The sequence below is a fragment of the Aeromonas sp. s10 genome, from assembly GCF_040907975.1.
GTDB classification, from domain to species: Bacteria; Pseudomonadota; Gammaproteobacteria; order Enterobacterales; family Aeromonadaceae; genus Aeromonas; species Aeromonas caviae.
The window spans coordinates 1-115343 of the sequence record NZ_JBFOCV010000015.1 but is presented as its reverse complement, the minus strand read 5'-3'; the positions used below and the strand labels follow the sequence as shown (position 1 = coordinate 115343).

Sequence of the window (115343 nt, the reverse complement as noted above, 5' to 3'; positions counted from 1 at the left end):
ATCCACCTGTTTCATCGTCACTCACCCATCAAAAGAAAAACGGCCCCTTTACCTTAAAGGACCGTCATTGTACCCGGCAGACACCAGCACAGCGGTACAAGGACACCTGCAAATAGAAAACGGCCCCTTTACAAGGGGCCGTCATTGTACTGACTGAACACTAAGTGTCCACGACTATCAGGCGTTGCCATCCATGATGCTGGCCGGGGCGCCCTTGGCCAGCTCGGCCAGCTCCTTGTCGATGAAATAGAGGCCCTTGCCATCCTCGCCCACCAGGCTCAGACGGTCGACGATGCTCTTGAACAGCTTCTCCTCTTCGTGCTGCTCGGCCACGTACCACTGCAGGAAGTTGAAGGTGGAGTAATCCTGGGTGGTGAAGGCGACGTGGGCCAGACCGTTGATGCACTTGGTGATGTGATACTCGTGCTCCAGGGTGGTGCGGAAGATGTCACCCAGGGACTTGAATTCATGGGGAGGCGCTTCGATGGCCCCCAGCACCGGCATGGCGCCGGTCTCGCTCACGTAGGTGAACAGGCGCTCCATGTGCTGGCGCTCCTCGACCGCATGCTGACGCAGGAAGGTGGCGGCCCCCTCGAAGCCCTTGTCCTCGCACCAGGCGCTCATCTGCAGGTAGAGGTTGGAGGAATAGAATTCAAGATTAATCTGCTCGTTCAACTTCTCGATCATGGCTTTGGCCAACATGATGATTCTCCACTGTGATTTGCCCACGATTGTCGCCACTGTTGCATCCTGACGCAACCAGAGACAACCGACGCACCCCGCAGTTGCGACGACTTTTCACCTCATCCTCTCCCCCATACGGTTATAGAGAAGCAAAGAAACATGGTGTAGGTGACATCAGCCATTATGATGGCGCCATTGGTCGGGGAAAGGATTCAATGAGATTCATAATGGCACTGGCGCTGCTCTGGATGACCCAGTTGCAGGCAGCTCCCTCCTTGCTGAAAGAGGCTGAATTGCAGGCGGCGCGCGATCCCGTCGGCTATCTGCAGCGCCTCGACGCCAGTCCCCAGCAGGATATGGAACTGTTCTACGCCAGGTCCCTGGCCCAGGCAGCCCTTGGCCGCTATCCACAGGCACAGCGCGACAATGCCCGCGCCCGCGGTCTGGCCAATGCCCAGCAGGAGACCCTTCGCCTGCTCGACTTCCGGTTGCAGCAGATTGCCCTGACCCTGGATGCCGATACGCCGGATCAGGCGCTCGATCTGCTAACCCAGCTCTGGCCAGCAGTCCGGCATCACCCCAGGCAGGTCTCGGAGTGGCATGCCCTCAACGGGCTCGCCCTCTACCGTACCCAGCAGATGAAAGAGGCGATCCTCGAGCTCAAGACCGCCTATCACCTCAAGCAGAAAGAGCCGGGTTCCATCCTCTCCACCTTGCAGTGCGGCCGTCTGCTGATGACCCTCGGCAACCTCTATGCGGACCTCAATCTCTACCGTGAGGCCGAGACCTATTATCAGGATGCCCTCGGCCAGATGGTGCAGCTCAACGAGCCCAACAGCCAGGCCATCATCCGGGCCAACATGGCCAGGCTCTACATCGACATGGGCCAGCCTGCCAGAGCCAGCCAGTTGCTCGATACCCTGCTGGCCACGCCGAGCCTGTCACCCCACTATCGCGCCATCGTCCTCGGCTACCAGGCCATGGTGTTCAACGCACGGGCGGACTGGCACTCAGCCTGGCGCAGCCTGGAGGAGGCACAAGCCATCTATGACAGGCTGGATAGCCCGCAGGCGGCCTCCCGTCTGACCGAGATCCGGGCAAGAACCCTGCTGGGTCGTGGCGAGAAGCAGCTGGCCCTGCAACTGCTGATGGAGCACACCGCCCCTCTCTCCATGGATGGTCGGGCGATGCAGGCCAGGTTGCTGGCCGATCTGGGCCGCTACCCCGAGGCCTATGGGGCCATGACCCGCTACATGCAGTACTACAAGCAGCACTTCAACCAGACCCTGAGCCAGCACGCAGCCGCCTTCCAGGTCGAGATGGATCTGGCTCGCAGCGAGGCCAGCAATCGCGCGTTGCAGCAGGAAAACGAGAGCAAGCGCCAGCAACTGCTCTACCAGCAGAGTGCCCGCTACTACCAATTGCTGCTGCTGGTGCTGCTGGCCGTCGCCTTGATCCTGCTCGGGCTCACCACCCGCAGGCTCCACCGCAGCTCGCGCCACCTCTACAAGCTCGCCACCTTCGATCAGCTGACCGGGCTGCCAAACCGGCGCGCCCTGCTGGAGAGACTGGGTCAACAGTGGCTGCACGAAACGCCCCTGACCCTGCTCATCATCGACATCGATCACTTCAAGCAGATCAACGACAAGCATGGTCACCAGGCGGGGGATCAGGCTATCCGGCAGTTGGCCAGGGAGCTCAAGAGCTGGGCACCGGACCAGCAATTGATCGGGCGCTGGGGCGGGGAAGAATTTCTGGTGGCCATGACCCAGGACGGGGCCACCTGCTGGCGGCTGGCGGAGCAGCTGAGAAGCCGGATCGCCTACCTGGCCGCCCCCCACATGACCATCAGCATCGGGGTGGCGGAACGCTCGACGCAGGATGACAGCCTGAGCCAGCTCATTCATCGGGCCGACATGGCCATGTATCAGGCGAAGCGCCAGGGGCGCAACCAGACCGTGCTGGCCCAGTCTCCCCACCTTTCCCCTGAACTGGCCTGCAACGTCGCCTGATGCCCCTCGTGCGGGTGTCAGGGCGTCAGCTCAGTGAGTGACGCCACGTTCACCGGCGCACCGTAATCCACCCCCGGCAGCTCGAAGCCGTTTAGCTGCATGAACTCCTGGCGCAACCCGGCAAAATCCCCCAGGGTGCGGAAGTTCTCCGGCGTCACCTTGGGCCAGAGTGCCGAGACGGCGGCCTGCACCGCTGGCTCAAGCTCGTGGTCATCCATCCGGATCAGCCGGTTGCCATCGGCGACGACCCCTCTGGGCCCGTACATCTTGTCGGCAAACAGCCGCTGCATCTGCTCGATGCAGCCCTCGTGGACACCACGCTCCTTCATCACCCCCATCAACAGGCCCAGATAGACAGGCAGCACCGGAATAAACACGCTCGCCTTGGTCACCAGCGCCTTGCAGACCGACACCCAGGCATGACCGCCAATCCCGGCAAGTTGCAGGTTGATGGTCTCGGCGGTGGCGTGCAGGTGCTCCTTGGCATAGCCGATGGTGCCGTCCCGATAGAGGGGATAGGTGGACTCGGGGCCAATGTAGGAGTAGGCGACGGTCCGGGCACCGGGGGCCAGGCAATCCGCCTGCTGCAATGCCTGCATCCAGCGCTGCCAGTCCTCTCCCCCCATCACGGTGACGGTGTCGCGGATCTCCTCCGGGGTGGCTGGCACCAGCGACTGCTGCACCAGCGCATCGTGCTCCAGATCCAGCCCCCAGCCTTGCAGCGGCTGGCCTGTGGTCTTGAGCACCGAGCGTACCTGTGTGCCATCCGGCATCACCCTGACTCCGCTCGCCAGCGAATAGACCACCAGATCCACCTGCCCGAGCTGCTGGCGGATGACGTCGATGGCCTGCTGGCGCATGGTGTCGGAGAAGGCATCCCCGATCAGGTTGACGGCGATACGACCGGCTTGCTCCGCCGCCTGACGAAACCAGATGTTGTTGTACCAGCCAGCACTGCCGAGCCCCTTGTCGGAGGGACCCCGCTCGAACGAGACGCCCAGGGTATCGGCACCGGCGCCGAAGGTGAGCGCGATCCGGGACGCCAGCCCGAAACCGGACGATGCCCCCAGCACCAGCACCCGTTTCGGCCCGTTGAACGGCCCCGCCGCCCGCACCTGTTCGATCTGTTGCAGCACGGCGGCGCGACAACCCATGGGGTGGCAATTGCGGGCAACACAACCCTGGATCTGGGGATGAATGATCATGAAGGACTCTCCGGTGCATCGGTGGGACATGAGAAACGGCCATGACAGCGTCACCCGGTTGCAGGTGAGGAGCCCTGGCCATTTTGCCAAGGGAACTGGCTACAGCATAACCAAGGGGGGCAGGATTACCTTGATGTCGGACGGGATATGGGCTGGAAGAGGGCAGAAAAACAAAAGGGAGCGCGAGGCTCCCCAAAGCGGTATTCAGATGCTTTTTGTTGTTTTGTGTTCATTGCGAAGCACGGGCACATCCTATTCCCCCACCTTCCCGAGGGCAATAGCACGCCTGTGACCGGCGTCAAACTCCTGTTCAAAATATGCACTCCCCGGCCACCTGCACCTCTACGCCTTCCGGTTCGGGGTCAGGCAAATCCTGAAACTGTGGCGACGATGCCGTTTTAGTTTCAGCAGACATTGGTATAGTGGACCCAGGATCAGTGAGGAGAACTCCCATGAATGGAACCTATTACAAACACGTACTGGCCGCGATCGACCTGTCGGAAGACAACCGCAAGGTGATCGAGAAGGCGGTCGACCGGGCCCGCTCCAACGGCGCCAAGCTGTCGGTGATCCATGTGGATGTGGACCTCAAGGATCTCTACACCGAGATGATCGACATCGACATCGACAACGTGCAGGACCAGGTGATCGCCGAAGCGAAGGAGAAGCTGGAAGCCTTCCTCGCCTCGGTGGACTACCCCATCGAGAAGAAATTGGTGATCTGCGGCGATCTGAGCGAGCGGGTCAACCAGGCGGTCAAGGACTACCAGATCGACCTGCTGGTGTGCGGCCATCGCCAGAGCTTCTGGAGCCTGCTCACCTCGAGCGCACGCCAGCTGATGAATACCGTGCCCTGCGACATGCTGGTCGTGCCCTTGCAGAAGTGATCGAACAGGCGTAGTGTGATTTGCCATGAATATGACCTCATTCAATCACAACTACTGGTGGTGCTGCTTCTAAACAGGCGGCACTGCTTTTCTATGTAAAATTTCCAAAAGAAAACACCGTGACCGCCGAGAGGCTGTCATTGTTTTCATCCCTTTGTCGCCTCCCGGCTCACCCAACTGGAGAGAGTGACATGCACAACCCCGTGATCCTGACCGGCGACCGCCCCACCGGCAAACTGCACATCGGCCATTACGTCGGCTCCCTGCGCCAGCGCGTGGCCGCCCAGCACCATTACCGCCAGTTCGTCATGATCGCCGATCTGCAGGCGCTGACCGACAACGGCCACAACCCGGCCAAGGTGACCGACCACGTGCTGGAGGTGATGGCCGACTACCTCGCCGCCGGCCTCGACCCGGCCAAGACCACCTTCTGCCTGCAGAGCGCCCTGCCCGCCCTCGCCGAACTCACGACCTACTACCTCAACCTGGTCAGCGTCGCCCGGCTGGAGCGCAACCCCACCGTCAAGGCCGAGATCCAGCAAAAAGGGTTCGAGCGCAGCCTGCCCGCCGGCTTCCTCGTCTATCCGGTCAGCCAGGCCGCCGACATCACCGCCTTTCGTGCCACTCACGTGCCGGTGGGCGAGGATCAGCTGCCCATGCTGGAGCAGACCAACGAGATAGTGCGCCGCTTCAACACCCTGGTTGGCAAAGAGGTGCTGACCGAGTGCCAGCCCATCCTGAGCGACACCGGCCGCCTGCCCGGCATCGACGGCAAGGCCAAGATGTCAAAGTCCCTTGGCAACACCATCGAACTCGGCATGTCGAGCGACGAGATCAAGCAGGCGGTGTTCGCCATGTATACCGACCCCAATCACCTCAAGGTGAGCGATCCGGGTCAGGTGGAGGGCAATACGGTGTTCGCCTATCTGGATGCCTTCCACCCTGACAAGGCCCTGGTGGCCGAGATGAAGGCCCATTACCAGCGCGGTGGTCTGGGGGACATGCGCTGCAAGCAGGTACTCAACGACTGCCTGCAGACCCTGCTCGCTCCGATGCGGGAGCGGCGCGAGGCAGCCATCGCCGACAAGCGCCAGCTGCTGCGCCTGTTGCAGCAGGGCACCGAGCAGGCCCGGGCCCTCACCGACGAGGTGCTGGCCGAGGTGAAGGGGGCGATGGGGCTGGACTACTTCTCCGGATTGGCGTGATCTGCCCCCTGCGGCGCGGGATGGCCGAGCGCATCCGCGCCGTAGCGCTCCCTCGCCAGCCGGTGCAACAACCCCTTGAACCAGCCGATCGCCTCGTCATGGGCACTGAGCGGGTGGCCCGCCATCAGATAGACGATGGGGATGGCGGGTTCCAGCTGGTGCAGGCGCAACGGATAGTGGCGACAGAAGTGGCGCCCGATCATCTCGGGCACCACCACCAGGTAGCGGCCGGTCGCCATCAGCGGCGGTACCGCCATAAAGCTCGGCAGCCTGACCCCCAGCTCCCGCTCCACCCCGAAACGGGCCAGCCAGAGATCCACCATGGCCTGGCTGTGGCCCCAGCTGGAGGTGTGGATATGGGGGCGGCTGACCAGTTCTCCCGGCCCCAGCATGTCGGGTAGGGCGCTGCCGAGGGGCGACAAACAGACCAGCGGATTGCTGAACCACTCCTCGCGCCACAACCGGGGCGAGAGATGGTTGGCACCGGCAAACCCGATCACCAAATCCAGTTCCCCCTTCTCCAGCTCCCGCTCGTAGTCGCTGTCCGCCAGCTCGCACACTTCCAGTCGGCAGTGGGGAGCCTGTTGCACCATCCACTCCACCAGCACCGGCACCAGGCCGTGCTCCACCGAGCCCGGGGTGGCGATGCGAAAGATCCGCCGCGCACTTGCCGGGTCGAATCCCTTGGCCTGACGCAGCCCCTGCTCCAGCATGGCCAGCGCCTGGCGCACCGGGCTCGCCAGCGCCTTGGCCCGTTCGGTCGGCATCATCTCGCGCCGACTCATCACGAACAGGGGGTCGTCAAGCGCCGTTCGCAGCCGCCCCAGCGCATGGCTGACGGTGGACTGGGAGAGGTGCAGCCGTTCGGCGGCACGGGTGACGTTGCGCTCCTGCATCAGCATGTCGAACACGGTGAGCAGGTTGAGGTCGAGGCGGGAGAGGGGCAGTTCCATCGATATTGGCCATAGTTGAATGACGACAATTCATTTTTGGCATAGTAGCAGATTGCATAGAATGCGCAGGCGAATTACATCGGAGATTCAAATGCGTAGCTATCTGTTGTTGCTGGCGATCGGCCTGTTGTGGGGCTCCCAGTTCATTTTCATGCACCAGGCCGTGGCTGAACTGCCCCCCATCATGGTGGCCGCCGGACGCGCCCTGTGCGGCAGCCTGACCCTGGGTCTGCTCTGCCTGTTCATGCGCCTCAAGAGTGAACACACACCCTGGCGAACCTATATGCTGATCGCCCTGCTCGACGCCACCATCCCCTTCATCATGGTGGCCTGGGGACAACAGTACGTGGACAGCGCCATCGCGGCCGTGGTCATGGGTTGTATCCCCTTTGTGACCATTCTGGCGGCTCCCTTGTTTATTTCTGGTGAAAGAATCACCAAGGGCGGCCTCGTCTCCGTGATCATCGGCTTCATCGGCGTGCTGATACTGTTCTGGCCCAAGCTGACCAGCGGCATGAATGCCGGCCTGCTCGGTGCCATGGCCATCCTGTTCGGTGCCAGCTGCTTCGCCATTGGCCTGCTGATGATCAAGCGCTTCGCCAAGGACCATCCTGTGGTCGTGGCCCGCAACATCCTGATCTCCTCGGCCATCCAGCTGCTGCTGGCCGCGCCCTTCGTGGCCGACCTGAGCAGCCTCACCCTGCCGAGCCAGCAGGCCATGGGCGCCGTCGCCATGCTGGGGATCTTCTGTACCGGCCTGGTCTACTTCCTCTACATGGCGCTGATCCAGAAGGCGGGCCCGACCTTCGCCTCCTTCAGCAACTACCTGGTGCCGCTGTTCGGCGTCATGCTGGGAGCCCTGTTCCTCGGCGAGCAGATCCAGTCCACCACGGGCGTGGCGCTGGCCCTTATCCTGGGTTCGGTCGCCCTCAACCAGTGGGCACAGCAGCGCCGCCAACAGCGGGAGGCTGCCCTATGTCAGGCATCCTGACCACCCTCTGCGGCGGTCTGGTACTGATAGCCGGCTGGCAGTATCGCCACCGGCTGGCCGGGGTGCTGGGTCTGCTGATGGTGCTGCTGCCCTGGTTCTTCGACAGCAAGCTGCAAGCCATGCTGAACTATGCACTGAATGCCTGAAGACCCTCTCTGCGTGTGTGACGAGAGTGCATCTCTCCTGTTTTTGGGACCGTTTTAACAAAACCTCCGATTTGTCCCCTCTACCGGCGCCCTGCGCCGGTTTTTTTATCTCTGCGCCTCTGGTCCGTAGCGATAACTCAACCGCTCGTTCTTGCGCGGCCCCGTTATCTGCCAGGCGAGCAGGAAGCCCCCGCCGGTTTCGGTCAGCTCGGCGCTGTAGTGATCCTGCCCGCACAGGTGAGGCTCGGCCGTGACCCAGTGCCCGTCCCCCCGGGGCAACAGCTCGAACAGCATCACCGGCTGCTCGTAGCGCAGGTGGGAGAGCATGATCCCCCGTGCGGTGCGCTGCCACCAGAAGCGGTTGTGCATGGTCAGCTCCCGGCCATGGGGCGTGGTGTAGCGACCCGTCTCGGCATACAGCCACCCCCCATGGTGATCGGTCACCACCACGGCCCCCTCCCCGCGACCGCACCAGTCGGTGGCGGATCCGGCCCCGTTGCTCGCCTCGAAGGCAAATGCTCCGATCTGTGACAACCCTTCCCATAAACGCTGGATCGCGCCTTCCAACTCGGCCATCATAGCGCCCTCCAAATTGACAACTGACGACAATTCAATCACATGAACTACTTGATAGGGGTTACCCTGCTCTGGTCCTTCTCCTTCAGCCTGATCGGGGTCTACCTTGCCGGTCAGGTGGATGCCTACTTCTCGGTACTGACCCGCATCGTGCTCGCCAGCCTGGTGTTTCTGCCCTTCCTGCGCCGTCGCTGGCTGCGCCCCGATCTGGTGGCCAAGCTGATGGCCCTCGGTGCCATCCAGCTCGGCATCATGTATCTCTTCTACTACCACTCCTTCCTGCTCTTGACGGTACCGGAAGTGCTGGTGTTCACCATCTTCACCCCCATCTATGTCACCCTGATCCACGACCTGCTGGAAGGGCGCTTCAAGCCTGTCTATCTGTGGGGGGCACTGCTGGCGGTGCTGGGGGCGGCCGTCATCCGTTTCGACGGCCTGACCGAAAACTATGTACTGGGATTCCTGGTGGTGCAGGGCGCCAACGTCTGCTTCGCTCTGGGCCAGGTAGGCTACAAGGTGCTGCTGGCCCGGGAGGCTGAGCAGCCGCCCCAGTTGGCGGTGTTCGGCTGCTTCTATCTGGGCGCCCTGGTGATCGCCCTGCCCGCCTGGTGGCTGCTGGGCAAACCTCAATATCCCGCCAGCTCCCTGCAATGGGGCATCCTCTTCTGGCTGGGGGTCGGGGCATCCGGGCTCGGCTACTTCCTGTGGAACAAGGGGGCGACCCTGGTCAGCAGCGGCGTGCTGGCCATCATGAACAACGCCTTGATCCCCGCGGGTCTGCTGGTCAATCTGGTGCTCTGGGGAAAGGATACCGACCTGCTCAGGCTCGGTCTGGGCGCCCTGCTGATGCTGGCTTCTCTCTGGGTCTGCCAGCGTCAGCAGGTCAGTGAGCGCTGACTGAAAACCATTGACGCTGATGGGTCCATCGGCGTCAATGGGTACGCGGACAGTGACTGGCCGTCAGCCGACCACGGCGTTGTGTTCCCGCTTCGCCTGACCGTGGCAGGAGGCCAACCGGGCCAGCAGGTGATCGAGCTGCTCGGCACTCTGGCTCTGCACCAGGCCGATGCTCACGGTCACCGGGCGCTGGGGCAGCAGGCTGGCGTCGGCGATCTCAAGACGCAGCCGCTCGGCAATCTCCAGGCCGCTCAACCGATCGGTCTGGGAGAGCATCAGGATGAAGCCGTCTTCGTCCCAACGAGCGAAGGGATCTTCCCGGCGCAGCTCGCGGCGCACGATGCGGGCCAGCTTGGCCAGCATGGCGTCGCAGGCCGCCTCCCCGAACAACTGCAGGATCTTGCTGCGGTGATCCACGCTGAACTGCAGCAGACAGAAACTGCCGCTCTCGCTGGCCAGCCGTTCATCCAGCAACAGCTCGAAGTGGCTGCGGCTCTCGAGGCCGGTGAGGGGATCCGTGTCGTGGCGATCCTCCAGGGGCGCCATGGCGGCATCCAGATGGCGAACCACCCCCAGCAGTTGACCCCCTTCGTCGCGACGGACCCGCTCCTCCAGCCGGATGTAATGGCCCTGATGGTGCAGGATGCGGTACTCGAGTCGAAGCCCGTTGCTGCGCCCTTGCTGACAGGCCTCCAGGGCCTCTGCCAGACGGGGAGCATCATCCGGATGTACCCGATCCAGCCAGCCGAGATCTCCCAGCTCGCCCCCCTCCAGACCCAGCAGTTGCAGACAGGAAGGGTCCCGCCTCAGACCCTGCCCGGCCGACCAGGTCCAGATCCCGGCCTCCAACATCGCCATGGCCTGTGCCATCAGCGTCACCTCAAGGGGAGTGGTGACCTCAACCCCGGGAGTCTCATACCTTTCCATCACGCGCCTCGAAACCGGATCTGAATATCTGTCCAAGCAATCACACTCAATAAGTAACATTGGTGCTGGCGCCGAGCAACCGCGCCAGCATCGCTGGCCTCGCACCTCTCACCCCCGGTGGTCCGCCATCAGGGCCTGCCAGCCTCCAGCTACGAAGTGGAACCCGACGTCACGCCACCTTGCCCTGATAGCCTGCCATCAGGGCCTGCCAGTTTTCCGGCACGAAGTGGAAGCTGGTGTGCAGTTGCGACTCCTTGTTGAAGGAGCGCAGCAACCGCTCCAGGTTGGCCTGCTGCCAGTTGCCGGGGGAGCGGATGGCTCCTTTGTCGAAGTCGATCACCCACACCTTGCCCTCCTTGTCGAGCAGCAGGTTGTGGCTGTTGAGATCCGCATGATAGACCCCTGCATCGTGCAACTGGCGCACCGTTTTGCCTATCTTGTGCCACACCTCACCGGCGATCGGCCCCTGCTTGAGCAGGGCCACCAGATCCTTGGCGCCGCGAATACGCTCGATCAGGATGTCGGCCCGATAGAAGGGCCCCTGCTTGACCATGCGGGCCGCAAAGGGGCGCGGCACCGGCAGCCCCTGTTCACTCAGGGTCGCCAGCAGACGATATTCAGCCATGGCCCGGCTGCTCTCCACCCCTTCAAACCAGAACCGGTCACGCACCAGCTTGCCCACCATGCCGCCACGGTAGTAGTGACGCAGCACCAAGTGACGGGACTCATCCTTCACGAACCAGGTCACCCCGCGGCCGATGGAAGAGCCCACCACCTGGCGATGGGTCTGCCACCAGACAGGATCGAACAAGGCAGGGGAGGGATCGCGGAAGACTCCGTCGGCATACCAGCAGACCTGGTTGTGGGTGGTGTGTGTCAGCATGATGAGAATTCCGGTCGATAGTGGGTGCAGGGCATCCATTCAGAAAGCCGTGCCGGTCGGGCAACCGGCGCAATTTTACAATCCACAGGGGAGTTTGCATAATGCCATCCATCCATTTTGCCATCGTTGCGCCACATCATGCCGCTGTTCCAAACGCCGCCCTCCTCCATCTGCATCCTGCGGCTCTCCGCCATCGGAGATTGCTGCCACGCGCTGGCGCTGGTGCGCGTCATCCAGCGGGAGTGGCCCCAGACCCGCATCACCTGGATCACCGGCAAGATTGAGGCGACCCTGTTCGCCGATCTGCCGGGGGTCGAGGTCATTCCCTTCGACAAGAGCAAGGGGTGGCGCGGCTATCGCGATCTCTGGCAGACCCTCAAGGGGCGCAGGTTCGATGCACTGCTCCACCTGCAGGCCGCCATGCGCGCCAGCATCGCCACCCTCGGCATCAAGGCCAAGGTCAAACTCGGGTTTGATCGGGAGCGCGCCAGCGACGGTCAGTGGTTGTTCACCAACCATCGGGTCCCCTCACCCGCCTCCCCCCACGTGCTGGACGGCTTTCTCGCCTTCGCCAAAGAGCTCGGGATAAAAGATCTGACCCCGGACTGGCAACTGCCCATCAGCGCCGAGCACCAGACCTGGGCCCGGGAGAAGGTGGGTGGTAAGCCGACCCTGCTCATCTGCGCCGCTGCCAGCAAGGCATTCAAGAATTGGACTGCCGCCGGCTACGCCGCGCTGGCGGATCACGCCGCAGACAAGGGCTTTCAGGTCTATCTGTGCGGCGGACCGGCCAGGCTGGAGCGGGATCTCGCCGCCGAGATCCAGCGCCTCAGCCAGAGCAAGCCGGAAGATTTGGTGGGGCAAACCAGCCTCAAGCAATTGCTGGCGCTGATTGGCGAGGCGAGCCTGGTGCTGGCCCCGGATACCGGCCCTGCCCACATGGCTACCCTGGTGGGGACACCCGTGATCGGCCTCTACGCCCACCACAACCCGGAGCGTACCGGCCCCTATCTGTGCCGGGATTATCTGGTCAGCGTCTATCAGGAACTGATTGAGCAGGAGACCGGCAAGCCGCTGGCCGAGCTCGGCTGGCGCACCCGCCTCAAGGATCCTGACGCCATGGCCAAGATAAGCCGCGAGCGGGTCATCGCCGCCTTCGACCGCCTCTGTACCGACAAGCATCTTCTACCGACCCAGGGCAACTCGGAAATTCCGAGCCCTGGCGCAGGGATAATCTGATGGCCCGGCCCCGGCTCCGTGGGCAGAATGGCCCTCTATGTGGGTAACGCCCGCACAGCAAGCTACGGATATTTTGATCGGCTGGAATATGATTCCGGCCGTTTTTTTATCCGCCCCCATCTGCTAACATTCGCCGCCTTTACATCCTCCTGACTCTGATTCCTCCGCGCATTGCGAGCAACCGTCTCCCTTATCGGGCACAAGACGGCGGCCTCTGCTACAACCAAAGCGCGGATCATCGCTTAAAGGTACAGACATGGCGCAACAAGGCACTCTCTATATCATCTCTTCCCCGAGCGGGGCCGGTAAGTCCAGTCTGCTCAATGCCTTGCTGACCCAGCACAACGCCGCCGGCAAGATGCAACTCTCGGTCTCCCACACCACCCGCGCCACCCGTCCCGGTGAAGAGCACGGGGTGCACTACCACTTCGTCAAGGTGGAAGAGTTCAAGGCGCTGATCGAGCGCGGTGACTTTCTGGAGTGGGCAGAAGTCTTCGGCAACTACTACGGCACTTCCCGCGCCGCCATCGAGGCCTGTCTGGCGCAGGGCATCGACGTCTTCCTCGACATCGACTGGCAGGGTGCCCGCCAGATCCGCGAACTGATGCCGACCAAGTCCATCTTCATCCTGCCCCCCAGCCGCGAGGAGCTGGAGCGCCGCCTGATCGGCCGCGGCCAGGACAGCGCCGAGGTGATCAAGGGCCGGATGGAGAAAGCCATTGCCGAAATGGTGCACTACGACGAGTATGACTATGTCATCATCAATGAAGACTTTGATCAGGCACTGTTCCAGCTCAGGGCCATCATAGAGTGCCAGCGCCTGGAAATGCGTCAGCAACAGCAGGCCCAGCAAAACTTGCTGAAACAGCTACTGGCAGAGTAAGCCAAAAACAAGTAAACTTTTGCGTCATTTTTAAACACCGCTTTTTCAATCACAGAAAGCCCAAACACTGGAGTCCCGCATGGCCCGCGTTACTGTAGAAGATGCTGTAAAACAGGTAGGTAACCGTTTTGACCTGGTGCTGGTCGCCGCGCGCCGCGCTCGTCAAATCGCGGTACAAGGCAAGGATCCCCTGGTCGACGAAGAGAACGACAAGCCGACCGTGATCGCCCTGCGCGAGATCGAACTGGGTCTGGTCAACAACCAGGTGATGGATACTCAGGACCGCTACGAGCAGCAAGAGCAGGAAGCCGCCGAGCTGGCTGCCGTTGCTGCCATCGCAGAAGGTCGCGGCTAAGTCAGTCGCTTCCCATAGTCGGCGCCCGCCCGGGTGCCGGCTGTTCTCCCCATTTACAACCGCTCGAAAACCTCGCAAACTCGAGGGCATACCCTCAATTTCACGGATTGCCGTTTAACCGCTGCGGGGACTGTCTTGTATTTATTTGAAAATCTTAAAGAAATAGCCAGTTCCTACCTGCCACCCGAGCAGGTTGAGAAGCTCAGGCAAGCCTATGTGGTAGCCCGTGATGCTCACCAGGGACAGATGCGTTCCAGTGGTGAACCCTACATCACTCATCCCGTTGCCGTGGCCCGCATCCTAGGCGACATGCGCCTCGATCACGAGACCCTGATGGCTGCCGTGCTGCACGACGTCATCGAAGATACCCCTGTCACCAAGGACGATCTTGCCGAGCAGTTTGGCAACGCCGTCGCCGAGCTGGTCTCCGGTGTCTCCAAGCTCGACAAGCTCAAATTCCGCGATCGCAAGGAAGCGCAGGTCGAGAACTTCCGCAAGATGATGATGGCCATGACCCAGGACATCCGGGTCATCCTGATCAAGCTGGCCGACCGCACTCACAACATGCGTACCCTCGGCTCCTTGCGACCGGACAAGCGCCGCCGCATCGCCCGGGAAACCCTCGAGATTTTCGCCCCCATCGCCAACCGCCTCGGTATTCACACCATGAAGAACGAGCTGGAAGAGCTCGGTTTCGAGGCGCTCTACCCCATGCGCTCCCGGGTACTGCGGGAATCGGTGCGCCGCGCCCGTGGCAACCGGCGCGAGATCATCGACTCCATCCAGAGCGAGATTGAGGGGCGTCTGCGGGAAGCCGGTATCGATGCCCAGGTGAGCGGACGCGAGAAGAACCTGTTCTCCATCTACAACAAGATGGAGAAGAAAGAACTGCAATTCCACGAAGTGATGGATATCTATGCTTTCAGAGTGAGAGTGAAAGACATAGACACCTGCTACCGGGTGCTTGGGCAGATGCACAGCCTCTACAAGCCGCGCCCCGGTCGCTTCAAGGATTACATCGCCATCCCCAAGACCAACGGCTACCAGTCCCTGCACACCTCCCTGGTGGGGCCCCACGGGGTACCGGTGGAGGTGCAGATCCGCACCGAGTTCATGGACCAGATGGCTGACAAGGGCGTCGCCGCCCACTGGGCCTACAAGCAGGATGGGGACAGCTCGGGTACCACGGCCCAGATCCGCGCCCAGCGCTGGATGCAGAGCCTGCTGGAGCTGCAACAGAGCGCCGGCAGCTCCTTCGAGTTCATCGAGGGGGTCAAGACCGACCTCTTCCCCGACGAGATCTACGTCTTCACACCGGAGGGCCGCATCATGGAGCTGCCCGCCGGCGCCACCCCGGTGGACTTCGCCTACACGGTGCACACCGACATCGGTCATGCCTGCGTCGGTTCGCGGGTCGACCGCCACCCCTATCCGCTGAGCAGCCCGCTGCACTCCGGTCAGACGGTGGAGATCATCACGGCCCCCGGCGCCCGCCCGAACGCGGCCTGGCTCAACTTCGTGGTGACCACCAAGGCGCGCTCCAAGATCCGTCAGTTCCTGAAGAACCTGCGCACCGAAGAGTCTGTGGTGCTGGGTCGTCGCCTGCTCAACCATGCGCTGGGCGCCAAGAACATCGAAGACATCCCGGAAGCCCGCGTCAAGCAGGTGCTGGCCGACACCAAACACGAGAACCTGCAGGGGCTGCTGGCCGACGTGGGCCTTGGCAACGCCATGAGCGTCATGGTGGCCCGCCGCATGCTGGGGGATGAGCTGCCGCCGGAAGAGCAGCCCAAATCCACCAGCAAGAAGATGCCGATCAAGGGTGCCGACGGCATGCTGGTCACCTTCGCCAACTGCTGCCGCCCCATCCCGGGGGATGCCATCATCGCCCACATCAGCCCGGGCAAGGGACTGGTGATCCACCAGGAGTCCTGCCGCAACATCAAGGGCTACAGCCGCGAACCGGACAAATACCTGCCGGTGCAGTGGGAGGTGGACAAGGAGCAGGAGCAGGAATTCCGCACCGGCATCAGCATCGAGATCGTCAACCACCAGGGCGCCCTGGCGGAGCTGGCCAACGTGATTGCCGCCACCGGCGCCAACATCCACGCCATCAGCACCGAGGAGAAAGATGGCCGGGTCTATGTGGTCACCCTGCTCATCACCACCAAGAGCCGGATCCACCTCGCTAACATCATGCGCAAGATCCGGGTCATGCCCAACGTGCTCAGGGTGAGCCGACAGAAAAACTGAACACAGGCGGCGCAAGCCGCCTGCTGCTTTTCAAGAGATACCCAGGGCCCCATGCCGCAAGCCACCAGCCTTGTTGCATGCACCGGCCTCACGACATAGAAACCGACATGACTCCTGAACGCTTCAAACGCATTTCCGACATGCTGGCCCAGCGCCAGCTCGACCTGACCGTCTGCATGGAAGAGGTTCATAAACCTCACAACCTGGCCGCCATCGTGCGCACTGCCGATGCCATCGGCATCCACCGGGTGCACGCGGTCTGGCCCAAGAGCTGGATCCACAAGCGCAAGGGCACCGCCCGCGGCAGCCAGAACTGGGTGGACGTGAAGCTGCACCCGGACATCGGCAGTGCCGTGACCGAACTCAAGGCCTCCGGCATGCAGATCCTGGCGACCCACCTCTCCGACAGCTCGGTGGACTTTCGTGCCATCGACTACACCAGACCCACCGCCATCCTGGTGGGCCAGGAGAAGCACGGCATCGGCGAAGAGGCGCTGGCCCTGGCCGATCACCATATCGTCATCCCCATGGTGGGCATGGTGCAGTCCCTCAACGTCTCGGTGGCCGCCGCCGCCATTCTCTACGAGGCCCAGCGCCAGCGCGAACTGGCCGGCTGTTATCAGCGCGGCTGCCCACTCACACTCGAAGAACAGAACACCATCTTGTTCGAGGGGGGCTATCCCGTCTATGCCCAGCTCTGCAAGGAGAAAGAGATGCCCTATCCCCAGCTCGGTCCGGCCGGCGAGATCCTGGCGGACGAACGCTGGTGGCAGCAGATGCAGCTGACCCGCAAGGGCTGGGCCGCCCAGCAATCGGATGATCCTTCGGAAGAGTACACTGATGAAGCTTAACCACCTGCCCCTGCTGGCCCTGACCCTGTTTTCTGCCGGAGCCCTTGCCGTGAGCAATCCTTACCAGCTGACCACTGAAGCCGACATCCCCGCCCTCTATCAGCAGACCCTGCCCGACTTCTGGCGCCAGCATGCCGTCGAGGGGGAGTTCAAGGGCAAGGACGGGGTCACCCTCCGCTATGCCGCCCTGCGCCAACCCAAGATCGATCGCGCCATCCTCATCGTCAACGGCCGGGTCGAGAGCTACCTCAAGTATCAGGAGCTGGCCTGGGATCTCTGGCGCCAGGGTTACAGCCTCTACCTCATCGATCATCGCGGCCAGGGAATGTCAGACCGCATGCTGGCCGACAAAGAGAAGGGGTATGTCGACCAGTTCGACGACTATGTCGCCGATCTCAAACAGTTTCATGACGAAGTGATTGTACCGGACAAGCCTGCCAAGCTGTTCCTGCTGGCCCACTCCATGGGGGGGGCCATCTCGGCCCGCTATCTGGAACGCTGGCCGAACGACATCCAGGCGGCGGTGCTCTCCTCCCCCATGATGGGCATCAACCTCGGCGGCCTGCCCAAGTGGCTGGCCAAGGGGTTGGCGGCCACCATCGGCACGGTCGGCGGCTGGGTGGGCGAGCCCCCCTACGGCCCGGGTCAGGGACCCTATGAGGATCACGGCTTTGCCGACAACGAGCTGACCCACAGCACGGTGCGTTATCAGGCCTTCCGCCAGATCTACGAGCAGCATCCCCAGGTCAGGCTGGGGGGCGCCACCGCCCACTGGATCCATCAGGCCATCACAGGATCGGACGCGGCCGTAGCCGACGCCGGCGCCATCAAGACGCCGCTGCTGCTGCTGCAGGCCGGCGAGGACAGCGTGGTGGACAACGCCGCCCAGGAGGCCTTCTGCGCCAAGGCCCAATGTGAAGGGAGCAAGCCGCTGCGCATCGAAGGGGCCTGGCACGAGCTCTTCATCGAGGCGGATCCCCAGCGCCAGGCCGCGCTCAATGCAACCCTGGCCTTCTTCGCACGCTACTGACGCGACCAGAAGGGGCTGGTTATTTTTTGGATCCCTAAATAAATGGGGTGACGGCAGACGCTGGGGTACACTCCCCCGGCGTTCAATTGAAGTCGAGGTAATGATGTTCAAGGTAGTTGTGTCCGATCTCGATGGTACCCTGCTCAACGGGCAGCACCAGATCTCCTCCCGCACCCGGGATACCCTGCACCGTCTGGTCGATCAGGGCGTCAAGTTCGTGGTCGCCACCGGCCGTCACCATGTGGATGTACGCAGCATCCGCGATGCACTGGGGCTGGATATCTACCTCATTACCTCCAACGGCGCCGTGGTACACGACAAGCAGGATCAGCTGGTCTACAACCAGGCGCTGCCGAGCACGGTGGCGGCCGAGCTGATCGCCATGGAACGCGACCCGTCCATCCACATCAACGTCTACTACGGCGACGAGTGGCTGGTGGAAGAGGAGCTACCCTGGTTGCTGAAGTTCCATCACGACTCCGGCTTCAGCTACCGTCTGGCGGATCTCGCCAGCCACCCGATGGACAGGGTCAACAAGGTGTTCTACATCGGCGACCACGACAAGCTGCTGAAGATAGAGGCGCACCTCAACCAGCAATATGGTGATCGACTCAACGTCACCTTCTCCCTGCCTGACTGCCTCGAGGTGATGCATGCCGGTGTGCACAAGGGTAATGCCGTGCGCGCCGTGCTGGAGCAGCACGGCCTGGAGATGTCACAGGCCGTGGCCTTCGGCGATGGCATGAACGACTTCGAGATGCTGAGCATGGTGGGCCGTGGCGTGGTCATGGGCAACGCCCATGATCGCCTCAAACTGGCCCTGCCAGAGCACGAACAGACCCTCACTTCCGATGAAGATGGCGTTGCCGTCTATCTGGAGAAACTGTTCGCCTCCCAGACCCGCTGATAAGGCATCCCCATCGCGGATCGAAAAAGGGTGGCCCATGTGGCCACCCTTTTTTCTTCTCGCTCTCTTGTCACCACACCAGAGCCGGGTGCATCAGACGGTTCAACAGCGTGCCGGAGGGCGTCCACTCAAAGCTCTGGTTGGCGCCGCCATAGCATTCGGCGAGGCGCAGGGGGACGGCCGGCTTGTGACGGCGACCCGCCACATCCAGGCACAACGACACCTGCCGATTGAACAGCCGATCCCCCTGCCACTGCCATTGATGGCTCTCCTCCCGGCACGCCTCCATCCCCAGACCATCTTCCCCTCTGGCGACCAGGCAATCCCCGGCCAGTTGCAGGGCACCGACATCCCAGCTGAATGACTGGTTCGGTTGCTGATCGCAGGGCTGGGTCAGCAGACGGCCCTGCTCGCTCAGGGTCACGCAGAAGCCACCACTGGTTACCAAGGTGGCCTCGAGTTCGGCCTTTGGCTTGGGGGCGGCGCCCATCAGAAGATCTTCCGGTTTCGGCTGCAGGGCGCAACCACCCAGCAGCAGTGCGGCCATGGCCAGCACGGAGAGTTGAAGAGAAGTGATATGGTGATGCATAGGCCTTGTATCTGGTCCGTGCCCGAGCGTCCCCTGTCTCGCGGCTCCGGGCCCCAGCATAGCGAACTCGTGGCGAACAGGCGCCTGAAGAAGTGTAAAAAGACGTGACAGGAAAAAGCGAAAGAGAAACGCCAAAAAGCAAAAACCCCGCCTGAGCGGGGTTTTCAAATGTGGTCGGTGATAAAGGATTCGAACCTTTGACCCTCTGGTCCCAAACCAGATGCGCTACCGGGCTGCGCTAATCACCGAGGGGGTATTCCAAAAACACAAAGATGACCATCTGGTCATCCTCGTCATACAGCAAGTATGGTGCGAAGAGAGGGACTCGAACCCTCACACCCGGGGGGCACTAACACCTGAAGCTAGCGCGTCTACCAATTCCGCCACCTTCGCGTACCTGACAAGCTGTAAAATGGGGTGGCTGATGGGGCTCGAACCCACGACAACCGGAATCACAATCCGGGACTCTACCAACTGAGCTACAGCCACCACAGCTGTTTTCGTTCTTCAACACGCCCGTTTAACCGGCGCACTTTTGATGGTGCGCCCGACAGGATTCGAACCTGTGACCTCTGCCTCCGGAGGGCAGCGCTCTATCCAGCTGAGCTACGGGCGCTACGCTGTCGAACGGGGCGCATTATTGATGATGATGCCGACCTTGTCTACTCTTTTTTTGACACAAAGAATCAAGTGCCTGTTTTTCAATCACTTCCGACCCTTTTCAACTATTTTTGTTTTGTTCAGGCTGGATCCAGCAATTCCCCACTACTTTTTGAATCCCTCACCCCATAGGGTCAGAGATGATGGGCAATGCTTGACTTGCCTTTGCGCCCACCTAGAATGAATGAACGTTCATTCAGTCGTTGACCTCTGATAACCATGGATAAGAAAGAACGCATTTTCGAAGCAGCTCACGAGATCCTCGGCGAGCAGGGCTTCTACGGCCTTTCCATTGCCGTGGTCGCCAAGAAAGCCAAGGTGGCGGCAGGCACCATCTATCGCTATTTCAGCGACAAGGATGACCTGATCCGCCAGCTCTATCAGCACACTATCCTCAAGTGTCATCCCCTGGTCATGGAAGGTGTGCAGATAGAAGAGGTGTCCTATAAGCAGTATCGACGCCTCTGGCTCAACATCGATGCCATCTTCACCAGCTACCCCAATGCACTCAAGTGCAAATTGCAGTACGAAAGTTCTCCATTGGGGGCTGAATTGGAGCGGGATCCGGTCATAATGGCGACGTGGGCGCCACTTGAGCGCTTCTTTGAGCAAGGACGCCAACAGGGACTCTTCATCGATCTCCCCATTCTGGTGTTGCAAGCATTGAGTCTGGATTGCGTGGCCAACCTGGCACAGCAGCGCCGGGTTCACGATTTCGAATTGACGCAGGAACAGCTGGAGACGGTCATCCGGGCCAGCTGGAATGCCATTTTAAACCCTAATGTTTCCATCACAGGAGCCTGTTCATGAAAAAGTGGATGGCCATCATGTTGCTGATAGCACTCGCCCTGTTTGGCAGTGTCATCGGCTTCAATATGTTCAAGCAGAAGAAGATTGCAGAGTTCATGGCCAATCGGCCCGAGCCCGAGTTCCCGGTCACCGCCATGGTCACCAAGGCGCAGGACTGGGTCCCCACCATTGAAGCCATCGGCTTCATCGAGCCGAACCAGGGGGTCACCCTCTCCAGCGAGCTGTCAGGCACCATCGACAGCATCCGGTTCGAATCCGGGGCACATGTCAAAGCGGATCAACTGCTGCTGAGCCTGGACTCCAGTGTGGAAAAAGCCAATCTGAACTCTTCCCAGGCCAGGCTGCCGGCAGCCAGGGCCAAGTTCGAGCGCTACAAGAACCTCTATCAGAAGAACTCCATCTCCCGGGACCAGCTGGATGATGCCGAGGCAAGCTACCGCTCCCTCGAGGCGGACATCGACAGTCTGAAGGCCACCATAGCCCGTCGTGAGGTGAGAGCCCCCTTCAGCGGCGCCGTGGGCCTGCGCAACGTCTTCCTCGGCCAGTATCTGGAGCCCGGTACCGAGATCGTGCGCCTGGAAGACACCAGCGTGATGCGCCTGCGCTTCACTGTGCCCCAGACCGACATCTCCAAAATCACCCTGGGACAGACCATCAAGATCAACGTGGATGCCTATCCCCAGACCCAGTTTGACGGCCAGATCACGGCCATCGAGCCCGCGGTCAACTATCAGAGCGGCCTGATCCAGGTGCAGGCAGACATCCCGAACAACGACGGCCAGCTCCGTTCCGGCATGTTCGCCCGCGCCAGCATCATACTGCCCACGGTGAAGGACCAGATCGTGATCCCGCAGTCCGCCATCTCCTTCACCCTCTATGGCGAGAACGTCTACGTCATTCACGAGGCTGACGGCGTGAAACGCGCCAAGCAGGTGGTGGTCAAGGCAGGTGAGCGTCGCGGCAACGATGTCCATGTGCTGTCCGGCATCAAGGCTGGCGATCAAATCGTGCTGTCGGGTCAGGTTCGCCTGAGCAACGATACCAAGGTGCACGTGGTCGAGAACGATGCCCTTGCCGTTCCGGCACAAACCCCGATGCTGTAAGCGCGGAGAGCTGCGATGCGATTTACTGACATATTTATAAAACGGCCTGTGCTGGCGATCTCGCTCAGCTTCCTGATAGCCCTGCTGGGCTTCCAGGCCATCTTCAAGATGCAGGTGCGTGAATACCCCGAGGTGATCAACACCGTCATCACGGTCAACACCAGCTACTATGGCGCCAGTGCGGACCTGATCCAGGGCTTCATCACCCAGCCCCTGGAGCAGGCGGTCGCCCAGGCCGACAACATCGACTTCATGACCTCCTCGAGCCAGTTGGGCAGTTCCACGGTGACGGCGTACATGAAGCTCAACACCGATCCGAACGCCGCGCTGTCCGACATCCTGGCCAAGGTCAACTCGGTGCGTTCCCAGTTGCCCAAAGAGGCGGAAGACCCTTCGGTCACCTCCTCCACCGGCTCCACCACGGCGGTGCTCTATATGGGCTTCACCAGCCCGGAGCTCAACTCCAGCCAGATCACCGACTACCTGGAGCGGGTCATCAAGCCCCAGCTGTTTACCGTGGGCGGGGTCTCCAAGGTGGATCTGTATGGCGGGGTCGAATTCGCCCTCCGGGTGTGGCTGGATCCGGCCAAGATGGCCGCCTTTGACCTGACCTCAAGCGACGTGATGACGGTGCTCAACAGCAACAACTATCAGTCCGCGACCGGCCAGGCCACCGGCTATTTCACCCTGTTCAACGGCAACGCCGAGACCCAGGTCGGCAACATCGAAGAGCTCAAGCGTCTGGTGGTCGCCACCCGCGACAGCAAGGTGATCCGTCTCTCCGACATCGCCAAGGTCTCCCTGGAGAAGAGCCACGACATCTATCGCGCCAGCGCCAACGGCCGCGAAGCCGTGGTTCTGGCCATCAACGCAGCCCCGACAGCCAACCCCATCAACATCGCCCACGATGTGCTGGAGCTGCTGCCGAGCCTGAAGCGCAACATGCCGAGCACCATGCAGGTGAACATCCTGTATGACTCCACCATCGCCATCAACGAATCCATCCACGAGGTCATCAAGACCATACTGGAGGCGGCCGCCATCGTACTGGTGGTGATCACCCTGTTCCTCGGTTCGTTCCGGGCGGTCATCATCCCCATCATCACCATTCCCCTGAGCCTCATCGGCGTGGTGATGATGATGGACATGTTCGGCTTCTCCATAAACCTCATGACCCTGCTGGCGATGGTGCTGGCCATCGGTCTGGTGGTGGATGACGCCATCGTGGTGCTGGAGAACGTCGACCGTCACATCAAGGAAGGGGAAGAGCCGTTCCGGGCCGCCATCATAGGTACCCGGGAGATCGCCGTGCCCGTCATCGCCATGACGGTCACCCTGGCGGCGGTGTATGCGCCCATCGCCCTGATGGGGGGCATCACCGGCTCCCTGTTCAAGGAGTTCGCGCTGACCCTGGCGGGCGCCGTGTTCGTCTCGGGCATCATCGCCCTGACCCTGTCGCCCATGATGTGCGCCAAGATGCTCAGGGCCAACGAGGAGCCCGGCAAGTTCGAGCGTACCGTGCACGATCTGCTGGACCGGATGACGGCCCGCTACGACGCCATGCTCCATGCCGTGATGCAAAAGCGCATCGTGGTCATCCTGTTTGCCGTCATCGTGTTCGCCAGCCTGCCGCTGCTGTTCAAGTTCATTCCGAGCGAGCTGGCCCCGTCCGAGGACAAAGGCGTCATGGCGGTGCTGGGGACGGCGCCTTCCAACGCCAACCTGGACTACATCGAAAACACCATGGCGGACGTGAACAAAGTCCTGGACGACCAGCCGGAGATTGCTTACTCCCAGGTCTTCTCGGGGGTGTTCAACTCCAATCAGGCGTTCGGTATCGCCTCCATGGTGCCCTGGAGCCAGCGTGAAGCGAGCCAGAAAGAGGTGCTGGACCGGGTCGCCGGTCTGGTGAAGGACATCCCCGGGATGGCCATCACCACCTTCCAGTTCCCGGAACTGCCGGGGGCGTCGAGCGGTTTGCCCATCCAGTTCGTTATCACCACCCCGAACAGCTTCGAGAGCCTGTTCCTGATCGCGGGTGAGATGCTGGCGGCAACCCAGGCCAACGGCCAGTTCGTCTATTCGGATCTCGATCTGAACTACGACTCGGCCACCATGAAGATCAGCATCGACAAGGACAAGGCGGGTGCCTACGGCATCACCATGCAAGACATCGGCATCACCATGGGCACCATGATGGCGGACGGTTACGTCAACCGTATCGACCTGGATGGCCGCTCCTACGAGGTGATCCCGCAGGTGGAGCGCAAGTTCCGTCTCAACCCCGAGTCCATCAAGGGGTACTACGTGCGTGCCGCCGACGGCAAGTCGATCCCGCTGGGCAGCCTGATCAAGATTGAAGTGAAGGGAGAGCCCCGTGCCCTGCCCCACTTCAACCAGCTGAACTCCGCCACCATCGGCGCCGTGCCGGCACCGGGCGTGGCCATGGGGGATGCAATCAACTGGTTCAAGACGACCGCGGAAGAGAAGCTGCCCCAAGGCTATCGTTACGACTTCATGGGTGAAGCCCGCCAGTTCGTGACCGAAGGGAATGCGCTCTACGCCACCTTCGCCCTGGCCCTGGCCATCATCTTCCTGGTGCTGGCGATCCAGTTCGAATCCGTGCGTGACCCGCTGGTCATCATGGTGTCGGTGCCGCTGGCCATCAGTGGCGCGCTGATCGCCCTGGCGTGGGGCATGGCCACAATGAACATCTACTCCCAGGTCGGTCTCATCACCCTCGTCGGTCTGATTACCAAGCACGGTATTCTGATCTGCGAGGTGGCGAAGGAGGAGCAGCTGCTCCATGGTCTGAACCGGATGCAAGCCGTAATGCAGGCTGCCAAGGTCCGTCTGCGCCCCATCCTGATGACCACGGCGGCGATGATCGCAGGCCTTATCCCGCTGCTCTATGCCTCGGGTGCGGGGGCAGCACAGCGCTTCAGCATCGGCATCGTCATCGTGGCGGGTCTGGCCATCGGCACCCTGTTCACCCTGTTCGTGCTGCCGGTCATCTACACCTTCCTGGCATCCGAACACAAGCCGCTGCCGGAATTCGACGAATCCATCCCGGCAAAAGCCAAGGGCGGTCACTGATCCCAGCCCACACAAAAAAGGCCCCGAAAGGGGCCTTATTTTTATCCATTGGATGACACACGACATAAGTCCATGAAGCAGTTAAACTAAACCGCACTCAATCCAGACCGCAAGGACGCCATGTCAGGAATCTTCTCCAAGGCCGTCGGCCTTAACGGACTCTCTTATCGTCTGCTTTCCTACATTCTGATCTGCAGTACGGTGCTGGCACTGCTCATCACCGTGCTTCAGCTCGCCTGGGACTACAACAAGGATGTGACCGTCATCGAGGCCAGCATCGGCCAGATCGAGGCCTCCTTCCTGCAACCCATCTCGGCCAGTCTCTGGAATCTGGATGAAGAGCAGGTGAAGGTGCAGATCGAGGGCATCATGAACCTGCCCAACATGCAGTTCGTCATGGTCAAGGAGATGCTGGGCAATTCGGAAGTGCCCCTGCTCACCCAGGGGGTGGAGCAGCCCCAATACGACATCTCCCGCGAGTTCACCCTGAGCTATCAGGGGGAAGTGGTCGGCAAGCTGTTCGTCGCCGCCTCCCTGGAGCAGGTCTACCAGCGCCTCATCGAGAAATCCGTGCTGATCCTGGTCAGCCAGACCATCAAGACCCTGGTCGTCTCGTTCTGCATCCTAGTCATCATCTACTATCTGGTGATCCGTCATATCAACCGCATCGTCAGCTATGCCCAGAAACTGAGCCTGGATCGCCTCGCGGTGGAGCTGACCCTGGAGGGTCGCCCCCTGCCCCGCAAGTCCCCTGACGAATTCGATACCCTGGCCGCCACCCTCAACCAGATGCGCACCCGGCTGAACGACGAGTTCACGGCCCGCCATCAGGCCGCCGATCAGCTCCAGCAGGAGCGGGACTTCTCCGCCACCCTGATCAACTCCGCCAACATGGTCATCTGCTGCATGGAGCCGGATCTCAACATCGCCAGCATCAACCCGGCGGCCATCCTGCTGACCGGCTATCACCACCAGGAGCTGTTGCAGCACAACTGGCTGGATCTCTTCGTCAGCAAGGAGCAGCGTGACGAGCTGGCCGCCACCCTGGCCGAGCAGGGCGCTCTGGAGGACAGGGAGATCACCATGCACGATCAGCAGGGCAACGAGCTGGTACTGCAGTGGACCTTCGCTCCCTTCTACGAGGGGCCCAACCTCAAGTACCTGATTGGCTTTGGTTATGACATCACCCCCCTCAAAAAGGTGGAGCGGGAGATCACCCTGTTCAACGAGCAGCTGGAAGGCAAGGTGGCGGAACGCACCCGCAGCCTGAGCGATGCCAACGACCAGCTGGGCAAGGCCTATGACGATCTCAAGCAGGCCCAGCAGACCCTGGTGGAGTCGGAGAAAATGGCCTCCCTCGGTTCCCTGGTTGCCGGCGTGGCCCACGAGATCAACACCCCCATCGGCATCAGCGTCACCGCCTCCTCCTACCTGCAGGAGCGGGTGGCCGACTTCAAGCAGCATATCGAGGCCAAGCAGCTCTCCCGCACCTACCTCAACGAATTCACCCAGAATCTCGACGAGTCGATGCAACTGCTGCAAGGCAACCTGCGCCGCGCCTCCGAGCTCATCGCCAGCTTCAAGCAGGTGGCAGTGGATCAGTCCTCCGAGGCCCGATACAACTTCAGCCTCGCCGACAACCTGCATCAGGTGGTGGTCTCCCTCGGCTACAAGCTCAAGAAGGCCCAGTGCGAGGTGGACATCCAGTGCGATCCCAAGCTGAGCATCTACTCCTTCCCGGGCAGCTTCACCCAGATCTATTCCAACCTGATCCTCAACTCCATCCATCACGGTTTCGATGGCTGGGACAGGCCCAGAAAGATCACCATCCAGGTGGCGCAGCAGGGAGACGAGCTGGTCATCGACTACAGTGACAACGGCCGCGGCATCCCCCCGGAGATACTGCCGCGCATCTTCGATCCCTTCGTCACCTCCAAGCGGGGCCAGGGTGGCAGCGGGCTCGGCACTCACATCATCTACAACCTGGTGGTCCAGCTGCTGCGCGGCCGCATCCACTGCGCCAGCGAACCGGGCCAGGGCGCCCAGTTCCACATTCGCCTGCCCATCCAGCAGAACTGAGCACCGGCTCTTGTGGGCCGGCCGCTTTGTCCCCATCATGCTGTGACTGCATTCTTAACGAGCGGAGAACCTCGCAATGGCACAGCATTTTGACTACATCGCCATCGGTGGCGGCAGCGGCGGCATCGCCTCGGCCAACCGGGCAGCCATGTACGGCAAGAAAGTCGCCCTGATCGAAGCCAAAGAGCTGGGTGGCACCTGCGTCAACGTCGGCTGCGTACCGAAGAAGGCCATGTGGTATGCAGGCCAGATCGCCGATGCCCTGAAATATGGCGCCGACTACGGCTTCGACACCACGCTCAACCACTTCAGCTGGGTCAAGCTGGTCGAATCCCGTCAGGCCTATATCGGGCGCATTCACCAGTCCTACCAGAACGTGCTGGGCAAGAACCAGATCACCGTCATCAAGGGCTTCGCCCGCTTCGTCGACAGCCATACCGTCGAGGTGAACGGCGAGCACTACAGCGCCGATCACATCCTGATTGCCACCGGCGGCCGCCCCGAGGTCCCGACCATTCCGGGCGCCGAACTGGGTATCGACTCCGACGGTTTCTTCGACCTGCAAAGCCAGCCCAAACGGGTTGCCGTGGTGGGTGCCGGCTATATCGCCGTGGAGATCGCAGGCGTGATGCAGGCCCTTGGCTCCGAGACCCATCTGGTGGTGCGCAAGCATGCGCCGCTGCGCAACTTCGACCCCATGATCCACGAGACCCTGGTGGAGATCATGGCGCAGGAAGGGCCCAAGCTGCACACCCACGCAATTCCCAAGGCCGTCATCAAGAACGCAGACGACAGCCTGACCCTGCAACTGGAAGATGGTCGCCACCTCACCGTGGACTGCCTCATCTGGGCCATCGGTCGCGTGCCCGCCACCGACAACCTCAATCTGGCTGCCACCGGCATCACCCTGGACGAGAAGGGCTTCATCCCCACCGACAAGTTCCAGAACACCGCCGTCGCCAACCTCTATGCCGTCGGTGACAACACCGGCCGCATCCAGCTCACCCCAGTGGCTGTCGCGGCAGGCCGCCGCCTCTCGGAGCGGCTGTTCAACAACAAGCCGGGCGAGCACCTCAACTACGATCTGGTGCCGACCGTGGTGTTCAGCCACCCGCCCATCGGCACCATCGGCCTGACCGAGCCGGAAGCCGTCGCCGAATACGGTGAAGATCAGGTGAAGGTCTACCGTAGCCAGTTCACCGCCATGTATTCGGCACTGACCCAGCATCGCCAGCCCACCCGGATGAAACTGGTCTGCGTCGGGCCGGAAGAGAAGGTGGTCGGCCTGCACGGCATCGGCTTCGCCATGGACGAGATCCTGCAAGGCTTCGGCGTCGCCATGAAGATGGGCGCCACCAAGGCGGACTTCGACAACTGTGTCGCCATCCATCCCACCAGCGCGGAAGAGTTTGTGACCATGCGCTAACCGCATATCAGAGTCTCAGCGACTTGCATCCAAACCCGGCCCAGGCCGGGTTTTTTGTGCCTTGCCCGTCCACCAGCCGGCAAAACCCGCCTTCTTTACGCCGATTTTACGCCAGCCAAATTGGGCTTTATGGCGCCTTTACGCCCGTTTTACATACCCTTTGAGCGTCAATGAGACCCATGGGATCGACACGGATATGCATCGATCCCTGACGCTAATTACCTCAACGGAGTCGTTATGAATTGGCTATATCTGCTGCTGGTCCTCGCCCTCGCGGGCTATCTGCTGCGCGCCCTCGCGCGCACTCATGAGTGAGGAACCGGATATGTGGCAAGAGATCATCTATCCCGTCGCGTTCGTGCTGCTGGTGCTGCTGCCGGCGCCTCTGCTTGGCAACTACCTCTATCGGGTGTTTGAAGGCAAGAGTCGCTGGCTGGCCCCGCTTGAGCGCGCCACCCTGGCCTGCTGCGGCACGGACGGGCGCGAGCAGGACTGGAAGTCCTACGCCCTCAGCCTGCTGGCTTTCAACGGCGCCGGCTTCGGCCTGCTGTTCCTGATCCTGATGGCGCAGGGGCTGCTGCCCCTCAACCCGCAACAGCTGTCCGGGCTGAACTGGCAACTCGCCTTCAACACCGCGGTCAGCTTCATGACCAACACCAACTGGCAGGCCTACTCCGGCGAAGCCAGCCTCTCCTACTTCAGCCAGATGGTGGGGCTCACCACCCAGAACTTCGTCTCCGCCGCCACCGGCGGCGCCGTCGCCATCGCCCTGTTTCGCGGCATCGCCCGCCAGCAGACCACCCACCTCGGCAACTTCTGGCAGGATCTGGTGCGCTTCTGTCTCTACGTGCTGCTGCCGATGGCGCTGATCCTGGCGCTGCTGCTGGTCTGGCAGGGGGTGCCCCAGAGCCTGTCTGCCTACCTGCCGTTCCACGCCCTGGAAGGCCAGGAGCAGCTGCTGCCGCTCGGCCCGGCAGCCTCCCAGATCGCCATCAAGCAGCTCGGCTCCAACGGCGGCGGCTTCTTCGGCATCAACTCGGCCCATCCGTTCGAGAACCCGACCGCCCTCTCCAACTGGCTGGAGATGGTCGCCCTGCTGACGCTGGCCGCCGCCATGGTCTGCACCCTGGGTCGTTACGTGAAGGATCTGGCCCACAGCCGCGCCATCCTCATCGCCATGACCATCATGCTGGTGCTGGGGCTCTGCCTCGCCATCGGCCAGGAGCTGAAACCGGATCCGGCCCTCGCCCACCTCACCAGCGAAGCCGGCAACTGGGAAGGCAAGGAGAGCCGCTTCGGCCCCGTGCTGTCCAGCATCTGGGAAGTGGCCACCACCGCCGCCTCCAACGGCTCAGTCAACGCCATGCACGACAGCTTCGCCCCGCTCGCCGGCATGGTTGCCATGATCAACATGCTGCTGGGTGAAGTGGTGTTCGGCGGCGTCGGTGCCGGTATCTACGGCATGATGCTGTTCGTGCTGCTGACCGTGTTCCTGTGCGGCCTGATGGTGGGGCACACTCCGACCTATCTGGGCAAACGGCTCGGCATCACCGAGATGAAATGGGTGGTCGCCAGCATGCTGGTGATGCCGGTCGGGGTATTGGTGATCGGCGGCATTACCCTGCTGATGCCGAACTCCGCCACCGTCATCGGTCACGACGGCCCCCACGGCCTGTCACGACTGATCTATGCCTACGCTTCGGCCGCCGGCAACAACGGCTCCGCCTTCGCCGGCTTTGCCGCCGCCGACAGCTGGCAGTGCATCGCCATCGGGCTGGCCATGCTGCTCGGCCGCTTCGGCTACATCATTCCGGTACTGGCCATCGCCGGCCAGCTGGCCCGTGCCCCGCGCCAGGAGCGAAGCGAGGGGGACTTCCCCGTCAGCGGCCCGCTCTTCATCACCCTGCTGATCGTCACCGTGCTGCTGATGGGGGGTCTCTCCTTCCTGCCGGTGCTGGCGTTGGGCCCGGTGGCGGAACACCTGAGCCTGCTGGGAGGTGCCTTCTGATGCTGCACACCCGATTGATCTGCGTGACCAACTATTCGATGCAGGGAGCTTTCCAATGAGCAAGTCCGCTTCAATGAGCACCGACACCATTCCGGTGAAGGGCAAGAAACAGAAATCACAGATCCTGCAGGCCATGGTGGAAGCCCTCTATCGCTTCAACCCCAGGGCGCTGTTCGGCAGCCCCATCCTGTTCACCCTCTGGCTGGCGGCCGTGATGGCGACCCTGGAGTCGCTGCTGGGGCAACCGCTCTCCGGCGTCGCTCCTTCGCTGGCCTGGCAGCTGACCGCCTGGCTCTGGCTCACCCTCTGGTTTGCCAACTTCGCCGAGACCCTGGCCGAGGGGCGCGGCAAGGCGCGGGCCGACAGTCTGAAGGCCGGCATGAGCCAGCTCAAGGCACGTCGAGTCACCAGCCCGCAGGATGACAAGGGCGAGTGGGTACCGGCCACCAGCCTGCTCAAGGGCGATCTGGTGCTGGTGCGCAGCGGCGAGATGATCCCGGCCGACGGCGAAGTGGTCGCCGGCATCGCCTCGGTCAACGAGGCTGCCATCACCGGCGAATCCGCCCCCGTCATCCGCGAGTCGGGCACCGACCGCAGCGGCGTGACCGGCAACACCACCGTCGTCTCCGACGAGATCTGGGTGCGCATCACCAACAACCCGGGCGAAAGTACGCTGGATCGCATGATTGCCCTGGTGGAAGGGGCCAAGCGGCAGAAGACCCCCAACGAGATGGCGCTGGACGCCCTGCTGGTGGGGCTGACCCTGATCTTCCTGCTGGTGGTGGCCACCCTGCCCTGGTTCCTCGACTACAACGGCACCCAGGTGCCCCGGCTCTATCTGCTGGCGCTGTTCATCACCCTGATCCCGACCACCATCGGCGGCCTGCTCTCCGCCATCGGCATCGCCGGCATGGACCGGCTGGTGAAGCTCAACGTGATCGCCAAGTCGGGCCGGGCGGTGGAAGCCGCCGGCGACGTGCGCACCCTGCTGCTGGACAAGACCGGCACCATCACCTTCGGCAACCGGATGGCGGACGAGCTGATCCCGGCCCCCGGCGTGGATCCCTCCCTGCTGGCCCAGGCCGCCATGCTGGCCTCGCTCGGTGACAATACGCCGGAGGGCAAATCCATCCTGACCCTGGCGGGCAAGAGCCACACCAGACCGAGCCAGCTGGAGAGCGACATCATCATCCCTTTCAGCGCCGAGACCCGGCTGAGCGGGCTGGATCGCAACGGCCATCACTATCGCAAGGGGGCGGTGGACGCGGTGCTACGCTACCTCTCCCTCGATCGCAAGGCGGTGCCGGAGCTCATCCTCAAATCGGTGGACAACATCGCCCGCCAAGGGGGTACCCCGCTGCTGGTCTGCACCCACGAGAAGTTGCTGGGAGTGGTGTACCTCAAGGACATCATCAAGCCGGGCATCAAGGCCCGCTTCCAGACCCTACGCCACATGGGGATCCGCACCGTGATGATCACCGGTGACAACCCGCTGACCGCCGCCGCCATCGCCGCCGAAGCCGGGGTAGATGACTTCATCGCCGAGGCGACGCCGGAGAAGAAGCTGGCCTACATCCGTCAGGAGCAGGCCGACGGCCGGCTGGTCGCCATGTGCGGGGACGGCGCCAACGACGCCCCGGCGCTGGCCCAGGCCGACGTAGGGCTGGCCATGAACGAGGGGACTCAGGCAGCCAAGGAGGCGGGCAACCTGGTGGATCTCGACTCCAACCCCACCAAGCTGCTGGACGTGGTGCTGGTGGGCAAGCAGCTGCTGGTGACCCGCGGCGCCCTGACCACCTTCTCCATCGCCAACGACGTGGCCAAGTACTTCGCCATCCTGCCGGCCCTGTTCATCGCCGCCTATCCGCAGCTGGGGGCGCTGAACCTGATGCAGCTGGGCAGCCCGGAGAGCGCCATCCTGTCGGCCATCATCTTCAACGCCCTGATCATCGTCGCGCTGGTGCCGCTGGCCCTGCGCGGGGTCAGCCTGAAGGGAACGGCGGCCAGCCTGCTGCGCCGCAACCTGCTGATCTACGGCGTCGGCGGCCTGATAGTGCCTTTCATAGGTATCAAGCTGATCGACCTGGTCATCACCGGCCTGGGGCTGGTGTAACGGCATTACCGGATGCGGGGCAGGCCCGCATCCACCCAACGCATTTGGAGCAAGAAAATCATGATAGCAATCAGAACCCTGCTGACCCTGACCCTGCTGCTGGGGGTGGCATATCCGCTGGCCGTCACCGGGCTGGCCCAGCTGCTCTTCCCCTGGCAGGCCAACGGCAGCCTGCTCACCAACGCCAAACAGCAGGTGGTCGGCAGCGCCCTGCTAGCCCAGAAATTCGAGCGGGCCGACTACTTCCACTCCCGCCCCTCCGCCAGCGATTTCGCCACCATAGGTGGCGGCGGAAGCAACCTGGGGATGAGCTCGCCGCTACGGGCCGAGTTTGCCGCAGCGGCGGCCAGGGCGCAGCCGGAAGCCAGGGTCCCCGCCCTGCTGACCCGCTCCGCCTCCGGCCTCGATCCCCATCTGCCCCTCGATGCAGCGCTGGCCCAGGTGGATAGGGTCGCCGGGCAACGGGGGCTGGATCCCGTTCAGCTGACGGAGCAGGTCAAGTCGGCGGCACAAGCTGGTATCCTTGGCCCGCAGGTGGTCAACATTCTCCAGTTGAACCTGCAACTCGATCATCAAAAGGGCGCCTGAGGGCGCTCCTTGCCGTTCGGGAAGGCTCCCTTTCGACAATGGGGACAAGCATGAGCAATGAGGTCACGGCCGCAGTTCGGCCGATGCAACGGGAGCACGGGGATGCGTGATGAAGTGAGGGCAGACGCCCTGCTGGCGAGCCTGGAGCAGGAGCACAGGGGCAAGCTGAAGGTGTTTCTCGGCGCGGCCCCCGGCGTCGGCAAGACCTACGCCATGCTGCAGGCGGTGCGGGAGCAGGCCAGGGAGGGAGTCGACATCCTGATCGGGGTGGTGGAGACCCACGGCCGCCAGGAGACCCTGGCCCTGCTCGACAAGCTCGCCATCCTGCCGCGCACACTGCACCTGCACCGCCAGCAGCGGCTGGAGGAGATGGATCTGGACGGTCTGCTGGCGCGCAAGCCCGCCATCGCCGTGGTGGACGAGCTGGCCCACAGCAACGCCCCCGGCAGCCGCCACGAGAAGCGCTGGCAGGATGTGGAGGAGTTGCTGGGCGCCGGCATCGACGTCTACACCACCCTCAACGTGCAGCACCTGGAGAGCCTCAACGATCTGGTGTGGCAGCTGACCGGGGTCAGGGTCAAGGAGACCCTGCCGGATCAGGTGCTGCTGGAGGCCGACAGCCTGGTGCTGATCGACCTCCCCCCCAAGGAGCTGCTCGGCCGCCTCAAGGAGGGCAAGGTCTATGTGCCCCACCAGGCCAAGGCCGCCCTGCAATCCTTCTTCTCCCTCAACAACCTGACCGCCCTGCGGGAGCTGGCGATGCAGACCGCCGCCAGCCACGTGGAGGGGGATCTGCAGTTGCAGTGGCAGGCCGCCGGCAAGACCACACTGCCGCTGCGGGGCAAGCTGATGGTCTGCATCGGGGATGAGCACGGCGCCGCCCTGGTGCGTTACGGCCACCGCTTCGCCCAGCGCAGGCAACTGCCCTGGCTGGTGGTGCACATCGACAGCAAGGGGCAACGCTCCCCCGAGCTGGAGCAGGCGCTGGCCCTCGCCTCCCAGTTGGGGGCCAGGGTGCTGACCCTCTCCAGCCCGGCCGTGGCCGATGCCCTGCTGGAGACCGCCGAACAGCAGCAGGTCTCCCAATTGCTGCTCGGCAAATCCCGCAACCCGCCCTGGCGTCGATCCCTAGTACAGCATCTGCTCAAACAAGCGCAGGGATTCGAGATCACGCTGGTGGATACCGAGAAGCGCAAGCCCGGTCTGACCCTGCCAACGGCAGGCCCGGGTGAGCTTCGCCAGAGCCTGCTGGCGGTGGCCATCATGGGGGGGACCTCGGCCGCGGTCTGGGCCCTCTCCCACTGGCTGCCCCCCGCCTCCCTGCCCATGCTGTTCGTGCTGGGGGTACTGGCCACCGCGCTCACCACCAGCCTGGTCCCCGCCATCCTGGCCGCCGTGCTGGGATTCGTCGGCCACAATCTGCTGTTCACCTTCCCTTACTTCTCCCTGAGCGTGGCCAGCCACAGCGACCTGCTCACCCTGTTCGTGCTGCTCATCGTCGGCATCGCGGCCGGGCGCCTCGCCTCCCGCCAGCGTCAGCAACTGGTCAGCCTGCGCGAGACCCAGCAACTGGGCAACGCCCTGCTCTCCCTGAGCCAGGGACTGGCCACCGCCAGCAGCCCGGTGGACGTGCTGAGACAGGGAACCCAGGCCATCGCCCTCGCCCTTGGGCAGCCCGTGTTCGCGCTCGATGGGGATTACCAGTACCGGGCCGGTGACACCCAGACCGGGCCGGGCCAGACCGACAAGGCCGCCATTGACTGGTGCCTGGCCCAGAAGCAGAGCGCCGGTGCCCATACCGCCACCCTCAACGCCGCCGAGGCCCAGTATCATCACCTCGGCGATGACCTGGTGCTGGGCATCCGGCTGGCCAGCCCGCTCACCTCCGCCGCCGAGCACCAGCTGCAGGCCCTGCTCACCGATATCCGCGCCGCCCTGGCCCGAATCGATCTCAACGAGCGGCTGGCGGACAGCCAGTTGCAGGCGGAGACCGACCGGATGCGCGCCGCCCTGCTCTCCTCGGTCTCCCACGACCTGAAGACGCCGCTGGCCACCATCATGGGGGCCGGCAGCACCCTGCTGGAATACGGGGACCGGATAAGTGCGGAGGACCGCATCGAACTGCTGCACTCGGTGCAGGACGAGGCGCGCCGCCTGCACGGCTATGTCCAGAACCTGCTGGACATGACTCGCATCGGCTCACCGGACTTCCAGCTGAAACGGGACTGGGTTGACCTGGCTGACCTGGTGGAGAGCGCCCGCCGCAGACTCGACTCCTCCTGGCGCCAGCACAAGCTGCAGGTGCACTTCGATCAGCAGATCCCCCGGCTCTATGTGCACGGCGCCCTGATCGAGCAGGTGCTGGTCAACATCCTCGACAACGCCTCCCGCTACTCACCGGCCGGCACCCCCATCGAGTTCAAGGTGATGCTGGCGGATCCCGACCTCATCATCGACATCATCGATATCGGGGTCGGCATCGCCGAGTCGGATAGGGACAAGATCTTCAATCTGTTCTACACCCAGCCGGTCGGCGACTGCGGCAGCCGCGGCACCGGGCTTGGCCTCGCCATTTCCCGCGCTATGATAGAGGTCCACGGCGGCCGCATCTGGGCATTCGCCGGCCCCAACGGCAACGGCACCTGCATGCGCATCTCCCTGCCGCTGGCCCTCAACGCACCGGCGGCCTGATGGTCGCCGCCCTTTTCAATCAGCAAACGGGAGACTGAATGGCTCACATACTGGTCATCGACGATGAGGCGGCCATCCGCCGTTTTTTGCGGATCAGCCTGATCGCCGAAGGACATCAGGTGAGCGAGGCGGTCGGCGTCACCGAGGGGATGGCGCAGTATCGCCACCTCAACCCCGACCTGGTGATCCTGGATCTGGGCCTGCCGGATGGCGATGGCATCCAAATCCTGCACGCCATCCGCGAGCACCACGCCAATCCCGTGCTGGTGCTCTCGGCGCGGGACTCCGAGCAGGAGAAGGTGCGGCTGCTGGATGCGGGGGCCAACGACTACATGAGCAAGCCGTTCGGCGTCGGGGAGATGATGGCCCGTATCCGGGTGCTGCTGCGCCAGCGCGTCGGTGCCACCAGCGGCGAGTGTCGACACTTCCCCCACTGTGGCCTGACCCTGGACAGCAGCAGCCACAAGGTGACCTTGCAGGGCGAGGAGATCCCCCTCTCCCGCAAGGAGTTCGCCCTGTTGCAGGCGCTGGTGTGCCACCCCGGCAAGCTGGTGCAACAGACCCAGCTGCTCATCGACATCTGGGGGCCAAGCCACAAGGAGGACACTCACTACCTGCGCATCGTCATCGCCAGTCTGCGCAAGAAGCTGGGAGATAACCCCCAGCAACCCACGCTGATCGAAACTGAAGCCGGCATCGGCTACCGCTTTATCGGCAGCTGATGTTTCACGTGGAACGACGCCAACCGCAGCACAGGGCCAGCAGACCGCATCCCCCGAGCAGCAGCCCGAGATCCTGCAAGCTGGCTGCAACCGCCAACCCCAGGCTGAGCAGCAGGTAGTAACCGAGCCCGAACAGGGCCCCGGCACTGCCCGCCACCTCCCGATAGGCCAGCAGTGCCTGGCTCAGCACATTGGGGATAGCCAGCCCGAACGCGATCACCACTCCCGTCATGGGCAGCAGAAACCAGAGCGATGCCTGACTGGCCCACACCAGCCAGCCGGACCCCAGCGCCAGAACGGCGGCGAGCCGGATCAGCGAGGCAGGCGACCAGCCACGGCCCAGCAGACGCTTGTTGAGCAGGCTGCCCACCAGGGTCGCCAGCGCCAGCACGATGCCGGAGTAACCGAACTCGCCCGCACTCAACCCCAGCCCGGCAAACAGAAACGGCGCCAGGCTGTAGTAGCCAAACAGCATGGTGTTGAACAGCGCTACCAGTGCGGCGCTGCGCCACAAGGCTGCATCACGCGCCATCCGTTGTGCCAGCGGCCAGAGTGCCACCCGCTGGGTGATGGCCGGCCGGGTTTCCGGCAGTTGCCAGCAAGTGACCAGCAGCAATCCGACTGCCAACACCAGCAGGGCGCCGAATACCCCCAGATAGCCGAACCCGCTCGCCAGCTGGCCGCCGCTCACCAGCCCCAGCACAGGACTCAGGGAGAGCGCGATGCCCATCACCGAAAAGACCCGCGCCAGATCGCTGCCCTGATAGCTGTCGCGCAGCATGGTCTGGGTCACCACGGAACCCACGGCGGCGCCGAAGGCCGCGATGACCCGGGCCAGCAGCAGGGTTTCAAATTGAGTGGCCAGCAACGCCAGCAGGGTGCCGGCGCCATAGGTCAGCAGCCCCGCCAGCATGGCGGGACGCCGCCCGATGAGATCGCACAACCTGCCCCAGCAGACCACGCCCGCCGCAAACGCCAGAAAATAGACCGACAGGGTCTGGGACGCCTGCCCCTCGCTCACCCGAAACTCCGTGGCGATATGGGTCAGCACCGGGCTGTAGATGGTCTCCACTATCTGGGGAAACATCATCAATCCGACCACCAGCCAGCGCGGTGGCAACCTGTTGTTCATGACATACCTCCTTCACAAGAGGCGTCATTCTAGAGAGTCACCGATTGTCCGATTACAATAAGCAGGACTATAAACATCAATAATCGGACACATGGCCTTTATTCTTCCCGATCACCCCTTCGACCCCGACCAGCACTATGGCCCCGTGGTTGGCATCGCCGCCGCCCTCGGCTGGCACGACTCCGGCCGCCATCAACACCGGCGTCATCAGCTGCTGTTCGCCCAGGCCGGCTGCATGACCATAGAGCTGGACAATCGGGTCTGCCTGCTCCCGCCGACGCGGGCAGCCTGGTTGCCAGCAGGCCTGCCCCACCGGGTGTTGATGCGCGGAGTTGTGGCCTATCGCTCCCTCTACTTCCAGCCGGAGCCCGAGTTGCCAAACGAGATGGCGGTGCTGGCGGTCAACCCGCTGCTGCGGGAGATCATCGAGCGGATGGCGCTCTGGCCCTGGGACAAGCCGGAAGCAGAGCAAACCTGCACACTGGCATTATTGAAAGAAGAGCTGGCGCAAGCGCCGCGGGAATCCTGGCAGTTGCCGCTGCCGTCAGACGGGCGTCTGACCGGCTGGCTGCAGGAGATAAAGCGGGGTGACACCCTGCCCGATCGGCTCAACCGGCTGGCCGAACGGGTGGGTGCCAGCGACAAGACCATAGGCCGCATCTTCATGCGGGAGACCGGTATGAGCTACCAGGCCTGGCGCCAGCAGTGGCGACTGCTTCGGGCCATGGAACTGCTGGCCGAAGCCGAGCCCATCAGCCGGGTGGCCGCTGCCCTGGAGTTCGCCAGCGACAGCGCCTTCATCGCCTTCTTCAGGCAGCACACGGGGCAGACCCCCTTGCGCTACCTCAACTCTCGGGATGAGTCGCATCGGCAGAGCTCGCCTCCACCACCAGGGTCTCCAGGGCCAGCGGCTTGAGGTTGTGGATGGCCTCTGCCACCACGTCATGGGAGGCCTGCTGCTGCAAGGCCAGCATCTCCTGCTGCAGGGCGGCGCTATCCAGCTCGGGTCTGGGGTTCTCGGCGGCCATGGCATTCAGGCTCAGGCTGCTGGCAATCAGGGTAGCGATCAGGATCTTCATCTGGCGTGCTCCGGTGTGGTTGAGATGACCAGATAGCTATTCCAATAGTTGTGCCAGATTTATAACAGCATGATTTTATTGATATAAATAATTTTTTGATGCTGCCACCCCCCTTCCTGAATCGAATGTTGGTTATTTTAAAACCTATAAATGGTTTTTTTTACCACCTCCATCATGGCAACCCTGTTCCACGTGAAACGCCCCGTTTTTTTGATCGACACCCGCTTTTGAAGTGAGCTATGGTGCTAGCTCCCCCCTTAACTGACTCTGGATTTGCCACCGAATGGAATTCTCCTTGTTCGGCGAGAAGTTCACTCGCCACGCCGGTATTACCCAACTCATGGACGACCTCAATCAAGGGCTGCTGAATCCCGACGCCATCATGCTGGGAGGCGGCAATCCGGCCCCCATCCCCGCCATGCTGGAACGCTTTCAGGCCGAGGCCAATACCCTGCTCGACAACGGCGAACTGATCAAGGCCATGGCCAACTACGATGGCCCCCAGGGCAAGGACAGGTTCACCAGGGCGCTGGCCGCCCTGCTCAGCAAGGAGCTGGGCTGGGAGATCTCCGCCCGCAACATCGCCCTGACCAACGGCAGCCAGAACGCCTTCTTCTATCTGTTCAACCTGCTGGCCGGCGAATTCGCCGACGGTCGCAAGAAGAAGGTGCTGTTCCCCCTGGCCCCCGAATACATCGGCTATGCCGACTCGGCCCTCTCGGACGATCATTTCGTCGCCTACAAGCCCACCATCGAGAAGCTGCCCGACGGCCAGTTCAAATACCACGTGGATTTCGAGAGCTTGCAGGTGGGCGACGACATCGGGGTGATCTGTGTCTCCCGGCCGACCAACCCCACCGGCAACGTGCTCACCGACGAGGAGATCGAACACCTCGATCAGATCGCCCGTGACAAGGGGATCCCGCTCCTCATCGACAATGCCTACGGCGTGCCCTTCCCCGGCATCATCTTCAGCGACGCCAAGCCGTTCTGGAACGCCAACACCATCCTCTGCATGAGCCTCTCCAAGCTCGGCCTGCCGGGCACCCGTTGCGGCATCGTCATCGCCGACGAGAAGATCATCCGGGCCATCACCAACCTGAGCGGCATCATCAATCTGGCACCGGGCAGCCTGGGTCCGGCCATCACCATTCCGATGATCGAGAGCGGAGACATCATCACCCTGAGCGAACAGGTGGTGAAACCCTTCTACCAGCACAAAGCCACCTTCGCGGTCCAGCTGCTGCGCGAGGCCATTCCGGACCCGCGCTTCCACATCCACAAGCCGGAGGGTGCCCTCTTCCTCTGGCTCTGGTTCGAAGACCTGCCGATCCACTGCCAGGAGCTGTATGAGCGACTGAAGGCGAAGAACCTGCTGATCGTGCCCGGCCACTACTTCTTCCCCGGCATCGACGACCCCGAGTGGCGCCACAGCCAGGAGTGCATCCGCCTCAACTATGCCCAGAGCGAAGATCTGGTGCGTCGCGGCATCGCCATCCTGGCCGACGAGATCAACGCCCTCTACGCCGGTTGATTCCCCCTTCGGCATGAAAAAAAGAGGCCTGCAGATGCAGGCCTCTTTTCTATCAGGTGGTCAGCGATGTTGTTTAACCGGGCAGTGCCAGCTGATCGGGTTTGCCGATGGGGATGGCGCGAGGCTTGAGCGCTTCCGGCAGCTCCCGGGCCAGCTCTATGGTCAGCAGACCGTGCTCCAGCCTGGCCCCCTGCACTTCCACGTGCTGGCTCAGCTTGAAGGCGAGCTCGAAGTCCCGCTCGGCGATCCCCTGATGGAGGAATTGGCGCTCGCCCATGGTGGCGACCTTGCGCCCCTTCACCTTGAGGGTACCGTTTTCGGTCTCCAGCTCCAGCTCATTGCGATCGAAACCGGCCACGGCAACCGTGATGAGGTAGCTGTCGTGATCCCGCTTTTCGATGTTGTACGGGGGGTAGGCCGAGGTCTTCTGATCGAACAGGCCTTCCAGCTCGCGGGCCATCCGCTCGAAGCCGACGGCATTGGAATAGAGATGAGAAAAATCGAGGTTACGCATGATCCTATCCTTCTATAAAGCAACAGGGTTTACTCTCCACGGGCCCGCCATCGGCACCCGGGAAACATCAGCAATGCGACGAGGTCAGGCTGTCAGCCGTTGATCTCGATCTTGCGGGGCTTCATCGCCTCGGGCACTTCGCGCACTAGGTCGATGTGCAGCAGACCGTTCTTGAGGTCGGCCCCCTTCACCCGCACGTAGTCGGCCAGCTGGAAGCGGCGCTCGAAACCGCGTTCGGCGATCCCCTGATAGAGGTAGTTGCGCTCGGTGTCGGCCTGCTTGCTGCCCTTCACCGTCAGCAGATTTTCCTGGAAGCTCAGCTCCAGCTCTTCCTGGGTAAAGCCCGCCACCGCCATGCTGATGCGGTAGTCGCTGTCACCCAGCTGCTCGATGTTGTAGGGGGGATAGCCGGCATTGCCATTGCTGGCGGCAGATTCGATGAGAGTGGCCAGACGATCGAAACCGATGGCAGAACGATAGAGCGGAGAAAAGTCGATAGAACGCATAGTATTACCCTCTTGTGAGCGATAACGGATTGTTTGCCCTCCTGATGGACGGGCGCCTGGTCGAAACCTCTGTCGAGCGTTCCGGCCTTGTTATCTATATAGGGGCCAGCATTTGGCTTTCAAGGGGTAAAAACAAAAGAAATGCAGGCCATCAAGAATGGCCCGATTAGATCGATAATAGGCCTGAGGGCCACTCATGATCCGTCCCTCACCCCTCCATACTGGCCGTGTCCCCAACGAGAAACCGGAGCACGCCATGAAGATTACCCAGGTTCGCAACGCCACCCTGCTCATCCACTACGCAGGAACCCGCTTCCTCATCGACCCCATGCTGGCCCCCAAGGGGAGCTACCCCGGCTTCGAAGGCATGGCCAACAGCCATCTTCGCAACCCCCTGGTCGAGCTGCCGCTGCCCATGGCGACCCTGCTGGAGGTGGATGCGGTGATTGTCACCCATGACCATCTGGATCACTGGGACGATGTCGCGAAAACGAAGATCCCCAGGCACCTTCCCCTGTTCGTGCAGCATCAGAAAGATGCCGACACCATGAGGGGATGCGGCTTCGAGGATGTGCGCCTGCTGGGTGAGGTCGGCGAGTTCGCTGGCATTCGCCTGCAACAGACGGAAGGCCGGCACGGCAGCGATACCATCATGGCCCTGCTGGGGGATCGCCTTGGCGAGGTCAGCGGAGTGGTCTTCTCCCATCCCGCCGAAAAGACCCTCTATCTGGCCGGCGACACCGTCTGGAATGCCCAGGTTGAACAAGCGCTGCACCGGCACCAACCCGAGGTCGTCGTCCTCAACTGCGGTGATGCCCAGGTGACGGGTCTGGGCGCCATCATCATGGGCAAGGAGGATGTGGCCGCCGTCTATCAGGCCGCCCCGCAGGCCACCCTGATCGCCAGCCACATGGAGGCGGTCAATCATGCCCTGCTGTCCCGGCGGGAACTGCGCGACTACCTGGACAGCCAGGGGATGGCCGCCCGGGTACGGGTGCCCGAGGATGGCGACACCATGGTGCTCTGAGCGAGAGGCCGGGCACCACATGGCTCTTCGGCTTTCTGTTGCTGCCCCGTATGATGGGGATCCGAGTGCAAAGGAGTCTGCCACCATGCCCCGTCCCCTCATCGTCGCCGTCATCACCTTCGATCGCTTCAGCCCCTTTCACTGCTCGGTGCCCTGCCTCATCTTTGGCGACAAGATGATGCCGGGCCAGTCATTGTTCGAGCTGAGACTCTGCGCCGGGGATGACACGCGGCAACCCGCCTCCTCCCAGGGCTTTCGCATGGAGGCCGACTATGGCCTGGAGGGTCTGCTGGAGGCGGATATCATCATTATCCCCTTCTGGCGCGATCCGGCCGAGCGCCCCGCCCAACCCCTGCTCGATGCCCTGGTTGCCGCCCGGATCAGGGGAGCCCAGATCGTGGGGCTCTGTCTCGGTACCTATGTGCTGGCCTATGCCGGCCTGCTGGACGGGCGCGGTGCCGCCACCCACTGGGAATTTGAACAGGAGTTCGTCCAGCGCTTCCCCCGGGTGCGGCTCGATACCAATGCCCTCTACGTCGACGACGACGGGCTCATCACCTCGGCTGGCACCGCCGCCAGCCTCGACTGCTGCCTCTATCTGGTTCGCCAGCATCACGGCAGCCAGATTGCCAACAAGCTGGCCAGGCGGCTGGTGGTGCCTCCCCACCGGGAGGGTGGCCAGGCCCAGTTCATCGAGCAGCCGGTACCCGCCTCCACCCGGGATGCCAGGATCAACCAGTTGTTCGATCATCTGCGTCTGCACCTGGCCGCGCCCCACACCCTGGACAGCCTGGCGGAACATTGCATGATGAGCCGACGCACCTTTAGCCGCCGCTTCCAGCTTGCCACCGGTCTCTCCCTCGGGGAGTGGCTGATGGCGGAGCGCCTGCGCCGCAGCCAGACGCTGCTGGAGTCCAGCTCCCACACCGTGGAACGCATCGCCGAACTGGTGGGGCTCGGGTCTGCCACCATATTGCGCAAGCACTTTCGCGCCCGCTTCGGGGTGTCGCCGCGGGAGTGGCGCCGCACCTTCCGCGGTGACAGAGTCTAGGTCCCTCATGTTTCACGTGGAACGCACCCTCTCCCTTCCATCCAGAAAACAAAAAGCCGCTCACGCGGAGCGGCTTTTGATGGTTGTCGGACCGTCTGATTAGACGTCGAGGTTGGCAACCCGCAGGGCGTTGGTCTCGATGAAGTCGCGACGGGGCTCTACGGCGTCACCCATCAGGGTGGAGAAGAGCTGGTCGGCGCCGACCGCATCGTCGATGGTGACACGCAGCATGCGACGGGCTTCCGGATCCATGGTGGTTTCCCACAGCTGCTCCGGGTTCATCTCGCCCAGCCCTTTATAGCGCTGGATGTAGATGCCACGCTTGCCTTCGCCCATCAGCCACTCGACCGCTTCAACGAAGCTGGCGACCGGCTTCACCTTCTCGCCACGCTTGATGTAACCGCCTTCCTCGATCAGGTTGGCGATCTCCTTGCCCAGGGAGACCAGCTGACGGTACTCGGAGGATTGCAGGAAGTCGTAGCTGAGCGGGTATTCGCGATCAACCCCGTGCTGGCGTACCACGGCGTGGGGCACGAACAGGCTGCGCTCCTCGTCGCGGCGTACCTGCATCTGGTACTGGATGCCATGGTTGCTCTCGTTGAGCACGGCCTCCATGCTCTGGCACCAGGCCTGCAGATCGCTCTCGCTGGCCAGCAGGGTTTCGTTCAACTCAGGCTGATAGATCAGCTGGGTCAGCACGGCTTCCGGGGCGCGACGGGACATGCGGGTGATCAGGTGAGTCACGGCGCGATGCTGGTTGACCAGACGCTCCAGCGCCTCGCCACCGATGGCCGGGGCAGATTCGTTGACGTGCAGGGTCGCACCGTCCAGCGCCATGGCGGTCTGGTACTGCAACAATGCGTCTTCGTCTTTCAGGTACTGCTCCTGTTTGCCCTTCTTCACCTTGTAGAGCGGCGGCTGGGCGATGAAGACATAGCCACGCTCGATGATTTCCGGCATCTGACGATAGAAGAAGGTCAGCAGCAGGGTACGGATGTGCGCACCATCGACGTCCGCATCGGTCATGATGATGATGTTGTGATAGCGCAGCTTGTCCGGGTTGTACTCGTCGCGACCGATGCCACAGCCCAGGGCGGTGATCAGGGTGCCCACCTCCTGGGAGGAGATCATCTTGTCGAAACGGGCCTTCTCCACGTTCAGGATCTTGCCCTTGAGGGGCAGGATGGCCTGGTTCTTCCGGTTGCGACCCTGCTTGGCGGAGCCGCCAGCAGAGTCCCCTTCCACGATGTAGAGTTCGGAGAGCGCCGGGTCTTTCTCCTGACAGTCCGCCAGCTTGCCGGGCAGACCGGCGATATCCAGCGCGCCCTTGCGGCGGGTCAGTTCGCGGGCCTTGCGGGCCGCTTCACGGGCACGGGCCGCATCGATGATCTTGTTGACCACGATTTTGGCGTCGCCCGGGTTTTCCAGCAGGAAGTCCGCCAGCTTCTCACCCATCGCCTGTTCCACGGCGGTCTTCACTTCGGACGAGACCAGCTTGTCCTTGGTCTGGGAGGAGAACTTGGGATCCGGTACCTTGACGGAGATAACGGCAATCAGACCTTCACGGACGTCGTCACCACTGGCGGCGGACTTGGCCTTCTTGCTGTAGTCCTCCTTGTCCATGTAGTTGTTCAGCGTCCGGGTCAGCGCGGTACGGAAGCCCACCAGGTGGGTACCGCCATCCCGCTGCGGAATGTTGTTGGTGAAGCAGTAGACCCCTTCCTGATAGGCGTCATTCCACTGCATGGCGACTTCGACACCGATACCGTCCTGCTCTGTGGTGAAGTGGAACACCTTGGGGTGGATCGGGGTCTTGTTCTGGTTCAGGTACTCGACGAAGGCCTTGATGCCCCCTTCGTAGCAGAAGTGCGCCTCGCGGCCGTCACGCTCGTCCATCAGACGGATGGAGACGCCGGAGTTGAGGAAGGAGAGCTCGCGCAGACGCTTGGCCAGGATCTCGTAGTGGAACAGGGTGTCGCTGAAGATGGTCGGGCTCGGCCAGAAGCGAACTTCGGTCCCGGTGCCGGTGCTGTCACCAATCTGCTTGAGGGGTGCCTGCGGCTCGCCCAGGTGATAGGTCTGCTCGTAGACATGACCGTTGCGGCGGATGGTCAGCAGCAGCTTGTCGGAAAGCGCGTTCACCACGGAGACGCCCACACCGTGCAGACCGCCGGACACCTTGTAGGAGTTGTCATCGAATTTGCCGCCGGCGTGCAGCACGGTCATGATGACTTCGGCGGCGGAGCGGCCCTCTTCCGGGTGGATGTCCACCGGAATGCCGCGACCGTTGTCGCGCACGGAGACGGAGCCGTCGGAATGGATCTTGACCTGGATATCGGAGCAGTAGCCAGCCAGAGCCTCGTCGATGGAGTTGTCGACGACCTCGAACACCATGTGGTGCAGGCCCGATCCATCGTCCGTATCGCCGATATACATCCCCGGGCGCTTGCGGACCGCATCCAGGCCCTTGAGCACCTTGATATTCGAGGAGTCGTAAGTATTTTCACTCATAGCTTACTCTCTGCCTTCTCTAACGTTTCGGAGATCTTGCCTTGTTCCACGTGGAACAGCTTGCAATCACTCGCATCCATCATGTCTGCGAGCTGACCGGTATCGATGGCGGTGATGAACACCTGGGACGCGCACTGCTTCAGCCTTGCGGCCAGCAGACGACGTTTGTCGACATCCAGTTCAGAGGCAAAATCATCAATTAAAAAAATACAGCCGCGGCTGCTATGTTGATTCAAATAGAGCCCTTGGGCCAGCCGCATGGCACAGACCAGCAACTTCAGCTGACCCCTGGACAAAATATCCTGCGCGGGCACGCCGTTCGCCTTGAGCCGCACGTCCGCCTTCTGCGGACCGACCCCAGTGTACCCCAGCGAACGATCCCGTTCGAACCCCGCCTCCAGCAATGCATCGAGGGGAGTGTCTTTTTCCCAGCCTCGATAGAATCCAAGACTGATATCGAACTCCGGCAGAAAATCTGCCGTCATCTCCTTGATCAGGGGTGTAATGGCCTGACAATAACTGGCGCGAAACCCCGCCAGCTCGCCACCCAGTCGCACCAGCTCCTGATCCCAGAATGCCAGTTGACGATACTGGGTGCTCTGGCGCAGCAAGGCATTGCGCTGCTTCAACAGCCGACGCACCCGCCCCCAGAGGGAGAAGAAGGTCGGCTCCTGATGGAAAACACCCCAGTCGAGCCAGGCCCGGCGAGCCTGGGGCCCACCGGTCAGCAGGCTGAAACCATCGGGGTGGATCAACTGTACCGGCAACAGCTCCGCCAGATCGGCCAGGCGCTGGGCCTGGGCACCGGCGATCTTGAGCTGGGTTTCGCCCCCCTTGTCCTTGGCAAGCCCGATGGGCACCTGACGCCCCTCCAGCTCGCACTGGGCAAACAGGGTAAAGGCCCGCTCGCCCTGGCGGATGACCCGCCCGGTCAAATGGGTACGAAACGAGCGGCCGAGACCAAGGTAATGAATGGCTTCCAGCACGCTGGTCTTGCCGCTGCCGTTACTCCCGACCAGGATATTGAGGCCGGGAGACAGCGCGAGACTGGCGTGCTGAATATTGCGAAAGTCGCTGAGCTGGAGTTTGACCAGGGACACGACTAGATCCGCATCGGCATCACCACGTACTGGGCATCTTGGTTCTCAAAATCCTCAATAATGGCGCTGCTGATGGAATCGCTCAGGCTGATCCGGATTTGGTCACATTTTAACGTATTCAACACGTCCAGCACATAGGAGACGTTGAAGCCGATCTCCATCTCGCCAGCGGCGTATTGTACGTCAAGCAGCTCTTCGGCTTCTTCCTGTTCCGGGTTGTTGGCGGTGATGCGCAGCAGGTTTTCCTGCAGATTGAGACGCACCCCACGGAATTTCTCGTTGGAGAGGATGGCGGCACGAGCAAAGGCCTGGCGCAGATCCTCGCGACCGGCGATCAGGGCCTTGTCGCTCCCTCTCGGGATGACGCGGCGCCAGTCCGGGAAACGGCCATCCACCAGCTTGGAGGTGAAGATGAAGCCATCCAGGGCGGCGCGCAGGTTGCTACGGCCCACTTGCAGCCGTACCGGCTTGTCTTCCGCTTCCAGCAGGCGCACCAGCTCCAGCACCCCTTTGCGCGGCAGGATGACCTGATGATCGGGCAACGATTCCCCCACCACCTCGCGGCGGCAGGTGGCCAGCCGGTGACCGTCCGTCGCCACGGTACGCAGGCCGTGTCCTTCGCTCTCGAACAGCATGCCGTTCAGGTAGTAGCGCACGTCCTGGCTCGCCATGGAGAACTGGGTCGCGTCGATGAGTTTTTTCAGCTCCAGCTGGCTGATGTCGAACTCGAGCACGGATTCCCAATCCTCGATGTTCGGGTATTCGGTCGCCGGCAGGGTCGACAGGTTGAAGCGGGAGCGACCGGAACGGATGATGAGGCGCTCTCCCTCGGTGCTGAAGCGGATCTCCGCCCCCTCCGGCAGACCGCGACAGATGTCCAGCAGCTTGCGCGCCGGCACAGTGGTGCGGCCATCCTGGCTGTCGCTGTTGAGATAGACCTGTCCGATCATCTCCACCTCGAGATCGGTCCCGGTCAGCGACAGCAGGCCATTGCTGACATCGAGCAGGACGTTGCCGAGGATGGGCAGGGTCGGCCGGCCACCCAGGGCACCGGACACCAGTTGCAGGGGACGTAACAGGGCCTCACGGCTAATTTCGAGCTGCATCTGTGCTCTCCGTTGTTATTGGGAGGAAAGGAATCGGATCAGGCTGGAACATGCAATCTGCATCTGTGCACTCCGTTCCGTTATCAGGAAGAAAGGGTACGGATCAGGTTGGAATAGTCTTCCTTGATGTCGTGACTCTCTTCCTTCAGCTGCTCGATCTTGCGGCAGGCATGAAGAACCGTGGTGTGGTCACGGCCACCAAAGGCATCCCCTATCTCAGGCAAGCTGTGGTTGGTCAGCTCCTTGGCCAGCGCCATCGCCAGCTGGCGCGGGCGGGCAACGGAACGGGAGCGACGCTTGGAGAGCAGGTCCGCCAGCTTGATCTTGTAGTACTCCGCCACCGTCTTCTGGATGTTGTCGATGGTAACCAGCTTCTCCTGCAAGGCCAGGAGATCGCGCAGCGCCTCGCGCACGAAGTCGATGTTGATGGCGCGGCCGGTGAAGTTGGCGTTGGCGATCACCCGGTTGAGGGCGCCTTCCAGTTCACGGACGTTGGAGCGAAGCCGCTTGGCGATGAAGAAGGCCACTTCGTCCGGCAGATGGATCTGGTTCTCGTCCGCCTTGCGCATCAGGATCGCGACACGGGTCTCCAGCTCCGGCGGCTCGATCGCCACCGTGAGTCCCCAGCCGAAGCGGGACTTGAGACGATCCTCCACCCCGTTGATCTCTTTCGGATAACGGTCCGAGGTCAGGATGATCTGCTGGTTGCCTTCAAGCAGGGCGTTGAAGGTGTGGAAGAACTCCTCCTGGGAGCGCTCCTTGTTGGCGAAGAACTGGATGTCATCGATGAGCAGGGCATCGACGCTACGGTAATAACGCTTGAACTCTTCAATGGCGTTATTCTGCAGCGCCTTCACCATGTCCTGCACGAACCGTTCGGAGTGCATGTAGATGACTTTGGCGTCTTTCTTGCGATCCTTGATGGCATTGCCAACGGCGTGCAGCAGGTGGGTCTTGCCCAGGCCGGTGCCGCCATAGAGGAACAGCGGGTTGTAGGCACCACCCGGATTGTCGGCCACCTGACGGGCGGCCGCACGGGCCAGCTGGTTGGACTTACCCTCAACGAAATTCTCGAAGGTATAGTTCACGTTGGTGTTGCTCTTGTGGTTTGGCTCGGGCTTGTTTTCGGCCTTGTTTTCCCAGCTCTTGGGAGAGTTATTCACAGGATCGACACCACGGGCCGGCGCCCTGGCGACCGCGACGGGATGAGGGCGATTGCCGATATCAAAACGCAGGGTGGGAGCGTCGGCTCCGCACAGCTCGTTGATGATGCCGTTGACCCGGAGCAGGTACTTGTCGCGTACCCAGTCCAGAACAAAGCGGTTCGGTGCATACAGGGTCAGAGTATTGTCACTCAACTCCGCTTGAAGCGGCCGGATCCACATGCTGAATTCTGCCGAGGGCAACTCATCTTGCAGCCGGTTAAGGCACTGCTGCCATAGCGAAGCAGTCACTCTAGACTCCCGTCAATTGATTAAGTAAAGACCGGCTATTCTACGTTTTTAGTGGCCGGATCTCCAGTTGCTGCCGCACGGATCCAGCAAATAAGATCCTTGACTTTCAAGGATCCAACGCCCCAGGATCCCATTTCATCCCCAAAGTTACCCACAGCTGGATATCGGCAATGTGGACAGAATGGCGCGCAGCAACCATAGTTATTTTATATAACCAAATATCATTTATTTTTTATATTTTATTCCAATAACATCAGCGCCAACCCGTGATTACAACTAAAAATACAGCACTACAGAGAGAGGAATCCCCATGAAATCCACCATCAAACTGATTTCCGGCGCCGCCATTCTGCTGGCCAGCCTGTCCGGCCAGGCCATCGCCCAGGAAACCATCAAGGTCGGCATGTCCGGCAAATATTTCCCGTTCACCTTCGTCAAGCAGGACAAGCTGCAGGGCTTCGAGGTGGACATGTGGAACCAGATCGGTGAGCGCACCGGCTACAAGGTCGAGTTCGTGACCGCCAGCTTCTCCGGCCTGTTCGGCATGCTGGAAACCGGCCGCGTCGACACCATCTCCAACCAGATCACCATCACCGACGAGCGCAAGGCCAAGTACGCCTTCTCCCAGCCTTATGTCTATGACGGTGCCCAGATCGTGGTCCGCAAGGGCAACAACACCATCCACGGCATCAAAGACCTGGAAGGCAAGAAAGTCGCCGTCAACCTGGGCTCCAACTTCGAAGAGCTGCTGCGCAAGAACGACCCCAACAAGAAGATCGATATCCGTACCTATGACTCCGCCTTCGAGCAGGATGTCGCCCTGGGCCGCATCGACGCCTTCGTGATGGACCGCGTCTCCACCGCCCAGCTGATCAAGGAATCCAAGCTGCCGCTGCAACAGGCAGGTGCACCGTTCGAAACCATCGAGAACGCCCTGCCCTTCCTGAAGACCCCGGAAAAGCAGGCCGTGCTGAAGAAGGTTGACGATGCCCTCACCGCCATGCGCAAAGACGGCACCCTGACCAAAATCTCCGAAAAATGGTTCGCAGCGGACATCACCAGCAAATAAATGATGGAATTTGACCTCGAGTACACGCTAGGGCTGTTTCCCATCCTGCTCAAATACCTGGGCACCACGATGGAAATGGCCCTGTGGGGATTCGTATTGGCACTCGTACTGTCGCTGATCCTGGCGATAGTACGGGTGTTTCGCGTTCCCGCACTTCACTGGCTGGCGATGCTGTATATCTCGTTCTTCCGGGGTACACCGCTGCTCGTCCAGCTGTTCCTGCTCTATTACGGGCTGCCGCAGCTCTTCCCCATCTTCGTGGGGATGGATGCCTTTACCGCCGCCATCATCGGCCTGACCCTGCACTTTGCCGCCTACATGGCCGAGTCGATCCGGGCAGCCATTCTCGGCATCCACAAGAGCCAGATGGAAGCCGCCCTCAGCATCGGCATGAGCCGGCTGCAGGCGATGCAGCGGATCATCCTGCCCCAGGCTGCCCGCATCGCGACACCATCGCTGATGAACTACTTCATCGACATGATCAAGAGCACCTCCCTGGCGTTTACCCTGGGAGTGGCGGAGATCATGGGCAAGGCCCAGATGGAAGCGGCCTCCTCCTTCAAGTTCTTCGAGAGCTTCATGGCGGTGGCGCTGATCTACTGGGTGGTGGTCATCTTCTTCACCCGCTTGCAGCATCTGCTGGAAGTGCGGCTGAACCGTGCTTATTAAAGGAGGCCTGTCATGATCAACCTAACGGGTCTCTCCAAGGCCTATGACGGAAATCAGGTGCTCAACGGCATCGATCTTGAGGTAAAGAAGGGGGAGATTGTCGTCATCATCGGCCCCTCCGGTACCGGCAAGTCGACTCTGCTGCGCTGCCTCAACCTGCTGGAAACCCCGGATGCAGGGCGGCTCGTCATCGATGACCTCGCCGTGGATCTGGCCAAGGCCAGCGACCAGCAAGCCATCGAACTGCGCAAACGCGCCTCTTTCGTGTTCCAGAACTACGCCCTGTTCGCCAACAAGACGGCGCTGGACAACATCGCCGAGGGGCTGATCACCGTCTGGAAGCAGCCGAAGGCGGAAGCTCGTGCCACTGCCCTGGGCATCCTCAAGGACATCGGCCTCGCCGAGAAACAGGATGCCTACCCGGCCTCCCTCTCCGGCGGCCAGCAACAGCGCGTCGGCATCGGCCGGGCCATGGCGGCCCACTCCAAGGTGATCCTGTTTGACGAGCCCACCTCCGCCCTCGATCCCGAGTGGGTCGACGAGGTGCTGGGCCTGATGAAGCAGCTCGCCCGCCAGCACCAGACCATGGTGGTGGTGACCCACGAGATCGAGTTTGCCCGTGATGTCGCCGATCGGGTGATCTTCATGGAAGGAGGCCGGATCGTGGAGCAGGGCCCGCCGGATCAGATATTGGTCGATCCGCAGGATCCCCGTACCCGGGAGTTCCTGCGCAAAGTACTTAAATAGCTCTCTCTTTGGCGGCCTGGCCGCCTTTTTTCTTGAGGGATCCTTGTTTAACCCCGGGTTGCCAGTATAATTCGGGGCCCTTGATCCTCCGGATCCTGCCAGATTATCCCGCTCGGTCGACGAACGGGGCGAGATGGAAAGGAACGGCGGATTGACGAGAAGCTGAACTCTGTTTAGAATTCGGCCTCTTTTGCTAGTCGTCACACGCTATAGCTGGCGCGTCGGCTAAGTGTGACAATCAAAACTGTACAGAAATACGGAATCGAATCATGAAACGTACTTTTCAACCGTCCAACCTGAAGCGCAAGCGCTCTCACGGTTTCCGCGCTCGCATGGCTACTGCCAACGGCCGCAAAGTTCTGGCCGCTCGTCGTGCCAAGGGTCGTGCCCGCCTGGTAGTCTAATGCCTACCCAGCACACCTTCTCTCGGGAGTTACGTCTGTTAACTCCCGAACACTTCAAACGCGTTTTCGCCGAGCCTGTCCGGGCCGCTTCTCCGCAAATTACGCTTCTTGCTTGCCCCAACTCCCTCGAACACCCCCGTCTTGGCCTCGCCGTGCCCAAAAAGGCGCTCAAGCGTGCCGTCTGGCGCAACCGTGTAAAACGAGTGGTTCGGGAAAGTTTTCGCCTCAATCAAGCCAATCTGCCCGCTATCGACATCGTCGTGATCGCCAAGGGTGGCGTGAAGGAGATGGACAACGAAGCGCTGTTCAAGTTACTGGAAAAGCTATGGCGCACTCTGTCACGCCGTTGCAATGGGTAGCAATCAAACTGATACGCCTGTATCAGCTAATCATTAGTCCCCTGCTCGGGCCACGCTGCCGTTTCACCCCGACTTGTTCCCAATTTGCGATAGAAGCAATCCGACTTCACGGTTTCATAAAAGGCGTTTGGTTAGCCAGCAAACGTCTATTAAAATGCCATCCCTTATCCGAGGGTGGTTATGACCCGGTTCCGCAACCAAAGCGAAGAAACTGAAGACTATGGAATCACAACGCAATTTACTCCTGATCGGTTTGCTGTTCGTGAGCTTCTTGCTCTGGCAACAGTGGGAGTCCGACAAGGCTCCGAAGCCGGCCCCGACTACCGTGGCCCAAACCGAACATTTCGTACCTGAAGCCGGTCAGACCGGTGATATTCCTCAGGTTTCCGAGCAAGCAAATGGTAACGCCGCGCGCAAGCTGATCACCGTCTCCTCCGACGTGCTCAAATTGACCCTGGACACCCAGGGCGGTGACATCGTCTCTGCCGAACTGCTGGCCCACAAGCTGGAAGAAGGCAAGGAACAGCCGTTCACCCTGCTGACCAGCCAGCCTGCCCACATCTATGTGGCCCAGAGCGGTCTGGTCGGTCGCAATGGTCCGGACAGCCAGGCCCAGGGTCGTCCCACCTATGAAGCCGCCCAGACCAGCTATCAGCTGGCCGATGGTCAGGATCAAGTCGTCGTTCCGATGACCTGGACCGACAGCAAGGGTGTGGTCTTCACCAAGGAGTTCGTGCTCAAGCGCGGTGATTACGCCGTGGGCGTCGACTACAAGATCGACAACAAGTCTGCCGAGCCGGTCCAGGTACAGTTCTACGGTCAGCTGAAGCAGACCATGACCACGCCGAAGGATCAGGAAGGTCATGCCATGGTGGCCAGTGCCTACCGTGGTGGTGCCTTCTCCAGCGAAGACTCCCGCTACAAGAAGTACACCTTTGACGAGATGAAGGATGCCGACCTGAACAAGACCACCCAGGGTGGTTGGGTCGCCATGCTGCAGCACTACTTCGTCTCTGCCTGGGCCCCGAATGCCAACGACACCAACAGCTTCTACAGCCGCGTGATCCCGGGCAAGGACCAGGCCATCATCGGCTACAAGGCGCCGCTGGTTGACGTCGCTGCCGGCCAGCAGGCCGAAGTGAGCGGCAAGCTGTGGATCGGTCCCAAGCTGCAGGATCAGATGGCCAAGGTGGCAAACCACCTGGATCTGACTGTCGACTACGGCTGGCTCTGGTTCATCGCCCAACCGCTGCACTGGCTGCTGACCGTGTTCCACGGTTTCGTCCAGAACTGGGGTCTGGCCATCATCATGCTGACCCTGCTGGTGCGCGGCATCATGTTCCCGCTGACCAAGGCCCAGTACACCTCCATGGCCAAGATGCGCATGCTCCAGCCCAAGCTGGCTGCGCTCAAGGAACGCTTCGGTGACGATCGTCAGAAGATGTCCCAGGGCATGATGGAGCTGTACAAGAAGGAGAAGGTCAACCCGCTTGGCGGCTGCCTGCCCATCCTGGTACAGATGCCCATCTTCATCGCCCTCTACTGGGCACTGATGGAGTCTGTCGAGCTGCGCCACGCGCCGTTCGCCCTGTGGATCACCGACCTGTCGGTGAAGGACCCCTTCTTCGTGCTGCCAATCCTCATGGGTGCCTCCATGTGGTATCTGCAGAAGATGAGCCCGACCACCATCACGGACCCGATGCAGCAGAAGGTGATGCAGTTCATGCCGATCATCTTCACCTTCATGTTCCTCTGGTTCCCGGCAGGTCTGACTCTGTACTGGCTGGTAAGCAACGTCATCTCCATCATCCAGCAGACCATCATCTATCGTCAGCTGGAGAAGAAAGGCCTGCACTCACGCAACTGATGCGCAGCCCATCTTTCCTGATGACAAAAGAGGCGGCCTTCGGGCCGCCTTTTTTATTACAATGTCCCCCACCCTCTTACTCATTCAGCCAACCAGCGAGTCAAGCAAGATGACAACAGATACCATCGTGGCCCAGGCCACCGCCCCCGGCCGTGGCGGCGTCGGCATAGTCCGCGTCTCCGGCCCTGCCGCCGAGCGGGTCGCCGAGATAATGCTCGGCAAGCTCCCCAGGGTGCGTTATGCCGAATATCTGCCGTTCAGGGACGAGCAGGGCCAGGCGCTGGATCAGGGCATCGCCCTGCTGTTCAAGGCCCCCAACAGCTTCACTGGCGAAGACGTGCTGGAGCTGCAGGGCCATGGTGGCCCCGTCATTCTCGACATGCTGATCCGCCGCATCCTGCAGATCGACGGCATCCGCCCCGCCCGCCCGGGCGAGTTCAGCGAGCGCGCCTTCCTCAACGACAAGCTGGATCTGGCCCAGGCCGAGGCCATCGCCGATCTCATCGAAGCCTCCAGCGAGCAGGCCGCCCGCAGCGCCATGCACTCCCTCCAGGGGCAGTTCTCCGGCAAGGTGCAACAGCTGGTGGAGAGCCTCACCCGGCTGCGCATCTATGTGGAAGCGGCCATCGACTTCCCGGATGAAGAGATCGACTTTCTCTCCGACGGCAAGGTGGCGGGTGACCTCTACGCCATCATGTCCGAGCTGGATGACGTACGCGGCGAGGCCAAGCAGGGTGCCCTGCTGCGAGAGGGGATGAAGGTGGTGATCGCCGGTCGTCCCAACGCCGGCAAATCGAGCCTGCTCAACGCCCTCGCAGGCCGCGAGTCCGCCATCGTCACCGAGATCGCCGGTACCACCCGCGACGTACTGCGCGAGCACATCCATCTGGATGGCATGCCGCTGCACATCATCGACACCGCGGGCCTGCGCGATACCCAGGACAAGGTGGAACAGATCGGCATCGAGCGCGCCTGGGCCGAGATCGAACAGGCCGACCGGGTGCTGTTTATGGTGGACGGCACCACCACGGACGCCGTCGACCCCCACGATATCTGGCCGGAATTCGTTGATCGGTTGCCAAAAAACATCGGCCTCACCGTGGTGCGCAACAAGGCGGACCTGACCGGCGAGGATCTGGCACCGAGCCAGGAGCAGGGCCACGCCGTCTACCGCATCTCCGCCAAGACCGAACTGGGGCTGCCCGCCCTGCGCGAGCACCTGAAAGCCTGCATGGGCTTCCAGGGCAACACCGAAGGGGGCTTCATGGCCCGCCGCCGCCACCTGGACGCCCTGGAGCGCGCCGCCGAGCGGCTGCTGGTGGCCAGGGAGCAGCTCGAGGTCTATGTGGCTGGCGAACTGGTGGCCGAGGAGCTGCGCCTGGCCCAGGAGTCCCTGTCCGAGATCACCGGCGAGTTCAGCTCCGACGATCTGCTGGGCCGCATCTTCTCCAGCTTCTGCATCGGCAAGTAAAGTGGTGAAAAATCAGCAATAAAAAGCAGCCACAAAGAACATAAAACATTGTAAATAATGGACTTTGTTTTTTACTGGCTGTTCTTGCCTGATCTTGTTTCGTGAGAATTTACCCCGAGAGTACCCCGAAGTAACCTCTCGGGGTACTTTCGGGGGACACTCATGAAGATCAGCATCGAAATCCGCGAACCAGACGCCGAAGGCAAGCGCGCTCTGCGCTTAACCTACTACGCTGGCTCCTACCTTGACCCAACCACGGGCATCCGCAAGCACAAGCGCAGCAGAGAGACCCTGGATCTCTTCCTGTACGACAAGCCGCGTACCCCGGCACAACGGCTCCACAACAAAGAAACCCAGCGAGCAGCCGAAGCCATCCGCGCCAAGCGGCTCTTCGAGCATGAGACAGGTAAACACCATCTGGATTTCTCGAACGCCCACAAGGCCAGCTTCTTTGAGTACTTTCAGGAAGTGACCGACCAAAAGGCGGCAGGCAGCAAGAGCAACCATTCCATCTGGATATCAACCCTCAAGCATTTGCGCCAGTTCCATAAACTGCCGGAGCTGACGTTCGATGAAGTCGATCAGCTGTTCCTGGAAGGGTTTCGGCACTACCTGATGCACAAGGCCCGCACCAAAAGCGGCGCGCCACTGAGCCGCAACACCCAAAGTGCCTACTTCAACAAGTTAAGGGCAGCCCTGAACCAAGCAGAGCAGGAGCGGCTACTGATGGATAATCCGGTACGACGCGTCAAAGCCATCCAGGGAGAGAAGAACAAGCGCGTTTACCTGACCGAAGACGAGGTACGAGCCCTGGCACAGGCCGAGTGCCGGTACGACGTTCTTAAGCGCGCCTTTCTGTTCTCCTGCTGCACTGGCTTGCGCTGGTCCGACATTCACAAGCTGACCTGGGCTGAACTGGAGCCCTTCTATGGCCACTACCGCATCGTCTTCACTCAGAAGAAGACCAGCGGCCTGCAATACCTGGATCTGAATGACATGGCGATGCAACTGATGGGTCGCCCAGGCAAGACATCAGAGCGGATCTTCAAGGGGCTGAAATACTCAGCCTGGCACAACATGGAGCTCACCCGCTGGGCATTGCAGGCGGGTATAACCAAGAAGGTAACCTTCCACAGCGCACGTCATACCTTCGCCGTCATCCAGCTTAACCGCGGCGTCGATATCTATGCCCTCTCCCGCTTGCTGGGGCACAGTGAGCTGAGAACCACCGAGATCTACGCCGACATTCTTGAATCGCGGCGCCGAGATGCCATGCTCGATTTCCCCAATGTCTTGGGGTGATAGAAGATGGGACGCCCCCTCGACGAGATCATGGCCAGGAAGAGTCAACAAATAGGCCAGCGCGGCCATGCGCTGGCCTAGATTATCTTAGATAATATAGATCGGATTTCAGTATCGCCCTGCAGCCTAAGTAGCACTTGGGTTTAGCTGATTAGGCCTGTGACCAATATCGTGAACTTTGTGACCACTTTCGTGATAGTCCGTGACCATTATCGTGATAGCAAAGGCCGACCTATGGTGAACCGCCCCTTGGCATGTTCACTGATTGACCAACCCAGTTCAGCCAGTTCATACAGTGCCTTGCGAACTCGCGATTGCCGCTTTCGGTTGGTGGCCGCGCTGGACTTATCAGGAAAAGCGTAAGAGACCAGTTTATCTAAACCTACTGGCTTGCTGCGGCCACAATCAATCCAGGCACAAATCCGCTGATGCAATATCCGGGCAGTGCTACTACGCAGTTGCCGTACCTCAGCCAGATCGATATAGGTATATCGGCCATTACCCAATATGGCATTGGTCAGCAATGGATTAAGCGCCACAACGAGCCTATCGGTCAGGGGATCACTGGCATAGTTCGCCAGCAGACGAAAACCACTTCGCAAGCCTGCTACCTGTGCTATTACCGACACCTTCCACAACCGCTCGACACTGCGACGCACCGTGTTGGTGTCACGAGGGTTGGCGTAACCAATCTCCTTGGCCAGTTTGCGCAGGCTGCTTCTGACCACCAATACCCTTTGCTGGTTGGCAGCCCAACGAAGATCCAGAAGATCTCGCAATATCGCCCCAGTTTCGCTCACCGCAACTGGCTCAATCTCGTTACTTTGTGACTCAAGTCCAGCCAGGGCAACCAACCCCTGAAGCACACGGAGGTCATCTGCACCCAGCGGCTCAGGCCCGAAGAACTCGATCTGATTGCCACCACCGAAACGGTAAATCACCTCCAGCTTGTCACGGCGGCGCTGGCCAGGAGAGATGGCTCTGAACAATCCAGGAGCCAGACAGTGCATATGGTCGTGCCGGGCATGAGTCAATTCAAAGCAAGGCACGTTTGCCTCCAGCCCGGCGTATTACGTCCAAACCAGCGGGGTACAGCACGCCACCTTCCCTCCGCACCAGCCAGCGCTCCGGTAGTGGCGGCCCATAATTGCTTTTGCTTACCCCAAACCGCACGTAAAGCTGGCTCTTCTCTACCGATACGCCCAGCTGCTGCGCCTCTTTCTTGGTCATAGTGGCGAGATAGGCCTGCCAGCGAACGTTGTCCACCAGTACCGACGAACCACGGCTTGCCTGCTGCAGATCGCCAGCTTCTTGGAATGCCGCAGATTTACTGGTGTGGTGTACAAACAGCACAGCGCATCCCAGCCCCATGGCCAGCCGTTCCAACTGACCCAGTACCTGTGTCATGGCACAGGCTGCGTTCTCGTCAGCATCGTGGAAGCGCCTCAAAGTATCGATGACAATCAACCTCACCCCTTTAGCCCAAATAGCAATCGCTTCCCACCAGTGGCTATCCAACACATTCGGACTGGCACCCTGAAGCGATATCAAACGAAGGTCTCGTTCAACGTTGGCACGAAGTTCGGCGTCAAGATCTCCGCCCAAGGAAAACAAGCGCTGGTGCAGTACAGGCCAAGGATCCTCGGCAGGCAGGTAGAGCACAGCCCCCCTGCCCAGCTTGCCAAGTTCAATCCAATCCGGCCCACCGGATATCTGCATTGCCAGTTGCAATGCCAACATCGACTTGCCCACTCCTCCCGGTGACACCAAAGCACCAACGCAGCCCACCGGCAGCCCCGGGAGGACAAAATCGAGGGGTTTCGGAGGTTCAACAAAAGCCGACCGGAGGTCCTGAGGCCAGTGAGATGCTATGAGATCTCGTTCCATAACAGCCTCACAACCGCCCATGACTAACTTGCCGCATACGCTTGGTCACATGCTCAGTGAGCTCGGCGTCCGGTGAAATGCGGTGGGAGAGCAGCCAATCGAGCAGCTCATCGCGCTTGAAGTAGATTTTTTTGCCGTTGGGTTTGTAGAAAGGCAGGCGTTTTTCACTGGTCTGCCGGTACACATAACCAACGGAGACCCCCAGTAACTCGGCGCACTCCTCGGCAGAAAGCACCTCTTTTTGCGCCTGTCCTTGCTGGATTACCAGCTGCTTAAGCTCATAAAGCTCTTTCAGGATTGTCCCATTCGGATCGCTGAAAACTGACGAATTTTGTTCGCGCATGCAGATTGTCTCCTAGTTACAAACATCAGCATGCAAGAGCGTACCGGGGGCTTGGCGAAATCCAGACCGCTGTAAGTGCCCATTTTGGGCACTTACAGCGTTTTCTGAGAAAAATTTCACATGTGAAATTTTGGCAAGAGATAGTTAGAGCTCTCAAAAAGGTATTGTTATTTTCCACTCTAATCTTCTTAGCTTACCTCCCGGCGTAAGATCTTCAGCTTCGATGTTCACCATTGGGAACAAAATACTGTGTATTTATACATAAATTCAGTAGTCACATTCCGACTGGAGGACTTCACCAGTTCCGTGTAAGCTGTCGAACATGAAAAATACAACCTCAAAACTCAACCGTGAGAAGTTAGTCCACTTCTCTGGACACGAAACCTTTCCACTACGTCAAATGTGGCTTAAGAAAGCTTTCGACCAAGCAGCCAATGGGCAGATCCCCAAAACTGTCTTCACCGATGATTCCGCTATCGCAACCTTCGGTGTAGGCAAGAACATGGTTGCATCGATTCGACATTGGGCTTTGGCATGTGGAATCATGACCGATGAAGGGGACGCATTCCGCGTAACAGAGTTCGCCATGAACAGTCTGTCAAAGGACGGCCTAGATCCGTATGCAGAAAACCCCTCCACCGCATGGTTCGTGCATTGGCAGCTAGCAGGCAAATGTATTCGCTCCACCACGTGGTATTGGCTATTCAACCATGTAACCACTCCTACGTTCACACGCCAAGAGCTCGAAGATCCTTTGGCGCTCTACGCCCGCAGTCTTGACCCTAAGCATCGACTATCTATAGCCACAGTTTCTCGTGACTTGGAAACCTGCATACGTAGCTACGCTCCACGAGCAGCAAGTGGTTCTCCTGAAGATTTTGCCGAGCCTCTACTTGGTGAATTGGGACTGCTCCATGAGGTCCATAAAGGGCAATACGCGTTCCGGCGAGGCCCCAAAGCCTCACTCCATGACGGCATCTTTACCTATGCCCTTATCGATTTTTGGAATAAGACAGCAGCTAATCAAAGCTCGCTAGCCTTCGAAGCGATCACCTATGCCGAAGGATCGCCAGGACGCGTTTTCAAGCTCGATGAGGAGTCGATTGCCCAAAGGCTAATTTCTTTGGCCGACTTCACCGAGGGCAAGCTTGCGTGGACTGATTCAGCGGGACTTCGCCAAGTCCATAGAAAAAATCTTGCCGATAGCTACAAAAATGAAATGGTTAGACGAGCCTATGATTGAGACAAAAGAGCCGGTGCTATCGGACATCGTTCAGATATCGCGCCAATACCAACGCTCAATCCGGATCGATGCAGACATTGGTCGTTCCGATGCATTGGACGGCTATATCTTCCATGCCACCGCATCTACAGTGGTGGATGGAATGTGTCGACAGCTTGCGGCAACCAACCAACGTAGTTTTACATGGACAGGCCCATTCGGCGGAGGCAAGTCTTCTTTAGCTGTTGCCTTAGCTAGCGCCCTACACCCTGACAAAAGCCTCCGAGAGAAAGCTCGCTCCGTCTTAAGCCTAAGTTCGAAGCCGGAATTCGACAAAGCATTCCCTGTTCAAACCGGCTGGCTTGTAATCCCGGTGGTTGGTCGACGAGGCAGCGTACTCAAGGAACTTGACGCATCCTTACGCAAAGCGCAAGGCAAGGGCATCGGTGGTCAAAACAAACCCAATGCCCAAAGTGTCATTGCCGACCTTCTTGCCGAAGCCAAAAATCGCCCGAATGATGGTGTCCTGGTTTTCATCGATGAGATGGGGAAATTCCTTGAAGCCTCAGCCTTAGGTTCGGGCGACGATGTCTATTTCTTCCAAGAGCTCGCAGAGGCATCTGCACGCTCCGAAGGCCGGCTGGTTGTGATTGGAGTGCTGCATCAAGCATTTGCACAGTACGCCAACCGTCTTGGCATTGGTGCTCGTGACGACTGGGCCAAGGTTCAAGGCCGTTACTTGGACCTTCCATTCGTTGCTGCAAGCGATGAGGTTGTCGAACTTATAGGCAGTGCTATAGAAACCAAGCAGTGTCCGGTATGGGTTCGCTCTGCTTCAAAATCTGTCGCCGATGCTATCAGATCGCGCCGCCCCGCAGTCGGCAGTGATTTTGCTACCTCCTTAGAGCGCTGCTGGCCGCTTCACCCGACGATGGCCTCATTATTGGGGCCGATCTCCAAACGACAATTCGGTCAAAACGAACGCAGTACATTCGGTTTCCTCTCCTCAGTTGAACCCCACGGCTTCCGATCCTACCTTCAATCGACGCCGCAGGACCAATCGGCGTGGTATCGCCCTAGCGATTATTGGGATTATCTGCGTGCGAATTTAGAACCGGCAATTCTGGCTTCTTCCGATGGACACCGCTGGTCCCAAGCGGTCGAAGCTGTTGAGCGCGCCGAGGCCAAGTCGAACGACCCTCTTCTGGTGGCAATGATAAAAAACATTGCCATCATTGATCTGTTCCGTAATGGCTCGGGGTTGTCAGCTGACCTACCAGTCCTTTCAAGCCTCTTCCACGATGTACCACAAGAACAGATCGAGAATGTTCTTAAGAAGCTCACATCGCTAAAAGTGGCTTTGTATAAGACTTATACAGGAGCTTGGTCCGTCTTTGAGGGCAGCGATTTCGACATTGATGCGGCTATTAAGCAAGCGCTGGCCGCATCCCCAGGAATCGACTTTACCAAGTTATCCCAACTCATGGGCATGCGTCCCGTTGTAGCCAAGCGGCATTACCATGCTACGGGCTCAATGCGCTGGATGGAACTATCACTACATAGTATCGAGCAAGCGGAAAAGATCGCCAAAGCCTACTCTCCCCAACGGGGCGAGTTCGGCCAATTCATCCTGGCGCTTCCGAACCTTGACATGTCCATTCGTGAAGCTCGGGAGCGGGCTCAGGGCTGTGCTTACAAAAAACCTTGGCCTGTGCTGGTAGGCATCCCGGACAACCACACACTGATCGCCGAGCTGTCGGCTGAATTGGTGGCATTAGAACAGGTAAAAGAGCGCCACGAGCTTAGCGGTGACCCAGTCGCCCGCCGAGAAGTTTTAGCTCGCTTGGCTGCCACCAGATCCAATCTCGAAGACCAACTCCAAGCAGCGGTTTCACTGTGTAAATGGCACGATGGTAGCGACAAGATCATCGAACCAGGAGCGAAGCTTTCGCCTATCGCATCAGACCTCGCCGACAATCTCTATGAACATTGCCCTCGAGTGTGGAGCGAGCTAGTCAACCGCGACAACGTGTCGAGCAACAGCGTCAAGGCCCGACGCGATTTACTTCATGCCATGATCAACGCCGAAGGTCAGGAGCGGTTAGGTATGGAGGGCTTCCCTGCCGAGCGTGGGCTTTTCGAAACTCTGCTTGTTGCCTCAGATCTTTACCGATTCGAAGGAGGTGTTTGGCGTTTTTGCGAGCCATCGAAAGATTCGCCTAATGGCTTTATGCATCTCTGGGAAGCTACACGACAACTATTCTCGGATGCGAGCGCCCATATCAGCGTAAATACGATATACAACTGTTGGTGCAGTATAGGTATGAAGCGGGGCATCTTACCCGTTTATTTAACAGCGTTCTTGCTGGCGCACAAAGCCAACATCGCTGTGTATAAGGACGGTATATTCATACCACGACTCAGCGATGCGGATATCGATGAGTACCTGCAAGATTCTTCCCGCTTTACGCTCCGTTGGATTGCTATTGATGAGGACAAGAGCCGAATTCTAGAAGGCATCTCCAGTCTCTTGGTGGAAGTTGGGGAAAAAGGTGGGGCTGCAGACCCATTAGAGGCAGCACGAGGCCTTGTGGCGATGATTTTCAACCTGCCAGAATGGTCTCGACGTACGCAACGCTTAGGTGAAACCGCCAAAGCAATCAGAGATATGCTGTTAAAGGCTAGCGATCCACACAAAGTCCTGTTTGTCGACTTACCCTCGCAGCTAGAGACAACCGATGGCAACGCCTACGTGATAGCTCTACGCGCTCCACTGCAAGAAATCGCAACCGCCTACTCAAAGATGCTTGCCGAAGTCGAAGGCAAAATGCTCGAAGCACTGGATGCTACACCCGATGACTTATCCTCTCTGCGCGAAAGAGCGAAAACTGTGGCAGGCGTTTCAGGTGACTTTAGACTCAATGCGTTCTCGACACGGTTAGCCTCATACGATGGTAGCCGACAGTTATTGGAGGGTATTTTGAGCCTGGCGGCAGATAAACCCCCGCGAGACTGGGTTGACCGTCATATAGATACTGCTGTGTTAGAACTTGTCCAGTTTGCAAGGCGCTTCCGCGAGACCGAGGCATTCGTCGCAGTCAAAGGCCGTGAGGCAAAGAGCGAGGCCATCGCCTTGGTCATTGGCGCTGGAGCAGATACTACGACGCTCTCTCGCTCCTTCGCTATTTCGGAGCGTCATCGTGAAACAGTAGAAGAAAAGGCCGCTGAACTGGCATCGATGCTGCAAGCTCAAGGGTTTGATACTGATGTATTGCTGGCAATCCTGGCCAAAACCGGGATGAAACTGGCAAAGAAAAAGGAGTTTGCGGATGACTGAGCGACACGTCTTGGGCCTCTCCGGTGGAAAGGACAGCGCAGCTTTGGCTGTGTGGATGCGTGACCACCACCCCGAACTAGACATTGAGTATTTCTTTACTGACACCGGTGAAGAGCTTCCAGAAGTCTATGAGTTTTTGGGGAAACTCGAAGGTTATTTGGGTAAGCCCATCGCACGACTCAACCCTCGCCGAGATTTCCGCTTCTGGCTTCGCGAGTACAACCATTTCCTGCCCAGCCCACAGACGCGCTGGTGCACTCGACAGCTAAAGCTAGCTCCATTTGAGCAATGGGTGAAACCAATGCTAGCTGCCGGAGATACAGTATTTTCCTACGTGGCAATTCGTGCTGATGAAGAATACCGTGAAGGGTACGCAGCAAAATCAGAAAATCTGATAGTGAGCTTTCCCTTTCGTGAAGCTGGGATAGACAAAGCAGGCGTGGTCGACATCCTAGAGTCTTCCGGTGTGGGCTATCCGAAGTATTATGAATGGCGCTCGCGCAGTGGCTGCACCTTTTGTTTCTTCCAACAGAAGATCGAGTGGGTGCGCCTTAAAGAGCAACACCCCGAGGATTTCGAAAAAGCCAAGGAGCTAGAGAAGGACGCCTTAGAGCATGGGTCGCCTTTCACTTGGTCTAAGGGCGAATCTCTCGGGGATTTAGAAAAGCCAGAACGTATTGCCCAGATCAAGGCTGAGTACGAGACCCGCCGCGCTCGTCTTCGCCTATCTATCCCTGTCAATCCTCTGCGGCCGATGAAGGACAACCCCGAAGACATCGACGATGTGTACGGGGTAGACGAAGGCAATGGTTCCTGCAACATTTGCCATAAATGAGAGAAGGTCAAACCTACAGCGCAGAATTACAATATATGATATTAGCCTTGGCTGGCGGACTCCAACAGGCGATCCAGTCTTTTCGCGCTTGTGCAATTGCGCAAGTTCTGGCCAGATAGGCGAAGAAGTTGCGCTTCTGCAACGATCATTGTTCCGGTGACCATAGTTTCGGTCACCGGATTCCAAAGCACGTGATGCCAATCCTCTTTTAAAATATTCATCTCTGCAGTCAATAGCACTTTCACAGCATCAGAAAGTGGCATCTTGCGTGCAACGAGAAGTTGAACTGCCCGAGCAAACGCTCTTTGGCCTGCAGGCCTGAAGAGAAGATGATTGTTTTCTCTGGTTCTATAGTCTCCAGGTTGCCCATTTAATTTCTTAAAAACCTCTACATATTCAGGTACCCACTCTAGTAGTGCGTCGAAGTATGAGACGCAGAACTGAAGGTGCTCATCGATAGCATCATCACTTGGGCGCTTTTGGTCGAAGCTGCTATTCCCCCCCCCATACAAGTCTTTTACCAGCTCAAACAACCCAACTACGCTTGTAATAGCTCGGAATTCACTCGCTGGAAGGGAACCTGTGCTGGCATAAAGAACTCGCTTACCCTCATCTGAAAAGAGTGGATACGTGTCAATGAGCCGTCGAGTCACGATAGCAAAGCCGTTATCCTCGTCCAATGCGATTGTCTGCGTACGTGCAATCGGTTTTGCTTTCTTGTTAACAGTAGTGAAGAGCCTCCGAGTTCGTGCTTTTCCTGCATCTGTAGTGGGGTCGTGGGCAACAAAAATTGCACTCACGCAGTCGGTTCTCAATTGGGAGTCTGCTGGTTCATCCAACAGCGCACGAGTAATACCCGCGACTCGATGTTGTCCATCGATGGCGAATAACTTCTCGTCACCGAAAAGATGCAGTAACCCTAGTGCGCCTTCAATGCGCGAAAGTTGTTCCTCCGACACTAACTCATGCTCAGTGATTTTCACTTTGAGGGGGCTCCAGTCTGGGCTTCCACCGTATACACCGATAATAAGGGAGCCAAGAAAACGTTGGGGCGAGGCCTTTATATACGTTTTGATAGCATCTGCATGTGTTTCGATCGCCTCACGCTGGATCCAGTCAGCCAACTGCTTTCGCTCGTGGATCTCATCAGGCGCTTTCACTAGTGTGGCCACTTCCGCGAATGTGAGAGTGGTGACGTAAAAGCTCCAATCACCAACACGTGACCGGATTGCAGGGAGTAAGGTAGTTGTTTTCATGGGAAGGCTCTCTGTCTTCTGCTCGTTTCTGCTGGAAACTCTTTGTTGAAGTATGGCAAGAGCGCCTCCAACATCCGCTCCTCTAGATTTTCTGCATCAGCAACAGTTGGGGTTGTTGTGTATATGTAATGGAGATGACCGTTCCAGACATTCAACATACGCCAGATGTGAGGACGGTTGCTCATTGAGTGTCGTTTGTTAACTTCTGAAATGTACGCACCGACGCGCTCATACAAGTTCGTAGCTTTGCCGACATACAAAAGACCACTTGTCTGAAAAAGGCCAAATAACTTTGGCCGCACTATAAAAACGTAAACACCGGGCTGTTTTGGCACAGAACTTCTCGGGTTTGGAGGAAACGCGAGTTCAGTCCACAGATGGCGTGATAATGCAGCTGCGTTCCATGCCTTAGTCGAATATTGCATCCGAACTTCGAAGATTGAGCCATGGAAAGCTAGGTCTACAATATCTGACACAACATCTTGACTAAGCCCTGAAATAGGAAAAGCAGTAGTAACCGGAGTTAACACAGCAGCGGCTGGAGAAAACGCTGTACTCGGAAAGCTCATAGCTTGGTCTCGTCTCCTGCATCTTGAATGATTGCATTCACAGCGGCACCGATTTCGTCATCGTCAAGAAAAGGTGCTTGCGCAAAAACCAACCCTTGCTCACCATTAAGCTTCGCTGCTAGATGCCCACGCCCCAGCAACAACTCAGCTCCAGGCCTGTCGAGCGCAATTTTAGAAGTCGCCTCGCTGGATACTTTTAAGATCAAGCGATTGCCTAAGTTCTCACGAAGTTGCATCGGCATTACATCCTTGTCAGGGCGTTGAGCAGCGAAGATCAAGTGAATGCCCGCAGCTCGGGCTTTGACGCCCAATCGCTGGACCGCAGCGCCAACTGACGCTTTGTAAGCGTCGTCGAGCATCCAATCGGCAAACTCGTCGTGAACCAAGAAGACCATAGGCAACCTCTCTTCAGTCGAAACCTTCGAGTTGTAGGTCGGCAAATCACGGGACCTAGCTCTGGCGAAGGCGCGGTAGCGCTCCTCCATCTCTTGCACCAAAGCCTCGAGTACTTCGGCGGCTTTTTCCTTGGTAGTGACAATCTCATCGCGCATATGAGGTAAGTCGGCCAGAGGCGCGTAATCCACGCCCATCTTCGGGTCAATCAAGATAATTTGGGCGAGTTCCTTAGGGTTAGTCGCAGCAATATCTAATAGAAGCGCCTGTATGAGTACTGATTTTCCACTACCTGTAGCCCCAGCCACCAATGAGTGGGGCTCATGAGACGATAGCCCGCCGAACTCAGAGCCCAAATTCAGATACAGGAGCGCACCGTTGATTTCTTGGAGCCCTAGCAAGAATGAGGTGTTGATACCCGCAACATTTCTGTTTAGCTCTCGACGCGACCAAAGCTCCCAAAGAGAGACAGCCTGCCTTTTTGCGCCCGCGACCGTCACCACAATCTCTCCCGGTTTGGGTTGAACTGTGACAAGGCTGATCGCATGGGTGGTCAAAAGCTGAGTACGCTTGTTCTCGATATCTTCGACACGAAGTTTATCTGAGCCCGCCAAACGGACCAGGCAACCGTTAGGAGTCAAGCGTGTGCCCAAGATAGCAGCCTGATGGCCGTAACTATTAAGCGCGGCTTTTAGCTTCTTGGTTACATTTTCGGCCCATTCTTCCCTCTCGGCATCAGCTTGTGCACTACCAGCAAACTTCGATGTGACCAGCTTGGAAAGCGTCTCCCCCAACCCGGTGACAGTGGCAGTAACCTGGCTCTTAACAGAAGCAGTATCCGATGGGGAGACTGGGGCCAACTCATCTTTGATAGCCGAAGACTTTTGCGCGAGGCTGCTCGGCTCAGTCGTCGAAACGACACAACCAGAAACAGGCTCATAAGAGGAGTCAGCTTGACTACTGCTTAATTGATCAATTGTGGCCAACCATTGCACTCTTGGTGCGGGCTTTTTGAAAGAGTGCCCACACCAAGGCTGTTGAGCACCAAGACCTGCCCGGGCCTCGTGAGCACCTAAGCCTTTGGCATAAGTTTCGACGAGTTTTCGGACATCCGGCCTGTCGAAGACTTCTTGCCAAGCCTTGACGCCCTCGGTGTCATCCAACAGCTCTTGATCGGATGCAGAAATCGAACCTGCATCCGAATTGTGGATATAGACGTGCGAGTAACCTCGTAGAGAGATCTCCACATTGCCCTCTCGCAACTTAACGCGGGCACGCTCCATCAAGCCAGTCATACCGGGAGGAATGTCCGCATCGATAAGCATATCTGCCAAACGTGCCAACCAGACATCCCTATCAAGGCGGCCTGGATCACCAAAAAGCGCCTCTCGAAACATACTTAAGGTTGCTAGGAGTTGGTCTTTGGAACCACGACGCGCATTGGCTAGTCCATCAACCCCGACATATTTTGACTCAACAATAGCAATGGCGACTCGGACGTCATCATCGTGTTCTTCTACGTTGAGCGCCAAAATATCCGCTATGCGGCTCTCTGGCTGTGATAGCCAGCTTGCATAATCGTCAAGTAAGAAATAGGCGGTAAGGCTGTGCTTTCCTGCCGCTTTGAACTCCTCAGTAAGTAGGTAGCGACTAAGCACAAGTCCGATCATCTCTCCAGCGGAAACTCCTCGTTTAGCCGCACGAAGCACAATATCGCCGGAGATTGAAAGCGCATCACGCTTCGCTTTGTCCGCAGCAGCCTGGACTTCATCAGGCTGAAGTTGGAGGTTCAACTCTTGCAGGCGCCTGCGTACGAGCACATCCAGCAGCCGGAGTTCCGAGGTGGAACTGACAATCATATTACGGCCATTGGTAGAGCCCCGGCGGTAACGCACCACAGTGATGTCGTTGTGTTGGAGCTGACGCTTGTCGAGAAGCTCATCGTAGGTAGCCACCCATTCAGCCAGCTCATGTGCATCCTTGACCATTGAGGCTAGCTCTGGGCTTTGCAAAGAAATACGACGAGCAGGCAGGAATCGCTCTCCTTGCAATACGTCCGTCTGGCGACAAACAGCAGCCACAGCCGACACATATGCCCAGCCAGATGCTGTTTGCCATGGGCAGGTCAGGAATGTAGTTGACTTCAGCTCGTTCTCACCAGACACGCTTCGATAAGACCAGCGCGAAGGGGCATGCTCCACGTTGGACCGATCGTTAGACCAGGCCACAGGGAGCCACTCGGTCTGTGCAGCTCGCGCAACTACGTCATGCAGGAAGGCTACATCAAAGGCCTTGAAACCTTGCGCACTCTCACGTGGGGTAGCCGAAAGGGGCGTCACTGAAATCCGCAGCTTCGATATGAAATTATCGCTAGTTTCACTCACCACTGGTAGATCGGGATCGTCTCCTGCCTTATTGACGAGTTCACCATAAATCCTTCGTAGCTTACTTGGATCTGAGTGGCGCACTGAAACGCTGCACTGAAGCTTGCCATCTTCTTGGATAGATGAAAGTTCTCGGACAGTGGCGAGAGGTAGCTCGGCTGCATCTGCATTATAGAGTACAACGCTAAGGTTGTTTGCCTCATGGGGCTGCAGTCCAACATAACGTTCCAAAAGCTCGCGCGCTTGTTTGGCCGCGGCTGTCGGATCGACATCGGTCATGGCTTCCTTCGCACCATGAGTGGGCGACTCCAGTAAGCTATAGCCGTTGACAGTGCTGCTCACGGAGACCAGCGCCATAGCACCATCCAGATTGAGCACCGCGATCTCCGGATAGAACGGATGGGCTATTTCGTCAGAAAGCTCTCGCATAAAGATCTCGCGGTCGCCGTAAAGTATGCGACTGCTCGATAGCAAATGGCCGGCGAAACCGGCAATACGCCGCGTCTTCACAGCCAAGGCTTTCATGCGCTCTGGATGCCACGGAGGAATGATGATTGTTGGATTGTCACCAACAACGCGGGCGGTTCCCACAGAGAGTATTTCGGAGACTAGCCGTGAACGGCAAACGTCACCACGAGCATGCGCCATCAGGGTGTTCAATAGAGTGGCAAAAGATTCGGCCTGACGCATAATCACATCGCCCTGCAACCCTGTATTGATGAAGCACTCCATCGCACTGATGTAATCTTGCTCAAACGTATCCCACGCAGTTTTTACTTCTTTATACTGGTCTTGAGTCAGCCGACCTTCATGGGCAAGATCTTTGATCCGATTTTTTATCTCTTGGCGAAAGCTCCGAAGCCTGTTAGTCGCCGGAACCAACGAGCCTGCATCAGTCGAATATGTTGCTTCCAAAGTGCCAGTATCGAGTAACGAGACGCTTTGTACCCCCCCCTTCTTGCTGACAAGGCGGCGGGGAACCTCCGTACAACCTACTGCGCCCTTATTCAAGAGACGTTTCATGTCAGCAACCATCGACAAACCAATAGAAGTGGGTTTGTAACTCCAAAGAAGCTGGGTCTTCGCTAGTTTCGTCTCAATGCCGCCAGTAACGCCTAGCAGCTCTACATCGAATTTTATTTGCATTGCAGCTCGGGAAAGCGAACTTTGAACCTTGAGTTTTTTGTTGCGGCTGGTTGCGAGTTCTTTTTCTTTCGAGATGTATCGCTCAAAGTCAAACAAGGGGTCTGGTAGGTCTGCCGTAGTCATGCGAGTGACCTTCCAGTCAACCTTTGCACCCATAAGCTCTTTCAAACCGCGATACATTGCAGAAAAGAAGCAACCAGCGTCGTAATTGAATCGCTCTCGCCACTCCGTTCGCCCCTTGTTCACAGTGAAGCGAAGGATTCGTTCTCCTTGCGTATCACGAAGGCCGGCATGCAGGCTGTTGACAACCCGAGCAAAACCTTCGAAGAAATCATTGCAGTCAATAGGCTTACCGTAGAGGGCTTTCTCCCAGCGCGAAAAAAGTTTGGCGTCCTGTTCCAAAAGCCTTCTCTGCTTGACGAAAAAAGCTTCATCTTCTTCAGTAAACTCGGATCGTCGCTCACGGCTTTCTAGGTCTTCCAGAAGTTTGCGCCCCTCATCATCAAGCGAGTTCTCTTGGTCGCAATCATGGTCGAAGAAGTGAATCGTCGACTTCGCTAAACCCAACTGCTTTTCCTTGGGTTTGTCAAAGGCTAGATATACACCGTCACTCTCCCACTCAAATTGGGCGAGAGCATCGGATGCCTCTTGATCTCCGGCTGGAGCGGCGATGAAGGCTTCGAGCGCTTGGCGGGCTGCGTCCGTAATTTCTGCTGCATGAGCCTCTATACGCTCGGAGATCTCTTCCGGGTCGAGAGGTTGGCCGTTTTGGCGAAGCTTTTTGAGCAGCGGCGCGCGCTGAGCAAAGAGATTGGTGAAAGCCTTGTGCCATGGCTTACGTGACGCAATGAAAGTCTTGGCATTCGAGAAATAGGAGCTGTCCCTGGGTAATCCCGCGCAAGGCAAAGCAAAACCAATCGCATCTCGGATAGGCAGCCCGCGCAAAGTAGATGCCTCGACAATGGCTGCACAAAACTCACCAAGTTGCACTAGCGAGAGTTCAGAGGTGGCGAGCAATCCGCCAAGAGCCGTCTGAAATACAGCTCTGTCATCAGGCACCGGCGCAATGCCACCCGAGTGGAGTGTTGCTTCAACCCACGATTCAGGGTCAGCACGCATCTCTTTGGCTCCCAGGGCCATGACGTGACCCAAGGTATCGGCCAAGTTGTGTTCGTTGCCATTCGCAGTAAGGATCGCAGCCTTCGTGGTCGAAGCGTTGTTGCGGACGTAGCCTGCGTTGTGCGCAATTAGAATTTCTGGGGGGAGACCTTGGCCTTGCACCAAGACCTCTGGGATCATCAGATCAACTTTGGCGCACAGATCTGGGTTGGCAAGGATAGCTTGCGCCACCGCCGCAATTTGGTTGGCTGAAAGCTTGTCGAGCCTGAATAAAGCTGCCAATTCGCTAGGCTGACCTGGATTAGATATGCGTTGAGCGAGGATGTTCGCGCCGACGCGACCAATAATGCGATCCGTCAGCATGCAGCCTCTCCTTGAAACGCAAACGGGTTTTCTACAAACGAGCAAGAATCGGAGAGCCTGCGAACCAGGCCTAAACCGACCAGTCGGGCTTCTAAATTGTATTGGTTATTACTGAGCTCTTCTTGATCTACTAACTTTGCTTCGACCAAGTGCGCGCCTTCAGCATCGCCAATCACTAGGCCATACCTGCGCTTGGCTTCAGCGAGGAATTCGTCGAACTGCATCGGGTCATTCACGATGGAAACTACTAGCGACTTAAGCAGCCTATCGTTGGGCGCGTAGCGGGTGCGCCTCGAAAGCCTACGGGAACTGAGCCCGATCGCACGTGACCATGACGCATGAATCTTTCCGACATGCTGTTCATGGCGAGCCAAGGCTTTGTCGGTCAAGATTGTGATCAATTCATCAGGGTTGCTGTCTATATAGTCTTCGTCATTCGCACCATCCGTTGGTGGCCATTGGAAACGTTCGCGCATGAGCTTTACACGCTCGGACTCCGGGAACTCCGCGTCATCAGCGGCAATCCATCCAGCTTCCGTCCGGATCGATTCAACATGAGCTCTCACAGCCTTTGCCGGCAACCCTTGATTGGACTGATAACTATCGCCAGAAAGTGCTCGAATCTTGGTGCGCTCCTTGGACACAATTTCACAGACAAACTCCACCGGTTCGTCATCGCCAGCGACACACTTAGCTCGCTCCAGGAAGTAGAGCAGCATGTTCAGGCCTGTGATCGCTATTAGGTGCTCCAATGCATCATAGATCGGCATATCTTTAGCCAGGATGGACAGCCAATCCTCACATATTTGGTCGAAACGAGCATTTTCGATCTCTGGAAGATAGCCCGATTGCCGAGGCTCATCGACGTGCTGCGGTGCGCCTTGCAAAACCCTAGCTAACCGATTCATCGGCGCCTCATGATCGAATAGCCCCTTAACCAGGATGTCGCCTAGTTCAGCTCCTCGCTTGGCTCGCGTGAGCATGAGATAGAGCAATTCACCGGTGCGGGCAAAGAAACCGCGATCATTGCTCATTCCACGAGCACTGATATTTAGATCTTCGTATAGGGCATCTGGGCCGAAAGGGAAGACGAATTTCGAACTCCAGCGTTTGTTACTACGTGACTCAAACGACGAGGAACGCAGAAGTTCGATAGCCTTGGCGAAGTCATCAAAACTGCTGAACGACCGACGCAAGTAGGTCATGTCCTCATCGCCATAGCCCGTTGCGCCTAGTTGAAACCGCTCAAGCCATTGTTTCCACTTCTCCTCATCCGACACAGCGCTTCCCGCAATTGATGCGATGTAGGGATTGTTGAACAACAACCCGCGCAAACGAATTTGCCGCTGAGGCTTGAACATGACTGAGCCAACCTGCTCCTTATGCGGCCTGAGCGGCCGATCCAAGTTAGAGCCGAGTACACCCAGGAACTCCAGAACGGTCAAGTGAGGCAGCTGCGTATCATAAAGACGATGCCCCCAAATGTTTTCGTCGACACAAAAATCAACATTTTTGATTTCTGGCCGCTTAATTATTGCGCTCATTCCGGAGCCCTCACCGTTACAGTGCGAGAAAATCCGCTACCGCCGTGCTCAATCTCGATAAAGTTAAGAGTCAGCGCAGAGGACTCATCGACGATCTCGTCATCATCGCCGACCATACCAGTCTTCCTGACGATTTCTGCCTTGCGTAAAAGCTTCGCTTTGAAGGCCAACAGGTCTTCAAGGCATTCGTTAGAAAAGCTCGCGGGTAAAGCGCCTTCGGCGACACGTGAGAGGAACTCATGGCGGATGGGGGTCAAGTCAAAGACAACTGAATTGCCGGCGCCCAGAGCGAGCGCAACGTCGAGTCGAGGGCAACCCGTTTCTTCAGCAAGCCTGATGGCCATACCGATACCGCCTTGCCTGCGGGAGAGCGTCTCATGGTCACAAAGCACACTCACCCGACTTTGAGTGAAACCACCCGAGCTGGCGATGAAAATACGGTCCGTACTTTCAAGAAGAAGACCCGTCAACACCCTATTGAGACCCTTTGCGATACGTCCACGAACTGTCTCGCTGACAGGTCTCTTCACCTTCAGTGCTTCAATGATATCTAAGTAGTCGCCAGCAAAACGGAAGACGCTCATCGACCAATTTGGATAGCCAGCCTCCCCATCCGGAAGTGTAAAGAAGAGCCTGCGCCGCTGATCTTCGAGCATCGCGAGGAACTCTGCTGCTCCCCCTTCTAAACGGCTGCCCTCATCCCCCTCTAAATAGACGTCTTGGGCCGCCTTAAAGGAGGGCGTAGCCCCGTAAATAGGATCGCTTGCGACAAGGCGATCGAAGTCGTCTTTCAGACGCAAATCGTCTTTACCATAAACCAGCAGTCCATCAGTGGCATTGGTTGATTCACCGCCTACACCAAAGCTGGACATAGCCTTGAAAATAGGGCGGTAAGAAGCCCTGCGCTTGGGCAAGTTGGCGCCGAACGCATTGACATAGATGCTAGTTTTAGCAAAATCGCCGTTCTCCTGGATCTTCGCAACATCTTCGCAGGTCATAAGGTTTTCCTTTGCCAGCTTGGCATCGGAGCAGCCTAGAACCATGTTCGAGCAAAGTGCTAGCAAGTCGCGCATAGGTAGATGCAGCCCGTTAAGCCTAGCGATTTCAACCAAGTCTCCCAAGCGACGAGAAAGCTGGCTACCGTCCGACTCACCCAAAAGCCTGCGGCGGTTCTCGTCGATTGGACAGACTTTTCCCTCTACCTTGAGCGCACAGCGCTGGCACTTGTCCCACGCGGAATGCCCTGCTACTACCCTGGCTACCTCATCTAGCGTCTGGCGGCTGGTCGAGCGACTGAGGTCGAATACCGCCAAGCGAGCAGGCGCCGGTCCGGCCTGTAAAAAGCGCTCTTGCAGCGGCTTTCGAAGTGGGTGGAAACGGTCTTGGCGCTTACCTAAATCGCGGAGGCGATCGAGAATCTGACCATGGTTTGCAGCAAGGATAACGACTTCTGAGTCATCGCCTTCAAGTACCGATCTTTCGAGCCGCTGCAAAGGCCAATCGCTCTCCTCGCCATTAAACTCGGAAAGGTCCTTGATGAAGACCACCAAACGCCCATCAGCTAGACGAAGTTCTTTAACATTGCCCTTGGCAGCCCAAGTATTTGGATCACCACCGATGCGTTCCCACAAAGCACGGCAGTGATACGTCTTGCCATCGCCAGCAGTTCCGGCGATCAGAATAGACCCCGGTGTTTGGGATTCTATGTGCCGTACCATCTCCTCTAACAGCGGTGTGGACAAACGAATAGGCTTCACTTTTGCTCGCCCCAGAGCTCGCGAAACATACTCGTCGAACATCGTCAGGTTGTTCGATGTCGGACCATAGCTGCGCAAAAAACGAACCCAAGCACTAGCAGGTAAAGTCCCGTCGCTTTCATCTGAATGTCGTACGGTGGCCATATTTATCCCTAATAACAATCATCTACTACATCCGCTTTCTTGTTTGCGGGTTGTAAAAGCATCTGATCAACAAAAAATTTATTATTAATGAGTACTTATTCACTTATGTGCTTTTGATCGGACAGAACTAACTCTGTAGATGCTACTGGATAGAACACCACAATATGCTGATGGTACAGGTATTTTCTAGCGCAATGAAAGCCCATGCACTGCTAAAGTGGACTCAGGTCACTCCATACTTAAATTCCAGATAGATAGGAGGACATCTACCAATATTCCAAGAAGCATGCCCTGAAGCGACATTCCACTATCTGGAATATCCGCACCAAGATTCCAGATAGATAGTTATGTGGAAAGGAATTGGACAGGGATTGGCCGGGGATAAGGGCGCTGATTCCACTGGTCAATAAGCCACTGGATTCCAGTACTCCAACTTTGTCACGAACGAACAAAGCCAACGTTTTCAATAAGTTGATTGAATACCAAGGCCTTCAGTGCCATGCTGAAATTATGTTCAGTGGTGGAGTAACACGATGGATGCGTTCAGTTGGGGAATGGTAGGCTTGCTGGCCTTCTTCACGCTTGTCTTCGTGTGGAGTCTGTATAGCTACAAGGCGCATGCAAAAGAGAGACACCATGAAACCGATCGCTGATATCGCCCTCATGGCGGTGGTTGCGCTGGGCTTGATGGCACTTGGCGACACGCTGTTTGCATGGCTGCTGATCTGCCTGCCACCGGTTTACTGGTGCTGGCCAATACTGGCCTGGGCCACCAGGCGCCCCATCACGGCCAGGTTGCAGTTAATGGCTCTTGCCGCACTCACCTGCTGGCACTGGCCCGCCGGGCTGTTCACTGCGCTGAGCATCGCACTTATCTGGACAGCGAAAAACCTCAAGACAACCCCACGCCCAAAGCGCAAGGGTGGGCCGGTCATCAAAAATTACTACTTCTGGAGCTAACTGCGCGCCTCCTTGGCCACACTGGCGATAAGGTACCTTGAGCAACCAAGCATCTCCTGAATCACGGAATAACTGTGGCCTGTCACCAACAGCCTGGTGATGTGCTGACGCTTCTTCTCATCCTTCTGCCTACCACGGTATTTCCCTTCATCCCTGGCCTTGGCAATACCCTGCTGCTGCCTGCGACGGCGATCTTCATAGTCTTTACGAGCGACGGCTGCGAGCATATCCAACAGCATGCCATTTACAGCCTGCAAGATGGCGCTGGTGAACTCGGTGCGGCTGTCCCCCTGTAATGCCACCCAGGAAGTCGGAAGCTCAGGAGAAACGATGGAGAGCTGTTTCTGTGCCAAAAGCTGCTTCAGTGTTTGCCAATCTGTCTGATTGAGGCGAGCCAGACGATCAATCTGCTCTACCAGCACAATGTCACGATCTGCAGCATCACGGATCAGCCGCATAAGCTCAGGCCTGTCCAGCGTCGCCCCCGACTCATTCTCTACATAGAAACTGGCAATCTGATGGCCATGCTCAGCAGCAAAACCAATCAGCAGCTCTCGTGCCCGCTCAGCATCCTGTTCCATAGTCGATGCACGTAAATACGCCCGTATGAACATTGAAACCCCCATCAGTCTGTTTAAAGTGGTTCCAAATTATTGGTTCAATATAAGTGGTTTCAATATGATTTTCGAGAGGGTATTAAGTGGTTTTTATGGGGTATACCTTTTTAGAACCACCACATGACGATCGAAACACAACCTTTCGATAGCCTTTTGATCTGACAGCACAAACTTTAAGTGTGATCCGTCATCACAAAGTCGCTTTTGAGTTGTATTTGAGTATTTAAGCGACGTTGCTCACCATTCCTGATCTGCTGAATGGGATGCCAAAGGAGGAAATCTACAGAAGCTGGGCTTTGAGGTGAGTCATCTTTTCGACTCACCGAACAAGCCAGCAGCCAAGCGTAGCGCGGCAGTTCTTTACCCCATGGCTTGGTAATCTCCCCGTCTGCTGTTCTCTTACCCGCTATAGGGGATAAATGTTAGATACCGCCTACAGCGTGTGAGTTACATTTACCTCCTATAACAGGTAAATATTGATATACCTGCCATAGCGTGTAAATTGGAAGAAGGCACGCTACCAGGTTGTCGAATCATGAAAGTAACCAGCGCCAAGCAGCTGAGCGCCTGTATCAAGGATGCCAGGCTTTCTCAAAAGCTCTCTCAAGGCAAAGTGGCCGAGAAAGTGGGGATTAGGCAAGACACAGTCTCCAGCTTCGAGCTCAATCCTGAGTCCACCAAGCTGGAAACCCTGTTCAAGATCCTCGCAGCGCTCGAATTGTCAGTGGATATCAAACCCCGCAATGAGTCATCCGAGAGTCCGGCATCGGGCTGGAAGGAGGAGTGGTAATGGCCAATCTGGCTGTCTACATGAACGGCTATCGGGTAGGCACATTCACCAAAACTACCAGCGGCGCCCATCAGTTTCAGTACCATGAGTCATGGCTAGCACAACCGGGCAGCCGTCCGATCTCACTCTCCATGCCATTGCGCCATCAGGCCTACCGGGGCGATGAAACCTATAACTTCTTCGACAACCTGCTGCCAGATAATACGGAGGTGAGAAACAGGGTTGTAGCACGCTATCAAGCGGCATCAACCCAGCCCTTCGATCTGCTCAGTTGCATTGGCCAGGATAGCGTAGGGGCATTACAGCTGGTTACCGAAGGGCACGACGTTCCAGATGTCAGGCGAATCGACTACAAAGCACTTTCCGATGACGAGCTCGAGCAGATCCTGACCAGCTACAAATCAGGAATCCCTTTGGGGATGGTCAGAGAGCAAGAGGAGTTCCGGATCTCTATCGCCGGGGCGCAAGAAAAGACTGCGCTGCTCTATCTCGATGACCGTTGGTACTTGCCACTCAACGCAACGCCGACAACCCACATTATCAAACTCCCTATCGGCAAGATTGAAAGCCACTCCTACTCGATAGACCTCTCCCAGAGCGTAGAAAACGAATATCTCTGCACTCTGATTGCCAAGGAGTTTGGTCTACCCGTACCTAACTGCTTCATGATGCAGGTTGGCCAGGTCAAAGCACTGGCTGTGGAACGCTTCGACAGACGTTACGCTGCCGATCGCAGTTGGATCATGCGCCTTCCCCAAGAAGATTTCTGTCAGGTATTGAATGTTCCGTCAGCACGGAAATACGAGAACCATGGAGGACCGGGGATCACTGACATCATGAAAACCTTGCTGGGCTCTGCGACACCAGAACAGGATCGCTACCTGTTCATGAAATCTCAGGTCCTGTTCTGGCTGCTGGCGGCCACCGATGGCCATGCAAAGAACTTCTCGGTCTTTATTGAACCGGAAGGGCGTTTTCGCCTGACCCCTTTTTACGACATCCTATCTGTCTATCCAGTGTTTGGCGGCCGAGGCCTCAACCGAAGGGACGCCAAGCTCGCTATGGGCCTAGCAAGCAGCAAGGGAAAGAAATACGCCATTGAGCAGATATTCCCGCGTCATTTCTTCCAAACGGCGAAAGCTGTGGGATTTGAGCGTTCTGCTATGGAAGAGATCCTGACAGAACTGGCCAACTCCGTTGATGATGTTATTAAGCGTGTTACCCAGCAATTGCCAGCGGGCTTCCCCGATGCCATCAGCAGCACCATTCTAGAGGGCCTAAAAGCCCGCTCAGCCAGGCTGATAAAGGGCTGGGATTAAATTGACGGTATGTGGGATGATTGCACGGTTAGCCAAACCACCTCTGGGAAGTTTGCACGGTTCGAAGAGTAAAAGCGGCTTTCCAGACACCGGACGGTGCTATGGTCGGTTCAAAATATGTTCAAAACTCACCTAAAAAGCGGTTTTGAATGCGTGTAGTAGCATCGCGTTGATTCATATGGGAAGGCTGCACGATCGAGAATGGACTATGTGGGAACGCTACACGATAGCAGAAACCCGTGAGCGGCCTCTCAATATGCTGTTTTAGTTACTTTTACCCCAAGCGGCCCCCGAAAAGCCACTAACATATTGAAGATAATAGATTATTTACATTCTGCATCGGCAAGTAAGTCCGCAGAGCAGGCAATGAAAAGCCCGGGTTCATCCCGGGCTTTTTTGTGCGCTTTTCATCCACCAACCTAGAGACGGCGCAGGCACCACATGAAGTAAGTGCCCCCTAACAGGGTGGAGACCAGACCGACGGGCACCTCCTGGGGAAAGAGGATCTGCTGGCCGATCCAGTCCGCCGACACCATCAGCAAAGCGCCACAGCCTGCGGCACCGAGCAGGTGCCAGCGCGCCCTCACCAGCCCCATCAATCTGGCCAGGTGCGGCGCCAGCAGACCGGCAAAGGAGAGCGGGCCTATCACCATGGTGGCACTGGCGGTGAGCACGGCCACCAGCAGCAGGATGGTGAGCTGGGCGCGGCCGAGATGGATCCCCAGAGCCGTCGCTACCGCCGGCCCCATGGGCATGAGATCGAGCCAGCGGCTCACCAGCAGGCAGGCTGCCAGCATCAGCAGCGCCAACACCACCAGGGCAAGGGCCACCGGCTGGGTGACGTAATAGGTGGAGCCGGACATCCAGGAGAGCAGTTGCTGCACCCGCAGGTCGCCGTTGGCCAGGGCGATGGCCTGCAACGGCTCGAACAGCGCCGTGATGGCGATGCCAGACAGCAGTATCCGCTCCGGCTGGAAGCCGTTGCGCCGGTTGATAAGCACCAGCAGCAACAGGCAGGCGAAGGCGCCCATCAGCCCCCCCAGCAGCATCATGGGCAGCGGCAAGGCGGGCAGCAACAGGGCCGCCGCAATCACCCCCATGAAGGTGCCACCGCTCACCCCCAGCAGCTCGGGGCTCGCCATGGGGTTGTTGCTGACTCGCTGCAACAAGGTGCCAGCCAGCGCCAGCAACACGCCTGCGGCACCCGCTGCCAGCGTGCGCGGCAAGCGCCACTCCAGTTGGGCCTGCCACCGCAGCCAGCTCGGCCAACCCCAGCCGCCTATCCCCTGTCCAAACAACAGGGAGGCGATCACCACCGCAGCCAGCCCCAACACCATCAGGCCGACAAGGCGGGTCGGCGCCGGATGGCGGGCCAACAACAGAGAGGAGTTCGCCTTAGGCGCACTCTGCTTGATGCCAAGACGCGGGATCAGCCAAAGCAGCAGCGGCGCCCCCAACAGGGCTGTCATGGCGCCGGTCGGGATCAGCACAGGCCAGAACCGGCTCAGGGTCTGCAGCAGCAGATCGGTGGCCGCCAGCAACAGGGCGCCGAGGATGGGTGCCCACAGCAGCCGCTGGGCCAGTTTTCTGACCCCCAGCAGCCGCACCATGGCGGGCGCCGCCAGCCCGATAAAACCGATCAGCCCCACCACGCTCACCACGCAGGCGGTGATGAAGACCGCGAGGCCGAGACCGGCGAATCTCAGGTGCTTGAGAGAGACCCCCAGGCTGCGAGCGCTGGCATCGTCCAGCTCCAGCACTGCCAGCGGGCGCACCAGCACCGCCGCCAGCATCGCGGCCAGCAGCAACCGTGGCAGCAGATAGCCGACGCCGCTCCAGCTGTTCTGGGCCAGAGATCCGCTCCCCCACACCAGCAACCCTTTGAGCTCCTCCTGGAAGAACAGCAGCAATCCCATGCTGATGGCGGCCAGATAGAGGTTGATCACCAGCCCTGCAAAGACGATGACCACGGGATTGAGCTGACGGCGCCAAGCCAGGGCGAAGACCAGCCCCATGGCCAGGCTTCCCCCGGCCATGGCGATCCACTCCCGCCCGATCAGCAGCCAGGAGGGGGCGAGCAGGGTCACCATCATCAGCGCCAGCTGGGCGCCGGAGGCCACCCCCAGGGTGGTGGGCGAGGCCAGGGGATTGCGCAGCACCTGCTGCATCAGGGTACCGGCGAGCCCGAGGGCGGCACCGGCCAGCAGGCAGATGGCAAGGCGCGGCAGCCAGCTGAAATGGACCACCGCCTGGCGGGCATCGTCCAGCTCGGGGGAGAACAGGGCCTGCCACCAGAGCGCCCCCGGCAGTTGACGCGCCAGCTCGGCGCAAGCCAGCCCCAGTGTCAGCACCAACAGGCAGAGACCCGGGCGTAGCAGGGGCGAAGAAAGAGAAGAGCTCATTGATTTGATCCCCCGGTTGCTCTGTGGACAGCCTGCTCCCGCAAGGCACCGTCCAGCAGGGTGGCGAAGCGGCGGGCCGCCAATATGCCACCAAAACTCCATGTCGCAGGCAGATAGATCACCGGATTGTTCTGTACCAGCGGGAGATGCTGCCACAATCCAGGCTCCTGAAGTTTTTCACCAACTCCTACGGGCACGGGGTCCACCACCACCAGCCTGGCCTCCGACATCCCGAGAAACTGCTCCAGGCTCGCGACCGAGAATCCCCAGGCATTGGTCTCTCCCTGCCAGGCGTTGCGAAGGCCGAGGCGCTGCATCACTGCCTCGAACAGGCTGCCATGGCCAAACACCCGCACATGGCGCTCATCGATGAATTGCACCACCAGCAAGGGGGGCAGATCGGCGGGCTGCGCCGCCTGCATCTGTGCCAGATCCAGCTCCAGCGCGGCGAGCTGGCGTTCGGCCTCGGTCTCTTTGTTGACCAGGGCGGCTATGGTCAGGGTCGCTTCCCGCAGTCGCAGCCACAGATCGGTGCCCGGTTCATACAGGGCGATGGAGTGCACCGGCGCGATGCGGGAGAGAGTCGGCGCCAGGGGGGCCGCCAGCGGCGAGATGAGAATAAGATCCGGTTTGAGCTCCGCCAGCAGTTCCCGGTTGGGCTGGGCACGCAGCCCGATATCGATCACCCCGGCAGGAAGCTGGGGTTCACCGACCCAGGCGCGATAGGGGGCCACATCCCCCACCGCCATCGGGGTGACCCCCAGAGCCAGGAGGGTCTCGGCTATGGTCCAGTCCACTGTGGCGATGCGAGGCGTGGCGCTGGTGGCGTCGGTGGCGGTGACAAGCTGCCCGGCCTCCCCTGCCAGGGGCAGCAGCAGACTGAGCAGACAGGGCGCCATCTTCAATAAACGGTTCAAGAGCGGCCCCCGGTCAGACGATGGCGATGGCGTGGTCATGGGCCGGATGGCGAATGACCTCCATGGGGATGCCATAGATGGCGTTCAGGGTCTCCCCTGTCATAATCTGTTCGGGCTCGCCGTGGGTCAGCAGACGGCCGGAGTGCAGCGCCACCAGCCGATCGCAGAAGCGGGAGGCCATGTTGATGTCGTGAATGACGATGATGACCCCGAGGTTGAGCTGGCGGCTGAGCTGCTTGACGAGCGTGAGCACCTCCACCTGATGGGCCACGTCCAGGGCGGCCAGTGGCTCGTCCAGCAGGATGAAACGGCTCTCCTGAGCCAGCAGCATGGCGAGCCAGACTCGTCCCCGCTCACCGCCGGAGAGGGTATCCACCAGCCGATCGGCAAAGCGTTCGGTGTGGGTCAGGGCGATGGCCCGCTCCACCTGACGGTGATCTTCCGCTCCCATCCGGCCCAGCAGGCCGCGCCAGGGGTAGCGCCCCATCTCCACCAGCTCGCGGCCGAGCAGGTTTTCGGCACTCGGCAGGTGCTGGGGCAGATAGGCCACCTGACGGGCAAACTCCCGGTTGCCCCAGGCAGACAACGGCTGGTCATCGAACAGGATCTCCCCGCCGCTGTGGGGTTGCTGGCGCGCCAGCAGCTTGATCAGGGTCGATTTTCCCGACCCGTTGTGGCCGATGAGGCCATAGACCCGACCTTGCTCGAAGCGAAGGCTGGTGGGGTGCAGCAGCGTGCGGTCATTGACCGCGAAGCTGGCGGATTTCATCTCGAACATAAGCAATTCCTGTGCTGGCTTGCTGCCAGTCTCATCGGTGCCAGCATCAGGTCGGCACCTTGCCATCCAGATGGGCGACCGCATCCCGGCTCACCTGCTCGCGCTGCTCGCCGGTCAGTTCGGTGAGGCGGCCCTGGCGCATCTCCAGCAGGCGATCGGCCAGAGAGAAGTAGTGATCGTCGTGGCTGATGGCGATCACCGTCTTGCCCATCTCCTTGAGACGCGGCAACAGCACCTGATAGAAGATGCGGCGGAACTGGGGATCCTGATCCGCGGCCCACTCGTCGAACAGCATCACCTCCCGCTGCTCTGCCAGGGCCAGCAGCAGGGCGACCCGCTTGCGCTGGCCCTGGGAGAGGTCGATATCGGCGATGAAGCCATCCTCGATGGCAAGCTTGCTGCCCATCTGCAACCGCTCAAGCCACTCGGCGACCAGCGCCTCTTTCGGCTCGGGCCCCAGCAAATGCTGGAACAGGTGGTAGTCGGTGAAGATGGCGGAGAAGAGCCCCAGATAGCCGTTGCGATCGGTGACCGGCTCCCCATCCAGCAGGATCCGGCCAGAGACCGGTTGATAGAGCCCGGTCAGCAGCATGGCCACGGTCGACTTGCCGGAGCCATTGCCACCGATGAGGAATATCTGCTCCCCCCGCTCGATCACCAGATTGATGGGGCCCACGGAGAAACCGCCCTCCCCCTGGTAGTGAAAGCTCACCTGATCCAGCTCGATGCGCTGCCAGGGGCGAGGCGCAGGCGGCAACGGGAACGCTTCGTCCGACTCTGCCAGATTGAGGGCAGCTATCTTGTCGAACGCCACCTGGGCGGCGATCAGGGTCGGCAGGGCTCCGATGCCTTGCAGCAAGGGAGTGCGCAGGAACAACAGGGTCAGGGCGAAGGTGGCGGCCACATTGGTGTTGGCCCAGCCCAGCCCGTTGGCCAGGAAGAAGACCAGGCCGATGGCACCCAGCATCATGATGTTCGACCAGTTCACCGCGCTCAGGTGGTAGGTATCGGCGCGGATGATCTGCTCCCGGTAGTCCCGGGCATTCTGCTCATAGAGCTGGTGGTAGACGAAGTGGGCACGCTCGCGGTTGAGCGCCAGCTCCTTGCTCCCGGCGATGATGGACTGGTAGTTCTGGTAGAGCCTGTCTTCGGCCTGGCGCATGTGCGCCAGGTGGCGATAGACCCGGTTCACCAGCAGCCAGCCAACCACCATGGTCACGGTGACCCAGAGGGCGGTAACACCGAGCAAGGCGGGAGAGAGCAGGCCAAGGTAGATGATGGAGCCCAGGGTGAGCACCAGACCCTGTACCAGTTCCGGCAGGCGCACGAAGGCGATGGTGATCTGACCGATGTCGCTGGAAAGGGAGGCCAGGAGCGGCCCCTGCCCTATTTGACGCAGACGGGCGACGTCGGTATCCAGCAGTTGCTTGAGCAGGCGGCCACGCAACCGGTAGACGAAATGGTGACCCAGGGTGGTCAGGGCCAGTTGGGATCCGAGCGTGATCACCAGCAGCAGCAAGACAAGGCCGACAAGCTGACCCAGGATCGGCAGCGGATCCCCGACTGATTCGATAAGTGATTGATTGATGAAGGCAATGACGCCTATCCCGCTGACAGCACTCAGCAGGCTGAGCAGGGTAATGGCGATGAAGGGCCAACGGTATTGGCGATAAACCAGTGACAAGAGTTCCATGACAGGCCTGTAGATGAATGGAAGGAGGGCGGGAGCCTTCGCCCCCGCCCGGCCTGTCGCTTACCAGCGGTAGTTGACGGTGCCGACTATGCTGCGCGGCTCGCCGTAGTAGCAGTAGTAGTCGCAGCTCGCCACATAGGTGTCGTTCAGCAGGTTGTTGACGTTGATCTGGGCACGCCAGTTCTTGGCAAAGTCATACCCGATCATCGCATCCCATACGGTGTGTGCCGGTACCTGGGCGGAACCATAGATGGGGGTGTAGTCCGCATTCACCGCGCCGATGCCGACGCTGGAACCCACATAGCGCACGCCGGAACCCAGCTCAAGACCGGATACCGGGCCCTGCTGCACCTTGTAGTTGCCCCAGAAGGAGGCCTGGTGGCGCGGGATCAGGCTCGCACGACGATCGCCGTTGCCGGTGTCGTTGGTCTTGGCATCGGTATAGGTATATGCAGCGGTCAGGCGCAACGCCTCGGTGGCCTGCACGCTCCCTTCCAGCTCGACCCCCTGAGAGGTCACTTCACCGGCCTGGGTCTGCTGGCCGGAGCCGGTAGAGACCAGGGAGTTGGTCTGCTCCAGATCGAACAGCGCCAGGTTGATGTAGCCATCGAGGAAGCTGGGTGCGTACTTGACCCCGGTCTCGTAGAGCTTGCCTTCCAGCGGCTTGTAGGAGTTGCCGGTGTTGGGGTCTATCCCCGGCAGCACTTCGAAGGATTCCGCATAGGCGAAGTAAGGGGAGAGACCGTTGTCGGCCAGGTACATCAGGCTGCCGGAGAGAGAGAGGTTGTCGTCGTACTGTTTCTCGTTCTTGCTCTTGGCTTCGCTGATGTTGTGGGTTTCCACGTAATCGAAACGACCGCCCGCGGTCAGCAGCCAGCGATCATCCCAGCGGATCTGGTGCTGGGCATAGAGGCCGCTCTGACCCTTGGTGCTCTTCTGATGGGTCGCGGTGGATTCATCAAAACCGGGGAAACCGCTGTAATCCGGGTTCATGGTGTTGATGGCGCCCATGCCATAGTTGTCGGCTTCCTGACCTTCATTCACATGGCGCTGCAGATCCACCCCCAGCAGCAGGGTCTGCTCCGTGCTGTCGGTGTTCCAGTAGCCCACCATCTGGTTGTCCATGGTGGCGCTCTTGGTATCCCCATCCCGGTAGACCAGGCCGCGGTAGGCGGTGGTGCCTTCATAGGTCGGGAAGATATAGGTCTGGCGCAGCAGCAGATCGTTGTAGTTGAAGCGAACGTTCTGCTTGAACTCCCAGGTCTGGTTGAGCTGGTGGGCCAGCTCGTACCCGGCGGAGATCTGGGTATTGCGATTGCGATCGTAATCCGGCTGGCTCAGGTTGGTGGAGGGATCGATCTGGCCGCCGGAGGTATTCAGGGTGCCATAGACCGGGAAGAAGCCGTTGGTCGGCACCCCTTCATCGTGCTTGAAGCTGGAGAGCAGCGTCAGCGTGGTGCGATCCGAAATATCCAGGGTCACGCTCGGCGCCAGATAGGCACGCTCGTTGTAGGTGCCGTCCAGCACGCCGTCCCGCTCGTTGTAGAGGGCCACCAAACGATAACGGCTGTTGTCGGTAAGGGTGTCGGAGACATCCACCCCGACCTGGCGCAGATCCCGGTTGCCCAGTTGCAGGTTCACCAGTCCCTGCGGGGTCGCGGTCGGACGCTTGCTGATGGCGTTGATGACGCCTCCGGGAGGGGCTTCGCCATACAGAATGGAGGCCGGGCCTTTGAGCACTTCCACGCTCTCAAGGCCGAAGGGCTCCGGGGTCCAGACATAGTAACCGGTGCTGAAAAGACGGTTGCCATCCAGGTAAGAAGCCGCATCGAAGCCGCGCACCTTGAACCAGTCAGCATCCGTGTCCGAACCATAGGACTGGGACAGGACGCCGGAGCGATAGCGCAGGGACTCGTCTAGCTTGAGTACGGCGTGCTGGTCCAGCTCTTCGCGATTGACCACGGAAACGGCACGGGGGGTCTCTGCCATGGGGACCTCGACCTTCATGGCGGTCCCGGTCACGACCATGGTTTCGCCCGCCTTGGGCAACTCTTTATCCGCCTGTTCCGCCGCCAACACGGGCAGGGACGCCAGCAGACAGGAGAGCGGCAGCAGCTGTGCTCCTCTCTTTCGCATCACGGCATTCGGGGTATTTTTTTGCGCAATCATATAAGTGTCTCAAATATCAATAAGTTATGTTTGATTTCTTATTATGGGTGCCCAATTGGACCGGTCAGCCCGGCGCCTCAGGCGAATAAAGCAGCGCCATGCTACTACAGGTGCCGTGATCGAATCGATTCAATAATTGCTAATCATTTGCATCTGCATTGTTAATTGATGTTTTGAAGTGTCGTTTGACAACGAAATGTGCGATGAGGTCGCAACAGGCGGAAAGAAGGCGCCACGACGGCCACGAGACCGGTTTTGGCTGCAAAAAAGTGGACAGGATCCTTATCCCCAAGCTTTATCCATATTTATCCACATGCTTTGGCGGTAAGATCCCCCCTCTTCACTTTTTCGATGACATCAGGATCCATTCCATGGCCAAACTCAACCTCGTCGTCGGCTCCATGCTGGGGGCCTCCGAATATGTCGCAGATCATGTGGTCGGCCTCCTTGAACAGGCGGGCCACCAGGCGGAGATCCACAACCCCGCCAGCCTGGCCAGGATCCTGACCGAGCCAGAAGCCATCGTGCTGGTGGTCACTTCCACCCATGGAGCGGGGGACGTACCCGACAATCTGCAGCCCTTTGCCCGGGATCTTGCCGAACAGCAGCCGGATCTCGCCGCCTTCAAGTACGGAGTGATCGCCCTGGGGGATCGCAGCTATGACACCTTCTGCCAGGGCGGCAAGACGCTGGATCGGCTGCTGGCCGGGTGCGGTGCCAGCCGACTGGGGGATCTCCTGGAAATAGACGTGACCCAGCACGAGATCCCCGAAGATGCCGCAGAAACCTGGATCCACGACTGGATGACCTTGATCGGCTGATCAGGGCCAGGGAGATCCGGTCACGACCCCCGATCTCCCTGGTTATCCCCAGATCCCTATCCACCAGGTTATTAACAGGTGGATCCGGATAAGTTTTTCCCGAGAGCTCCCCACATGAGCTCGGATAATTGTGTATAACTTAGGTGCTAAGCTCTGTAAAACCTATAGTTATTCATGTATTAGATCTTGCCGACCATGTATCTGTGTATAAAAACCCATGTTATCCCCCCGTTCGCCCCCTCTGGATCCAAGCTTTTCCACAAGCAGCGATCGACCTTAACCGAATGATCTTTATGATCAAAAATGCCTTATCAACAGAAGTCGCGGATCCTAATAAAAGATCCAATAAAAGATCGATCTAAAGATCCTTAAGATCTATTTAACCGATCCCTGATCCATACTGATCCTGAAGTAGACGTTCCCCTCCGGATGCTAAACAGATAGAATGATCCGCCCTTCAGACCAGGCAAACAAAGATCTTCAGGCGTGCAGATCAAGGTGATCCCCAATGCAATACCATGAACAATTTGATGTGATCGTCGTCGGTGGCGGTCATGCAGGAACCGAAGCAGCAACAGCGGCAGCCCGTATGGGTCTCAATACCCTGTTGCTCACCCACAACATAGATACGCTGGGGCATATGTCCTGCAATCCGGCGATCGGCGGGATCGGCAAGGGACATCTGGTCAAGGAAGTCGATGCCCTGGGCGGGATCATGGCGCAGGCCATCGATCTCGGCGGGATCCAGTTCCGCACGCTCAACTCTTCCAAAGGCCCTGCGGTGCGGGCTACTCGTGCCCAGGCGGATCGCCTGCTGTACAAGGCTGTGGTGCGTCAGACCCTGGAGAACTACCCGAACCTGAAGATCTTCCAGCAGGCCTGCGACGATCTGGTCATGGACGGGGATCGCGTCGCCGGGGTCGTTACCCAGAGCGGGATCCGCATCAGCGGCAAGACGGTCGTACTGACCGTTGGCACTTTCCTCAATGGTCTGATCCACATCGGCATGGAGAACTACAAAGGGGGCCGCGCCGGGGATCCTCCCTCAATTGCCCTCGCCCAGCGCCTGCGTGAAATGCCGCTGCGCATCGATCGCCTCAAAACGGGCACGCCACCACGCATCGATGCACGCACCGTCGATTTTTCCGTGATGCAGCAGCAACATGGTGACGATCCTCGCCCGGTCTTCTCCTTCATCGGCAACGCCAGCCAGCATCCGCGCCAGATGCCTTGCTACGTGACCCATACCAATGAGCAGACCCACGAGGTGATCCGCAACAACCTGGATCGCAGCCCCATGTACGCCGGGGTGATCGAGGGGATAGGCCCGCGCTACTGTCCGTCGATCGAGGACAAGATCACCCGCTTTGCCGACAAGACGGCGCACCAGATCTTTGTGGAACCGGAAGGCCTGACCACCCACGAGCTCTACCCGAACGGGATCTCCACCAGCCTGCCGTTCGACGTGCAGGTGCAGATCGTCCGCTCGATCCGTGGCTTCGAGAATGCCCATATCACTCGCCCTGGCTACGCCATCGAGTACGATTTCTTCGATCCGCGGGATCTCAAGGCCAACATGGAGAGCAAGTGCATCGAGAACCTCTTCTTCGCCGGCCAGATCAACGGCACCACCGGCTATGAAGAGGCCGCTGCCCAGGGCCTGATGGCCGGTCTGAACGCGGGCTTGCGCGCCCAGGGCAAGGAAGCCTGGCACCCACGCCGGGATCAGGCCTACATGGGCGTGATGATGGACGATCTCTCCACACTGGGGACCCGCGAACCCTATCGCATGTTCACCAGCCGTGCCGAATATCGCCTGCTGCTGCGGGAAGACAACGCGGATCTGCGCCTGACCGCCATCGGCCGCGAGCTGGGTCTGGTGGATGATCATCGCTGGAGCCTGTTCAATGCCAAGGTGGAACAGGTGGAGCAGGAACGTCAGCGCATGCGCTCGACCTGGATCCACCCGCAGCATCCGTCTCTGGAGGCCGTCAACGCCCTGGTCAACACTCCCCTGACCCGGGAGCAGAGCCTGGAAGAGCTGCTGCGTCGCCCCGAGGTGACCTACGATGCCCTGATGGCCATCGAGGGTGTGGGGCCTGCATTGACCGATGCGGCTGCCGCGGATCAGGTGGAGATCCAGATCAAGTACGCCGGTTACATCGAGCGTCAGCACGACGAGGTGGAGAAACAGCTGCGCAACGAAAACACCCTGCTGCCGCTGGATATGAACTACCGCGACGTGAACGGTCTCTCCAACGAGGTGATCGCCAAGCTCAACGATGCCAAGCCAGAGACCATTGGTCAGGCGTCCCGCATCTCCGGCATCACTCCTGCCGCCATCTCCATCTTGCTGGTGCACCTGAAGAAACACGGCCTGCTGCGTAAAACCGCCTGAGGAATTCCCCGTTGGACAACATGCTGCAAAGATTGAACGGCCTGCTCATGCAGGCCGGAATTGTTATCACCGAAACCCAGAAGACCCAGTTGGTGCAGTTGGTCGAGTTGCTGCACAAGTGGAACAAGGCTTACAATCTCACCTCGGTGCGAGATCCGGACGCCATGCTGGTCAAGCATATCCTCGACAGCCTGGTGGTGAGTCCTCACCTGCACGGTGAACGCTTCATCGATGTGGGAACGGGTCCGGGTCTGCCCGGACTGCCGCTGGCCATCATCAATCCGGACAAACAGTTCGTGCTGCTCGACAGCCTGGGCAAGCGGATCAACTTCATCCGCCAGGTGATCCTGGAGCTGGGGTTGACCAATGTGACCCCCGTCAAATCCCGGGTGGAGGAGTATCAACCCGAGACCGGATTTGATGGTGTACTGAGCCGGGCTTTCGCCTCCCTGGAGGACATGCTGAGCTGGTGTCATCATCTGCCGTCACCCGAGGGCAGCTTCCTGGCGCTCAAGGGACAATACCCCGAGCAGGAGCTGGCACAGTTGCCTGACAGCATTCGTCTGGTTGCCACCCACAAGCTGGTGGTGCCGGAACTGGAAGGCGAACGCCATCTGCTGGAGTTTAAAGCCATCCAGCCCGAATAGGGCCGCCGCATTCATTTAGGGGACAGTGTGGGAAAAGTCATTGCCATAGCCAACCAGAAGGGTGGAGTGGGTAAAACCACCACCTGTGTGAATCTGGCCGCCTCCATGGCCGCTACCCGGCGCAAGGTGCTGGTGATCGATCTGGATCCGCAGGGCAATGCCACCATGGGCAGTGGCGTCGACAAGTACGATGTCGAGCGCACCGCCTATGAACTGCTGATCGAAGATGCCCCCATCGGCGAGGTGATCATCCCCGAAACCTCGGGAGGCTATCACCTGATTGCCGCCAATGCCGACGTGACCGCGGCAGAAATCCGCCTGATGGAGTTTTTTGCCCGCGAGATTCGCCTGCGCAACGCCCTGGCCTCGGTCAGGGACAAGTACGACTACGTCTTCATCGACTGCCCGCCTTCTCTCAACATGCTGACGGTGAACGCCATGGCCGCCGCCGACTCCGTGCTGGTGCCCATGCAGTGCGAATACTATGCGCTGGAAGGGCTGACCGCCCTGGTGGACACCATCAGCAAGCTGGCAGCCGTGGTCAATCCGGAGCTGAAGATTGAAGGGGTGCTGCGCACCATGTTCGATCATCGCAACCGGCTGGCCAATGATGTGTCCGATCAGCTGAAACAGCATTTCGGGGACAAGGTCTATCGCACCATCATTCCCCGCAACGTAAGACTGGCGGAGGCGCCGAGCTTTGGCGCGCCAGCCATGCACTATGACAAATCATCGGTGGGGGCCAAGGCCTATCTGGCCCTGGCTGGCGAGATCCTGCGCCGCCAGGAGCAGGAGTCCCAGCCGCTCACCGCAGATCGAGAGAGCATATGACGCCGAAGAAACGTGGGCTGGGCAAGGGGCTGGACGCCCTGCTCAGCACCAGCACGGCCGCCCGCCAGAAACAGGTGATGAGCGACCAGCGCACCGAACAGGCCATGGCCCCGACCAATCAGGGGGAATTGCGCAAGCTGCCGGTGGAGTGGTTGCAGTCCGGCAAATACCAGCCGCGCAAGGATATGTCCCAGGATGCGCTGGAGGAGCTGGCCAACTCCATCCGTGCACAAGGGGTGATCCAGCCCATCGTGGTTCGCTCCATCGGTGAAAACCGTTTCGAAATCATTGCTGGTGAACGCCGCTGGCGCGCCTCCCAGCTGGCCCGTCTCGAAGTGGTGCCCTGCCTGGTCAAGGATGTCGCCGACGAGGCGGCCGTCGCCATCGCACTCATCGAGAACATCCAGCGTGAAGATCTCAACGCCATCGAGGAGGCCGTCGCCCTCCAGCGCCTGCTGACGGAGTTCGAACTGACTCACCAGCAGGTTGCCGAGGCGGTAGGCAAGTCCCGCACCACGGTCACGAACCTGCTGCGTCTCAACCAGCTCAACGAGGACGTGAAGCGCTTCGTGGAACATGGCGACCTCGACATGGGGCATGCCCGTGCCCTGCTGGCCCTGAGCGGTCAGGCCCAGTCAGAGCTGGCCAAACTGGTGGCCCAGAAGGGGCTGACAGTGCGAGATACCGAGAAGCTGGTGCAAAAAGCACTGGAACCGGCAAAAACCAGGGTTGAACCCGTCCGCGATCCGCAGTTTGGTTATCTCGAGCGCCAGATTTCTGAAAAAATTGGCAATCAGGTGCAACTTCAGCCGGGCAAGAAAGATAGCGGCAAGTTAGTAATAAGTTACGATAACTTGGCAGATTTGGACCGGGTATTGGGCTATTTTGGCCTGTCAGAATCGTGATTTTTACGCTTTTTGTAGTAATAAAACATCCATTACTTTCGATATGAACATAACCTTAATTTCGCGCGGAAAGCCGCAAAAATTAAGGATTTTTGCCATGTTGCAATAGCCGTCTTCACGGGTATAATTTGACCGGCTTTTCGAGCTGTGAACCTGGGGTCTTCGGATCCCGATTTTTTACAGTTCTGTAATGTTCAGGGGTAGGTTGGTGAAGCAGAAAATAGCCTTGGAAGGTTTGACGCTGGCCTTGGCTATGCTCGTTTGTCAGCTGGTCCTGATCCTGGCGATCGCCACCGTCTGGTTTTATCAGGCGGGAGAGTTCGCCGGACAATCCTCTCTCTACGGAGGGGGGATGTACTGGGTTCCTCAAGCCCTGTTCACGCTCTGGGTTCTGCGCCGCAAGGTGACGAAAGAGAGCGTAGGCCTGGTTTTGCGGGACTTTTATGGTGGGGCAGGGATTAAGCTCATTACTACAACAGGACTTTTCGCCCTGCTGTTTGGCGCCGGGATTGAGGTCGACACCGCCTCGTTCTTCGCCACTTATATCCTCGCCCTCGTTGTACAGTGGATAGTTTCATTCACGCTTAACAACCACTATTAGGAAAACTCATGTCTGCAACCGGAGAAGTCCTGACTCCTCAGGGATATATCTCCCACCACCTGACCCACCTGCAGGTAGGGTCCGGGTTCTGGACGGTGAATATCGATTCCATGATATTTTCCGTCGTGCTAGGCGCCCTGTTTATCTGGTTGTTCCGCAAGGTTGCCGTCAAGGCCACCAGCGGTGTGCCCGGTAAGCTGCAGTGCTTTGTGGAGATGCTGGTCGAGTTTGTGAATGGTAACGTCAAGGACATCTTTCATGGTCGCAACAAGGTCATCGCACCTTTGGCCCTGACGGTGTTCGTGTGGATCTTCCTGATGAACTTCATGGACCTGATCCCCGTTGACTTTATCCCTCACGCTGCACAGTTGATGGGTGTTCCCTATCTGCGTGTGGTTCCCTCTGCTGACGTTAACATCACCATGTCCATGGCTTTGGGCGTGTTCTTCTTGATCCTGTACTACAGCATCAAGGTCAAGGGTATCAGCGGGTTCGTGAAGGAGCTGACGCTTCAGCCTTTCAATCACCCTGCTGCCATCCCGGTTAACTTCATCCTTGAAACCGTCACGTTGATTTCCAAGCCTGTTTCATTGGGTCTGCGACTGTTCGGCAACATGTATGCTGGCGAACTGATCTTCATCCTGATTGCGGGTTTGTTACCCTGGTGGTCACAGTGGATCCTGTCCGTGCCTTGGGCAATCTTCCACATCCTGATCATCACTTTGCAGGCGTTTATCTTCATGGTTCTGACCATCGTCTATCTGTCGATGGCGCAGGAAGACCATGGTTGATGCAACTCAAATAATCCTTTTTATACAATCAATTACATCTAAATAAATGGAGATCCTCATGGAAAACTTGAACATGGACCTGCTGTACATCGCTGCTGCAATGATGATGGGTCTGGCGGCTATCGGCGCCTCCATCGGTATCGGTATCCTGGGTGGCAAGTTCCTGGAAGGTGCAGCTCGTCAACCTGACCTGATCCCTGTTCTGCGTACCCAGTTCTTCATCGTGATGGGTCTGGTGGATGCGATCCCGATGATCGCCGTTGGTCTGGGTCTGTATGTGATGTTTGCGGTTGCCTAAGTCATTACGACTCACGCAGAACCCATTAACTAACTAAAGAGGACATCGGCTGTGAATATCAACGCCACCCTCCTCGGCCAAGCAGTTGCTTTTTTCATCTTCGTAGTGTTTTGCATGAAGTACGTATGGCCGCCGCTGATGGCTGCCATCGAAGCCCGTCAGAAAGAAATAGCTGACGGCCTCTCTTCTGCAGAGCGTGCCAAGAAAGATCTGGAGCTGGCCAAGGCCAACGCCACCGATCAGCTGAAAGAAGCCAAGCTTCAGGCTGCTGAAATCATCGATCAGGCCAACAAACGCAAGGCCCAGATCATTGATGAGGCTGCTGTCGGAGCCCAAGCTGAGCGGGAGAAAATCCTGGCTCAGGGCCGTGCAGAGATCGAAGCTGAACGTCATCGTGCCAAAGAAGAACTGCGCAAGCAGGTTGCTGCTCTTGCCATCGCGGGTGCAGAGAAGATCCTGGCACGCCAAATCGACCAGGCTGCCAACAGCGACATCGTCGACAAACTGGTAGCAGAACTGTAACGGGAACGGGGCTATGTCTGAACTGACTACAATCGCTCGCCCCTACGCCAAGGCTGCTTTCGAGTTTGCCGTTGAGCACAAGGCGGTTGACCAATGGCTGGAGATGCTCGATTTCGCCGCTCAGGTGGCAGAAAACGAGACCATGCACAGCCTGGTAAACGGCTCCGTTGCTGCCGAAGAACTGGCAAAGCTGTTTGTCGGTGTCTGCGGTGAGCAGCTCAACGAGCACGGTCAGAACCTGATCCGGGTGATGGCCGAGAATGGTCGCTTGGGTGTGCTGCCGGCGGTCGTTACCGAATTCGTCGCACTCAAGGCTGAACTGGACAAAGAAGTTCAGGCTGACGTGATTTCGGCGATCGAACTGACCGACCAGCAGAAAGCCAATATTCAGGCTTCTCTGGAACAACGTCTCGCGCGCAAAGTGAAGCTGAATTGCAGCACAGATGCGTCCTTGATGGCCGGGGTGCTCATCAAGGCCGGTGATCTCGTTATCGACGGCACGGTCCGCGGTAAGCTGGATCGCATGGCCGATGCGCTGCAATCTTGATTGGGGTATTAGAGCATGCAACTGAATTCCACTGAAATCGCCGAGCTGATCAAGCAGCGCATTGCGCAGTTTGATGTCAAAAGCGAAGCGCGTAACGAAGGTACCATCGTTTCTGTAAGCGACGGTATCATTCGTATCCACGGTCTGGCCGATGCCATGCAGGGTGAGATGATCGAGCTGCCGGGCAACCGCTTCGCTCTGGCATTGAACCTGGAGCGTGACTCCGTTGGTGCCGTAGTAATGGGTCCCTATGCCGATCTGGCCGAAGGGATGAAGGTAAAGGGTACCGGCCGCATTCTGGAAGTGCCGGTCGGTCGTGGTCTGTTGGGCCGGGTGGTCAACACCCTGGGTCAGCCGATCGACGGTAAGGGTCCGGTAGACAACGACGGCTTCTCGCCGATCGAAGTGATCGCCCCGGGCGTTATCGAGCGTAAGTCTGTTGACCAGCCAGTCCAGACCGGTCTGAAAGCCATCGATGCCATGATCCCTATCGGTCGTGGCCAGCGTGAGCTGATCATCGGTGACCGCCAGGTTGGTAAGACCGCCATCGCCATCGACACCATCATCAACCAGAAAGATTCCGGCATTAAGTGCGTCTACGTTGCGATCGGCCAGAAGGCCTCCACCATCGCCAACGTGGTGCGCAAGCTGGAAGAGCACGGCGCCCTGGCCAACACCATCGTGGTCGTGGCTTCTGCCTCCGAAGCGGCTGCTCTGCAGTACCTGGCTCCCTACGCCGGTTGCTCCATGGGCGAGTACTTCCGTGACCGCGGCGAAGACGCACTGATCATCTATGATGACCTGTCCAAGCAGGCCGTTGCCTATCGCCAGATCTCCCTGCTGCTGCGCCGTCCGCCTGGACGTGAAGCTTACCCGGGTGACGTCTTCTATCTGCACTCCCGTCTGCTGGAGCGTGCTGCTCGCGTCAACGCCGAGTACGTAGAGAAGTTCACCAACGGTGCCGTGAAAGGCCAGACCGGTTCCCTGACCGCCCTGCCGATCATCGAAACCCAGGCCGGTGACGTCTCCGCGTTCGTTCCGACCAACGTGATCTCCATCACCGATGGCCAGATCTTCCTGACCTCCCAGCTGTTCAACTCCGGTATTCGTCCGGCGGTTGACCCGGGTATCTCCGTATCCCGTGTGGGCGGTGCTGCTCAGACCAAGATCGTCAAGAAGCTGTCCGGTGGTATCCGTACCGCGCTGGCTCAGTACCGCGAACTGGCGGCATTTGCCCAGTTCTCTTCCGACCTGGACGATGCCACTCGCAAGCAGCTGGATCACGGTCAGAAAGTCACCGAGCTGATGAAGCAGAAGCAGTACTCTCCGATGAGCGTGGCCCAGCAATCCCTGGTGCTGTTCGCCGCCGAGAAGGGTTATCTCGCCGATGTCGAACTGAGCAAGATCGTCGACTTCGAAGCCGCTCTGCTCTCTTACGCCAATACCCAGCATGCCGAGCTGATGGCTGAAATCAATGCCAAGGCCGACTACAACGACGCGATCGTTGGCAAGCTGACTGCGTTGCTGGATGACTTCAAGGCAACCCAGACCTGGTAAGCGTGTGTGGCAGCGCAAGCTGCCACCTGATGGAGAGAAGAGATGGCCGGCGCAAAAGAGATACGTAACAAGATCGGGAGTGTGAAGAACACTCAGAAGATCACCAGCGCTATGGAAATGGTGGCAGCGAGCAAGATGCGCCGTGCGCAGGAACGCATGTCTGCCAGCCGTCCGTACGCTGAAACCATGCGCAAGGTGATCGGCCATATCGCTCAGGGGAACTTGGAATACAAGCACCCCTACCTCATCGAACGTGAGGTGAAGCGAGTGGGTTACATCGTCGTCTCCACCGACCGTGGCCTGTGTGGTGGTCTGAACATCAACCTGTTCAAGGCTGCCCTCAATGATATGAAGCAATGGAGCGCGAAAGGTGCCAAGGTTGACCTGGCATTGATCGGTAACAAGGCCTCCAACTTCTTTGAACGGCACGGCGCCAAGGTGAAAGCCCACGTCTCCGGACTGGGTGACAACCCGAGCGTCAATGACCTGATCGGTTCAGTGAAGGTCATGCTGAAGGCTTACGACAACGGTGAGATTGACAGGCTGTATCTGGTGTACAACAAGTTCGTCAACACCATGGTTCAGCAACCAAAAGTCGATCAACTGCTGCCTTTGCCCGTAACAGAAGACAGCAAGCTCGCCAAGAAGCACCACTGGGACTACCTCTATGAGCCGGATCCCAAGCAACTGCTGGATACCCTGCTGATTCGCTACGTCGAATCCCAGGTCTACCAGGGTGTGGTAGAAAACTTGGCAAGTGAACAGGCAGCCCGAATGGTTGCCATGCAAGCCGCGACTGACAACGCCGGCAACCTGATTAACGATCTGCAACTGGTATACAACAAGGCCCGTCAGGCCAGTATTACCCAGGAGCTCACAGAGATCGTTTCCGGTGCTGCTGCGGTGTAAGGCAAGGGTTATCAAAGGTTTAGAGGATTTGACATGAGTAACGGTTTCATCGTCCAAATCATCGGCGCTGTGGTGGACATCGAGTTCCCGCAGAATGCCGTGCCCCAGGTGTACGATGCACTGAAGGTTGTCAGCGAAGGCCAAGGCCAGGGTCTGGTACTGGAAGTTCAGCAACAGATCGGCGGCGGCGTCGTGCGTTGCATCACCATGGGTTCCTCCGACGGTCTGCGTCGTGGGTTGGAAGTAGTTAACAGCGGCAAGGCCATCCAGGTACCGGTCGGTACCTCGACCCTGGGCCGTATCATGAACGTACTGGGCGACCCCATCGACGAGAAGGGTCCGATCGGCGAAGAAGAGCGTTGGTCCATCCACCGCGAAGCCCCCAGCTACGAAGATCAGTCCAACAGCACCGAGCTGCTGGAGACCGGCATCAAGGTTATCGACCTGGTATGTCCGTTCGCCAAGGGTGGTAAGGTTGGTCTGTTCGGCGGCGCCGGTGTAGGCAAGACCGTCAACATGATGGAGCTGATCCGTAACATCGCGATCGAGCACAGCGGTTACTCCGTGTTCGCCGGTGTAGGTGAGCGTACCCGTGAGGGTAACGACTTCTACCACGAGATGATGGAGTCCAACGTACTGGACAAAGTATCTCTGGTTTACGGTCAGATGAACGAGCCGCCCGGAAACCGTCTGCGCGTGGCGCTGACCGGCCTGACCATGGCCGAGAAGTTCCGTGATGAAGGTCGTGACGTGCTGTTCTTCGTGGACAACATCTACCGTTACACCCTGGCCGGTACCGAAGTATCCGCACTGCTGGGCCGTATGCCTTCCGCAGTAGGTTACCAGCCGACCCTGGCCGAGGAGATGGGTGTTCTGCAAGAGCGCATCACCTCCACCAAGACCGGTTCCATCACCTCCGTACAGGCCGTTTACGTGCCTGCGGATGACTTGACCGACCCGTCTCCGGCGACCACCTTCGCCCACCTGGATGCGACCGTCGTACTGTCCCGTCAGATCGCGGCACTGGGTATCTACCCGGCCGTTGACCCGCTGGACTCCACCTCCCGTCAGCTGGATCCGCTGGTGGTTGGCAAGGAGCACTACGAGACCGCTCGTGGCGTTCAGACCGTACTGCAGCGCTACAAGGAGCTGAAGGACATCATCGCCATCCTGGGTATGGATGAACTGTCAGAAGAAGACAAACTGACCGTAGCCCGTGCCCGTAAGATCGAGCGTTTCCTGTCCCAGCCGTTCTTCGTGGCCGAAGTATTTACCGGTTCTCCGGGCAAATACGTGCCGCTGAAGGAAACCATCCGTGGCTTCCAGGGCATCCTGAAGGGCGAGTATGACGATCTGCCGGAGCAGGCGTTCTACATGGTTGGCGGCATCGACGAAGTCGTCGAGAAGTCCAAGAAACTGTAAGCCTCGATAGGAGGGCCCATGGCTGAGATGATCTCCTTTCACCTGGATGTGGTGAGCGCCGAAGGAAAACTGTTTTCCGGTCGCGTGCAATCTGCCCAGGTATCAGGCTCCGAAGGTGAGCTGGGTCTCCGCCACGGTCATGCTCCGTTGCTGACTGCCATCAAGCCGGGCCTGGTCCGCTTGATCAAGCAAAATGGTAGCGAAGAGGTGCTGTACATCTCCGGCGGTATGCTGGAAGTACAACCCGAAGCCGTGACCGTGCTGGCCGATACTGCCATTCGCGCCGACGATCTGGATGAGGCGAAAGCCCAGGAAGCCAAGCGTCGTGCCGAAGAGCGGATCAACAGCTCCCATGGTGATATCGACTATGCTCAGGCGTCTGCCGAGCTGGCCAAAGCGATGGCCCAGTTGCGGGTTATCGATATCGTCAAAAAGAATTACCGTTAATCACGGTGATGCAAAAAGCGACCTTCGGGTCGCTTTTTTTTTGCCCGTTGGATAGACTCCGCCCAGCATTTCCACCTGTTTCAAAGGCTAGCTATGTCTCTCAACGTCGTGATCCTGGCTGCGGGCAAAGGCACCCGCATGCGTTCCTCCCTGCCCAAGGTGCTGCACCCCGTTGCCAGCAAGCCCATGGTCTCCCATGTGATCGAGACCGCCCGCCAGATCGGTGCCGAACAGCTGCACCTGGTCTATGGCCACGGCGCCGAACTGCTGAAGGAGCGGATCCAGGCATCCGACCTGAACTGGGTGCTGCAGGCCCAGCAACTGGGGACCGGCCATGCCGTCGCCCAGGCCATTCCGTTCTGGCATGACGAAGACGACGTGCTGGTGCTCTACGGCGATACCCCGCTGATCCAGCCCGAGACCCTGCAACGGTTGCTGGCCGCCAAGACCGACGATGGCATGGCGCTGCTGACCGTGGTACTGGACAACCCGACCGGCTATGGCCGCATCGTGCGGGAACATGGTCAGGTGGTCGGCATTGTCGAGCAGAAGGATGCCAACGCCGAGCAACTTGCCATCCGTGAAGTGAACACCGGCGTGCTGGTGGCCAACGGTGGTCAGCTGCGCAGCTGGCTCTCCCGCCTGGACAACAAGAATGCCCAGGGCGAGTTCTATCTGACCGACGTCATCGCCATGGCCCATGGGGATGGCTGTGCCATCGCCGCCGTCCACCCTGACAACGCCATGGAAGTGGAAGGGGCCAACAACCGGGTGCAACTGGCGGCGCTTGAGCGCAGCTACCAGCAGATGCAAGCCGAGAAGCTGATGATCGCCGGTGCCACCCTGATCGATCCGGCCCGTTTCGATCTGCGGGGTTCCCTGGAAATCGGGGAGGAGGTGGTGATCGACGTCAACGTCATCATCGAAGGCAAGGTGGTGCTTGGCAATCACGTGCGCATCGGTGCCGGCAGCGTGCTGAAGGATTGCGTGATCGGCGACCACACCGAGGTGAAACCCTACTCCGTCATCGAAGGTGCGCAAATTGCCGACCAGTGCTCGGTCGGGCCCTTTACCCGCCTGCGCCCGGGTGCCGTGCTGGAGCAGGATGCCCATGTCGGCAACTTCGTCGAGATGAAGAAGGCTCGGCTGGGGGTGGGCTCGAAGTGCGGTCATCTGACCTATCTGGGGGATGCGGAGATCGGTGCCAAGGTGAACATCGGTGCTGGAACCATCACCTGCAATTACGACGGGGTGAACAAGTTCCAGACCATCATTGAGGACGATGTGTTTGTCGGCTCCGATACCCAGCTGGTGGCGCCGGTGCGGATCGGCAAGGGGGCGACCCTGGGGGCGGGTTCCACCATCACCAAGGATGTGGCGGAAAACGAGCTGGTGATCACCCGGGTGCCCCAGCGCCACATTCCCAACTGGCCCCGTCCGGTCAAGAAGAAGTGATGCCCGATCAATGAAATGCAAACCGGCGCCCGAGGGTGCCGGTTTTTTTGCTTATGGCTGATGGCTGGCGTCACTGGTCGATGGCTGGGGGGCCGCCCATGCGGTGGCGGAGGGACTGTTCTCCATCACCTGATACCAGTCGAGCTTGCGAGTCAGCCCCATGACCAGCGCCAGGGTGGCGAACAGCAGCAGGGCGCCGAGCAACAGGGCTGTCTCCTCGGCCTGCAGCAGCCCGAACAGGATGGCGTAGACCAGCCCCAGCAGGGCGGCGAATCCCATGCCCTGTTTTAGGCCGCCCAGCACATGGCTCAGGTAGAAGCCGTTGAGGGCCACACTGGCCAGGGCGGCAATGAGATAGGCCCAGGCAAAGCCGAGATGCTCGGTCAGCGCCAGCAGCACCAGATAGAAGATGGCCAGCCCCATGCCCACCAGCGCGTACTGGATGGGGTGTACCCGCAGCCCCTTGAGCAGCTCGAACATGAAGAAGCTGATGAAGGTGAGGCCGATGAACAGCAGGGCATATTTGGCGGCCCGCTCGTTCAGCTGATAGTGATCCACCGGTTGCACCAGGCTGACGCTGAATGACGGCAGTTTGGTGCCCGCTCCCTTCATCATGCGGTTGAAGCGGCTCTCCATGTCGGTGGCGAACCAGCTGGTCTGCCAGCTTGCCTCGAACCCTTGATCCGCAAGGGTGCGTTCACCGGGCAGAAAGTCGCCGAGAAAATTGGGATGGGGCCAGTTGCCGCTCAGGTGAAACCGGCTGTCCTGTCCGAGCGGCACCACTTCCAGCGCGTTCATGCCCTGCAGATCCAGCTCGATGTGAAAGCGGCCATCTTCGTCTGGCAAGGCGTCGAGCGGGGCATGGATCCCCACTCGCCCGTCCCCCAGCTGGGCACCAGGGGCAAACGGGATGCGTTGCTCTCCCCATTGCAGTTCGGGTACGCGGCTGATGCCCCGGGCATCGGAGAGGATCAGGCTGAGATAGGGTTTGCCCGGCACCAGGGCGGGATCCGCCGGGTCGAAGCTCAGGTTCGGGTTGCCGGCCACCAGCCCCTTGTCAGCCAGGCTGGTGGGCATCAGGCCGGAGAGGGAGAGGCGACTGTGATAAATCTGGGCCTGATAGATGCCGAGCTTGCGCGGGGTCACCTCCATGCTGGCCCGCACGTCCAGCCTCTGGGGCAGCAGGTAGCGATAGACCTGCTCCTTGCGCACGAAATGTTTGCCATCCTGCTCGACGGTGACGGCCCGGGTATAGGGCTGCACCAGTACGGGCCCCATCAGGCGCTGAGGCCCGCTGTGGCTGGCCATGATGCTGTGAATGGCCTGATTGCGATAGGCCTGGCGCTCCCGATTCAGCTCCATGATGGCGTGAACCGGGATCATCATCAGCAGGCAGAGCAACAGCAGCAGGGCGATCTTGTGGGTGAAAATCTGTTTGACCATGACACGTCTCCTTGTTGTTGAACGGGAGTGTGCCGGGGTCGCGTGAAGGGAGGATGGGGCAGTGTGAAGTGGTGGTGAAGGGGGATAAAAAAACCGGCGCCAGGCGCCGGTGTTGCTGGCATCAGAGTGTCTTCAACCGGGCCGGCAGGGCGGCGAACACCTCCTCCCTGGCCCTGAGGGAAGCGAACTGCTTGCCCGGCTTCTGGATAACGGTGTGGACGAAGATGAGCGTCTTGTCCTGTTTGCTGGCCCAGCCGACGAACCAGCCGATCTGCTGCTCCCTGTCCAGGCTGCCATCCAGCAGCTTGGGGTAACCCATGCCGGTCTTGCCGTGGATCTGCCAACCGTCGATGTCGGGCTGACGCATCAGGTTGGCGGTATGGCGCAGGGTCTTGGCGGAGACCGGCAGCTTGCCGCTCACCATTTTCCCAAGGAAGCGGGCTTGCTCCTGGGGGCTGATGGCGAGGCTGGCGCTGAGCCAGGCCTGGGTCAGACCGTCGTGCTTGCCCGGGTTGCCTTCGAGATCCCGGTTGCCGTAGTCGAAGCTGTCCACGTAGTGCTGGAAGCGAGCCTCTCCCAGCCACTCGGTGAGGCGCTGCGAGTACCAGATGACCGAGAATTGCATCCAGCTGCTCGGGGTGGTGGTCTGTTTCCACTCCGGCAGGAAATCAGGATCACCGGCCTTGAACGGCAGGGCCGGCAGTTGTTCATCCACCAGGAAGCCGCTGTCATAGCCCATCAGTGCCAGCGGGATCTTGAAGGTGGAGGCCGGGGTCAACTGGGCGGCACAGTCCCCCTGGGTGCTGACGGGTTTGCCGGTTCCATCGGCAAACAGCATGCAGCCAGAAGCGGCGCTGGCAGGCAGTGCACAGAAGAGGCCGGCGGCAAGCAGACCGGACAACAGCATACGGGGCATATCTATCTCCTTGATTAATATGAATGCGCATCGATGGGGAAGGTCGTCATCGAGGAGGTGCAGCTTAGCCCGGCTCTGTGTGCTTGGTGTGAAGTGTCCTCAGTTGCCGGGCAGCCAGAGTGTGGCCAGCACCCCCCCATCCGGCTGATTGGCAAGAGCAAGATGGCCGCCATGCTGGCGTGCCACCTCCATGGCAAAACTGAGCCCGAGGCCGCTGCTTTTTCCCTTGTCTGGCCTTGGCAGGGAGTAGAAACGCTCGAAAATCCTGGGCAGCGCAAAGTCGGGAATGCCTGGCCCCTGATCCCGCACCCGGAAGCAATAACCCCCCTCCTCCATGGCGCCGCTCAGCACCAGGGTGCTGCCGGCGGGGGCGAAATCGAGGGCGTTGTCCAGCAGGTTGCCAAGGGCCTGCTCCACCAGCAGGGGATCCCACTTCTGCTTCTGACCTTCCCCCAGCTCGGCGTGCAGGGCGATCTGGCGGCGCTGGGCCTGGATCTGGCGGGCGTCGAGCACCCGTCTGCCCAGCCGGGCCGGCTCAACGGATTGTCTGTCCAGCCCCTGCCCTGATTCGAGGCGGGCGAGTTGCAGCATGCGTTCGATCAGCTGCTGCATGCGGGCCGTCTCCAGATTGATGTTGCCGATGAAGCGTGCGGCCACCTCCGGCGGCGGCGCCTCGGCCAGGATCTCCCCCGCCCCGCGAATGGCCGCCAGCGGGCTTTTGAGCTCGTGGGTCAGGCTGTGGACATAGGCCTCGATATAGGCCTTGCCGTCCAGTTGGCGGCGCATGGTCTCCAGGGAGTGGCCTAGCCTGTCCAGTTCGGGGCTGTAGAGGCGCGGCAGGCTGGCGGGCTGACCCTGGCTGATTGCATCCGCATAGTGCACCAGCTTGCCGATGGCGCGGTTGAGCCACCACACCAGCAAGGCGCCGATGAGCAGCGAGATGAACAGCAGCAGGGCCGCCCCTTTCAGCAACTGCTGTTCGCTGCGCTCTATCATGGGCTGCAGGGTGCTGTTGGGCTTGGCGACGGTGAGGGAGCCGATGATCTCGGCCCCTTCCCGCAGCGGAGCTGCCACATACATGGTCGAGCTGGCAGCATCGTCGGGGTCGCTGCGGGTGCTGCGGGCGCCATATTCGCCACGCAGGGTCAGGTAGACGTCGTTCCAGCGCGAGTAGTCCTTGCCCAGATCCACCCCGTCCGAGTCGTAGACCACCCTGCCCTTCGCGTCGGTCACATAGATGCGGTACTCCGCCTGCTGCTTGAGGTGGCCATCGATGAGGGCATTGATGGGACTCTGGTTGAGGCGGGCGAAGGCGCTGGCCAGCCGGCCATTCGCCATCTTTCCTTCCTGCATGTCGTCCAGGGCCAGGGGGGCCAGCATCTGGGCCATGTCCACCAGGGTATCTTCGGTGGCGCTGCGTACCCCGGGCTTGATCTCCTCGACGAAGATCTCCAGCACGAACCAGGCGGCCAGGGCGAAGATCAGCACCAGGCCGCACAGCAGTTGCAATCCGATTCTCATCTCATCCCCCTACCGATGCCCGGCCACCCTGAGTTCATGCCAGCTCCAGACTGTAGCCCAGCCCGCGGTGTGTCAGGATCAGGTTGGCGTCAGGGTCCCGCTCCCGCAGCTTGGCTCTCAGGGTCTTGATGTGGGTGTCGACGGTGCGATCCAGACTCTCTTCCGCATCCTGCCACACCAGATCCATCAGCTGCTGGCGGGAGTAGACCCGACCCGGCGCCAGCATCAGGGTCTTGAGCAGCAGGTACTCATAGCGGGTGAGCGTCAGGGGCTGGCCCAGGAAGCAGATTCGTGCCCGCTCCTCGTCCAGGGCGAGTGGCTGTATCGGCTGGTAGGGGGCGGGCTGGCTGCGGCGCAGGATGACCCGCACCCGGGCGCATACCTCACGGGGCGAGAAAGGTTTGGCCACATAGTCGTCTGCCCCTATCTCCAGCCCGATCAGCCTGTCTATCTCCTCGCTGCGGGCGGTGAGAAACATCAGGGGAATATCGGTCAGTGCCCGCACCCGCTTGCACAGTTCGAAACCGCTGATGTCCGGCAGCCCCACATCCAGGATCAAAAAATCCGGTCGCGTCTGTTCCAGTCGCGCCAGCAACGGCTGACCGAGGGGAAACCACTCCACCTCGAAACCATCGGTCTGCAGGGCATAGATCAGGGTATCGGCAATGCTGGCTTCATCTTCCACCAGCCAGATGAGTCGTTTTTGCATGGCGTCCTCGTCGCAAATCGGCTCCTCATTCTGGCATCGAACCAAATCGGATCCTATTTGCCGTTTGATTTTTCCCGAAAAGGCATTAATATTTCGCCATTCTTTCGAATCGAAACTTAAAGATGACCAAACGCAACACACAGCAGCGCCGTCACACCATAGTGAGTCTGGTGCAGGAGCAGGGGGAAGTCAGCGTCGATGCCCTGGCCAAACACTTCGCCACTTCCGAGGTGACCATCCGCAAGGATCTGGCGGTGCTGGAGACCGGTGGCCTGTTGCTGCGTCGCTACGGCGGTGCCGTTCCCCTCCCCAGCGAGATGGTGGTGGACAGCAACCCGGAACAAGTTTCGAATCGAAAGCTGGCCATTGCCCGCGCCGCCGCCGAGCGGATCCGCGATCACAACCGCGTCATCATCGACAGCGGCAGCACCACCAGCGCCATGATCCCCATGCTGGGCAACAAGCGCGGCCTCATCGTCATGACCAACTCCCTCAATGTGGCCGGTGCCCTGCGCGAGCTGGAAAACGAGCCCACCCTGCTGATGACTGGCGGGACCTGGGATCCCCATTCCGAATCATTCCAGGGTCAGGTGGCGGAGCAGGTGCTGCGCTCCTATGACTTCGACCAGCTCTTCATCGGTGCCGATGGCATCGACCCGGAGCGGGGCACCACCACCTTCAACGAGCTGGTGGGCCTCTCCCGGGTCATGGCCGAAGTGTCACGGGAGGTCATCGTCATGGTGGAGTCGGAAAAGATCGGCCGAAAGATCCCCAATCTCGAGCTGCCCTGGTCCGGCATCCATACCCTGGTGACCGACGAGGGGCTGAGCAATGCGGCCAGAGAACAGATTCAGGCCAGGGGGATCACGCTGATTTGCGCTCCCGTGGCCGTGTGATTTGAACAAACCATTATCCAACCGAATTAACGTCTTACGTTTCAAGGAGAAGTCTATGTGTGGCATCGTCGGGGCCGTCGCCCAACGTGATGTGGCTGAAATCCTGGTAGAGGGTCTGCGCCGTCTGGAATACCGTGGCTACGATTCGGCCGGTGTCGCCGTGTTCAGCGCCAACCAGCCGCTGCAGCGGGTACGTCGCCTCGGCAAGGTGGCCGAGCTGGCCAAGGCGCTGGAGGAGCAGTCCGTCCACGGTGGTACCGGCATTGCCCACACCCGCTGGGCTACCCATGGCGAGCCGTCCGAGCGCAATGCTCACCCCCACGTCTCCGAGCATATCGTGGTGGTGCACAACGGCATCATCGAGAACCACGAAGAGCTGCGGGAAGAGTTGAAGGCGCTGGGCTATGTCTTCAGCTCCGACACCGACACCGAAGTGATCGCCCACCTGGTGCACCACGAGCTGAAATCCGCCCCCAGCCTGCTGGCGGCCATGCAGGTAGCGGTGAAGCAGCTGCGCGGCGCCTACGGCACAGTCGTGATGGACAGCCGTGACGACAGCCGCGTGGTGGTGGCCCGTTCCGGCTCCCCCCTGGTGATCGGCCGCGGCATCGGCGAGAACTTCATCGCCTCCGACCAGATGGCCCTGCTGCCGGTGACCCGCCGCTTCATCTTCCTGGAGGAGGGCGATGTGGCCGAAGTGACCCGCCGCGACGTGCACATCTTCGATACCCACGGCGAGGCCGTGGTGCGCGAAGAGCTGGAGTCCGAGCTCTCCCACGATGCCGGTGACAAGGGCGAATACCGACACTACATGCTCAAGGAGATCTACGAGCAGCCCAAGGCCATCACCAACACCCTGGAAGGCCGCCTGGGCAGCGATCACGTGGTGGTCGAGTCCTTCGGCAACGGCGCCCGCGCCATTTTCGACAAGGTCGAGCACGTCCAGATCGTCGCCTGCGGCACCTCCTACAACTCCGGCATGGTGGCCCGCTACTGGTTTGAAGAGATCGCCGGCGTCTCCTGCGACGTGGAGATCGCCTCCGAGTTCCGCTACCGCAAGTCCGTGGTGCGCCCCAACAGCCTGCTGGTGACTCTTTCCCAGAGCGGAGAAACCGCCGATACCCTGGCCGCCCTGCGGTTGGCCAAGGAGTCCGGTTACATGAGCTCCCTGGCCATCTGCAACGTACCGGGCTCCTCCCTGGTGCGCGAATCCGACCTGGCCTTCATGACACGTGCGGGGGCAGAAATCGGGGTGGCGTCCACCAAGGCGTTCACCACCCAGCTGGCTGGTCTGCTGATGCTGGTGGCCTCAGTCGGTCACTGCCGTGGCAACCTGAGCGCCGCCGCCGAGGCCGAACTGGTCAAGGCGCTGCAAGCCCTGCCTGTGCGCATCAAGGAGAGCCTGGCCCTGGCCAAGCAGATCGAGACTCTGGCCGAAGAGTTTGCCGACAAGCACCATAGCCTGTTCCTCGGTCGTGGCAGCCAGTACCCCATCGCCATGGAAGGGGCGCTCAAACTCAAGGAGATCTCCTACATCCACGCCGAGGCCTATGCCGCCGGTGAGTTGAAGCATGGCCCGCTGGCGCTGATCGATGCCGAGATGCCCATCATCGTCGTGGCGCCGAACAACGATCTGCTGGAGAAGCTCAAGTCCAACGTGGAAGAGGTGCGTGCCCGTGGCGGGATCCTCTATGTGTTCGCCGATGCGGACGCCGGTTTCAAGAGCGACGAGACCATGCGGGTGATGAGCCTGAACCACGTGGAAGAGATGATCGCGCCGATCGTCTATACCGTGCCGCTGCAGCTGCTCTCCTACCACGTCGCCCTCATCAAGGGCACCGACGTGGATCAGCCACGCAACCTGGCCAAATCCGTGACTGTGGAATAAGCCGTCGCCGGAAATGAAAAAAGAGCCGCATTGCGGCTCTTTTGGTTTTGGCAAAACAGGCTACGACAGCCGCAGGTTGGTTATGGTCACGTCGTCCAGGGAAGGCACAATGATGCCGCTGGAGATGCTCTTGGCAATCGCCTGGTTGCGGTTGCGCGAGTCCGTCTTGTTGGTGACCTGATTGAGGTGGAAGTTCACGGTTCGCTCGCTGATGCCGAGGATGGTGGCGATCTCCCAGGAGGTCTTGCCCTCGCTGGCCCAGAACAGGCACTCCTTCTCCCGATCCGACAGCTCGGCCAGGTATTTCATCAGGTCTGGCCTGGCCTTGATGAGGGTCAGGGCCGAGTTGAAGATGTAGCTGGCGCAGAATGACAGCAGGGGAACGTTTTCAAACATCAGATCGGAATTGGACTTCTCCTTGCTGATGAAAGAGAGGATGCCGTGTTCCCCCTGAGGTGTGTGCAGCGGGAAGGAGACGCCGTTCCTCACCCCGAAGTCGGCGGCGAGGTTCATCACCTCCCTGCTGGCGCTGGGCAACCAGGGGGCATCGCAATCGAGCTTGTTCCAGAAGATGGGCTGGGTCTGCTTCAGTCCCAGGAAGACGACCGGATCCTGGGTCAGGTAGTGCCGTTCCGAATAGGCATCAAACCAGCTGGTGGGGCAGTTGTTGAACAAGGCCACATGGGATTTCTGCATGCTGATGGGGAAAATAATCAGCAAACGGAAGTAATCAAACCCCATCTGATGACTGAAGCGCTCCAGTTGTTGCTGGATCTCGCTGGTCTTCTTCGCCTTGGTGAACCGATCTATGTGTTCCCAGATCGCATCGTTAAACATGTAAGTCTCCTTTTTCGATCACTTATCTTGCTGATCGAAAAGACATTTTTTAGTTATTTAAAATGGTGTTGCGACTACCAACGCCAGTTATTCCCGTACTTGTCTAAAAAGTATCCTGTTTTTTCGGCCAGAGGCCAAGAAAATCATCTGATTGCCAGTGACCCTACTCTTTGAGACAATGAGAATAGTTATCATTGTTAAGATTTATATCATGAACAAGTTTTGGGGTCTGGCCTTGTTACCCATGGCCGTTCATTGCGTCGTGTCCGCCGAAGAGGTGGTTGCGCCAGCATTGAAGAACAGTATCGCCGATGGGAAAGCCTCCCAGCTGCGTGTGGAGAAAGCCGCCGATGGCGCCGTCGCCGCCAGGATTGAGCTGCAAAATGCCCAACTACAACTGCGGGATCTGGAAGCCTACAACCGCTACATGCAGTCTCTGGTGGCCGATCAGCAAAACGAGCTTGGCAAGCTGAACCAGCAGTTGGAGGCGGTACAGGAGACCAGACAGGGGCTTGTCCCCCTGATGCTGCAGATGCAAGCCGATCTGGAACAGCTGGTACAGGATGACATCCCGCTGCGCAGGGAGGATCGTCTGGCGCGGGTTGCTGCCTTGAAAGCGACGCTGGCCAGAGCCGATGTGAGCGAGGCGGAGAAGTTCCGCCAGCTATTGCAGGCCTATCAGATTGAAGCCGAATACGGCAGCAGGCTGGACCATTATTCCGCCGAGCTGGTGCTGGATGGCGCACCGCGCCGGGTCGACGTGCTGGCACTGGGCCGGGTCTCCCTGCTGGCGATGACCGCCGATCGCTCCCAGGCGTGGCGCTGGTCTGCCGAGCACAAGCAGTGGCAAGCCCTCGACGGCCAGTGGCTCTCCCCCATCGCCGAGGCGTTGGAAATGGCTGCCGACAAGAAAGTTCCCCAGTTGTTGAATGTCCCCCTCTCCGTCAGCCGTGGTCAGGAGGCCCAGTCATGAGCGTCACCATGAAGTGGTTACCCCTTGCCCTCGCCCTCTCTCTGGGCTCCACAGCTGCCGTGGCCGAGGAAGCCTGGCAGCAGCAGGAACAGGCCCGTGAGCAGAAGGCTCAGCAGGATCTGGCATCGGTCTCCAGGGAGCTGAGCACTGCCCGTGCCAAGCTGGCCGAGGCCCAGCGCCTGAGCAAGGAGCTGGCCAGTCAGTTCGCGGCCAATGAAAAGCAGCTGGTGGAGCTCAATACCCAGTGGGATCAAGCATCCGGCGACATGAACGACATCTTTGCGGTCACCCGTCAGGGCGCCAGCGATGCGGTCAAGTTGCTGAGCGAATCCGCCGTCGAGGGCCAGTATCCTGATCGTCTCGCCCCGCTGAAAACCATGGCACAGGATAAACAGGTGCCGGATCGCGCCGCCCTTGCCCTGCTGCCAGCCACCTTGCTGCAGGAGATCCGCGAATCGGGCCGGGTTGCCCAGTTCAACGGCAAGGTGCTCGATGCCCAGGGCGTTGCCAGCGAGCAGACGTTGACCCGGATCGGCAGCTTCGCCCTGCTGGGCGATGCTGGTTTCTTGCAACCGGGGGCCGAAGGCCTGAGTCCGGTGCTGGGCCTGCCAGGCAGCGTGCTTTCCGCTGTGGCCGCTTATCAGGGTCAGGAGGGAGAAGCGTTGCCGCTGGATCCCTCCCACGGTGTTCTGCTCGATATGCTGGCCCAGGCGCCCACCTTCTGGCAGCAAGTCCAGCAGGGCGGCCAGGTCGGCGCCATCATCGTGCTGCTGGCCGCCATCGGCCTGGGGATCGCTGGAGTACGGTTGTGGAGCCTCTCCCGCGAACTGGGTCGGGTTCGTCGCCAGCTCAAGAGCGGTGAATATCATGCCGACAACGCCCTCGGCCGGGTGCTGACGGTGGCTGACAAGCATCCAGAACTGAGCATGGAGACCCTCGAACTGCGTCTGGATGAGGCGATCCTGCAGGAGACCCCTCGCCTGGAGCGCGGCATCGGCATGGTCAAGGTGATCGCGGCCATCGCCCCCATGCTGGGTCTGCTCGGGACAGTGACCGGTATGATCGGCACCTTCCAGGCCATCACCCAATTCGGTACCGGCGATCCCAAGATCATGGCGGGCGGCATCTCCATGGCCCTGGTCACCACGGTGCAGGGTCTGGTAGCGGCCATTCCGCTGATCCTGGCCCACAGCCTGTTGCAGTCCCGTTTCACCGAGCTCTCCAACGTGCTGGAACAGCAGGTGGCCGGGATCCTGGCCGAGCGGGCCGAAAGCAATGGTGACAGGGTGGAGCGGGTAGCATGATGCTCGACATCTGGCAGCAGTTGCAGAGCTTCATGGGCCGTGGCGGCCCGGTGCTCTGGGTCATTCTGGCCTTGCTGGTGCTGATGTGGATTCTGATGATCGAGCGGCTGCTCTACCTCAACCTGGGGTTTGCACCGTTGCAGCGTGAGCTGCTGGGCCGCTGGCAGGCGCGTCGCGAGCGTCACAGCTGGCACGCTCGCGCGATTCGCGGGCGCTGGCTGGCAGAAGTGGAGCTGGCGCTCAACCGTCATCTGATCTTCATCCGCACCCTGGTGGTGCTCTGCCCCATGCTGGGGTTGCTGGGTACAGTGACCGGCATGATAGGCGTATTCGATGCGCTGGCTGCGGCCAACCGCTTTAACCCGGAGAGCATGGCGGGCGGGATCTCCCGCGCCACCATCCCCACCATGGCAGGCATGGTGGTGGCCCTCTCCGGCGTGTTGTTACTTAGCCGGCTCGAGAGTCAGGCCAAGCGTGCGCTGGCCAAGACCCGGGACGGCCTGCGAGAAGAGAAGGTAATGCAATGAGACGGCAATCCAAACGCCAGCGCGATGAAGTGCAGATCGACATGACCCCCATGCTGGATATCGTCTTCATCATGCTGATCTTCTTCATCGTGACCACCTCCTTCGTGCGCGAAGCCGGGCTTGAGGTACACAGACCCCAGGCCAGCCAGGCCAAGGCGCAGAAATCGTCCAGCATCATGCTGGCGATCGGCGCTCAGGGGCAGATCTTCCTCGACCGCAAACAGGTGGATGTGGAGCGGGTGCAGGCCACCCTCGCCCGACTGTTGGCGGAGCAGCCCGAGGCAAGCCTGGTGATCCAGGCCGATGAACGGGTACCCCACGGCAAGGTGGTGCGGGTGATGGATGAAGCCAAGGCGGCAGGCATCGCCAACATCGCCGTGGCGGTGGCACCGAAATGAAACACAAGTTGATGAGCCTGGGACTGGGGATCACCCTCAGTCTGGGCATCCTGTTGTTCATGGCCACCCTGGTGGAGCCGCCCGGAGGAGAGAAGGCGACCACAGAGCAGAAATCCATCGTCATCAACATGCAGAACGAGGTGACCGAGGTACAGGTGCGTGAGCGGCCGGTACCCCAGGAGCCGGAACCCTTGCCGGAGCCGCCTGCCGCGCTGGCTTCGACACCGATGCCCATGCCGGCGGCGGCTCCGCTGCCTTCGGTACAGCCGAGCCTGGATCTGGTCTCGACCCTGAGTGCGGTACAGGTCTCTGCCCCTGGCGTGGCGACCAGTCCCACTCCGGTCGCGAGCGGCAATTTCCATGGTCAGCAGCAGGGTACCGGGATCGGTGCCGGCGACATGCTGATGCCACTGCAACGGGTTGAGCCCGTTTATCCCTACCGGGCCCAGCAGGCCGGCATCGAGGGGTCCGTGACCTTGCGTTTCAGCGTCGATGCCGACGGCCGGGTACAGGATGTGGAGGTTGTCGAGGCCAAGCCGAAGCGCCAGTTCGAGCGAGCGGCCATTCAGGCGATCAACAAGTGGCGCTATCAGCCTAGGCCGGGCGCCACCGACAAGCTGGTGCAAGTCATCACGCTCAAATTCAAATTGGAGTCATAACCATGTTGCGGATCTGGATCTGTCTGCTGGCCCTGGTCAGCCAAGCCTGTCTGGCGATGGAGGTGAGCCCTCATTTCTCCCGCCAGCTGGAGCCCGTGATGAAGCTCTATCAATCTGGCCAGTGGCAACAGGCCCAGAGCAAGGCGGCTGTGCTCAAACCCGGTTCCGAGGCTGAGCACGCCTGGCTGGCGCAGTTACAGGCCTCTCTGGCCGCCAACCTGCAGCAGACCGCACAGGCGAGTCGCTACGTGGAGCAGGCTCTTGCCTATAAAGAGTGGCCAGAGCAGCAACGACTTCAGTTGTTGCGTCTGCGAGGGGATATCCAGGCCCAGCAATCCAACTGGCCCGGCGCCATCGCCAGCTACAAGGCCGCATTGGCCATCAAGGCTGACGATGCCTTGCGTCTGCGCTTGGCTGGCCTCTATTACCACAACAAGCAGTACGGCGAGGCAGCCAGCCAGAGTGAACAACTGTTGAAGAAAAGCTGGCAGAAGCAGGCAACCATCATCCGCCTCTCCTCCCTCACTGCATTGCAGCGTTACGGCGTGGCTGCGGATCAGGCCGAAGAGTTGATCCGCCGCGAGCCAAAAGAGAGCAAGTGGTGGCAGCAGGCTGTGTCGCTCAATCTCTCCGCCAAGCGTGGTGATCGAGCGCTTGCACTGCTGCAAACTGCCATCGACCGTCAACTGATGGATGATGCCGCCGCCCGCAACCAGCTAATCCGCCTGTATGCCTGGCAGGGACTGCCCTATCGCGGTGCGCGTCTGCTGGAGTCTGCCATGGCCAAGGGACAGATGAAGCAGAGCGCAGAGAATCGCCAATTGCTGGCCCAGTTGTGGGAAGGGGCACGTGAGTGGCCGAAGGCTGTGGACAGCTGGCAACTGCTTGCCCGGGAACATGCTCACCCCAAGGCCGCCATGCGTGCCGCCGAACTGCTGCTGCAACAGGGCAAGACGGATGCCGCCATGACCCAGCTCGCGGCCATCAAGTCAGTGAAGGGAGAGCAGGGCAACAGAGCCAAGGCCCTGCTGGTGCAGGCACACCTCAATAAAGAACAATATGCTCAGGCGCTGGTGTTGGCTCGCGAGCTGCAACAGCAGAACAACTGGCAAGACAGGGCGACCAGCTGGGTCAACTACATTCAGGCCCAGACTGACGGTATGAACAAAAAATCGGCATGAAACTGGGGTAAACTCTCATTTCATGGGGTTTAGCCTGCTTTTTCAGCAAACGAGCGCATTTTTACAAAAAGCCCTTGTCATCGCGGCGCGGCTCCCTATAATGCGCCCCTACCAGCACGGCGGAACACGCCAACCTGATGAGCCAGCTTCCTAGCGAAGTGGGCGCCGAAAGAAAAGCGAAAACAACCGCTTGACTTTCGAAGTGAGGCGCGTAAGATGCGCCTCCTAAGCGCGATAAGCGTGACGCTCTTTAACAATTTGAATCAAGCAATCTGTGTGGGCACTCACAGCATCGAGCATCAAAAACAATTTTTGATTTTCAATG

General features: G+C 59.5%; 100 protein-coding genes and 4 tRNA genes (1 of these 104 running past the window's edge). 65 read left to right on the top strand and 39 right to left on the bottom strand.

Annotation, left to right across the window (positions count from 1 at the left end; all coding sequences use genetic code 11):
• Together AB5Y59_RS04475 and ftnA are read right to left on the bottom strand one after the other, a co-directional pair.
• A protein-coding gene (locus AB5Y59_RS04475; RefSeq protein WP_368211535.1) for an NAD(P)/FAD-dependent oxidoreductase crosses the window boundary here: on the bottom strand, window positions 1-15 show its beginning. The gene continues 1170 nt to the left of window position 1, outside the view; the window shows 15 of its 1185 coding nt (coding positions 1-15); its start codon is at window positions 13-15; its stop codon lies beyond the left edge, outside the window.
• A gap of 162 nt (window positions 16-177) precedes the next feature.
• Window positions 178-702 (bottom strand): non-heme ferritin, encoded by a 525-nt coding sequence (gene ftnA / locus AB5Y59_RS04470; protein ID WP_010672333.1) that lies wholly within the window; start codon window positions 700-702, stop codon window positions 178-180.
• A 209-nt stretch (window positions 703-911) separates the two neighbouring features.
• Here ftnA and AB5Y59_RS04465 point away from each other — a divergent pair, with 209 nt between their 5' ends.
• Window positions 912-2696, top strand: a complete 1785-nt coding sequence (locus AB5Y59_RS04465; RefSeq protein WP_045522677.1) for a GGDEF domain-containing protein — start codon at window positions 912-914, stop codon at window positions 2694-2696.
• A 17-nt stretch (window positions 2697-2713) separates the two neighbouring features.
• Here AB5Y59_RS04465 and fabV read toward each other — a convergent pair whose 3' ends face one another.
• A complete protein-coding gene (gene fabV / locus AB5Y59_RS04460; protein WP_045522675.1) occupies window positions 2714-3901 on the bottom strand; it encodes an enoyl-ACP reductase FabV in 1188 nt (395 codons plus the stop codon).
• Between the two features lie 452 nt (window positions 3902-4353).
• On the opposite strand from fabV, the gene AB5Y59_RS04455 reads away from it, so the two are divergent.
• Both AB5Y59_RS04455 and trpS read left to right on the top strand, forming a co-directional pair.
• Window positions 4354-4788 (top strand): universal stress protein, encoded by a 435-nt coding sequence (locus tag AB5Y59_RS04455; RefSeq protein ID WP_010672329.1) that lies wholly within the window; start codon window positions 4354-4356, stop codon window positions 4786-4788.
• Between the two features lie 191 nt (window positions 4789-4979).
• Complete coding sequence (gene trpS / locus AB5Y59_RS04450; protein ID WP_104455000.1) at window positions 4980-5993, top strand: tryptophan--tRNA ligase; 1014 nt, start codon at window positions 4980-4982, stop codon at window positions 5991-5993.
• Here trpS and AB5Y59_RS04445 read toward each other — a convergent pair.
• Window positions 5972-6946 carry a LysR family transcriptional regulator gene (locus tag AB5Y59_RS04445; RefSeq protein ID WP_039040672.1) on the bottom strand — a complete coding sequence of 325 codons (975 nt, stop codon included), beginning with the start codon at window positions 6944-6946 and terminating at the stop codon, window positions 5972-5974. The two genes, trpS and AB5Y59_RS04445, sit on opposite strands and share 22 nt — an antisense overlap.
• Before the next feature lie 91 nt (window positions 6947-7037).
• On the opposite strand from AB5Y59_RS04445, the gene AB5Y59_RS04440 reads away from it, so the two are divergent.
• Window positions 7038-7937, top strand: coding sequence for a DMT family transporter (locus tag AB5Y59_RS04440; RefSeq protein WP_368211534.1), 900 nt, complete (start codon window positions 7038-7040; stop codon window positions 7935-7937).
• The gene (locus tag AB5Y59_RS04435; RefSeq protein ID WP_010672325.1) at window positions 7922-8083 is read left to right on the top strand and encodes a hypothetical protein; all 162 of its coding nucleotides are present in this window, start codon (window positions 7922-7924) and stop codon (window positions 8081-8083) included. Before AB5Y59_RS04440 ends, AB5Y59_RS04435 begins: the two co-directional genes overlap by 16 nt.
• 105 nt (window positions 8084-8188) lie before the next feature.
• Here AB5Y59_RS04435 and AB5Y59_RS04430 read toward each other — a convergent pair whose 3' ends face one another.
• Complete coding sequence (locus AB5Y59_RS04430; RefSeq protein ID WP_102949270.1) at window positions 8189-8659, bottom strand: DUF6314 family protein; 471 nt, start codon at window positions 8657-8659, stop codon at window positions 8189-8191.
• Between the two features lie 42 nt (window positions 8660-8701).
• Between AB5Y59_RS04430 and AB5Y59_RS04425 the strand changes: the two genes are divergently transcribed.
• Complete coding sequence (locus AB5Y59_RS04425; protein WP_053287971.1) at window positions 8702-9556, top strand: carboxylate/amino acid/amine transporter; 855 nt, start codon at window positions 8702-8704, stop codon at window positions 9554-9556.
• Between the two features lie 63 nt (window positions 9557-9619).
• Here the strand turns inward: AB5Y59_RS04425 and AB5Y59_RS04420 are convergent, their stop codons facing one another.
• Window positions 9620-10483: a sensor domain-containing diguanylate cyclase gene (locus AB5Y59_RS04420; protein ID WP_039040669.1), complete on the bottom strand. Its 864-nt coding sequence runs from the start codon at window positions 10481-10483 to the stop codon at window positions 9620-9622.
• A 169-nt stretch (window positions 10484-10652) separates the two neighbouring features.
• Window positions 10653-11366, bottom strand: coding sequence for a 3-deoxy-D-manno-octulosonic acid kinase (locus tag AB5Y59_RS04415; protein WP_010672321.1), 714 nt, complete (start codon window positions 11364-11366; stop codon window positions 10653-10655).
• A 138-nt stretch (window positions 11367-11504) separates the two neighbouring features.
• On the opposite strand from AB5Y59_RS04415, the gene AB5Y59_RS04410 reads away from it, so the two are divergent.
• The 7 genes from AB5Y59_RS04410 (at window position 11505) to AB5Y59_RS04380 (ending at window position 18884) form a co-directional block, all read left to right on the top strand.
• Complete coding sequence (locus AB5Y59_RS04410; RefSeq protein ID WP_368211533.1) at window positions 11505-12605, top strand: glycosyltransferase family 9 protein; 1101 nt, start codon at window positions 11505-11507, stop codon at window positions 12603-12605.
• 256 nt (window positions 12606-12861) lie between these two features.
• Entirely contained in the window at window positions 12862-13488 is a 627-nt protein-coding gene (gene gmk, locus AB5Y59_RS04405) for a guanylate kinase (protein ID WP_045522661.1), read from the top strand.
• Window positions 13489-13567: 79 nt separating this feature from the next.
• Entirely contained in the window at window positions 13568-13843 is a 276-nt protein-coding gene (gene rpoZ / locus AB5Y59_RS04400; protein WP_005307060.1) for a DNA-directed RNA polymerase subunit omega, read from the top strand.
• A gap of 135 nt (window positions 13844-13978) precedes the next feature.
• Window positions 13979-16096, top strand: a complete 2118-nt coding sequence (spoT, locus tag AB5Y59_RS04395) for a bifunctional GTP diphosphokinase/guanosine-3',5'-bis pyrophosphate 3'-pyrophosphohydrolase (protein WP_039040667.1) — start codon at window positions 13979-13981, stop codon at window positions 16094-16096.
• A gap of 107 nt (window positions 16097-16203) precedes the next feature.
• Window positions 16204-16947 (top strand): tRNA (guanosine(18)-2'-O)-methyltransferase TrmH, encoded by a 744-nt coding sequence (trmH, locus tag AB5Y59_RS04390; RefSeq protein ID WP_161646751.1) that lies wholly within the window; start codon window positions 16204-16206, stop codon window positions 16945-16947.
• Window positions 16937-17977 carry an alpha/beta fold hydrolase gene (locus AB5Y59_RS04385; RefSeq protein ID WP_368211532.1) on the top strand — a complete coding sequence of 347 codons (1041 nt, stop codon included), beginning with the start codon at window positions 16937-16939 and terminating at the stop codon, window positions 17975-17977. The genes trmH and AB5Y59_RS04385 overlap by 11 nt, the downstream gene beginning before the upstream one ends.
• Window positions 17978-18080: 103 nt before the next feature.
• Window positions 18081-18884, top strand: coding sequence for a Cof-type HAD-IIB family hydrolase (locus AB5Y59_RS04380; RefSeq protein WP_102949268.1), 804 nt, complete (start codon window positions 18081-18083; stop codon window positions 18882-18884).
• Window positions 18885-18954: 70 nt separating this feature from the next.
• Here AB5Y59_RS04380 and AB5Y59_RS04375 read toward each other — a convergent pair whose 3' ends face one another.
• The 5 genes from AB5Y59_RS04375 to AB5Y59_RS04355 form a co-directional block, all read right to left on the bottom strand.
• A complete protein-coding gene (locus AB5Y59_RS04375; protein WP_069651594.1) occupies window positions 18955-19473 on the bottom strand; it encodes a ricin-type beta-trefoil lectin domain protein in 519 nt (172 codons plus the stop codon).
• Between the two features lie 171 nt (window positions 19474-19644).
• A tRNA-Pro gene (locus AB5Y59_RS04370) sits at window positions 19645-19721 on the bottom strand.
• 59 nt (window positions 19722-19780) lie between these two features.
• Window positions 19781-19866, bottom strand: a tRNA-Leu gene (locus AB5Y59_RS04365).
• Between the two features lie 20 nt (window positions 19867-19886).
• Window positions 19887-19962: transfer RNA gene (locus tag AB5Y59_RS04360), tRNA-His, on the bottom strand.
• A 50-nt stretch (window positions 19963-20012) separates the two neighbouring features.
• A tRNA-Arg gene (locus tag AB5Y59_RS04355) sits at window positions 20013-20089 on the bottom strand.
• A gap of 263 nt (window positions 20090-20352) precedes the next feature.
• On the opposite strand from AB5Y59_RS04355, the gene AB5Y59_RS04350 reads away from it, so the two are divergent.
• From AB5Y59_RS04350 to AB5Y59_RS04305, 10 genes are all read left to right on the top strand, one after another.
• Complete coding sequence (locus AB5Y59_RS04350) at window positions 20353-20943, top strand: TetR/AcrR family transcriptional regulator (RefSeq protein ID WP_010672311.1); 591 nt, start codon at window positions 20353-20355, stop codon at window positions 20941-20943.
• Window positions 20940-22046 (top strand): efflux RND transporter periplasmic adaptor subunit, encoded by a 1107-nt coding sequence (locus tag AB5Y59_RS04345; protein WP_041212081.1) that lies wholly within the window; start codon window positions 20940-20942, stop codon window positions 22044-22046. Before AB5Y59_RS04350 ends, AB5Y59_RS04345 begins: the two co-directional genes overlap by 4 nt.
• Window positions 22047-22061: 15 nt before the next feature.
• Entirely contained in the window at window positions 22062-25142 is a 3081-nt protein-coding gene (locus tag AB5Y59_RS04340; protein WP_201889018.1) for a multidrug efflux RND transporter permease subunit, read from the top strand.
• Window positions 25143-25262: 120 nt separating this feature from the next.
• Window positions 25263-27221, top strand: a complete 1959-nt coding sequence (locus tag AB5Y59_RS04335) for an ATP-binding protein (RefSeq protein ID WP_039040659.1) — start codon at window positions 25263-25265, stop codon at window positions 27219-27221.
• 76 nt (window positions 27222-27297) lie between these two features.
• A complete protein-coding gene (gene gorA / locus AB5Y59_RS04330; RefSeq protein WP_263309419.1) occupies window positions 27298-28647 on the top strand; it encodes a glutathione-disulfide reductase in 1350 nt (449 codons plus the stop codon).
• 325 nt (window positions 28648-28972) lie between these two features.
• Window positions 28973-30655, top strand: a complete 1683-nt coding sequence (kdpA, locus tag AB5Y59_RS04325) for a potassium-transporting ATPase subunit KdpA (protein WP_368211531.1) — start codon at window positions 28973-28975, stop codon at window positions 30653-30655.
• Window positions 30656-30710: 55 nt separating this feature from the next.
• On the top strand, window positions 30711-32768 hold the full coding sequence (gene kdpB / locus AB5Y59_RS04320; protein ID WP_368211530.1) for a potassium-transporting ATPase subunit KdpB: 2058 nt from the start codon (window positions 30711-30713) through the stop codon (window positions 32766-32768).
• A gap of 60 nt (window positions 32769-32828) precedes the next feature.
• A complete protein-coding gene (locus tag AB5Y59_RS04315) occupies window positions 32829-33356 on the top strand; it encodes a potassium-transporting ATPase subunit C (RefSeq protein ID WP_041212076.1) in 528 nt (175 codons plus the stop codon).
• Window positions 33357-33458: 102 nt separating this feature from the next.
• Window positions 33459-36047, top strand: coding sequence for a DUF4118 domain-containing protein (locus AB5Y59_RS04310; protein WP_368211529.1), 2589 nt, complete (start codon window positions 33459-33461; stop codon window positions 36045-36047).
• 38 nt (window positions 36048-36085) lie between these two features.
• Window positions 36086-36769, top strand: a complete 684-nt coding sequence (locus AB5Y59_RS04305; RefSeq protein WP_039040653.1) for a response regulator — start codon at window positions 36086-36088, stop codon at window positions 36767-36769.
• A 4-nt stretch (window positions 36770-36773) separates the two neighbouring features.
• On the opposite strand, the gene AB5Y59_RS04300 is transcribed toward AB5Y59_RS04305, so the two are convergent.
• Complete coding sequence (locus tag AB5Y59_RS04300) at window positions 36774-37901, bottom strand: multidrug effflux MFS transporter (RefSeq protein ID WP_182935621.1); 1128 nt, start codon at window positions 37899-37901, stop codon at window positions 36774-36776.
• A 91-nt stretch (window positions 37902-37992) separates the two neighbouring features.
• Between AB5Y59_RS04300 and AB5Y59_RS04295 the strand changes: the two genes are divergently transcribed.
• Window positions 37993-38817 (top strand): helix-turn-helix transcriptional regulator, encoded by an 825-nt coding sequence (locus AB5Y59_RS04295; RefSeq protein ID WP_323884422.1) that lies wholly within the window; start codon window positions 37993-37995, stop codon window positions 38815-38817.
• Here the strand turns inward: AB5Y59_RS04295 and AB5Y59_RS04290 are convergent.
• A complete protein-coding gene (locus tag AB5Y59_RS04290; protein ID WP_041214189.1) occupies window positions 38747-38980 on the bottom strand; it encodes a hypothetical protein in 234 nt (77 codons plus the stop codon). The genes AB5Y59_RS04295 and AB5Y59_RS04290 overlap by 71 nt on opposite strands.
• 283 nt (window positions 38981-39263) lie before the next feature.
• Here AB5Y59_RS04290 and AB5Y59_RS04285 point away from each other — a divergent pair, with 283 nt between their 5' ends.
• Entirely contained in the window at window positions 39264-40514 is a 1251-nt protein-coding gene (locus AB5Y59_RS04285; protein ID WP_109113150.1) for a valine--pyruvate transaminase, read from the top strand.
• A gap of 73 nt (window positions 40515-40587) precedes the next feature.
• Here the strand turns inward: AB5Y59_RS04285 and AB5Y59_RS04280 are convergent, their stop codons facing one another.
• Window positions 40588-41028, bottom strand: a complete 441-nt coding sequence (locus AB5Y59_RS04280; protein ID WP_010672292.1) for an Hsp20 family protein — start codon at window positions 41026-41028, stop codon at window positions 40588-40590.
• 92 nt (window positions 41029-41120) lie between these two features.
• Complete coding sequence (locus AB5Y59_RS04275; protein WP_010672291.1) at window positions 41121-41534, bottom strand: Hsp20 family protein; 414 nt, start codon at window positions 41532-41534, stop codon at window positions 41121-41123.
• 256 nt (window positions 41535-41790) lie between these two features.
• Here AB5Y59_RS04275 and AB5Y59_RS04270 point away from each other — a divergent pair, with 256 nt between their 5' ends.
• On the top strand, window positions 41791-42561 hold the full coding sequence (locus AB5Y59_RS04270; protein WP_202016900.1) for an MBL fold metallo-hydrolase: 771 nt from the start codon (window positions 41791-41793) through the stop codon (window positions 42559-42561).
• Window positions 42562-42646: 85 nt separating this feature from the next.
• Entirely contained in the window at window positions 42647-43612 is a 966-nt protein-coding gene (locus AB5Y59_RS04265; RefSeq protein ID WP_042864676.1) for a GlxA family transcriptional regulator, read from the top strand.
• A gap of 99 nt (window positions 43613-43711) precedes the next feature.
• On the opposite strand, the gene gyrB is transcribed toward AB5Y59_RS04265, so the two are convergent.
• The 4 genes from gyrB to dnaA form a co-directional block, all read right to left on the bottom strand.
• A complete protein-coding gene (gyrB, locus tag AB5Y59_RS04260; protein ID WP_041212069.1) occupies window positions 43712-46123 on the bottom strand; it encodes a DNA topoisomerase (ATP-hydrolyzing) subunit B in 2412 nt (803 codons plus the stop codon).
• Window positions 46120-47223 carry a DNA replication/repair protein RecF gene (recF, locus tag AB5Y59_RS04255; RefSeq protein ID WP_010672287.1) on the bottom strand — a complete coding sequence of 368 codons (1104 nt, stop codon included), beginning with the start codon at window positions 47221-47223 and terminating at the stop codon, window positions 46120-46122. The genes gyrB and recF overlap by 4 nt, the downstream gene beginning before the upstream one ends.
• A 2-nt stretch (window positions 47224-47225) precedes the next feature.
• Window positions 47226-48329 carry a DNA polymerase III subunit beta gene (dnaN, locus tag AB5Y59_RS04250; RefSeq protein ID WP_139736282.1) on the bottom strand — a complete coding sequence of 368 codons (1104 nt, stop codon included), beginning with the start codon at window positions 48327-48329 and terminating at the stop codon, window positions 47226-47228.
• A gap of 83 nt (window positions 48330-48412) precedes the next feature.
• Window positions 48413-49783 carry a chromosomal replication initiator protein DnaA gene (gene dnaA / locus AB5Y59_RS04245; RefSeq protein ID WP_039040645.1) on the bottom strand — a complete coding sequence of 457 codons (1371 nt, stop codon included), beginning with the start codon at window positions 49781-49783 and terminating at the stop codon, window positions 48413-48415.
• A 310-nt stretch (window positions 49784-50093) separates the two neighbouring features.
• On the opposite strand from dnaA, the gene AB5Y59_RS04240 reads away from it, so the two are divergent.
• The 9 genes from AB5Y59_RS04240 (at window position 50094) to AB5Y59_RS04200 (ending at window position 57671) form a co-directional block, all read left to right on the top strand.
• On the top strand, window positions 50094-50852 hold the full coding sequence (locus AB5Y59_RS04240; RefSeq protein WP_039040644.1) for an amino acid ABC transporter substrate-binding protein: 759 nt from the start codon (window positions 50094-50096) through the stop codon (window positions 50850-50852).
• Complete coding sequence (locus AB5Y59_RS04235; protein ID WP_010672283.1) at window positions 50853-51521, top strand: amino acid ABC transporter permease; 669 nt, start codon at window positions 50853-50855, stop codon at window positions 51519-51521.
• Window positions 51522-51533: 12 nt separating this feature from the next.
• On the top strand, window positions 51534-52268 hold the full coding sequence (locus AB5Y59_RS04230) for an amino acid ABC transporter ATP-binding protein (RefSeq protein ID WP_010672282.1): 735 nt from the start codon (window positions 51534-51536) through the stop codon (window positions 52266-52268).
• A gap of 269 nt (window positions 52269-52537) precedes the next feature.
• Window positions 52538-52672: a 50S ribosomal protein L34 gene (gene rpmH / locus AB5Y59_RS04225; RefSeq protein ID WP_005307156.1), complete on the top strand. Its 135-nt coding sequence runs from the start codon at window positions 52538-52540 to the stop codon at window positions 52670-52672.
• Window positions 52672-53031, top strand: coding sequence for a ribonuclease P protein component (gene rnpA, locus AB5Y59_RS04220; protein WP_010672281.1), 360 nt, complete (start codon window positions 52672-52674; stop codon window positions 53029-53031). The genes rpmH and rnpA overlap by 1 nt, the downstream gene beginning before the upstream one ends.
• Window positions 52998-53246: a membrane protein insertion efficiency factor YidD gene (yidD, locus tag AB5Y59_RS04215; RefSeq protein ID WP_010672280.1), complete on the top strand. Its 249-nt coding sequence runs from the start codon at window positions 52998-53000 to the stop codon at window positions 53244-53246. Before rnpA ends, yidD begins: the two co-directional genes overlap by 34 nt.
• Window positions 53247-53251: 5 nt before the next feature.
• Window positions 53252-54898, top strand: coding sequence for a membrane protein insertase YidC (yidC, locus tag AB5Y59_RS04210; RefSeq protein ID WP_368211528.1), 1647 nt, complete (start codon window positions 53252-53254; stop codon window positions 54896-54898).
• A 109-nt stretch (window positions 54899-55007) separates the two neighbouring features.
• Entirely contained in the window at window positions 55008-56369 is a 1362-nt protein-coding gene (gene mnmE / locus AB5Y59_RS04205) for a tRNA uridine-5-carboxymethylaminomethyl(34) synthesis GTPase MnmE (RefSeq protein WP_368211527.1), read from the top strand.
• A gap of 162 nt (window positions 56370-56531) precedes the next feature.
• Window positions 56532-57671 carry a site-specific integrase gene (locus AB5Y59_RS04200; RefSeq protein WP_368211526.1) on the top strand — a complete coding sequence of 380 codons (1140 nt, stop codon included), beginning with the start codon at window positions 56532-56534 and terminating at the stop codon, window positions 57669-57671.
• Between the two features lie 209 nt (window positions 57672-57880).
• On the opposite strand, the gene repC is transcribed toward AB5Y59_RS04200, so the two are convergent.
• The 3 genes from repC to AB5Y59_RS04185 are packed head-to-tail and all read right to left on the bottom strand — an operon-like array spanning window position 57881 to window position 59901.
• A complete protein-coding gene (gene repC / locus AB5Y59_RS04195) occupies window positions 57881-58660 on the bottom strand; it encodes a replication protein C, IncQ-type (RefSeq protein WP_368211525.1) in 780 nt (259 codons plus the stop codon).
• 46 nt (window positions 58661-58706) lie between these two features.
• A complete protein-coding gene (locus tag AB5Y59_RS04190; RefSeq protein WP_368211524.1) occupies window positions 58707-59558 on the bottom strand; it encodes a helicase RepA family protein in 852 nt (283 codons plus the stop codon).
• Window positions 59559-59565: 7 nt separating this feature from the next.
• Window positions 59566-59901, bottom strand: coding sequence for a helix-turn-helix domain-containing protein (locus AB5Y59_RS04185; protein ID WP_368211523.1), 336 nt, complete (start codon window positions 59899-59901; stop codon window positions 59566-59568).
• Window positions 59902-60223: 322 nt separating this feature from the next.
• Between AB5Y59_RS04185 and AB5Y59_RS04180 the strand changes: the two genes are divergently transcribed.
• From AB5Y59_RS04180 to AB5Y59_RS04170, 3 genes are read left to right on the top strand one after another with little or no spacing between them, the layout of a single operon-like run.
• Window positions 60224-61144, top strand: a complete 921-nt coding sequence (locus AB5Y59_RS04180) for a DUF4007 family protein (protein ID WP_368211522.1) — start codon at window positions 60224-60226, stop codon at window positions 61142-61144.
• Window positions 61050-64460, top strand: a complete 3411-nt coding sequence (locus AB5Y59_RS04175) for a hypothetical protein (RefSeq protein WP_368211521.1) — start codon at window positions 61050-61052, stop codon at window positions 64458-64460. The genes AB5Y59_RS04180 and AB5Y59_RS04175 overlap by 95 nt, the downstream gene beginning before the upstream one ends.
• Window positions 64453-65295, top strand: a complete 843-nt coding sequence (locus AB5Y59_RS04170; protein ID WP_368211520.1) for a phosphoadenosine phosphosulfate reductase family protein — start codon at window positions 64453-64455, stop codon at window positions 65293-65295. The genes AB5Y59_RS04175 and AB5Y59_RS04170 overlap by 8 nt, the downstream gene beginning before the upstream one ends.
• A gap of 41 nt (window positions 65296-65336) precedes the next feature.
• Here the strand turns inward: AB5Y59_RS04170 and AB5Y59_RS04165 are convergent, their stop codons facing one another.
• Genes AB5Y59_RS04165 through AB5Y59_RS04145 form a run of 5 tightly spaced genes read right to left on the bottom strand, consistent with a single transcriptional unit; the run spans window position 65337 to window position 75970 of the window.
• On the bottom strand, window positions 65337-66551 hold the full coding sequence (locus AB5Y59_RS04165) for a DNA sulfur modification protein DndB (protein WP_368211519.1): 1215 nt from the start codon (window positions 66549-66551) through the stop codon (window positions 65337-65339).
• Window positions 66548-67120, bottom strand: coding sequence for a hypothetical protein (locus tag AB5Y59_RS04160; protein ID WP_368211518.1), 573 nt, complete (start codon window positions 67118-67120; stop codon window positions 66548-66550). Before AB5Y59_RS04160 ends, AB5Y59_RS04165 begins: the two co-directional genes overlap by 4 nt.
• A complete protein-coding gene (locus tag AB5Y59_RS04155; protein ID WP_368211517.1) occupies window positions 67117-72525 on the bottom strand; it encodes an FtsK/SpoIIIE domain-containing protein in 5409 nt (1802 codons plus the stop codon). Before AB5Y59_RS04155 ends, AB5Y59_RS04160 begins: the two co-directional genes overlap by 4 nt.
• A complete protein-coding gene (locus tag AB5Y59_RS04150) occupies window positions 72519-74069 on the bottom strand; it encodes a hypothetical protein (protein ID WP_368211516.1) in 1551 nt (516 codons plus the stop codon). Before AB5Y59_RS04150 ends, AB5Y59_RS04155 begins: the two co-directional genes overlap by 7 nt.
• The gene (locus AB5Y59_RS04145; protein WP_368211515.1) at window positions 74066-75970 is read right to left on the bottom strand and encodes a hypothetical protein; all 1905 of its coding nucleotides are present in this window, start codon (window positions 75968-75970) and stop codon (window positions 74066-74068) included. Before AB5Y59_RS04145 ends, AB5Y59_RS04150 begins: the two co-directional genes overlap by 4 nt.
• Window positions 75971-76606: 636 nt before the next feature.
• On the opposite strand from AB5Y59_RS04145, the gene AB5Y59_RS04140 reads away from it, so the two are divergent.
• Window positions 76607-76930: a hypothetical protein gene (locus AB5Y59_RS04140; RefSeq protein WP_368211514.1), complete on the top strand. Its 324-nt coding sequence runs from the start codon at window positions 76607-76609 to the stop codon at window positions 76928-76930.
• Here the strand turns inward: AB5Y59_RS04140 and AB5Y59_RS04135 are convergent.
• Window positions 76927-77544, bottom strand: a complete 618-nt coding sequence (locus AB5Y59_RS04135) for a recombinase family protein (protein ID WP_368211513.1) — start codon at window positions 77542-77544, stop codon at window positions 76927-76929. The two genes, AB5Y59_RS04140 and AB5Y59_RS04135, sit on opposite strands and share 4 nt — an antisense overlap.
• 538 nt (window positions 77545-78082) lie before the next feature.
• On the opposite strand from AB5Y59_RS04135, the gene AB5Y59_RS04130 reads away from it, so the two are divergent.
• Both AB5Y59_RS04130 and AB5Y59_RS04125 read left to right on the top strand, forming a co-directional pair.
• Window positions 78083-78337 (top strand): helix-turn-helix domain-containing protein, encoded by a 255-nt coding sequence (locus AB5Y59_RS04130; protein WP_017410478.1) that lies wholly within the window; start codon window positions 78083-78085, stop codon window positions 78335-78337.
• On the top strand, window positions 78337-79656 hold the full coding sequence (locus AB5Y59_RS04125) for a type II toxin-antitoxin system HipA family toxin (RefSeq protein ID WP_368211512.1): 1320 nt from the start codon (window positions 78337-78339) through the stop codon (window positions 79654-79656). Before AB5Y59_RS04130 ends, AB5Y59_RS04125 begins: the two co-directional genes overlap by 1 nt.
• A 419-nt stretch (window positions 79657-80075) precedes the next feature.
• On the opposite strand, the gene fhuB is transcribed toward AB5Y59_RS04125, so the two are convergent.
• From fhuB to AB5Y59_RS04100, 5 genes are read right to left on the bottom strand one after another with little or no spacing between them, the layout of a single operon-like run.
• Entirely contained in the window at window positions 80076-82058 is a 1983-nt protein-coding gene (fhuB, locus tag AB5Y59_RS04120) for a Fe(3+)-hydroxamate ABC transporter permease FhuB (RefSeq protein ID WP_368211511.1), read from the bottom strand.
• On the bottom strand, window positions 82055-82957 hold the full coding sequence (locus AB5Y59_RS04115) for an ABC transporter substrate-binding protein (RefSeq protein ID WP_368211552.1): 903 nt from the start codon (window positions 82955-82957) through the stop codon (window positions 82055-82057). Before AB5Y59_RS04115 ends, fhuB begins: the two co-directional genes overlap by 4 nt.
• Before the next feature lie 31 nt (window positions 82958-82988).
• Window positions 82989-83753: an ATP-binding cassette domain-containing protein gene (locus AB5Y59_RS04110; protein WP_010672275.1), complete on the bottom strand. Its 765-nt coding sequence runs from the start codon at window positions 83751-83753 to the stop codon at window positions 82989-82991.
• Window positions 83754-83799: 46 nt separating this feature from the next.
• Window positions 83800-85446 carry a multidrug ABC transporter permease/ATP-binding protein gene (locus AB5Y59_RS04105; protein ID WP_368211510.1) on the bottom strand — a complete coding sequence of 549 codons (1647 nt, stop codon included), beginning with the start codon at window positions 85444-85446 and terminating at the stop codon, window positions 83800-83802.
• A 60-nt stretch (window positions 85447-85506) separates the two neighbouring features.
• Entirely contained in the window at window positions 85507-87615 is a 2109-nt protein-coding gene (locus AB5Y59_RS04100; RefSeq protein ID WP_029313364.1) for a TonB-dependent siderophore receptor, read from the bottom strand.
• 371 nt (window positions 87616-87986) lie between these two features.
• Here AB5Y59_RS04100 and mioC point away from each other — a divergent pair, with 371 nt between their 5' ends.
• The 15 genes from mioC (at window position 87987) to glmU (ending at window position 101766) form a co-directional block, all read left to right on the top strand.
• The gene (gene mioC, locus AB5Y59_RS04095) at window positions 87987-88436 is read left to right on the top strand and encodes an FMN-binding protein MioC (protein ID WP_039040628.1); all 450 of its coding nucleotides are present in this window, start codon (window positions 87987-87989) and stop codon (window positions 88434-88436) included.
• Window positions 88437-88944: 508 nt separating this feature from the next.
• Entirely contained in the window at window positions 88945-90834 is a 1890-nt protein-coding gene (gene mnmG, locus AB5Y59_RS04090) for a tRNA uridine-5-carboxymethylaminomethyl(34) synthesis enzyme MnmG (RefSeq protein WP_010672271.1), read from the top strand.
• Between the two features lie 20 nt (window positions 90835-90854).
• Entirely contained in the window at window positions 90855-91481 is a 627-nt protein-coding gene (gene rsmG / locus AB5Y59_RS04085) for a 16S rRNA (guanine(527)-N(7))-methyltransferase RsmG (protein ID WP_010672270.1), read from the top strand.
• A 27-nt stretch (window positions 91482-91508) separates the two neighbouring features.
• The gene (locus AB5Y59_RS04080; protein ID WP_029313362.1) at window positions 91509-92312 is read left to right on the top strand and encodes a ParA family protein; all 804 of its coding nucleotides are present in this window, start codon (window positions 91509-91511) and stop codon (window positions 92310-92312) included.
• Window positions 92309-93217: a ParB/RepB/Spo0J family partition protein gene (locus AB5Y59_RS04075; RefSeq protein ID WP_010672268.1), complete on the top strand. Its 909-nt coding sequence runs from the start codon at window positions 92309-92311 to the stop codon at window positions 93215-93217. Before AB5Y59_RS04080 ends, AB5Y59_RS04075 begins: the two co-directional genes overlap by 4 nt.
• A 190-nt stretch (window positions 93218-93407) precedes the next feature.
• Entirely contained in the window at window positions 93408-93818 is a 411-nt protein-coding gene (locus AB5Y59_RS04070; RefSeq protein WP_010672267.1) for an ATP synthase subunit I, read from the top strand.
• An 8-nt stretch (window positions 93819-93826) separates the two neighbouring features.
• Window positions 93827-94609: a F0F1 ATP synthase subunit A gene (atpB, locus tag AB5Y59_RS04065; RefSeq protein ID WP_010672266.1), complete on the top strand. Its 783-nt coding sequence runs from the start codon at window positions 93827-93829 to the stop codon at window positions 94607-94609.
• Window positions 94610-94667: 58 nt separating this feature from the next.
• Window positions 94668-94907, top strand: a complete 240-nt coding sequence (atpE, locus tag AB5Y59_RS04060) for a F0F1 ATP synthase subunit C (protein ID WP_010672265.1) — start codon at window positions 94668-94670, stop codon at window positions 94905-94907.
• 51 nt (window positions 94908-94958) lie between these two features.
• Window positions 94959-95429: a F0F1 ATP synthase subunit B gene (gene atpF, locus AB5Y59_RS04055; protein WP_010672264.1), complete on the top strand. Its 471-nt coding sequence runs from the start codon at window positions 94959-94961 to the stop codon at window positions 95427-95429.
• Window positions 95430-95442: 13 nt separating this feature from the next.
• Entirely contained in the window at window positions 95443-95976 is a 534-nt protein-coding gene (gene atpH / locus AB5Y59_RS04050) for a F0F1 ATP synthase subunit delta (RefSeq protein WP_052815148.1), read from the top strand.
• Between the two features lie 15 nt (window positions 95977-95991).
• Complete coding sequence (gene atpA, locus AB5Y59_RS04045) at window positions 95992-97533, top strand: F0F1 ATP synthase subunit alpha (protein WP_010672262.1); 1542 nt, start codon at window positions 95992-95994, stop codon at window positions 97531-97533.
• Between the two features lie 42 nt (window positions 97534-97575).
• The gene (gene atpG, locus AB5Y59_RS04040; protein WP_010672261.1) at window positions 97576-98442 is read left to right on the top strand and encodes a F0F1 ATP synthase subunit gamma; all 867 of its coding nucleotides are present in this window, start codon (window positions 97576-97578) and stop codon (window positions 98440-98442) included.
• A 33-nt stretch (window positions 98443-98475) separates the two neighbouring features.
• Window positions 98476-99864: a F0F1 ATP synthase subunit beta gene (gene atpD, locus AB5Y59_RS04035; RefSeq protein ID WP_010672260.1), complete on the top strand. Its 1389-nt coding sequence runs from the start codon at window positions 98476-98478 to the stop codon at window positions 99862-99864.
• 18 nt (window positions 99865-99882) lie between these two features.
• Window positions 99883-100311 carry a F0F1 ATP synthase subunit epsilon gene (locus AB5Y59_RS04030; RefSeq protein WP_010672259.1) on the top strand — a complete coding sequence of 143 codons (429 nt, stop codon included), beginning with the start codon at window positions 99883-99885 and terminating at the stop codon, window positions 100309-100311.
• 93 nt (window positions 100312-100404) lie between these two features.
• Entirely contained in the window at window positions 100405-101766 is a 1362-nt protein-coding gene (gene glmU, locus AB5Y59_RS04025; RefSeq protein ID WP_324046299.1) for a bifunctional UDP-N-acetylglucosamine diphosphorylase/glucosamine-1-phosphate N-acetyltransferase GlmU, read from the top strand.
• Between the two features lie 51 nt (window positions 101767-101817).
• Here the strand turns inward: glmU and creD are convergent, their stop codons facing one another.
• From creD to blrA, 4 genes are all read right to left on the bottom strand, one after another.
• Window positions 101818-103209 carry a cell envelope integrity protein CreD gene (gene creD / locus AB5Y59_RS04020; protein WP_324046300.1) on the bottom strand — a complete coding sequence of 464 codons (1392 nt, stop codon included), beginning with the start codon at window positions 103207-103209 and terminating at the stop codon, window positions 101818-101820.
• A 121-nt stretch (window positions 103210-103330) separates the two neighbouring features.
• Window positions 103331-104125 (bottom strand): class D beta-lactamase OXA-1161, encoded by a 795-nt coding sequence (locus AB5Y59_RS04015; protein ID WP_151027527.1) that lies wholly within the window; start codon window positions 104123-104125, stop codon window positions 103331-103333.
• A gap of 99 nt (window positions 104126-104224) precedes the next feature.
• A complete protein-coding gene (blrB, locus tag AB5Y59_RS04010) occupies window positions 104225-105646 on the bottom strand; it encodes a beta-lactam sensor histidine kinase BlrB (RefSeq protein WP_069651571.1) in 1422 nt (473 codons plus the stop codon).
• 34 nt (window positions 105647-105680) lie between these two features.
• Window positions 105681-106355, bottom strand: a complete 675-nt coding sequence (blrA, locus tag AB5Y59_RS04005) for a beta-lactam response regulator transcription factor BlrA (RefSeq protein ID WP_041212060.1) — start codon at window positions 106353-106355, stop codon at window positions 105681-105683.
• Between the two features lie 122 nt (window positions 106356-106477).
• Here blrA and AB5Y59_RS04000 point away from each other — a divergent pair, with 122 nt between their 5' ends.
• Window positions 106478-107251: a DeoR/GlpR family DNA-binding transcription regulator gene (locus AB5Y59_RS04000; RefSeq protein WP_010672253.1), complete on the top strand. Its 774-nt coding sequence runs from the start codon at window positions 106478-106480 to the stop codon at window positions 107249-107251.
• A gap of 55 nt (window positions 107252-107306) precedes the next feature.
• Window positions 107307-109139: a glutamine--fructose-6-phosphate transaminase (isomerizing) gene (gene glmS / locus AB5Y59_RS03995; RefSeq protein ID WP_010672252.1), complete on the top strand. Its 1833-nt coding sequence runs from the start codon at window positions 107307-107309 to the stop codon at window positions 109137-109139.
• A 60-nt stretch (window positions 109140-109199) separates the two neighbouring features.
• Here the strand turns inward: glmS and AB5Y59_RS03990 are convergent, their stop codons facing one another.
• On the bottom strand, window positions 109200-109976 hold the full coding sequence (locus tag AB5Y59_RS03990) for a LuxR family transcriptional regulator (protein ID WP_010672236.1): 777 nt from the start codon (window positions 109974-109976) through the stop codon (window positions 109200-109202).
• Window positions 109977-110187: 211 nt separating this feature from the next.
• Here AB5Y59_RS03990 and AB5Y59_RS03985 point away from each other — a divergent pair, with 211 nt between their 5' ends.
• The 6 genes from AB5Y59_RS03985 to AB5Y59_RS03960 are packed head-to-tail and all read left to right on the top strand — an operon-like array spanning window position 110188 to window position 115018.
• Window positions 110188-110949, top strand: coding sequence for a DUF3450 domain-containing protein (locus AB5Y59_RS03985; protein WP_041212057.1), 762 nt, complete (start codon window positions 110188-110190; stop codon window positions 110947-110949).
• The gene (locus AB5Y59_RS03980) at window positions 110946-112253 is read left to right on the top strand and encodes a MotA/TolQ/ExbB proton channel family protein (RefSeq protein WP_368211509.1); all 1308 of its coding nucleotides are present in this window, start codon (window positions 110946-110948) and stop codon (window positions 112251-112253) included. The genes AB5Y59_RS03985 and AB5Y59_RS03980 overlap by 4 nt, the downstream gene beginning before the upstream one ends.
• Window positions 112250-112780: a MotA/TolQ/ExbB proton channel family protein gene (locus AB5Y59_RS03975; protein WP_010672233.1), complete on the top strand. Its 531-nt coding sequence runs from the start codon at window positions 112250-112252 to the stop codon at window positions 112778-112780. Before AB5Y59_RS03980 ends, AB5Y59_RS03975 begins: the two co-directional genes overlap by 4 nt.
• Window positions 112777-113178, top strand: coding sequence for a biopolymer transporter ExbD (locus AB5Y59_RS03970; RefSeq protein WP_010672232.1), 402 nt, complete (start codon window positions 112777-112779; stop codon window positions 113176-113178). Before AB5Y59_RS03975 ends, AB5Y59_RS03970 begins: the two co-directional genes overlap by 4 nt.
• Entirely contained in the window at window positions 113175-113837 is a 663-nt protein-coding gene (locus tag AB5Y59_RS03965) for an energy transducer TonB (RefSeq protein WP_069651568.1), read from the top strand. The genes AB5Y59_RS03970 and AB5Y59_RS03965 overlap by 4 nt, the downstream gene beginning before the upstream one ends.
• A gap of 2 nt (window positions 113838-113839) precedes the next feature.
• Complete coding sequence (locus AB5Y59_RS03960; RefSeq protein WP_368211508.1) at window positions 113840-115018, top strand: hypothetical protein; 1179 nt, start codon at window positions 113840-113842, stop codon at window positions 115016-115018.
• Window positions 115019-115343: the final 325 nt, after the last annotated feature.

What these genes read in the sequence shown, in the direction of transcription:
- ftnA (WP_010672333.1), bottom strand. Translation starts at nt 702, where the DNA reads ATGTTGGCCAAAGCCATGATCGAGAAGTTGAACGAGCAGATTAATCTT.
- AB5Y59_RS04465 (WP_045522677.1), top strand. Translation starts at nt 912, where the DNA reads ATGGCACTGGCGCTGCTCTGGATGACCCAGTTGCAGGCAGCTCCCTCC.
- fabV (WP_045522675.1), bottom strand. Translation starts at nt 3,901, where the DNA reads ATGATCATTCATCCCCAGATCCAGGGTTGTGTTGCCCGCAATTGCCAC.
- AB5Y59_RS04455 (WP_010672329.1), top strand. Translation starts at nt 4,354, where the DNA reads ATGAATGGAACCTATTACAAACACGTACTGGCCGCGATCGACCTGTCG.
- trpS (WP_104455000.1), top strand. Translation starts at nt 4,980, where the DNA reads ATGCACAACCCCGTGATCCTGACCGGCGACCGCCCCACCGGCAAACTG.
- AB5Y59_RS04445 (WP_039040672.1), bottom strand. Translation starts at nt 6,946, where the DNA reads ATGGAACTGCCCCTCTCCCGCCTCGACCTCAACCTGCTCACCGTGTTC.
- AB5Y59_RS04440 (WP_368211534.1), top strand. Translation starts at nt 7,038, where the DNA reads ATGCGTAGCTATCTGTTGTTGCTGGCGATCGGCCTGTTGTGGGGCTCC.
- AB5Y59_RS04435 (WP_010672325.1), top strand. Translation starts at nt 7,922, where the DNA reads ATGTCAGGCATCCTGACCACCCTCTGCGGCGGTCTGGTACTGATAGCC.
- AB5Y59_RS04430 (WP_102949270.1), bottom strand. Translation starts at nt 8,659, where the DNA reads ATGGCCGAGTTGGAAGGCGCGATCCAGCGTTTATGGGAAGGGTTGTCA.
- AB5Y59_RS04425 (WP_053287971.1), top strand. Translation starts at nt 8,702, where the DNA reads ATGAACTACTTGATAGGGGTTACCCTGCTCTGGTCCTTCTCCTTCAGC.
- AB5Y59_RS04420 (WP_039040669.1), bottom strand. Translation starts at nt 10,483, where the DNA reads ATGGAAAGGTATGAGACTCCCGGGGTTGAGGTCACCACTCCCCTTGAG.
- AB5Y59_RS04415 (WP_010672321.1), bottom strand. Translation starts at nt 11,366, where the DNA reads ATGCTGACACACACCACCCACAACCAGGTCTGCTGGTATGCCGACGGA.
- AB5Y59_RS04410 (WP_368211533.1), top strand. Translation starts at nt 11,505, where the DNA reads ATGCCGCTGTTCCAAACGCCGCCCTCCTCCATCTGCATCCTGCGGCTC.
- gmk (WP_045522661.1), top strand. Translation starts at nt 12,862, where the DNA reads ATGGCGCAACAAGGCACTCTCTATATCATCTCTTCCCCGAGCGGGGCC.
- rpoZ (WP_005307060.1), top strand. Translation starts at nt 13,568, where the DNA reads ATGGCCCGCGTTACTGTAGAAGATGCTGTAAAACAGGTAGGTAACCGT.
- trmH (WP_161646751.1), top strand. Translation starts at nt 16,204, where the DNA reads ATGACTCCTGAACGCTTCAAACGCATTTCCGACATGCTGGCCCAGCGC.
- AB5Y59_RS04385 (WP_368211532.1), top strand. Translation starts at nt 16,937, where the DNA reads ATGAAGCTTAACCACCTGCCCCTGCTGGCCCTGACCCTGTTTTCTGCC.
- AB5Y59_RS04380 (WP_102949268.1), top strand. Translation starts at nt 18,081, where the DNA reads ATGTTCAAGGTAGTTGTGTCCGATCTCGATGGTACCCTGCTCAACGGG.
- AB5Y59_RS04375 (WP_069651594.1), bottom strand. Translation starts at nt 19,473, where the DNA reads ATGCATCACCATATCACTTCTCTTCAACTCTCCGTGCTGGCCATGGCC.
- AB5Y59_RS04350 (WP_010672311.1), top strand. Translation starts at nt 20,353, where the DNA reads ATGGATAAGAAAGAACGCATTTTCGAAGCAGCTCACGAGATCCTCGGC.
- AB5Y59_RS04345 (WP_041212081.1), top strand. Translation starts at nt 20,940, where the DNA reads ATGAAAAAGTGGATGGCCATCATGTTGCTGATAGCACTCGCCCTGTTT.
- AB5Y59_RS04340 (WP_201889018.1), top strand. Translation starts at nt 22,062, where the DNA reads ATGCGATTTACTGACATATTTATAAAACGGCCTGTGCTGGCGATCTCG.
- AB5Y59_RS04335 (WP_039040659.1), top strand. Translation starts at nt 25,263, where the DNA reads ATGTCAGGAATCTTCTCCAAGGCCGTCGGCCTTAACGGACTCTCTTAT.
- gorA (WP_263309419.1), top strand. Translation starts at nt 27,298, where the DNA reads ATGGCACAGCATTTTGACTACATCGCCATCGGTGGCGGCAGCGGCGGC.
- kdpA (WP_368211531.1), top strand. Translation starts at nt 28,973, where the DNA reads ATGTGGCAAGAGATCATCTATCCCGTCGCGTTCGTGCTGCTGGTGCTG.
- kdpB (WP_368211530.1), top strand. Translation starts at nt 30,711, where the DNA reads ATGAGCAAGTCCGCTTCAATGAGCACCGACACCATTCCGGTGAAGGGC.
- AB5Y59_RS04315 (WP_041212076.1), top strand. Translation starts at nt 32,829, where the DNA reads ATGATAGCAATCAGAACCCTGCTGACCCTGACCCTGCTGCTGGGGGTG.
- AB5Y59_RS04310 (WP_368211529.1), top strand. Translation starts at nt 33,459, where the DNA reads ATGCGTGATGAAGTGAGGGCAGACGCCCTGCTGGCGAGCCTGGAGCAG.
- AB5Y59_RS04305 (WP_039040653.1), top strand. Translation starts at nt 36,086, where the DNA reads ATGGCTCACATACTGGTCATCGACGATGAGGCGGCCATCCGCCGTTTT.
- AB5Y59_RS04300 (WP_182935621.1), bottom strand. Translation starts at nt 37,901, where the DNA reads ATGAACAACAGGTTGCCACCGCGCTGGCTGGTGGTCGGATTGATGATG.
- AB5Y59_RS04295 (WP_323884422.1), top strand. Translation starts at nt 37,993, where the DNA reads ATGGCCTTTATTCTTCCCGATCACCCCTTCGACCCCGACCAGCACTAT.
- AB5Y59_RS04290 (WP_041214189.1), bottom strand. Translation starts at nt 38,980, where the DNA reads ATGAAGATCCTGATCGCTACCCTGATTGCCAGCAGCCTGAGCCTGAAT.
- AB5Y59_RS04285 (WP_109113150.1), top strand. Translation starts at nt 39,264, where the DNA reads ATGGAATTCTCCTTGTTCGGCGAGAAGTTCACTCGCCACGCCGGTATT.
- AB5Y59_RS04280 (WP_010672292.1), bottom strand. Translation starts at nt 41,028, where the DNA reads ATGCGTAACCTCGATTTTTCTCATCTCTATTCCAATGCCGTCGGCTTC.
- AB5Y59_RS04275 (WP_010672291.1), bottom strand. Translation starts at nt 41,534, where the DNA reads ATGCGTTCTATCGACTTTTCTCCGCTCTATCGTTCTGCCATCGGTTTC.
- AB5Y59_RS04270 (WP_202016900.1), top strand. Translation starts at nt 41,791, where the DNA reads ATGAAGATTACCCAGGTTCGCAACGCCACCCTGCTCATCCACTACGCA.
- AB5Y59_RS04265 (WP_042864676.1), top strand. Translation starts at nt 42,647, where the DNA reads ATGCCCCGTCCCCTCATCGTCGCCGTCATCACCTTCGATCGCTTCAGC.
- gyrB (WP_041212069.1), bottom strand. Translation starts at nt 46,123, where the DNA reads ATGAGTGAAAATACTTACGACTCCTCGAATATCAAGGTGCTCAAGGGC.
- dnaN (WP_139736282.1), bottom strand. Translation starts at nt 48,329, where the DNA reads ATGCAGCTCGAAATTAGCCGTGAGGCCCTGTTACGTCCCCTGCAACTG.
- AB5Y59_RS04240 (WP_039040644.1), top strand. Translation starts at nt 50,094, where the DNA reads ATGAAATCCACCATCAAACTGATTTCCGGCGCCGCCATTCTGCTGGCC.
- AB5Y59_RS04235 (WP_010672283.1), top strand. Translation starts at nt 50,853, where the DNA reads ATGATGGAATTTGACCTCGAGTACACGCTAGGGCTGTTTCCCATCCTG.
- AB5Y59_RS04230 (WP_010672282.1), top strand. Translation starts at nt 51,534, where the DNA reads ATGATCAACCTAACGGGTCTCTCCAAGGCCTATGACGGAAATCAGGTG.
- rpmH (WP_005307156.1), top strand. Translation starts at nt 52,538, where the DNA reads ATGAAACGTACTTTTCAACCGTCCAACCTGAAGCGCAAGCGCTCTCAC.
- rnpA (WP_010672281.1), top strand. Translation starts at nt 52,672, where the DNA reads ATGCCTACCCAGCACACCTTCTCTCGGGAGTTACGTCTGTTAACTCCC.
- yidD (WP_010672280.1), top strand. Translation starts at nt 52,998, where the DNA reads ATGGCGCACTCTGTCACGCCGTTGCAATGGGTAGCAATCAAACTGATA.
- yidC (WP_368211528.1), top strand. Translation starts at nt 53,252, where the DNA reads ATGGAATCACAACGCAATTTACTCCTGATCGGTTTGCTGTTCGTGAGC.
- mnmE (WP_368211527.1), top strand. Translation starts at nt 55,008, where the DNA reads ATGACAACAGATACCATCGTGGCCCAGGCCACCGCCCCCGGCCGTGGC.
- AB5Y59_RS04200 (WP_368211526.1), top strand. Translation starts at nt 56,532, where the DNA reads ATGAAGATCAGCATCGAAATCCGCGAACCAGACGCCGAAGGCAAGCGC.
- AB5Y59_RS04190 (WP_368211524.1), bottom strand. Translation starts at nt 59,558, where the DNA reads ATGGAACGAGATCTCATAGCATCTCACTGGCCTCAGGACCTCCGGTCG.
- AB5Y59_RS04185 (WP_368211523.1), bottom strand. Translation starts at nt 59,901, where the DNA reads ATGCGCGAACAAAATTCGTCAGTTTTCAGCGATCCGAATGGGACAATC.
- AB5Y59_RS04180 (WP_368211522.1), top strand. Translation starts at nt 60,224, where the DNA reads ATGAAAAATACAACCTCAAAACTCAACCGTGAGAAGTTAGTCCACTTC.
- AB5Y59_RS04170 (WP_368211520.1), top strand. Translation starts at nt 64,453, where the DNA reads ATGACTGAGCGACACGTCTTGGGCCTCTCCGGTGGAAAGGACAGCGCA.
- AB5Y59_RS04165 (WP_368211519.1), bottom strand. Translation starts at nt 66,551, where the DNA reads ATGAAAACAACTACCTTACTCCCTGCAATCCGGTCACGTGTTGGTGAT.
- AB5Y59_RS04160 (WP_368211518.1), bottom strand. Translation starts at nt 67,120, where the DNA reads ATGAGCTTTCCGAGTACAGCGTTTTCTCCAGCCGCTGCTGTGTTAACT.
- AB5Y59_RS04155 (WP_368211517.1), bottom strand. Translation starts at nt 72,525, where the DNA reads ATGCTGACGGATCGCATTATTGGTCGCGTCGGCGCGAACATCCTCGCT.
- AB5Y59_RS04150 (WP_368211516.1), bottom strand. Translation starts at nt 74,069, where the DNA reads ATGAGCGCAATAATTAAGCGGCCAGAAATCAAAAATGTTGATTTTTGT.
- AB5Y59_RS04145 (WP_368211515.1), bottom strand. Translation starts at nt 75,970, where the DNA reads ATGGCCACCGTACGACATTCAGATGAAAGCGACGGGACTTTACCTGCT.
- AB5Y59_RS04140 (WP_368211514.1), top strand. Translation starts at nt 76,607, where the DNA reads ATGAAACCGATCGCTGATATCGCCCTCATGGCGGTGGTTGCGCTGGGC.
- AB5Y59_RS04135 (WP_368211513.1), bottom strand. Translation starts at nt 77,544, where the DNA reads ATGTTCATACGGGCGTATTTACGTGCATCGACTATGGAACAGGATGCT.
- AB5Y59_RS04130 (WP_017410478.1), top strand. Translation starts at nt 78,083, where the DNA reads ATGAAAGTAACCAGCGCCAAGCAGCTGAGCGCCTGTATCAAGGATGCC.
- AB5Y59_RS04125 (WP_368211512.1), top strand. Translation starts at nt 78,337, where the DNA reads ATGGCCAATCTGGCTGTCTACATGAACGGCTATCGGGTAGGCACATTC.
- fhuB (WP_368211511.1), bottom strand. Translation starts at nt 82,058, where the DNA reads ATGAGCTCTTCTCTTTCTTCGCCCCTGCTACGCCCGGGTCTCTGCCTG.
- AB5Y59_RS04115 (WP_368211552.1), bottom strand. Translation starts at nt 82,957, where the DNA reads ATGGCGCCCTGTCTGCTCAGTCTGCTGCTGCCCCTGGCAGGGGAGGCC.
- AB5Y59_RS04110 (WP_010672275.1), bottom strand. Translation starts at nt 83,753, where the DNA reads ATGTTCGAGATGAAATCCGCCAGCTTCGCGGTCAATGACCGCACGCTG.
- AB5Y59_RS04105 (WP_368211510.1), bottom strand. Translation starts at nt 85,446, where the DNA reads ATGGAACTCTTGTCACTGGTTTATCGCCAATACCGTTGGCCCTTCATC.
- AB5Y59_RS04100 (WP_029313364.1), bottom strand. Translation starts at nt 87,615, where the DNA reads ATGATTGCGCAAAAAAATACCCCGAATGCCGTGATGCGAAAGAGAGGA.
- mioC (WP_039040628.1), top strand. Translation starts at nt 87,987, where the DNA reads ATGGCCAAACTCAACCTCGTCGTCGGCTCCATGCTGGGGGCCTCCGAA.
- mnmG (WP_010672271.1), top strand. Translation starts at nt 88,945, where the DNA reads ATGCAATACCATGAACAATTTGATGTGATCGTCGTCGGTGGCGGTCAT.
- rsmG (WP_010672270.1), top strand. Translation starts at nt 90,855, where the DNA reads ATGCTGCAAAGATTGAACGGCCTGCTCATGCAGGCCGGAATTGTTATC.
- AB5Y59_RS04075 (WP_010672268.1), top strand. Translation starts at nt 92,309, where the DNA reads ATGACGCCGAAGAAACGTGGGCTGGGCAAGGGGCTGGACGCCCTGCTC.
- AB5Y59_RS04070 (WP_010672267.1), top strand. Translation starts at nt 93,408, where the DNA reads ATGTTCAGGGGTAGGTTGGTGAAGCAGAAAATAGCCTTGGAAGGTTTG.
- atpB (WP_010672266.1), top strand. Translation starts at nt 93,827, where the DNA reads ATGTCTGCAACCGGAGAAGTCCTGACTCCTCAGGGATATATCTCCCAC.
- atpE (WP_010672265.1), top strand. Translation starts at nt 94,668, where the DNA reads ATGGAAAACTTGAACATGGACCTGCTGTACATCGCTGCTGCAATGATG.
- atpH (WP_052815148.1), top strand. Translation starts at nt 95,443, where the DNA reads ATGTCTGAACTGACTACAATCGCTCGCCCCTACGCCAAGGCTGCTTTC.
- atpA (WP_010672262.1), top strand. Translation starts at nt 95,992, where the DNA reads ATGCAACTGAATTCCACTGAAATCGCCGAGCTGATCAAGCAGCGCATT.
- atpG (WP_010672261.1), top strand. Translation starts at nt 97,576, where the DNA reads ATGGCCGGCGCAAAAGAGATACGTAACAAGATCGGGAGTGTGAAGAAC.
- atpD (WP_010672260.1), top strand. Translation starts at nt 98,476, where the DNA reads ATGAGTAACGGTTTCATCGTCCAAATCATCGGCGCTGTGGTGGACATC.
- AB5Y59_RS04030 (WP_010672259.1), top strand. Translation starts at nt 99,883, where the DNA reads ATGGCTGAGATGATCTCCTTTCACCTGGATGTGGTGAGCGCCGAAGGA.
- glmU (WP_324046299.1), top strand. Translation starts at nt 100,405, where the DNA reads ATGTCTCTCAACGTCGTGATCCTGGCTGCGGGCAAAGGCACCCGCATG.
- creD (WP_324046300.1), bottom strand. Translation starts at nt 103,209, where the DNA reads ATGGTCAAACAGATTTTCACCCACAAGATCGCCCTGCTGCTGTTGCTC.
- AB5Y59_RS04015 (WP_151027527.1), bottom strand. Translation starts at nt 104,125, where the DNA reads ATGCCCCGTATGCTGTTGTCCGGTCTGCTTGCCGCCGGCCTCTTCTGT.
- blrB (WP_069651571.1), bottom strand. Translation starts at nt 105,646, where the DNA reads ATGAGAATCGGATTGCAACTGCTGTGCGGCCTGGTGCTGATCTTCGCC.
- blrA (WP_041212060.1), bottom strand. Translation starts at nt 106,355, where the DNA reads ATGCAAAAACGACTCATCTGGCTGGTGGAAGATGAAGCCAGCATTGCC.
- AB5Y59_RS04000 (WP_010672253.1), top strand. Translation starts at nt 106,478, where the DNA reads ATGACCAAACGCAACACACAGCAGCGCCGTCACACCATAGTGAGTCTG.
- glmS (WP_010672252.1), top strand. Translation starts at nt 107,307, where the DNA reads ATGTGTGGCATCGTCGGGGCCGTCGCCCAACGTGATGTGGCTGAAATC.
- AB5Y59_RS03990 (WP_010672236.1), bottom strand. Translation starts at nt 109,976, where the DNA reads ATGTTTAACGATGCGATCTGGGAACACATAGATCGGTTCACCAAGGCG.
- AB5Y59_RS03985 (WP_041212057.1), top strand. Translation starts at nt 110,188, where the DNA reads ATGAACAAGTTTTGGGGTCTGGCCTTGTTACCCATGGCCGTTCATTGC.
- AB5Y59_RS03980 (WP_368211509.1), top strand. Translation starts at nt 110,946, where the DNA reads ATGAGCGTCACCATGAAGTGGTTACCCCTTGCCCTCGCCCTCTCTCTG.
- AB5Y59_RS03975 (WP_010672233.1), top strand. Translation starts at nt 112,250, where the DNA reads ATGATGCTCGACATCTGGCAGCAGTTGCAGAGCTTCATGGGCCGTGGC.
- AB5Y59_RS03970 (WP_010672232.1), top strand. Translation starts at nt 112,777, where the DNA reads ATGAGACGGCAATCCAAACGCCAGCGCGATGAAGTGCAGATCGACATG.
- AB5Y59_RS03965 (WP_069651568.1), top strand. Translation starts at nt 113,175, where the DNA reads ATGAAACACAAGTTGATGAGCCTGGGACTGGGGATCACCCTCAGTCTG.
- AB5Y59_RS03960 (WP_368211508.1), top strand. Translation starts at nt 113,840, where the DNA reads ATGTTGCGGATCTGGATCTGTCTGCTGGCCCTGGTCAGCCAAGCCTGT.